Origin of the sequence: Sphingomonas tagetis, from assembly GCF_024211275.1 — a bacterium.
GTDB classification, from domain to species: domain Bacteria; phylum Pseudomonadota; class Alphaproteobacteria; order Sphingomonadales; family Sphingomonadaceae; genus Sphingomonas; species Sphingomonas tagetis.
The window spans coordinates 224,971-336,881 of record NZ_JAMLDX010000002.1 but is presented as its reverse complement, the minus strand read 5'-3'; the positions used below and the strand labels follow the sequence as shown (position 1 = coordinate 336,881).

General features: G+C 67.4%; 112 protein-coding genes and 1 tRNA gene (2 of these 113 only partly in view). 62 read left to right on the top strand and 51 right to left on the bottom strand.

Annotated elements, in window-relative coordinates; translation table 11 throughout:
* On the bottom strand, positions 1–421 hold the beginning of the coding sequence (locus M9978_RS04280) for an NAD(P)-binding protein (RefSeq protein ID WP_254291633.1). It extends 1,511 nt beyond the left edge of the window; 421 of the gene's 1,932 nt are visible here — the first part of the coding sequence; the start codon lies at positions 419–421; its stop codon lies beyond the left edge, outside the window.
* An 81-nt stretch (positions 422–502) separates the two neighbouring features.
* On the bottom strand, positions 503–1,054 hold the full coding sequence (locus M9978_RS04275; RefSeq protein WP_254291631.1) for a CAP domain-containing protein: 552 nt from the start codon (positions 1,052–1,054) through the stop codon (positions 503–505).
* A 39-nt stretch (positions 1,055–1,093) separates the two neighbouring features.
* Here M9978_RS04275 and hemW point away from each other — a divergent pair, with 39 nt between their 5' ends.
* Positions 1,094–2,221 (top strand): radical SAM family heme chaperone HemW, encoded by a 1,128-nt coding sequence (hemW, locus tag M9978_RS04270; protein WP_254291629.1) that lies wholly within the window; start codon positions 1,094–1,096, stop codon positions 2,219–2,221.
* Here the strand turns inward: hemW and M9978_RS04265 are convergent.
* Positions 2,218–3,411: a penicillin-binding protein activator gene (locus M9978_RS04265; protein WP_254291627.1), complete on the bottom strand. Its 1,194-nt coding sequence runs from the start codon at positions 3,409–3,411 to the stop codon at positions 2,218–2,220. The two genes, hemW and M9978_RS04265, sit on opposite strands and share 4 nt — an antisense overlap.
* A gap of 11 nt (positions 3,412–3,422) precedes the next feature.
* Here M9978_RS04265 and rsmI point away from each other — a divergent pair, with 11 nt between their 5' ends.
* From rsmI to M9978_RS04245, 4 genes are all read left to right on the top strand, one after another.
* A complete protein-coding gene (gene rsmI, locus M9978_RS04260; protein WP_254291625.1) occupies positions 3,423–4,256 on the top strand; it encodes a 16S rRNA (cytidine(1402)-2'-O)-methyltransferase in 834 nt (277 codons plus the stop codon).
* A gap of 160 nt (positions 4,257–4,416) precedes the next feature.
* Positions 4,417–4,770 carry a YraN family protein gene (locus M9978_RS04255; protein ID WP_254291623.1) on the top strand — a complete coding sequence of 118 codons (354 nt, stop codon included), beginning with the start codon at positions 4,417–4,419 and terminating at the stop codon, positions 4,768–4,770.
* A 52-nt stretch (positions 4,771–4,822) separates the two neighbouring features.
* Positions 4,823–5,779: a glutathione synthase gene (gene gshB, locus M9978_RS04250; protein ID WP_254291621.1), complete on the top strand. Its 957-nt coding sequence runs from the start codon at positions 4,823–4,825 to the stop codon at positions 5,777–5,779.
* A gap of 33 nt (positions 5,780–5,812) precedes the next feature.
* Entirely contained in the window at positions 5,813–6,412 is a 600-nt protein-coding gene (locus M9978_RS04245) for a DedA family protein (protein ID WP_254291619.1), read from the top strand.
* Here M9978_RS04245 and M9978_RS04240 read toward each other — a convergent pair.
* Both M9978_RS04240 and M9978_RS04235 read right to left on the bottom strand, forming a co-directional pair.
* The gene (locus M9978_RS04240; protein WP_254291618.1) at positions 6,379–6,888 is read right to left on the bottom strand and encodes a GAF domain-containing protein; all 510 of its coding nucleotides are present in this window, start codon (positions 6,886–6,888) and stop codon (positions 6,379–6,381) included. The genes M9978_RS04245 and M9978_RS04240 overlap by 34 nt on opposite strands.
* A 30-nt stretch (positions 6,889–6,918) precedes the next feature.
* Positions 6,919–7,812, bottom strand: a complete 894-nt coding sequence (locus M9978_RS04235; RefSeq protein WP_254291617.1) for a tyrosine recombinase XerC — start codon at positions 7,810–7,812, stop codon at positions 6,919–6,921.
* 54 nt (positions 7,813–7,866) lie between these two features.
* Here M9978_RS04235 and M9978_RS04230 point away from each other — a divergent pair, with 54 nt between their 5' ends.
* From M9978_RS04230 to M9978_RS04205, 6 genes are all read left to right on the top strand, one after another.
* Entirely contained in the window at positions 7,867–8,592 is a 726-nt protein-coding gene (locus M9978_RS04230) for an alpha/beta fold hydrolase (protein WP_254291615.1), read from the top strand.
* Positions 8,589–9,326 carry a hypothetical protein gene (locus M9978_RS04225; RefSeq protein WP_254291614.1) on the top strand — a complete coding sequence of 246 codons (738 nt, stop codon included), beginning with the start codon at positions 8,589–8,591 and terminating at the stop codon, positions 9,324–9,326. Before M9978_RS04230 ends, M9978_RS04225 begins: the two co-directional genes overlap by 4 nt.
* A 51-nt stretch (positions 9,327–9,377) precedes the next feature.
* Positions 9,378–9,830, top strand: a complete 453-nt coding sequence (locus M9978_RS04220) for a VOC family protein (RefSeq protein WP_254291612.1) — start codon at positions 9,378–9,380, stop codon at positions 9,828–9,830.
* Positions 9,830–10,873, top strand: a complete 1,044-nt coding sequence (locus M9978_RS04215) for an NAD(P)H-dependent flavin oxidoreductase (RefSeq protein WP_254291611.1) — start codon at positions 9,830–9,832, stop codon at positions 10,871–10,873. The genes M9978_RS04220 and M9978_RS04215 overlap by 1 nt, the downstream gene beginning before the upstream one ends.
* Complete coding sequence (gloB, locus tag M9978_RS04210) at positions 10,870–11,598, top strand: hydroxyacylglutathione hydrolase (protein WP_254291609.1); 729 nt, start codon at positions 10,870–10,872, stop codon at positions 11,596–11,598. The genes M9978_RS04215 and gloB overlap by 4 nt, the downstream gene beginning before the upstream one ends.
* Before the next feature lie 68 nt (positions 11,599–11,666).
* Positions 11,667–12,257 (top strand): superoxide dismutase family protein, encoded by a 591-nt coding sequence (locus M9978_RS04205; RefSeq protein WP_254291607.1) that lies wholly within the window; start codon positions 11,667–11,669, stop codon positions 12,255–12,257.
* 6 nt (positions 12,258–12,263) lie between these two features.
* Here the strand turns inward: M9978_RS04205 and thpR are convergent, their stop codons facing one another.
* Entirely contained in the window at positions 12,264–12,791 is a 528-nt protein-coding gene (gene thpR, locus M9978_RS04200; RefSeq protein ID WP_254291606.1) for an RNA 2',3'-cyclic phosphodiesterase, read from the bottom strand.
* Positions 12,792–12,909: 118 nt separating this feature from the next.
* Here thpR and M9978_RS04195 point away from each other — a divergent pair, with 118 nt between their 5' ends.
* From M9978_RS04195 to M9978_RS04185, 3 genes are all read left to right on the top strand, one after another.
* Positions 12,910–13,656, top strand: coding sequence for a Bax inhibitor-1/YccA family protein (locus tag M9978_RS04195; RefSeq protein WP_254291604.1), 747 nt, complete (start codon positions 12,910–12,912; stop codon positions 13,654–13,656).
* Between the two features lie 128 nt (positions 13,657–13,784).
* The gene (locus tag M9978_RS04190; protein WP_254291603.1) at positions 13,785–14,039 is read left to right on the top strand and encodes a hypothetical protein; all 255 of its coding nucleotides are present in this window, start codon (positions 13,785–13,787) and stop codon (positions 14,037–14,039) included.
* 57 nt (positions 14,040–14,096) lie between these two features.
* Positions 14,097–14,678: a hypothetical protein gene (locus M9978_RS04185; RefSeq protein ID WP_254291602.1), complete on the top strand. Its 582-nt coding sequence runs from the start codon at positions 14,097–14,099 to the stop codon at positions 14,676–14,678.
* A 42-nt stretch (positions 14,679–14,720) separates the two neighbouring features.
* On the opposite strand, the gene M9978_RS04180 is transcribed toward M9978_RS04185, so the two are convergent.
* From M9978_RS04180 to M9978_RS04170, 3 genes are read right to left on the bottom strand one after another with little or no spacing between them, the layout of a single operon-like run.
* The gene (locus M9978_RS04180; protein WP_254291600.1) at positions 14,721–16,028 is read right to left on the bottom strand and encodes an amidohydrolase; all 1,308 of its coding nucleotides are present in this window, start codon (positions 16,026–16,028) and stop codon (positions 14,721–14,723) included.
* 52 nt (positions 16,029–16,080) lie between these two features.
* Positions 16,081–16,695 (bottom strand): DUF4893 domain-containing protein, encoded by a 615-nt coding sequence (locus M9978_RS04175; protein WP_254291599.1) that lies wholly within the window; start codon positions 16,693–16,695, stop codon positions 16,081–16,083.
* Position 16,696: 1 nt separating this feature from the next.
* Positions 16,697–17,482 carry a 3-hydroxybutyrate dehydrogenase gene (locus tag M9978_RS04170; protein ID WP_254291598.1) on the bottom strand — a complete coding sequence of 262 codons (786 nt, stop codon included), beginning with the start codon at positions 17,480–17,482 and terminating at the stop codon, positions 16,697–16,699.
* A 138-nt stretch (positions 17,483–17,620) separates the two neighbouring features.
* Here M9978_RS04170 and ypfJ point away from each other — a divergent pair, with 138 nt between their 5' ends.
* The gene (gene ypfJ, locus M9978_RS04165; RefSeq protein ID WP_254291816.1) at positions 17,621–18,514 is read left to right on the top strand and encodes a KPN_02809 family neutral zinc metallopeptidase; all 894 of its coding nucleotides are present in this window, start codon (positions 17,621–17,623) and stop codon (positions 18,512–18,514) included.
* On the top strand, positions 18,515–18,979 hold the full coding sequence (locus M9978_RS04160) for a GreA/GreB family elongation factor (protein WP_254291597.1): 465 nt from the start codon (positions 18,515–18,517) through the stop codon (positions 18,977–18,979).
* 69 nt (positions 18,980–19,048) lie between these two features.
* Here the strand turns inward: M9978_RS04160 and M9978_RS04155 are convergent, their stop codons facing one another.
* Complete coding sequence (locus M9978_RS04155; RefSeq protein ID WP_254291596.1) at positions 19,049–19,981, bottom strand: DUF2171 domain-containing protein; 933 nt, start codon at positions 19,979–19,981, stop codon at positions 19,049–19,051.
* 222 nt (positions 19,982–20,203) lie between these two features.
* On the opposite strand from M9978_RS04155, the gene M9978_RS04150 reads away from it, so the two are divergent.
* Positions 20,204–20,279 (top strand) — tRNA-Ala (locus M9978_RS04150).
* Between the two features lie 19 nt (positions 20,280–20,298).
* Here M9978_RS04150 and M9978_RS04145 read toward each other — a convergent pair.
* Together M9978_RS04145 and M9978_RS04140 are read right to left on the bottom strand one after the other, a co-directional pair.
* Positions 20,299–21,543, bottom strand: coding sequence for a chymotrypsin family serine protease (locus M9978_RS04145; protein ID WP_254291595.1), 1,245 nt, complete (start codon positions 21,541–21,543; stop codon positions 20,299–20,301).
* A gap of 108 nt (positions 21,544–21,651) precedes the next feature.
* Positions 21,652–22,851 carry an MFS transporter gene (locus M9978_RS04140; RefSeq protein WP_254291813.1) on the bottom strand — a complete coding sequence of 400 codons (1,200 nt, stop codon included), beginning with the start codon at positions 22,849–22,851 and terminating at the stop codon, positions 21,652–21,654.
* A gap of 186 nt (positions 22,852–23,037) precedes the next feature.
* On the opposite strand from M9978_RS04140, the gene M9978_RS04135 reads away from it, so the two are divergent.
* Genes M9978_RS04135 through M9978_RS04120 form a run of 4 tightly spaced genes read left to right on the top strand, consistent with a single transcriptional unit; the run spans position 23,038 to position 26,754 of the window.
* Positions 23,038–24,039, top strand: coding sequence for a LacI family DNA-binding transcriptional regulator (locus M9978_RS04135; protein ID WP_254291594.1), 1,002 nt, complete (start codon positions 23,038–23,040; stop codon positions 24,037–24,039).
* Between the two features lie 17 nt (positions 24,040–24,056).
* Positions 24,057–25,124, top strand: coding sequence for a sugar phosphate isomerase/epimerase family protein (locus tag M9978_RS04130; protein ID WP_254291593.1), 1,068 nt, complete (start codon positions 24,057–24,059; stop codon positions 25,122–25,124).
* Positions 25,121–26,266 carry a Gfo/Idh/MocA family protein gene (locus M9978_RS04125; RefSeq protein ID WP_254291592.1) on the top strand — a complete coding sequence of 382 codons (1,146 nt, stop codon included), beginning with the start codon at positions 25,121–25,123 and terminating at the stop codon, positions 26,264–26,266. Before M9978_RS04130 ends, M9978_RS04125 begins: the two co-directional genes overlap by 4 nt.
* Positions 26,267–26,301: 35 nt before the next feature.
* On the top strand, positions 26,302–26,754 hold the full coding sequence (locus M9978_RS04120) for a MarR family winged helix-turn-helix transcriptional regulator (RefSeq protein WP_254291591.1): 453 nt from the start codon (positions 26,302–26,304) through the stop codon (positions 26,752–26,754).
* Here the strand turns inward: M9978_RS04120 and M9978_RS04115 are convergent.
* From M9978_RS04115 to M9978_RS04095, 5 genes are all read right to left on the bottom strand, one after another.
* Positions 26,751–27,614, bottom strand: a complete 864-nt coding sequence (locus M9978_RS04115; protein WP_254291590.1) for an amidohydrolase family protein — start codon at positions 27,612–27,614, stop codon at positions 26,751–26,753. The genes M9978_RS04120 and M9978_RS04115 overlap by 4 nt on opposite strands.
* 11 nt (positions 27,615–27,625) lie before the next feature.
* On the bottom strand, positions 27,626–29,713 hold the full coding sequence (locus tag M9978_RS04110; protein WP_254291589.1) for an acetate--CoA ligase family protein: 2,088 nt from the start codon (positions 29,711–29,713) through the stop codon (positions 27,626–27,628).
* 162 nt (positions 29,714–29,875) lie between these two features.
* Positions 29,876–30,712, bottom strand: a complete 837-nt coding sequence (locus tag M9978_RS04105; protein ID WP_254291588.1) for a p-hydroxycinnamoyl CoA hydratase/lyase — start codon at positions 30,710–30,712, stop codon at positions 29,876–29,878.
* 60 nt (positions 30,713–30,772) lie between these two features.
* Positions 30,773–32,197 carry an aldehyde dehydrogenase gene (locus M9978_RS04100; RefSeq protein WP_254291587.1) on the bottom strand — a complete coding sequence of 475 codons (1,425 nt, stop codon included), beginning with the start codon at positions 32,195–32,197 and terminating at the stop codon, positions 30,773–30,775.
* 66 nt (positions 32,198–32,263) lie between these two features.
* Positions 32,264–33,631: an MmgE/PrpD family protein gene (locus M9978_RS04095; RefSeq protein WP_254291586.1), complete on the bottom strand. Its 1,368-nt coding sequence runs from the start codon at positions 33,629–33,631 to the stop codon at positions 32,264–32,266.
* A 56-nt stretch (positions 33,632–33,687) separates the two neighbouring features.
* Between M9978_RS04095 and M9978_RS04090 the strand changes: the two genes are divergently transcribed.
* Positions 33,688–34,953, top strand: coding sequence for an alpha/beta hydrolase family protein (locus M9978_RS04090; RefSeq protein ID WP_254291585.1), 1,266 nt, complete (start codon positions 33,688–33,690; stop codon positions 34,951–34,953).
* Positions 34,954–35,026: 73 nt separating this feature from the next.
* Here the strand turns inward: M9978_RS04090 and M9978_RS04085 are convergent, their stop codons facing one another.
* Both M9978_RS04085 and M9978_RS04080 read right to left on the bottom strand, forming a co-directional pair.
* On the bottom strand, positions 35,027–36,001 hold the full coding sequence (locus M9978_RS04085; RefSeq protein ID WP_254291584.1) for an alpha/beta hydrolase: 975 nt from the start codon (positions 35,999–36,001) through the stop codon (positions 35,027–35,029).
* Positions 36,002–36,063: 62 nt separating this feature from the next.
* A complete protein-coding gene (locus M9978_RS04080; protein ID WP_254291583.1) occupies positions 36,064–37,056 on the bottom strand; it encodes a LacI family DNA-binding transcriptional regulator in 993 nt (330 codons plus the stop codon).
* A gap of 80 nt (positions 37,057–37,136) precedes the next feature.
* Here M9978_RS04080 and M9978_RS04075 point away from each other — a divergent pair, with 80 nt between their 5' ends.
* From M9978_RS04075 to M9978_RS04055, 5 genes are all read left to right on the top strand, one after another.
* Positions 37,137–38,327, top strand: coding sequence for a cytochrome P450 (locus M9978_RS04075; RefSeq protein ID WP_254291582.1), 1,191 nt, complete (start codon positions 37,137–37,139; stop codon positions 38,325–38,327).
* A complete protein-coding gene (locus M9978_RS04070) occupies positions 38,324–39,445 on the top strand; it encodes a CapA family protein (RefSeq protein WP_254291581.1) in 1,122 nt (373 codons plus the stop codon). The genes M9978_RS04075 and M9978_RS04070 overlap by 4 nt, the downstream gene beginning before the upstream one ends.
* Positions 39,442–40,500, top strand: a complete 1,059-nt coding sequence (locus M9978_RS04065) for a hypothetical protein (protein ID WP_254291580.1) — start codon at positions 39,442–39,444, stop codon at positions 40,498–40,500. The genes M9978_RS04070 and M9978_RS04065 overlap by 4 nt, the downstream gene beginning before the upstream one ends.
* 61 nt (positions 40,501–40,561) lie before the next feature.
* Positions 40,562–43,252, top strand: a complete 2,691-nt coding sequence (locus M9978_RS04060; RefSeq protein WP_254291579.1) for a TonB-dependent receptor plug domain-containing protein — start codon at positions 40,562–40,564, stop codon at positions 43,250–43,252.
* Positions 43,252–44,772 (top strand): tannase/feruloyl esterase family alpha/beta hydrolase, encoded by a 1,521-nt coding sequence (locus M9978_RS04055; RefSeq protein ID WP_254291578.1) that lies wholly within the window; start codon positions 43,252–43,254, stop codon positions 44,770–44,772. The genes M9978_RS04060 and M9978_RS04055 overlap by 1 nt, the downstream gene beginning before the upstream one ends.
* A 199-nt stretch (positions 44,773–44,971) precedes the next feature.
* Here M9978_RS04055 and M9978_RS04050 read toward each other — a convergent pair whose 3' ends face one another.
* From M9978_RS04050 to M9978_RS04040, 3 genes are read right to left on the bottom strand one after another with little or no spacing between them, the layout of a single operon-like run.
* On the bottom strand, positions 44,972–46,285 hold the full coding sequence (locus tag M9978_RS04050) for an MFS transporter (RefSeq protein WP_254291577.1): 1,314 nt from the start codon (positions 46,283–46,285) through the stop codon (positions 44,972–44,974).
* Between the two features lie 49 nt (positions 46,286–46,334).
* On the bottom strand, positions 46,335–46,763 hold the full coding sequence (locus M9978_RS04045; protein ID WP_254291576.1) for a MarR family winged helix-turn-helix transcriptional regulator: 429 nt from the start codon (positions 46,761–46,763) through the stop codon (positions 46,335–46,337).
* Positions 46,750–47,784 carry a Rieske 2Fe-2S domain-containing protein gene (locus M9978_RS04040; RefSeq protein WP_254291575.1) on the bottom strand — a complete coding sequence of 345 codons (1,035 nt, stop codon included), beginning with the start codon at positions 47,782–47,784 and terminating at the stop codon, positions 46,750–46,752. The genes M9978_RS04045 and M9978_RS04040 overlap by 14 nt, the downstream gene beginning before the upstream one ends.
* A 143-nt stretch (positions 47,785–47,927) precedes the next feature.
* On the opposite strand from M9978_RS04040, the gene M9978_RS04035 reads away from it, so the two are divergent.
* Entirely contained in the window at positions 47,928–48,623 is a 696-nt protein-coding gene (locus M9978_RS04035; protein ID WP_254291574.1) for a glutamine amidotransferase, read from the top strand.
* Between the two features lie 35 nt (positions 48,624–48,658).
* Positions 48,659–48,991: an antibiotic biosynthesis monooxygenase family protein gene (locus tag M9978_RS04030; RefSeq protein ID WP_254291573.1), complete on the top strand. Its 333-nt coding sequence runs from the start codon at positions 48,659–48,661 to the stop codon at positions 48,989–48,991.
* Positions 48,992–49,026: 35 nt separating this feature from the next.
* Here M9978_RS04030 and M9978_RS04025 read toward each other — a convergent pair whose 3' ends face one another.
* From M9978_RS04025 to M9978_RS04010, 4 genes are all read right to left on the bottom strand, one after another.
* Positions 49,027–49,293 (bottom strand): hypothetical protein, encoded by a 267-nt coding sequence (locus tag M9978_RS04025; protein ID WP_254291572.1) that lies wholly within the window; start codon positions 49,291–49,293, stop codon positions 49,027–49,029.
* A gap of 241 nt (positions 49,294–49,534) precedes the next feature.
* The gene (locus M9978_RS04020) at positions 49,535–50,941 is read right to left on the bottom strand and encodes a coniferyl aldehyde dehydrogenase (protein WP_254291571.1); all 1,407 of its coding nucleotides are present in this window, start codon (positions 50,939–50,941) and stop codon (positions 49,535–49,537) included.
* The gene (locus M9978_RS04015) at positions 50,941–51,684 is read right to left on the bottom strand and encodes a prepilin peptidase (RefSeq protein ID WP_254291570.1); all 744 of its coding nucleotides are present in this window, start codon (positions 51,682–51,684) and stop codon (positions 50,941–50,943) included. The genes M9978_RS04020 and M9978_RS04015 overlap by 1 nt, the downstream gene beginning before the upstream one ends.
* Positions 51,677–51,934, bottom strand: a complete 258-nt coding sequence (locus M9978_RS04010; protein ID WP_254291569.1) for a hypothetical protein — start codon at positions 51,932–51,934, stop codon at positions 51,677–51,679. The genes M9978_RS04015 and M9978_RS04010 overlap by 8 nt, the downstream gene beginning before the upstream one ends.
* Before the next feature lie 80 nt (positions 51,935–52,014).
* On the opposite strand from M9978_RS04010, the gene M9978_RS04005 reads away from it, so the two are divergent.
* On the top strand, positions 52,015–53,202 hold the full coding sequence (locus M9978_RS04005; protein WP_254291568.1) for an acetyl-CoA C-acyltransferase: 1,188 nt from the start codon (positions 52,015–52,017) through the stop codon (positions 53,200–53,202).
* A gap of 42 nt (positions 53,203–53,244) precedes the next feature.
* On the opposite strand, the gene M9978_RS04000 is transcribed toward M9978_RS04005, so the two are convergent.
* From M9978_RS04000 to M9978_RS03990, 3 genes are all read right to left on the bottom strand, one after another.
* The gene (locus tag M9978_RS04000; protein ID WP_254291567.1) at positions 53,245–54,324 is read right to left on the bottom strand and encodes a PepSY-associated TM helix domain-containing protein; all 1,080 of its coding nucleotides are present in this window, start codon (positions 54,322–54,324) and stop codon (positions 53,245–53,247) included.
* Positions 54,325–54,483: 159 nt separating this feature from the next.
* The gene (locus M9978_RS03995) at positions 54,484–55,560 is read right to left on the bottom strand and encodes a PepSY-associated TM helix domain-containing protein (RefSeq protein WP_254291566.1); all 1,077 of its coding nucleotides are present in this window, start codon (positions 55,558–55,560) and stop codon (positions 54,484–54,486) included.
* A gap of 116 nt (positions 55,561–55,676) precedes the next feature.
* Entirely contained in the window at positions 55,677–56,168 is a 492-nt protein-coding gene (locus tag M9978_RS03990; RefSeq protein ID WP_254291565.1) for an SH3 domain-containing protein, read from the bottom strand.
* A 94-nt stretch (positions 56,169–56,262) separates the two neighbouring features.
* Here M9978_RS03990 and M9978_RS03985 point away from each other — a divergent pair, with 94 nt between their 5' ends.
* Positions 56,263–57,249: a 2-hydroxyacid dehydrogenase gene (locus M9978_RS03985; protein ID WP_254291564.1), complete on the top strand. Its 987-nt coding sequence runs from the start codon at positions 56,263–56,265 to the stop codon at positions 57,247–57,249.
* Here M9978_RS03985 and M9978_RS03980 read toward each other — a convergent pair.
* Complete coding sequence (locus tag M9978_RS03980; RefSeq protein ID WP_254291563.1) at positions 57,225–57,404, bottom strand: hypothetical protein; 180 nt, start codon at positions 57,402–57,404, stop codon at positions 57,225–57,227. The genes M9978_RS03985 and M9978_RS03980 overlap by 25 nt on opposite strands.
* Positions 57,405–57,504: 100 nt before the next feature.
* Between M9978_RS03980 and M9978_RS03975 the strand changes: the two genes are divergently transcribed.
* The gene (locus tag M9978_RS03975) at positions 57,505–57,942 is read left to right on the top strand and encodes an SRPBCC family protein (protein ID WP_254291562.1); all 438 of its coding nucleotides are present in this window, start codon (positions 57,505–57,507) and stop codon (positions 57,940–57,942) included.
* On the opposite strand, the gene M9978_RS03970 is transcribed toward M9978_RS03975, so the two are convergent.
* The 8 genes from M9978_RS03970 to M9978_RS03935 all read right to left on the bottom strand — a co-directional run bounded on the left by M9978_RS03970 (position 57,932) and on the right by M9978_RS03935 (position 64,276).
* Positions 57,932–58,288 carry a HesB/IscA family protein gene (locus M9978_RS03970; protein WP_254291561.1) on the bottom strand — a complete coding sequence of 119 codons (357 nt, stop codon included), beginning with the start codon at positions 58,286–58,288 and terminating at the stop codon, positions 57,932–57,934. The genes M9978_RS03975 and M9978_RS03970 overlap by 11 nt on opposite strands.
* The gene (locus M9978_RS03965) at positions 58,288–58,752 is read right to left on the bottom strand and encodes an SUF system Fe-S cluster assembly protein (protein ID WP_254291560.1); all 465 of its coding nucleotides are present in this window, start codon (positions 58,750–58,752) and stop codon (positions 58,288–58,290) included. Before M9978_RS03965 ends, M9978_RS03970 begins: the two co-directional genes overlap by 1 nt.
* Positions 58,749–59,960: a cysteine desulfurase gene (locus M9978_RS03960; RefSeq protein WP_254291559.1), complete on the bottom strand. Its 1,212-nt coding sequence runs from the start codon at positions 59,958–59,960 to the stop codon at positions 58,749–58,751. The genes M9978_RS03965 and M9978_RS03960 overlap by 4 nt, the downstream gene beginning before the upstream one ends.
* Positions 59,957–61,033 (bottom strand): SufB/SufD family protein, encoded by a 1,077-nt coding sequence (locus M9978_RS03955; RefSeq protein WP_254291558.1) that lies wholly within the window; start codon positions 61,031–61,033, stop codon positions 59,957–59,959. Before M9978_RS03955 ends, M9978_RS03960 begins: the two co-directional genes overlap by 4 nt.
* A gap of 4 nt (positions 61,034–61,037) precedes the next feature.
* Positions 61,038–61,781 (bottom strand): Fe-S cluster assembly ATPase SufC, encoded by a 744-nt coding sequence (gene sufC, locus M9978_RS03950; RefSeq protein WP_254291811.1) that lies wholly within the window; start codon positions 61,779–61,781, stop codon positions 61,038–61,040.
* Positions 61,782–61,792: 11 nt separating this feature from the next.
* Positions 61,793–62,278: a hypothetical protein gene (locus M9978_RS03945; RefSeq protein ID WP_254291557.1), complete on the bottom strand. Its 486-nt coding sequence runs from the start codon at positions 62,276–62,278 to the stop codon at positions 61,793–61,795.
* 115 nt (positions 62,279–62,393) lie between these two features.
* Complete coding sequence (sufB, locus tag M9978_RS03940; protein ID WP_254291556.1) at positions 62,394–63,857, bottom strand: Fe-S cluster assembly protein SufB; 1,464 nt, start codon at positions 63,855–63,857, stop codon at positions 62,394–62,396.
* A complete protein-coding gene (locus M9978_RS03935; protein ID WP_254291555.1) occupies positions 63,857–64,276 on the bottom strand; it encodes an SUF system Fe-S cluster assembly regulator in 420 nt (139 codons plus the stop codon). The genes sufB and M9978_RS03935 overlap by 1 nt, the downstream gene beginning before the upstream one ends.
* Positions 64,277–64,449: 173 nt before the next feature.
* On the opposite strand from M9978_RS03935, the gene M9978_RS03930 reads away from it, so the two are divergent.
* Complete coding sequence (locus M9978_RS03930) at positions 64,450–65,433, top strand: quinone-dependent dihydroorotate dehydrogenase (protein ID WP_254291554.1); 984 nt, start codon at positions 64,450–64,452, stop codon at positions 65,431–65,433.
* A gap of 78 nt (positions 65,434–65,511) precedes the next feature.
* Positions 65,512–67,311: an AMP-dependent synthetase/ligase gene (locus tag M9978_RS03925; protein WP_254291553.1), complete on the top strand. Its 1,800-nt coding sequence runs from the start codon at positions 65,512–65,514 to the stop codon at positions 67,309–67,311.
* A gap of 12 nt (positions 67,312–67,323) precedes the next feature.
* Here M9978_RS03925 and M9978_RS03920 read toward each other — a convergent pair whose 3' ends face one another.
* Positions 67,324–70,227 carry a M16 family metallopeptidase gene (locus M9978_RS03920; protein ID WP_254291552.1) on the bottom strand — a complete coding sequence of 968 codons (2,904 nt, stop codon included), beginning with the start codon at positions 70,225–70,227 and terminating at the stop codon, positions 67,324–67,326.
* Positions 70,228–70,395: 168 nt separating this feature from the next.
* Here M9978_RS03920 and M9978_RS03915 point away from each other — a divergent pair, with 168 nt between their 5' ends.
* Positions 70,396–71,019 carry an aspartyl/asparaginyl beta-hydroxylase domain-containing protein gene (locus tag M9978_RS03915; RefSeq protein ID WP_254291551.1) on the top strand — a complete coding sequence of 208 codons (624 nt, stop codon included), beginning with the start codon at positions 70,396–70,398 and terminating at the stop codon, positions 71,017–71,019.
* On the opposite strand, the gene M9978_RS03910 is transcribed toward M9978_RS03915, so the two are convergent.
* The 8 genes from M9978_RS03910 to lgt all read right to left on the bottom strand — a co-directional run bounded on the left by M9978_RS03910 (position 71,016) and on the right by lgt (position 80,501).
* The gene (locus tag M9978_RS03910; protein WP_254291550.1) at positions 71,016–72,023 is read right to left on the bottom strand and encodes a LacI family DNA-binding transcriptional regulator; all 1,008 of its coding nucleotides are present in this window, start codon (positions 72,021–72,023) and stop codon (positions 71,016–71,018) included. The two genes, M9978_RS03915 and M9978_RS03910, sit on opposite strands and share 4 nt — an antisense overlap.
* A 142-nt stretch (positions 72,024–72,165) precedes the next feature.
* Positions 72,166–74,319 (bottom strand): sodium-translocating pyrophosphatase, encoded by a 2,154-nt coding sequence (locus M9978_RS03905; RefSeq protein WP_254291549.1) that lies wholly within the window; start codon positions 74,317–74,319, stop codon positions 72,166–72,168.
* A 548-nt stretch (positions 74,320–74,867) separates the two neighbouring features.
* Positions 74,868–75,746, bottom strand: a complete 879-nt coding sequence (gene thiL / locus M9978_RS03900; RefSeq protein WP_254291548.1) for a thiamine-phosphate kinase — start codon at positions 75,744–75,746, stop codon at positions 74,868–74,870.
* 158 nt (positions 75,747–75,904) lie between these two features.
* Positions 75,905–77,227, bottom strand: a complete 1,323-nt coding sequence (locus M9978_RS03895) for a cystathionine gamma-synthase family protein (protein WP_254291547.1) — start codon at positions 77,225–77,227, stop codon at positions 75,905–75,907.
* 80 nt (positions 77,228–77,307) lie between these two features.
* Positions 77,308–78,072 (bottom strand): peptidoglycan editing factor PgeF, encoded by a 765-nt coding sequence (gene pgeF / locus M9978_RS03890; RefSeq protein ID WP_254291546.1) that lies wholly within the window; start codon positions 78,070–78,072, stop codon positions 77,308–77,310.
* A complete protein-coding gene (locus tag M9978_RS03885) occupies positions 78,069–78,578 on the bottom strand; it encodes a GNAT family N-acetyltransferase (protein ID WP_254291545.1) in 510 nt (169 codons plus the stop codon). Before M9978_RS03885 ends, pgeF begins: the two co-directional genes overlap by 4 nt.
* Positions 78,575–79,624, bottom strand: a complete 1,050-nt coding sequence (locus tag M9978_RS03880) for a class I SAM-dependent methyltransferase (RefSeq protein WP_254291544.1) — start codon at positions 79,622–79,624, stop codon at positions 78,575–78,577. The genes M9978_RS03885 and M9978_RS03880 overlap by 4 nt, the downstream gene beginning before the upstream one ends.
* Positions 79,625–79,628: 4 nt before the next feature.
* On the bottom strand, positions 79,629–80,501 hold the full coding sequence (lgt, locus tag M9978_RS03875; protein WP_254291543.1) for a prolipoprotein diacylglyceryl transferase: 873 nt from the start codon (positions 80,499–80,501) through the stop codon (positions 79,629–79,631).
* A gap of 263 nt (positions 80,502–80,764) precedes the next feature.
* Here lgt and M9978_RS03870 point away from each other — a divergent pair, with 263 nt between their 5' ends.
* From M9978_RS03870 to phbB, 3 genes are read left to right on the top strand one after another with little or no spacing between them, the layout of a single operon-like run.
* A complete protein-coding gene (locus M9978_RS03870) occupies positions 80,765–83,002 on the top strand; it encodes a xanthine dehydrogenase family protein molybdopterin-binding subunit (RefSeq protein WP_254291542.1) in 2,238 nt (745 codons plus the stop codon).
* Positions 82,999–84,000, top strand: coding sequence for a ferrochelatase (gene hemH, locus M9978_RS03865; RefSeq protein WP_254291541.1), 1,002 nt, complete (start codon positions 82,999–83,001; stop codon positions 83,998–84,000). The genes M9978_RS03870 and hemH overlap by 4 nt, the downstream gene beginning before the upstream one ends.
* Positions 84,001–84,029: 29 nt before the next feature.
* Complete coding sequence (phbB, locus tag M9978_RS03860; protein ID WP_254291540.1) at positions 84,030–84,752, top strand: acetoacetyl-CoA reductase; 723 nt, start codon at positions 84,030–84,032, stop codon at positions 84,750–84,752.
* 117 nt (positions 84,753–84,869) lie between these two features.
* On the opposite strand, the gene xth is transcribed toward phbB, so the two are convergent.
* Positions 84,870–85,700 carry an exodeoxyribonuclease III gene (gene xth / locus M9978_RS03855; RefSeq protein ID WP_254291809.1) on the bottom strand — a complete coding sequence of 277 codons (831 nt, stop codon included), beginning with the start codon at positions 85,698–85,700 and terminating at the stop codon, positions 84,870–84,872.
* A 145-nt stretch (positions 85,701–85,845) separates the two neighbouring features.
* Between xth and M9978_RS03850 the strand changes: the two genes are divergently transcribed.
* The 12 genes from M9978_RS03850 (at position 85,846) to M9978_RS03795 (ending at position 97,025) form a co-directional block, all read left to right on the top strand.
* Positions 85,846–87,474: a sensor histidine kinase gene (locus M9978_RS03850; protein WP_254291539.1), complete on the top strand. Its 1,629-nt coding sequence runs from the start codon at positions 85,846–85,848 to the stop codon at positions 87,472–87,474.
* A complete protein-coding gene (locus M9978_RS03845; protein WP_254291538.1) occupies positions 87,461–88,114 on the top strand; it encodes a response regulator in 654 nt (217 codons plus the stop codon). Before M9978_RS03850 ends, M9978_RS03845 begins: the two co-directional genes overlap by 14 nt.
* A gap of 297 nt (positions 88,115–88,411) precedes the next feature.
* The gene (locus M9978_RS03840) at positions 88,412–89,053 is read left to right on the top strand and encodes a hypothetical protein (protein ID WP_254291537.1); all 642 of its coding nucleotides are present in this window, start codon (positions 88,412–88,414) and stop codon (positions 89,051–89,053) included.
* 119 nt (positions 89,054–89,172) lie between these two features.
* Positions 89,173–89,748, top strand: coding sequence for a hypothetical protein (locus M9978_RS03835; protein ID WP_254291536.1), 576 nt, complete (start codon positions 89,173–89,175; stop codon positions 89,746–89,748).
* 29 nt (positions 89,749–89,777) lie between these two features.
* Positions 89,778–90,311, top strand: coding sequence for a hypothetical protein (locus M9978_RS03830; RefSeq protein ID WP_254291535.1), 534 nt, complete (start codon positions 89,778–89,780; stop codon positions 90,309–90,311).
* 25 nt (positions 90,312–90,336) lie between these two features.
* Positions 90,337–90,906 carry a hypothetical protein gene (locus M9978_RS03825; protein ID WP_254291534.1) on the top strand — a complete coding sequence of 190 codons (570 nt, stop codon included), beginning with the start codon at positions 90,337–90,339 and terminating at the stop codon, positions 90,904–90,906.
* A 14-nt stretch (positions 90,907–90,920) separates the two neighbouring features.
* Complete coding sequence (locus tag M9978_RS03820) at positions 90,921–91,478, top strand: hypothetical protein (RefSeq protein ID WP_254291533.1); 558 nt, start codon at positions 90,921–90,923, stop codon at positions 91,476–91,478.
* A gap of 1 nt (position 91,479) precedes the next feature.
* Entirely contained in the window at positions 91,480–92,070 is a 591-nt protein-coding gene (locus M9978_RS03815) for a hypothetical protein (RefSeq protein WP_254291532.1), read from the top strand.
* Entirely contained in the window at positions 92,070–92,645 is a 576-nt protein-coding gene (locus M9978_RS03810) for a spore coat protein U domain-containing protein (protein WP_254291531.1), read from the top strand. Before M9978_RS03815 ends, M9978_RS03810 begins: the two co-directional genes overlap by 1 nt.
* Before the next feature lie 30 nt (positions 92,646–92,675).
* The gene (locus M9978_RS03805) at positions 92,676–93,437 is read left to right on the top strand and encodes a fimbrial biogenesis chaperone (RefSeq protein ID WP_254291530.1); all 762 of its coding nucleotides are present in this window, start codon (positions 92,676–92,678) and stop codon (positions 93,435–93,437) included.
* A gap of 34 nt (positions 93,438–93,471) precedes the next feature.
* Positions 93,472–95,949, top strand: a complete 2,478-nt coding sequence (locus tag M9978_RS03800) for a fimbria/pilus outer membrane usher protein (protein WP_254291529.1) — start codon at positions 93,472–93,474, stop codon at positions 95,947–95,949.
* Between the two features lie 2 nt (positions 95,950–95,951).
* Positions 95,952–97,025 (top strand): hypothetical protein, encoded by a 1,074-nt coding sequence (locus tag M9978_RS03795; RefSeq protein WP_254291528.1) that lies wholly within the window; start codon positions 95,952–95,954, stop codon positions 97,023–97,025.
* Positions 97,026–97,027: 2 nt separating this feature from the next.
* Here M9978_RS03795 and M9978_RS03790 read toward each other — a convergent pair whose 3' ends face one another.
* Positions 97,028–97,465 (bottom strand): hypothetical protein, encoded by a 438-nt coding sequence (locus M9978_RS03790; protein ID WP_254291527.1) that lies wholly within the window; start codon positions 97,463–97,465, stop codon positions 97,028–97,030.
* A 205-nt stretch (positions 97,466–97,670) separates the two neighbouring features.
* Positions 97,671–99,428: a sensor histidine kinase gene (locus M9978_RS03785; RefSeq protein WP_254291526.1), complete on the bottom strand. Its 1,758-nt coding sequence runs from the start codon at positions 99,426–99,428 to the stop codon at positions 97,671–97,673.
* Positions 99,429–99,504: 76 nt separating this feature from the next.
* Here M9978_RS03785 and M9978_RS03780 point away from each other — a divergent pair, with 76 nt between their 5' ends.
* Positions 99,505–100,302 carry a DUF2569 domain-containing protein gene (locus tag M9978_RS03780; protein ID WP_254291525.1) on the top strand — a complete coding sequence of 266 codons (798 nt, stop codon included), beginning with the start codon at positions 99,505–99,507 and terminating at the stop codon, positions 100,300–100,302.
* Here the strand turns inward: M9978_RS03780 and M9978_RS03775 are convergent.
* The gene (locus M9978_RS03775; protein WP_254291524.1) at positions 100,274–101,761 is read right to left on the bottom strand and encodes a hypothetical protein; all 1,488 of its coding nucleotides are present in this window, start codon (positions 101,759–101,761) and stop codon (positions 100,274–100,276) included. The two genes, M9978_RS03780 and M9978_RS03775, sit on opposite strands and share 29 nt — an antisense overlap.
* A 454-nt stretch (positions 101,762–102,215) precedes the next feature.
* On the opposite strand from M9978_RS03775, the gene M9978_RS03770 reads away from it, so the two are divergent.
* The 11 genes in view from M9978_RS03770 to M9978_RS03720 are tightly spaced (at most 57 nt apart) and all read left to right on the top strand, a layout consistent with a single transcriptional unit that may run on beyond the window.
* A complete protein-coding gene (locus M9978_RS03770) occupies positions 102,216–102,395 on the top strand; it encodes a Flp family type IVb pilin (protein ID WP_254291807.1) in 180 nt (59 codons plus the stop codon).
* A 57-nt stretch (positions 102,396–102,452) separates the two neighbouring features.
* Positions 102,453–103,364, top strand: coding sequence for a Flp pilus assembly protein CpaB (cpaB, locus tag M9978_RS03765; RefSeq protein ID WP_302053771.1), 912 nt, complete (start codon positions 102,453–102,455; stop codon positions 103,362–103,364).
* A 4-nt stretch (positions 103,365–103,368) separates the two neighbouring features.
* Entirely contained in the window at positions 103,369–104,838 is a 1,470-nt protein-coding gene (locus M9978_RS03760; RefSeq protein WP_254291522.1) for a type II and III secretion system protein family protein, read from the top strand.
* Positions 104,839–104,840: 2 nt separating this feature from the next.
* Positions 104,841–105,131, top strand: a complete 291-nt coding sequence (locus M9978_RS03755) for a hypothetical protein (RefSeq protein ID WP_254291521.1) — start codon at positions 104,841–104,843, stop codon at positions 105,129–105,131.
* Positions 105,132–105,142: 11 nt separating this feature from the next.
* Complete coding sequence (locus M9978_RS03750) at positions 105,143–106,765, top strand: pilus assembly protein TadG-related protein (protein ID WP_254291520.1); 1,623 nt, start codon at positions 105,143–105,145, stop codon at positions 106,763–106,765.
* On the top strand, positions 106,765–107,262 hold the full coding sequence (locus tag M9978_RS03745) for a TadE/TadG family type IV pilus assembly protein (RefSeq protein ID WP_254291519.1): 498 nt from the start codon (positions 106,765–106,767) through the stop codon (positions 107,260–107,262). Before M9978_RS03750 ends, M9978_RS03745 begins: the two co-directional genes overlap by 1 nt.
* Positions 107,259–107,909 carry a TadE/TadG family type IV pilus assembly protein gene (locus tag M9978_RS03740; RefSeq protein WP_254291518.1) on the top strand — a complete coding sequence of 217 codons (651 nt, stop codon included), beginning with the start codon at positions 107,259–107,261 and terminating at the stop codon, positions 107,907–107,909. Before M9978_RS03745 ends, M9978_RS03740 begins: the two co-directional genes overlap by 4 nt.
* Before the next feature lie 10 nt (positions 107,910–107,919).
* A complete protein-coding gene (locus tag M9978_RS03735) occupies positions 107,920–109,113 on the top strand; it encodes a CpaE/TadZ family protein (protein WP_254291517.1) in 1,194 nt (397 codons plus the stop codon).
* A 4-nt stretch (positions 109,114–109,117) separates the two neighbouring features.
* The gene (locus M9978_RS03730; protein ID WP_254291516.1) at positions 109,118–110,473 is read left to right on the top strand and encodes a TadA family conjugal transfer-associated ATPase; all 1,356 of its coding nucleotides are present in this window, start codon (positions 109,118–109,120) and stop codon (positions 110,471–110,473) included.
* Positions 110,470–111,471, top strand: a complete 1,002-nt coding sequence (locus M9978_RS03725; protein WP_254291515.1) for a type II secretion system F family protein — start codon at positions 110,470–110,472, stop codon at positions 111,469–111,471. Before M9978_RS03730 ends, M9978_RS03725 begins: the two co-directional genes overlap by 4 nt.
* A gap of 4 nt (positions 111,472–111,475) precedes the next feature.
* Positions 111,476–111,911 carry the 5' end (the start) of a type II secretion system F family protein gene (locus tag M9978_RS03720; protein WP_254291514.1) on the top strand. The gene runs 536 nt beyond the window's last position, so 436 of the gene's 972 nt are visible here — the first part of the coding sequence; the start codon lies at positions 111,476–111,478; the stop codon falls past the right edge of the window.

Sequence of the window (111,911 nt, the reverse complement as noted above, 5' to 3'; positions counted from 1 at the left end):
TCTGCTTGGCCTCGCCGCCCATCACCGGGTGATTGTCGAGGAGAAGGCAGGTCTTGCCCGCGCCGGCGCGCTTGGTGAATTCATAGGCCGCGGTCATGCCGGAAAAGCCGCCGCCGACCACCACCATGTCGACGTCCTCGTCGATCGGCCGCTGCGAGATGTCGGGATAGCGGCGGTCGCGAATGCCGTGCGCGGCGTCTGCTACCGCCTGGGTGTTGCCGTTCGACCAGGCGTAATCGCCGACGCCGCCATAGCCGGTCCAGGCCGAGCCGGAGGGGGCGAGCGAGGCAGACCCGTCGGCGGTCTTGCCGCAGCCGGCGAGCAGCGCGGCGCCTGAGGCGGCGAGCGTGCCGTTGAAGAAGTCACGGCGAGTGATAGCGGCGGTGAGGCCGAGCGGATCGGTCGAAGATGGGCGGCTCATGCCGCGATTGAACCTTGTCCGGGCCTGTGAGGCTAGGCCCGCGGCGGGTAACTACCCTTCGTCATAAGGTAATTGGCCCGATTACGGCAGCGCGCGCTGACCGAACACATTGCCTGCCGGCGTGTAGCGGCAGACGAGATAGTCGTCGCGGCGGTTGCTGGCGAAACCGCAGCCGACTCGCGTGGTCGAGCGCCACACGATCTGGGTGTAGTGGCCGACATCGCCGAACTTGCCGCTGCGGCTGACGTTCGGGATGGGATTGTTCACGAAGAAGCGCTGCTCGTCGATCCAGTGCTGCGCCATTTCGTCATAGCGATAGGCGCCGTGCGTGCCGGTCCAGAGATTCTCGCCCTGTGGCGGGTTGCCGCGCGGCTGCTTTGAATGTTCGAACACGCCGCGGCGGGCGAGCTCGCGGGCATAGGCAGTGGCGTCGCGGGCCAGCGCGTCGTCCCAGGCGAGTTCGGGGACGCGGGCGGAGAGGCGGGCGGTGTTGTGCATCGTCAGCAGCGCGCGCTTCATCAGAGTCTCGCCGCGCGGGGCGTCTTCCTCGAACCGGCGCGGCTCGATCACGCGCGGCGGGAAGTCCTGTTCGGGCGAGCAGGCGGCGAGGAGCAGGAGGGGGAGCAGCAGCATCTTTCGGATCGCTTTCGATGCGCCCATAGCGCGCGGGCGATGAACGATTCCCAACCGCTTGCGCTGTACGTCCACTGGCCGTTCTGCGTGTCCAAATGCCCCTATTGCGATTTCAACAGCCATGTCCGCGAGGTGGTGGATCAGGCTGCGTGGCGCAAGGCGCTGCTCGCCGATCTCGCGCATGAGGCGGCGGTGCTGCCGGGGCGGCGGCTGGGGTCGATCTTTTTCGGTGGCGGCACGCCATCGCTGATGCCGCCCGAGACAGTGGCGGCGGTGATCGAGGCGGCGTGCGCGGCATGGGCGCCAGTCGAAGGGCTCGAGGTGACGCTGGAGGCGAACCCGTCCTCGGTCGAGGCGGCGCGGTTCGCCGATCTGGCGGCGGCGGGGGTGAACCGGGTGTCGTTGGGGTTGCAGGCGCTTGATGACGACGCGCTGCGGTTTCTGGGGCGGGCGCATGGGGTGGACGAGGGGCTGGCGGCGCTGGCGACGGCGCAGCGCCATTTCGGGCGGGTGAGCTTCGACCTGATCTATGCGCGGCCGGGGCAGACGGTGGCGGACTGGGAGGCGGAGCTGAGCCGGGCGCTGGGGTTCGGGACCGAGCATCTGTCGCTCTATCAGCTGACGATCGAGCCGGGGACGCGCTTCGCGACGCTGGCGGCGAAGGGCGAGCTGACGATCCCCGGCGAGGACGAGGCGGCGGATTTATGGGACGTGACTCAGACGCTGACGGGCGCTGCCGGGCTGCCGTTGTACGAGGTGTCGAACCATGCGCGGCCGGGGGCGGAGAGCCGCCATAACCTCAGCTACTGGCGCTACACCGATTATGCCGGGGTCGGGCCGGGCGCGCATGGGCGGCGGACCGGACATGCGACGCTGCGCCACAAGAAGCCGGAGAATTGGCTGAGCGCGGTCGAGCGCCATGGCAGCGGATTGCAGGAAGAGACGACGCTCACCCCCGCGCAGCGCGCCACCGAAGCGCTGGTGATGGGCTTACGGCTGGCCGAGGGCGTCGATCTGGCGTGGATCGATGCGGCATATGTGGACGATGCCGCGGTCGCCCGGTTGCAATCGCACGGGTTGATCGAGCGCACGCCCGGCTGGCTGCGCGTGACCGCTTCGGGCATGCCGGTGCTCGAAGCGATCCTGCGCGAGGTGGTGCGGCCCTAGCGCCCTCCGAAGCTCGACGGCGCGGGTGACACCGTCACCGTGGTGCCGCCGCGGATTTCCTGCACTTCCAGCGCGCGCTCGGCGATGCCGTCGCGGCCGAAGCGGAAGGCACCGTCGAGACCGCCGAAGCCGCCGCGGTCGCTCAGGCGATCGGTCGGAAAGACGTCGCCCGGGCGCCAGTCGCGCGCGACGCGCACGGTCAGCAGCACCGCGTCGTAGCCGAGAGTCGAGAGACGATAAGGTGAGGCACCGAAGCGGGCGCGGTATTTGGCGGCGTAGGTGCGGTAGAGCGTGTCCGACACGCTGGCGAACCACGCGCCATTGAGCGCGGTCATCCCGCCGATCCCGGTATCGCTGTTCCACAGCTCCGGCCCCAGCACGCGCGCGCCGGGGCTGGCGCGGCGGATGCCGGGGATCGCGGCGACGGCGCCGCTCGCGCTGTCGGCGATCAGCACCGCCTGAAAGGGCGAGCGGGCCAGGCGGCCGATCGCGGCGTTCATTGCGGCTGGGCCGCGATTATAGGTTTCGAGCGCGGTGACCTTGCCGCCCGCCCCCTCGACCGCGCGCAGGAACGCCGTGCTGGCACGCTCGCCATAAAGGCCCGTCGGCATGAGGCCGGCGAAGTCGGTCACGCCGCTGCGGCGGGCATAGTCGACGACGCGCTCGATCGACTGTGCCGGGGCATAACCCATCAGGAACGTCCCGTTGCCGGCGACGCTGGTGTCGTTGGAGAAAGCGAGCACCGGCACGCCCGCGCGGCGGGCGATCGGGGCGATGGCGCGCGCATCCTCGGCGAGCAGCGGGCCGAGGATCAGCTGATTGCCGTCCGCGAGCGCGCGCTGCGCGGCGGCGGCGGCGCCGAGCGCGGTGTCGTAGGTGGTGATGCGGACTTCCTCGGCTTTGGTGTCGAGAATCGCGAGCTGCGTCGCGTTGGCGAGGCTGCGGCCGACGCCGGCATTGGCGCCGGTGAGCGGCACGAGCAATGCGACGCGGTGGCGCTGGGCGTCGTCGGGCAGGCCGGGGCCGACCGGGCCGGGGGCAGGGCGAACGGGGGCAGGGCCGGGCCGGGCCGGCTCCGGCGGGGGCGCTGACGGGCGGACGCAAGCGGCCACCGCCAGCGCGCCCGCGACGACGATGCCTCGAAGCAGCGACGCGATGCCCCGTTGCGGTGTGACTGCTGCCTCTGCCATGACGTTCCCCAATGGATTCTGTTCTTGCCCCCGGCCTCTACATCGTCGCGACGCCGATCGGCAATCTCGGCGACCTTTCCCCGCGTGCGGCTCAAATACTCCTGAACGCCGATATCGTTGCGGTCGAGGACAGCCGTGTGACAGCCGGGCTGTTCCGGCATCTCGGTGCCAAGCGGCCGATGACGCCTTATCATGACCATAATGCCGAGGCGGTGCGGCCGGGGCTGGTGGCGCGGATGGGGCGCGAGGCGGTGGCTCTGGTGTCCGACGCAGGGACGCCGCTGATCTCCGATCCGGGCTACAAGCTGGTGCGTGACGCGCGCGCGGCCGGGCACGCGGTGGTGACCATTCCGGGGCCGTGCGCGGGGATCGCGGCGCTGACGCTGGCGGGACTGCCGACCGACCGGTTCTTGTTCATGGGGTTCCTGCCATCGAAGCAGCAGGCGCGTGGCGAGACGATCGCCGAGGTCGCGGGGATTCGCGCGACGCTGGTATTCTATGAATCCGGACCACGGCTGTCGGGCGCGCTGAGCGCGCTGGCGCAGGGCCTGGGGGACCGCGAGGCAGCGGTGGCGCGCGAGATCACCAAGAAGTTCGAGGAATGCGTGACCGGATCGCTGGCCGAGCTGGCGGCGCGCTACGCGGATGCGCCGCCCAAGGGCGAGATCGTAATCGTGGTGGCGCCGCCGGGCGAGGCCGCGCCGGCGAGCGCGGAGGATGCCGACGCCGCGCTGGCCGAGGCGCTGACGCGGCTGCCGGTGTCGAAGGCCGCGGGCGAGGTGGCCAAACGGCTGGGGCTGGACCGCAAGGCGCTGTACGCGCGGGCGATGGAATTGAAGGGGTGACTGCGGCGGTCGGACCCTTGCTTCAATCCTCTCCCGCCAGGGGGAGGTGGCAGCCGAAGGCTGACGAAGGGGGCGGATTCCAGATCGCTGACGAGGGGCTTCCTCCCCCTCCGTCGCGCTGCGCGCGCCACCTCCCCCTGGCGGGGGAGGATTTAGGATCGTGAGGGACCGCCGCGCTGCCGAACAATCGGGCCGAGACGGCGAGACGCGCGCGGCCTGGTATCTGCGGCTGCGCGGCTGGCGAATCCTCGACCGGCGCGTGCGGACGCCGGCGGGGGAGGTCGATCTGGTGGCGAAGCGCGGCAAATTGGTCGCGTTCGTCGAGGTCAAGGCGCGCAAGACCGCCGCCGAACTCGACTTCGCGATCGACGAGTGGCGATTGTCGCGGGTCGCGGCGGCAGCGGAATTTCTGATGCCGCGCTATGCAACGAACGGGGAGGATATCCGCGTCGACGTGCTGCTGCTCGCGCCGGGCGTCAGACCACGGCATATCGAGAATGCCTGGATCGGGTGACATTCGGTGCGCGCGTCCCTAACTGCGCAGCGTCACCGCCGAAGGATCGCCAATGCCCCTCACCGTTGCCGTGCAGATGGACCCGCTCGATTCGATCAACATCGCGGGCGATTCGACCTTTGCGCTGATGCTGTCGGCGCAGGCGCGCGGGCACCGGTTGTTCCATTATGCCGCCGATGACCTGAACTACGCCGACGGGCGGGTGTGGGCGCGCGCGCATCCGGTGACGGTGCAGCGGGTTCAGGGCAACCACTTCAGCTTCGGCGATCCGGTCAGCCTCGATCTGGGCGACGCGGCGGACGTCGTGCTGATGCGGCAGGACCCGCCCTTCGACCTGGGGTACATCACCGCAACGCACCTGCTCGAGCGGATCGCGGACAAGACGTTGGTGGTCAACGACCCGGCCAGCGTGCGCAATGCGCCGGAAAAGGTGTGGGTGCTCGATTTCGCGCGCTTCATGCCACCGACCTTGATCACGCGCAGCGTCGACGAAGCGCGGGAATTTCTCGCCAAGCATGGCGCGATCGTGGTCAAGCCGCTGCACGGCAATGGCGGCAAGGCGATCTTCAAGATCGACAGCGATGGCGCCAATCTCTCGTCGCTGATCGAGGTGTTCAACACCGCCTATCGCGAGCCGCACATGGTGCAGGCCTTCCTTCCCGACGTGGCGAAGGGCGACAAGCGCATCGTGCTGGTCGATGGCGAGGTGGCCGGCGCGGTCAACCGCGTGCCGGGCGAGGGCGAAATCCGCTCGAACCTCGCGGTCGGCGGGACCGCGGCGAAGACCGAGCTGACCGCGAAGGAGGCGGAGATCTGTGCTGCCCTGGGGCCGGAGCTCAAGGCGCGCGGGCTGATCTTCGTCGGGATCGACGTGATCGGCGGCGAGTGGCTGACCGAGATCAACGTGACCTCGCCGACCGGGATCGTCGCGATCGACCGGTTCAACGGGACCGACACCGCGGGCATGATCTGGGACGCGATCGAAGCGCGGGTTGCCGCAAAGGGCTGATCCTTTCGTCCTCTTGCGGGTTCAACATCACCAGTGACCGAATTCATCCTCAATCTGATCGCGTGGGGCGGTTATGTCGGCATCTTCCTGCTGATGGTGATCGAGAACGTCTTTCCGCCGATCCCGTCCGAGGTGATCATGGGCCTTGGCGGGATGGCGGTTGCGCGCGGCGACATGGCGATGACGCCGCTGCTGATCATCGGCACGGCGGGGACCACGGTCGGCAACGTCTTCTGGTACGCGGTCGGGCGCTGGATCGGTTACCAGCGGCTCAAGCCGTTCGTCGACCGGCATGGCCGCTGGCTGACGGTGCACTGGGAGGATGTCGAGAAGCTGCACCGCTTCTTCGTGCGGCACGGGCTGTGGGTGGTGTTCGTGTTCCGCTTCCTGCCGACCTTCCGCACGATGATCTCGCTGCCCGCCGGCATGGCCAAGATGGGGCTGCCGCGCTTCCTGCTGGCGACGTTCCTGGGCAGCGCGATCTGGAACGGCGTGCTCGCCTATGCCGGGCTGCTGCTCGGCTCGCAGTTCGAGGAATTGCAGGACTATGTCGGGCCGGTGGCGGTGGCGATGACGGTGGGGCTGGTGATCGGCTATCTCTACAGGGTCGTCACCTGGAGACCGCGCGCCTGAGCTTCCTCGGCGTCGAGCGCGGCGGCGATTTCGGCGGCCATTTCCTGCATGCGCGGGACGATCGTCGCCAGCTTGACGCTGCACGGCTCGGGGTCGATCGAACAGAGCGTGCCGTAGAAGCCGTCGAGCCGCATGATCGGGATGGAGATGTAGCTTTCGAAGCCGTAGAGCGCGGGCGTGTGGTGCGTGCGCCAGTCGGGGTCGGCGGTGACGTGATCGATGATGACGTGGCAGCCGCTCTGGCGGATCTCGTCGCAGATCGTGGTCTTGAGATCGAGTTCGCCGCCCACCTCCAGCCCGAAGCCGATCTTGTCGAGCACCTGACACGCGACCCAGTGTGTGTCGGTGACTCGCGCCACCGCGGTAAAGCCCATGCCCGTCAGCGCGCAGACCTCGCGCAGCATAGCCTCGACGCCGGGTATGCGACGGACGCGCGCGATGTCGGGTTCGAACGGGCTGCGGGTCCAGTCGGTCATTGCGCTAGCGTAGCAGTTCGCACGTGAATGTCACGCACGCGGGTGACTATAACGATAGATATCAAGCAGATGCGCGGCGTCGACGGCGGTGTAGATCTGAGTCGAGCTGAGGCTGGCATGGCCGAGCAGCTCCTGGAGCGCGCGCAGGTCGGCGCCGCGGCCAAGCAGATGCGTGGCGAAGCTGTGGCGAAGCGCGTGCGGGGTGGTGCGCGGCGGGAGGCCGAGCCGGGTGCGGGCGGCGCGGACCGAGCGGCGGATGATCGCAGGTGACAGCGGCCCGCCGCGCGCGCCACGGAACAGCGCTTCGCCGGGGGCGGTGCCATAGGGGCAGCAGCGGACATAGTCCTCGATCGCCGCGCGCACCTGCGGGAGCAAGGGCACGATGCGGGTCTTGTCGCGCTTGCCGGTGACGCGGATCGTCTCGCTCAAGGGCAGGATCGCGCCGGTGAGCGCCATCGCCTCGCCGATGCGCAGCCCGGCGCCATAGAGCAGCAGCAGCACGGCGAGATCGCGCGCGGCGATCCACGGCTCGCTGGCGTCCTCGGCGACTTCCTCGGCGAGTGCGATGGCCTCTTCGGGGGAGACCGGGCGGGGGATGCCCTTTTTGACGCGCGGGCCGCGCAGGCGGGGGATGTCGCTGTTCTCGCCGCCGGCGAAAGTGAGGAAGGCGCGGACGGCGGACAGCTCGCGTGCGGCGGAGGCGTTGGTGAGGCCGTTCGTCCGGCGGCTCGCGAGATAGGCGCGCAGGTCGGCGGCGGTGACCTTGGCCAGCCCCTCGCGCGACACAGGCTCGCCCCAATGGCCGCTGAGAAAGGCGATCAGCCGCACCGCCGTCGCCTCATAGGCGCGTACCGTATGCACCGAGCGCCGCCGGTCGCGCGCAAGATGTTCGGCGAAGAGCAGGGGCAGGGGGCGCTCGTCCATCGCGTGGGTGGTAGCACGCTTCAACGGCGTCGCGAATCGGCTAAGAGCGCGTGGATGAGCCATATCGACAGCAGCGGCGCGCGCCTCGCCTTTCACCACAGCCCCGGCAACGGCCCGACGATCCTGTTCCTGCCCGGCTATGCCAGCGACATGAGCGGCAGCAAGGCGGTGGCGATCGAAGCCTGGGCGCGGGAGACAGGGCGGGCGTTCGTGCGCTTCGACTATGCCGGGTGCGGCGAAAGCGAGGGCGCGTTCGAGGACGGAACGTTGGCGAGCTGGCGCGACGATGCGCTGGCGATGATCGACCGGGTGATCGAGGGGCCGGTGGTATTGGCCGGATCGTCGATGGGCGGGTGGATCATGCTGCTCGCCGCGCTGGCGCGGCCGGAGCGAGTGGTGGGCATGGTCGGGATCGCGGCCGCGCCCGACTTCACCGACTGGGGCTTCACGGCGGAGCAGAAGATGGTGCTGTTGAGCGAGGGGCGGCTGGAGGAAGAGTCGCAATATTCGCCTGAGCCGACCGTGACCACGCGCGGCTTCTGGGCATCGGGCGAGGCGAACCGGCTGATGCACGGGCCGATCGATCTGCCGATCCCGGCGCGCCTGATCCACGGCCAGCGCGACCCCGACGTGCCGTGGGAGCGCAGCGTGACGCTCGCCGGGCTGCTGCGTTCAGACGATGTGCAGACATGGCTGGTCAAGGACGGCGACCACCGGCTGTCGCGGCCGCAGGACATCGCGTTGATCCTGCGGGCGCTCGAAGATGTGAGTATGGGATGATCCTGTTGCTATTGCTCGCGCAAGTCGCGGGGCCGCCGTCGCCTGCTCGCGAGCGCTGGGAAAATTGCGTCGAGGCTGCGACGGGCGATCCCGAAGCGGCGATCGCCGAGGCCGAGCGCTGGAAGCTGGCCGGCGGCGGCTTCCTGGCGCAGCAGTGCCGCGGCATGGCCTATGCCAGGGTTGGACGCTGGGAGAGTGCGGCGGGCGCGTTCGAGGCGGCGGCGCGCGAGGCCGAGGTGGCGAAGGACGTGCGCTCGGGCAAATATTGGGCGCAGGCGGGCAATGCCTGGCTCGCCGCCAAGGATCCGGCCAAGGCGCGTGCGGCGCTCGATGCCGCGCTGGCGACCGGCGTACTGACCGGACTCGAACTGGGTGAGGCGCATCTCGACCGGGCGCGCTCGCGTGTGGCGATGCGCGATCAGCAGGGCGCGCGGCAGGACCTCGACGTGGCGGTAGTGAAGGCCGCGGCGGACCCGATGGCGTGGCTGCTCTCGGCGACGCTGGCGCGGCGGATGGGCGATGTGCCGCTGGCCAGACGGCATATCGCGACGGCGATCGAGCTGGCGGGCGACGACCCTTCGGTGCAGCTGGAGGCGGGCAACATCGCCGCCTTTGCGCGCGACGAGGCAGGAGCCAAGGCGGCATGGGCGAAGGCGGTGAGCCTGGCGCCCGGTTCGGAGCCGGCAGCGGCGGCGCGTGCGGCGCTCAAGCAATTCGAGGGCGCGGCGGAATAGACTCTCGCGAAACGCATCCTATCTGTGGTGCGAACCAGGCGAGGCTCCCCGATGAACTATCTCCACACGATGATCCGCGTCACCGATCCCGATGCGACGATCCGCTTTCTCGAGCTGATGGGGCTCAAGGAGGTGCGCCGGATGGAGAGCGAGAAGGGGCGGTTCACGCTGATCTTCCTCGCCGCGCCCGGCGATATCGGGGCGGATGGCGAGCGTGCGAGTGCCGAGGTCGAGCTGACCTATAACTGGCCCCCCGAGGATGGCAGCCCCGGCGAGACCTATGGCGGCGGGCGCAATTTCGGGCATCTCGCCTATCGCGTCGACGATATCTACGCGACCTGCCAGCGGCTGATGGATGCGGGCTATCCGATCAACCGCCCGCCACGCGACGGGCATATGGCGTTCGTGCGGACCCCCGACGGGATTTCGGTCGAGCTGTTACAGGACGGCTATCTGGAACCCGCCGAACCCTGGGCGTCGATGCCGAACACCGGCGTCTGGTAATGGACTGGCGCGACCGCCGCTTCCTCGAGCTGAGCGGCGCGCGCGTGCCGATCGTGCAGGCGCCGATGGCGGGCGCGAGCGGGATCGAGCTGGCGGTGGCGGCGATCGAGGGCGGGGCGGTCGGCTCGCTGCCGTGCGCGCTGCTGGCGCCGGAGCAAGTGGTGGCGCAGGCGGCTGAGGTGCGGGCGCGCGCCGAGGGGCCGCTCAACCTCAATTTCTTCTGCCATGTGCTGGCGCCGGCGCCCGACGAGCGCGCTTGGCGGGCGTTGCTCAAGCCATTTTACGACGAGTTCGGGATCGAGGATGCGGGCGATCCGCCGCCGCTGCGGCGCCCTTTCGACGCGGCGATGGCCGGGGCGGTCGAGGTGGCGCGGCCCGATTTCGTCAGCTTTCATTTCGGCTTGCCCGACGCGGCGCTGGTCGATCGCGTGCGGGCGAGCGGGGCGCGGATCATTGGCAACGCCACGACTTTGGCGGAGGGCAAGTGGCTGGCGGGGCAGGGCTGCGACGCGATCATCGCGCAGGGCGATGAGGCGGGCGGGCATTCCGGCTGGTTTCTCGACGCGCATCGGCCGGTCGGGCTGCTCGCGCTGGTGCGACAGCTTGCGCAGGCGGTCAATGTGCCGGTGATCGCCGCGGGCGGGATCGCGGACGGCGAGGCGATCGCCGCGGCGCTGACCGCAGGGGCGAGCGCGGTGCAGATCGGCACCGCCTATCTCGCCTGTCCCGAAAGCCTGATCCCGCCGGCGCATCGCGCGCTGCTCGGGACCGATGCGGAGACGGTGTTCACCAATTTGCTGACCGGGCGCCCGGCGCGCGGCTTTCGCAACCGGCTGATCGATGCGCTGGGACCGATTCATGCCGACGCGCCGCCCTTTCCCCATGCGGCGTCGGCGCTGGCGCCGTTGCAGGCGCGGTCTCGGGCCGATTTCGGGCCGCTCTGGGCGGGGCAGAGCGCGGCGCTGGCGCGGGAAATGCCGGCGCGCGACCTGACGCGGCAACTGGCCGAGGCGGCGTTGAGGGTGTTAGAGGAGACGGCATGATCGAAGTGGTCCGCATTCCCGCGCTGAGCGACAACTATATCTGGCTCGCGCATGACGACGCCTCGGGCGAGACGGTCGTGGTCGATCCGGCGCAGGCCGAGCCGGTGCTGGCGGCGGCGCAGGCGCGCGGGTGGACGATCTCGGTGATCTGGAACACGCATTGGCACCCGGACCACACCGGCGGCAACGCGGCGATCAAGGAGGCGACCGGCGCGACCGTCATCGCGCCGGCGGCGGAGGCGGCGAAGATTCCGACCGCCGACCGGCTGGTGGGTGAAGGCGACGTTGTGATGCTGGGCGCGCATGCGGCGCGGGTGATCGAGGTGCCGGCGCATACCGCAGGGCATATCGCCTATCATCTGGCCGATGACTCGATCCTGTTCGTCGGCGACACGCTGTTCGCGATGGGCTGCGGGCGGCTGTTCGAGGGGACGGCCGAACAGATGTTCGGTAATATGCAGCGGCTGGCGGCGCTTCCCGGGGAGACCGCGGTCTATTGCGCGCATGAATATACGCAGAGCAATGGGCGCTATGCGCTGGTGGCGGAGCCCGACAATGAAGAGCTCGCCGAGCGCATGGCCGAGGTCGACCGGATGCGCGCGCAGGGCCTGCCGACTGTGCCGACGACGATCGCGCTGGAACGGGCGACAAACCCGTTCATGCGGGCCACGAGCGTCACCCAGCTGGCCGAACGGCGGACGGCGAAGGACCATTTTCGCGGTTGATCCACCCGGGGGCGGAACGATAGCGCGGGCACGTTCATTCTGAACGTTCATTTGCAGGAGAGCCGGACATGATTCGAAACGGATGCGTCCTTGTGGGACTGGCGCTCGCGACCGCAGCATGCGGCGGCACGACGACCCCGCTTCCGAATGTTGCCGAGCCGGTGACGAATGAGGCGCTGCCGATCGAGAATGAAGCGATGGGCAACGAGACCGCCGGTGCAGAAGGCGCAACCGCCGCGCTGGCACTGGCCGACGGCACCGCGGCGGGCACCGCGACCGCCACGCCGGCGGCGGATGGTCTCGCCATCACTGTGTCGGTTACCGGCATTCCGGCGGGCGCGCATGGCGTTCATGTCCATATGACCGGCAAGTGCGAGGGGCCGAAATTCACGACTGCGGGCAGCCATTGGAATCCCGGTTCGACCGAGCATGGCCTGGAGAATCCCAAGGGCGCGCATGCCGGTGACATGCCCAATTTGACCGTGGCCGATGACGGCACCGGCAGCCTCAACTTCAAACTCAAGTCGGGCACGCTGGCGCAACTGCTCGACGATGACGGCGCGGCGTTCGTGGTCCATGCCAAGGCGGACGACCAGAAGACCGATCCGTCGGGCGACAGCGGCGACCGCATCGCCTGCGGGGTGTTCGCGGCGAGCTGAGTCAGGTCACGCGCCGGTCAGGGCATAGCGCTCGACCGGCTCGTAGATCGCGCCGCCATGGCCGAGGCTGCTTTCGTAGAGCGTCATGTGTTGGATGCGGAAGACCGGGCTGGTGAGCGCGGCATGGTCGGCGAGGAAACGGTCGGCGGGACCGGCCGATCCGGCCAGCCGCGCCAGCGTGATGTGCGGCAGATAGGCGCGCCGCTCGGGTTCGAGGCCCGCGCGGACCAGCGCCTGATCGACCTTGCGGTGGAGCGCCGCCAGCGGCTCGCGCGGAGTCACGCCGGCCCAGATCGCGTTGGGCTTGCCGCGCGTGTCGAACATGCCGCAGCCGGCGAGTTGCAGGTCGAGCGGCGCGGCGTGCACCGTGGCGGCGTCTTCGGCGGTGCGGCGGTCGACTTCGCCGATGAAGCGCAACGTCAGGTGGAGCTGGTCCTCGTCCTGCCAGCGCGCGCCCGGCACGCCGCCCATGACGGCCAGCAAATGCTCGCGGATCTCGCGTGGCGGGCGGAGTGCAACGAACAGCCGGTGCATGGTGGCGCTCTTAACCGTTAATGTCAGAGACCGCGATGCCGGTTTTCCTTGAAATGGGTCGGGCAAACCATGATATTCGGTCTCATCCGGTGGAATTCGCCGGGCAAAGGAGTTTGTGATGGCTAACTGGTCTGACCCCCAAACGACCGCCGCGCCGTTCGCGACGGCCGCAGGTACGCGCGCTGACGCCGCGTATGATGCGGGGCTGCGGTCCTACATGCTTTCGATCTACAACTATATGGCCTCGGGCGTGCTGCTGAGCGGCATCGTCGCGCTGCTGTTCAGCTGGGGCGGCGAGACTTCGGTCGCTTACTCGGTGTTCACCAGCGGCGGGCCGCTGGTGTGGCTGATCATCCTGTCGCCGCTGGCGATCGTGTTCGCGATGAGCTTTGGCCAGAACAAGTTCTCGACCGGCACGCTGCAGGTCATGTTCTGGGCGTTCACGGTGCTGATGGGCCTGTCGCTCTCGACGCTGCTGCTGCGCTACACCGGCACCTCGGTCGCGCAGGCGTTCTTCGCGGCGGCCGCCGGTTTCGTGGGCCTTAGCCTCTATGGCTACACCACGAAGAAGGATTTGTCGGGCTTCGGCAGCTTCCTGATCGTCGGCCTGATCGGCATCATCGTGGCGTCGATCATCAACATCTTCACCCAGTCGAGCGTGCTGTCGCTGATCATCAGCATCGCGGGTGTGCTGATCTTTGCGGGCCTCACCGCCTATGACACGCAGCGCATCAAGAGCATGTACCAGTACGTCGCGGGCACCGACATGGTCGGCAAGGCCGTGATCATGGGCGCGCTGAACCTGTATCTCGACTTCATCAACATGTTCCAGTTCATCCTGAGCCTGATCGGCAGCCGCGACTGATCGCGGCAGGATCGCTGAAATACGGGAAGGCCCGGCGGGAAACCGCCGGGCCTTTTTCGTTGCACATGCGAAGCGGAACGCCGGTCGTGGTGGCGCGTTTTCATCGGACATATTGGAGAGTTAGACCGATGTCCGACGACCAGAGCACTGAAGTCAAACGCGGCGACGCCGGCACGGACGCCTCGATCGAGGAACGGCTGGAGAAAAATCCGGAGAGCAAACAGGCGCGGCTCGACCGCGCGCTGGACGAATCGATGGATGCCTCCGATCCGCCCGCGACGACCCAGCCGGTGCATTCGCACGAGCCGCCCGAATCTTCGGGCTATGACGCCGAGAAGGAAAAGGCGCTGGCGAAGGAACAGGCGCGCCAGAACGACGCCTGATCAGGCACGCAATTCGAACACTTGCTCGCGAGGCGGGCGGTCCAGTAGGGGAAGCGCATGCTCCGACGGATCGCCCGCCTCGCCCCCTTTCTGCTGCTCGTCTTCGCCGCCCTGCCGGCCCAGGCGCGCGTCACCATCACCTTCTGGTCCTATGAGAATGGCGGCGATTTCCCGCACGCCTTCTTCACGATTCACGGGGTTCCCGACCGCGGTGGCGGGCCAGTGCGGCTGAGCTATGGCTTCACCGCCAAGGCGGTGACCCCCGCGATCCTGCTCGGCAGCGTGCCGGGCAAGATCGACCTCACCACCAAGGGCTATGTCGCCAAGAGCCTCGCGCACTTCGCGACGCCGATCAGCGACGAGCAATATGATGCGGTGGTGCGGCTGGTGAGCGAGTGGAACACCAAGGGCGGCAACAGCTACAACGTCAACAACCGCAATTGCGTGCATTTCGTCGCCGAGGCGATGCGCCGCTCCGGGCTGCGCGTGACGATCGACAAGAAGCTGATCAAGAAGCCACGCTCGTTCACGCGCTCGATCGCGGCGCAGAATGTCGGGCGCGTGGCGGTGATCGACAAGCCATCGGTGCCCTATCTGGCGGCGACGCCGGCGCTGGTCGGGGTTGGCGTGGGCAAATAGGACCCTTTTCATTCCTCGCCGTCCGGGGAGGAATTGGAACGCCTACCGCTTCAGCACGTCCAGCGCTGCCGCGGTCATCGCCTCCGCGGCGGTGCCGATCACGGCTTCGGCATCGGGCGCCCATTTCGAGCTGTGGAGCGAGGGCAGCCCCTTGCCGCCATTGGCCTGCGCCGCATCCCATTTGTCCTTGGGCACGCCGCCGACCCAATAGATCACGCTCTGCACCGACGGATCGGCGATGTGGTAGCGGCCGAAATCCTCGCCCGCCATGGTCGGCGCGATATCCTGTACGCGCTCCGGCCCGAAGCGCGCGGTGAACAGCGTCTTGAGCTGCGTGGCATAAGCGTCGGTGCTGACGGTGGGCGGGGTGAAGGGCTCGCGCACCTTGACCACCGGCTCCGGCGCACCCGCCGCGATCGCCTCGCCTTTGGCGATGCGCGCGATGCCGTCGAGCAGCTGCTTGCGCACCTCGGGCGTGTAGGCGCGGACCGTGAGCAGCAGCAGCGCCTGTTCGGGGATGATGTTGTGGCGCGTCCCGCCCTGGAAGCTGCCGACCGTCACCACCGCGGATTCGAGCGGATCGACCTCGCGGCTGACCAGGGTCTGCAGCGCCGAGACGATGCGTGCGCCGAGTACGATCGGATCCTTCGTCGTCGCGGGATAGGCGCCGTGCCCGCCCATGCCCTTGACGGTGATGTCGACCGAATCGACGCTGGCGAAGGTCGGGCCGGAGCGGATGCCGATCGTGCCGGCGGGCAGGGCCGCGCTGTTGTGGAAGGCGATGGCGTAGTCTGGCTTGGGGAAGCGCGTGTAGAGCCCGTCGTTGAGCATCGCGAGCGCGCCCGCGCTGCTTTCCTCGGCGGGCTGGGCGACCATGACGACGGTGCCCTTCCACTGGCTCTTCATCGCGGCGAGGTTGCGCAGTGTGCCGACCCAGGCAGCCATATGCGTGTCGTGCGCGCAGGCGTGCATGATGCCGGTCTCGACCCCCTCGGGCGTTTTGCCGCGGATCTTGGAGGCGAAGGGCAGGCCGGTTTCCTCGGTCACCGGCAGCCCGTCCATGTCGGCGCGGATCAGGATCACCGGGCCGTCGCCATTCTTCATGACCGCGACGACGCCATGGCCGCCGACCTTCTCGGTCACGGTATAGCCCGCCTTGCGCGCCTCCGCCGCCAGCTTGGCCGCGGTCTTGACCTCGGCAAGGCTGAGCTCGGGATTGGCGTGGAGGTCGCGATAGAGCGTCATCAGCGAAGGCAGCTCCTTCGCGGTCGCGTCGCGGACGGGGTCGGCCTGGGCGGAAGTGGACAAGGCGAGAATGCTCACAGCGGCGGCGATCAGGGTCGTCTTCATGGCCGCCAGCCTATGATGCCCTTACCCCAACGGCAACGACCAACCGCGCCGTTCAGGCCGGGACCAGCTCGATCACGTCGAGCTGCGATTCGAACGACGGCCAGGGCAGCACCAGCCGCCAGCGCGTCGTGCCGATCCGCTCGACATAGCCGGCCATGTCGCGCTGGGCATCGAGGCCATATTCGAGCGGGACATTCTCGTCGCCCAGCTCGAGCGTGCCGAGGAAGATGACGCGCGCATCGGTCTCGGCATAGAGCCGTCCCATCGGCCGCTGCGACCCGTCGAGCTTGACCAGTGCGGGCACGTCGCCTGCACGGCCGACGCGGCAGCCGAACCAGGGGAAGGCGGTAAAATCGCGCAGGCCGGGCCGCTTGGCGCCGAGCTTGAAGGTGCGGCATTTATAGTCGCCGGCCGGCGGCATCGCGTTGCCCAGCGCCTGATCGGGCTCGAACAGCGCGCCGCCCGCGGTGATCGCGACGGCATCGACGGCGCGTGCCCTGGGCAGTGCCTCGACCCACGCCTTGCGCCAGTTGCGCAGCCGGTCGCGGTCCTGCTCGGTGGTGATCGCGCGCCAGCGCGTCTCGGGCGGGCTGACGGTGTCGAGCGCGCCGCCCCTGGCGCAGGCGGCGAGGCTGAGGGCGAGCAGGAGGGGAAGGGCGATCTTCATCTCAGGCCGCCGTCCAGCCGCCATCCATCGAATAGTTCGCGCCGGTGATCGCACTCGCTTCCTCCCTGCACAGGAATACGGCCAGCGCGGCGACCTGTTCCGGCAGCACGAATTTCTTGGTCGGCTGCGCGGCGAGGAGGACGTCGTTCATCACCTGCTCGCGCGTGAGGCCGCGCGCCTTCATCGTGTCGGGGATCTGGTTCTCGACCAGCGGGGTCCAGACATAGCCGGGCGAGATGCAGTTGACCGTGACGCCATGCGTCGCGGTCTCGAGCGCGATCGTCTTGGTCAGCCCGGCGACGCCGTGCTTGGCGGCGACATAGGCCGATTTGTTGGGGCTGGCGACGAGGCTGTGGGCCGACGCGGTGTTGATGATGCGGCCCCATTTCGCCGCCTTCATGTGTGGCACCGCGGCGCGCATCATGTGCCAGGCGGAGGACAGGTTGATCGCGATCACCGCATCCCATTTCTCGACCGGGAAGTCCTCGATCGCCGAGACATGCTGGATCCCGGCATTGTTGACGATGATGTCGGGGCCGCCGAGCTCGGCATGGCAGCGATCGACCATCGCGTAGATCGCATCGGGCTTGCTCATGTCGGCGCCGTCGTACAGCGCCTTCGCACCGCTCGCCGCTTCGAGCGCCGCGCGTTCCGCCTCGATCGCGCCGGCGTCGCCGAAGCCGTTGATCATGACGCTCGCACCCTCCGCCGCCAGCGCCTTGGCGATGGCAAGGCCGATGCCCGAGGTCGAGCCGGTGACGATGGCGGACTTGCCCTTGAGAAACATGCGAACTCCCGCGATTGCGCCGGCATCATTGGCCTGCGCCGCGACCAAGGGCAATGGCCAAGGGAGACGACCGGAATCGGCGTGCAACGTCTGGCCGTCTCGGGCATTGTTGCGGATGACGAATGAAAGGGAATGGCCATGCGCCTCGACGATCTCGATCCCAGTGAAAATGTCCGCGACCTCGGCTCCGGCAGTGGCGGCGGCGGGTTCGGCGGCGGGGGCAACATCCTGCTTGGGTTGTTGCCGATGCTGCTCGGCAGCCGGATGGGCTGCGGCACGATCGCGCTGATCGGCATCGCGGTGGCGGCGTTCATGGCGTTCGGCGGCGGCGGCGGGCTGCTCACCGGCGGCGGCGCGCCCTCGTCGAGCGGGCCGCAGGTCAGCCAGAGCAAGGCGTGCGACACGCCCGAGGAACTGCAGGCGTGCCGCGTGATGACCAGCACCGAACAGACCTGGACCACGCTGTTCAAGGCGCAGGGCGAGCAATATCCGGCGCCGATCCTCAATTTCTATCAGGGCGGCGTGCAGTCGGGCTGCGGCTCGGCGACGGCGGCGGCGGGGCCGTTCTATTGCCCGGCGGATCGCGGCGTCTATCTCGACACGAGCTTCTTCAAGGAGTTGTCGAGCCGCTTCGGCGCGGTCGGCGACTTCGCGCAGCATTATGTGATCGCGCATGAGGTCGGACATCACATCCAGAACGTCTCCGGTACGATGGAGCGCGTGCGGCAGGACCAGCGGCAGATGAGTCAGGCCGAGGGCAATGCGCTGTCGGTGCGCGTCGAGCTGCAGGCGGACTGCTATGCCGGCGTGTGGGCGGCGCGGAACAAGGACCGGCTGGAGGCCGGCGACATCGAGGAAGGGATGCGCGCCGCCAATGCGATCGGCGACGATACGCTGCAAAAACAGGCGCAGGGGACGATCGTGCCCGAGAGCTTCACCCACGGCACCTCGGCGCAACGCCAGAAATGGCTGCGCCGCGGGCTGGAAACCGGCGATCCGGCGCAGTGCGACACGTTCAGCGGGGCGATCTGAATGAGCGTGGCGTTTCGCCGGGAAAGCGACGAGGAGCACAAGGAACCCAAGTTCGAGCTGCCGATCCCGCCCGGCGCCAATCTGGTGACGGCGCGCGGACTGGCGCTCATCGGGGCGCGGATCGCAGCGCTCGAGGCCGATCTGGCGGCGGCGGAGAGCGACGAGACGCGCGAGGCGGTGCGGCGCGACCTGCGCTACTGGCACACGCGGCAGACTACGGCCGATCTGGCGCCGGTGCCGGGCGAGGACAGCGTCGCCTTCGGCTCGCGCGTGCGCTTCAGGCTGAACGGGCGCGAGCGGCAGATCGATATCGTCGGTGCAGACGAAGCCGACCCGGCGGCCGACCGCATCGTCTTCACCGCGCCGCTCGCCGTCGCGCTGATGGGAGCGGAGCCGGGCGAGATGGTCGAATTCAACGGGCGCGAGGATGCGGTCGAGGTGATCGCGACCGGGCCGATCCCGTAAAACGAAAGGTCCGGACGTTGCCGTCCGGACCCTCGTGCGGCCGCGGTGAGGTGGCCTGCTTGGGAGGCCTCAATATGTGCCCGAAAAGCTCCGGTTGAGATAGTGGGGGCCGCTCCGGTCGCCCTGTTCGCCGAACAGCGCGCCGCTTCGTTCCTCGTCCTTCCACGCCGCCTTGGCCTCGTCGGCGGTCTTGCGGATCGTCACGCGGTTGTCGTCGACCGACTCGATCCAGCGTGACGGGATCGAATGATGGTGGCCGCCGGCATCGGCATCGCTCCTGGTCAGCACGATGCGGTCGCCGCGCACCTTGTCGACGGTGCCGACATGCTGACCGTCCGAGCCGATTACTTCCTGATGCTCGGTGACGCGGGAGAGTGACGAACGCTGGCCCTGACGCTCGGTGCGCCAGTTGCTGAACTCATTCTCGAAGCGCGCGGCATTCTCGCGGCGATATTCGTCATAATCGCGGTCGAGATCGGAGATCTGGCGGCTGCGCCAGCCATAATAATGGTCGTCGCGGTCGCGGTCCTGATTGCCGTGGCGCGCGTCGTAACGGGCATCCTGCTCGCGGCGGCGCTCGGCTTCCTCGTCGCCGAACCATGAGCGGACCTCGTCGCCGGCGCGGCTGAAGAAGTCGCGGTCCTGATAACTGTAACCCTCGGGCCGGCGGTCATAGCCGCCGCGGCTCGGCGCGGCGCGGCGCGGATCGTCCCAACGGCTGTTGGGCAGGCCCCGGTCGCCGCCGCCGAAGCCGCGATCGTCGCCGCGGTCCCAGTTGCGGTTGCCGAAGCGGCCCTCTTCGCGGCCGGTGGGGACGCCATAATAGTCGCTGCGCCCGCGATACGGGTCGCGGCCCCGGCCGAACTCGCCGGCGACGGCATAGTCGCGCGCGCTGGAGCGGCCATATTCGGCGCTGTAGCCATAGTCACGGCCAACCTCGCCGTCTTCGCGCTGACGCCAGCTGTCGTCACGGTCGTTGCGCGGATATCGATCATAGCCCACTGGGAATTCTCCTTATTCCTGCGGAAGGGGACGGCGCTTGCGGCGCGTCCCGACAGCGGAAATAAAGGCCGGCGGCACGGTTGGTTCCACCATTGGCCGCATCGCGCGACGCGGCCGGGCGCAATCGCTGCGGAGCGGGTCAAAAACCGCGCCAAGGCGGCTTGCGCGGGGGCGGGGGTGACGCTAGAGGAACCGCCTTCCGGCGCTGCCGGAGCGTGGAGCGGGGCTGTAGCTCAGATGGGAGAGCGCTGCAATCGCACTGCAGAGGTCAGGGGTTCGATTCCCCTCAGCTCCACCAAGCCCCACGTCATTCAAAATCACCTGAAAAAATCACGTGTGGCGCGCGAGCGGGCCTGATTAGCGAGCGTTGGCGGCGACCTGGTTTTTTCGATCAGCAGCGACCATGGCGCGGGCAGATAGTCGAGCGACATGTAGAAGTAGAAGGCGCATGAGCCGTCGGGCCGGAAGGTCGCGCCCTTGACGATGCCGAATGCGGTCGTGCCGCTGAACACCGGGCCGCCGCTGTCGCCTTGCTTGCACGTCGGCCCCGCCACCGCGACCCAGGTCGGCAGGCAGAAGCCGCCGCAAAGCTCGCCCGCGGGCGCGAAGTCGAGTAGTTCCACTTCGGCGCAGCTATAGCCGGTACTCTCGCCGCGGTGGCAGACAAAGTCGCCCGCTCGCGTGCCGGGCTTGCTGCGCTGCGCCTCCACTGGCCGTTCGATGGTGCGCGCGGTGTCGGCATAGAAGAGCGGCCGGTCGGGCGCTGGGCCGCCATGGATCTGCAGATCATGATAGCCCCAGCCCCATTGGCCGATGAAGCTCAGCGGGGTCGGACGGCGCTGCGGGTCGAGATAGGTGAGGTCGTCGAGGCAATGGGCGGCCGTGGTGATGCCCGCGCGCTGCCCGTCGCTGACCATGAAACCGCTGGTACACCGGAAACGCTTGCCACTGGCGGGATCGATCCCGTCGAGCCGTCCGCCGCCACGCAGCGCCAAGTTGCGGTCGACGCGGTCGAGTACGCGGACCTGGACCGGCACGCTGGTCAGCTTCTCCAGCGCAGCATCCAGCGCCGCCGCGCCGCCGGCCGCTGCCACGGGGGCGCTGCCGGCGATGACCACCAGCTCGCCGGTGCGCGGATCGACGCCCATCGAGGGATAGCTTCGCGCGGCCGTTCGGATCGCGGCCTGATGATTGGTGAGCGCCCACACCACGCGGTCACGGCTCGCCTTGGCGCCGGTCCGGAAAATGACGGGTGCGGTCGTTCCGCCGGCTTTGATCCGTGTTTCCGGGACGGGTTCGCTGCCGGTGAGATAGACAATGAAGCGATAATCCGGCCGATGCTGGACGGAGATGCCGGCGAGGCGATCACGATAGCGGCTCGAGATCGCGTCGGTCGCCGCGACGCTGTCATGCTGGACCTGCAAGCGGCGAAACGCCTCGGTCGGCGAGACGCCATAGGCTCGCGCATATTCGCCCGCATCCTGCAGCAATGCCGTTTCGCGCGTCTGGATCGGTTGCGCCGCGACGGGCTCGGCCGAAGCGAGGATGCCCAGCAAGGGCATCAGCCAATTCCAGCCCGAGCGAACAAGGCCCGATGCGTCACGGCAGCGGTCGGGCGTTCGATCTCCCATCAGCCACCAAGCCCATATCGTTGAAACCGCTCAACGATCTCATAAGGCCTTTCGCTCAGAACGAAACAGCAGCTGGAAGACGACGAGGATCGCAGCGGCGAGGGCCGCGGGGACCAGCCAGATGCGGTACCAGTCGTGCTGCGCGCCGGTGGCGAAGGCATCGGTGACCTGGCCCGCCACCCAGAAACCGATCAGCATGCCCACGCCATAGGTGGCGAGGGTGATCAGGCCCTGCGCGGCGCTCTTGCAGTTTTCGCCAGCGCGGGCGTCGGTGTAGATCTGGCCGCAGACGAAGAAGAAGTCGTAGCAGGCGCCGTGCAGCGCGATGCCCAGGATGATCAGCGTCGCGCTGGGGCCGTCGAAGCCAAGGGCGAACAACAGATAGCGCAGCGCCCATGCCGCCATGCCGATCAGCAGCGTGTTCTTGATGCCGAAGCGCGCCAGGAACACGGGCAGCAGCAGCATAAACAGCACTTCGGACATCTGCCCGATCGACAGCTTGGCGGTGGGGTTGTCGATGCCGATCTCGGTCAGGAACGGGCTGGCATTCTGATAATAGAAGCCGAGCGGGATGCAGATCAGGATCGAGGCGATGAAGAAGACTACGAAATTGCGGTCCTTGAGCAGCCACAAGGCGCTGAGGCCCAGCCGGTCGCCAAGGCTTGCGCCTTCGCCCCTTGCGGGCGGCGTGGCGGGCAGGGTGAAGCTGTAGAGTCCGAGCACCGCCGACGCGATCGCGCCGAGCAGGAAGGTCTGGCGCAGCATGCCCGTGGCCACCGCCTGCTGGCTGTCCCATGCCAGCACGCTGATCGCGAGGCCGGCGACGATCCAGCCGACCGTGCCCCAGACGCGGATCCAGCCGAATTCCCGGGCGGGATCCGTCAACTGGCGGAAGGAGATGGAGTTCACCAGCGCCAGCGTCGGCATGTAAGCGATCATGTAGCCCATGACATAGGGCAGGAAGCTGTCGAAATCCGCCGAGCGATACATCGCATACATCAGCAGCGCGCCGAGCAGATGCAGCAGGCCGAGGATGCGCTCGGCATTGAAGAAGCGGTCGGCGATCAGCCCGACGATCAGCGGCGCAAGGATCGCGCCCCAGGATTGCGACGAATAGGCGAGACCCGTCTGGGCGCCGCTGGCGCCGAACGCGCCGCCGAGGAATGTGCCCAGCGTCACGAACCAGCTTCCCCAGATGAAGAACTGGAGGAACATCATCACGCTCAACCGGATGCGCATCGCCGACACTGACCTCTCCCCTTCGATCTTGCGATTCGTTGATCGCGGTGTAATGGTTTTCATAAAGTGCGCAAACCGATGCTGCAATAGTGCGGAAATTGGCGGAGCTGGCAGAGATGCGGCTTGAAATGTAAACGATATCCAATCTATCGCATGCGCAACGGGGTTGAGGAGAGAGAGCCGGGGATGAAACGCCCATCGACCATCAAGCAAGTCGCCGAGCGGGCGAACGTGTCGATCGCGACCATCTCGCGGGCGTTGCAGAACCCCTCCGTGGTTGCGCCGGAAACGCGCGACCGCGTGATGGCGGCGGTGGCCGAACTCAATTACGTGCCCAACGTGCAGGCGCGCAGCCTGCGAACGTCGCGCAGCCGCGTGATCCTCGCGCTGGTGCCCGACATCACCAATCCGTTCTTCGGCGAGATCATCCGGGGAATCGAACGCGGCGCGTTCGAGACCGGCTATTCGGTACTGCTCGGCGACACGCAGCACGACGAGGCGCGCGAGGCGAGCTATGCCAGCATGATCGCGTCGGGTCAGGTCGATGGCCTGCTGACGATGATGCCGCATGTGCCCGAGCTCTATTACCGGCAGCGCTTCCCGATCGTGACCGTCTGCGAATATGTCGCGGATTCCTCGATCAGCCGGGTGCGGACCGACAATCCGGCGGGTATCGCGCTCGCGGTGCGGCACCTCGCCGAACTGGGCCATCGCCAGATCGCCTATATCGGCGGGCGGCCGGATCAGCCGATCAGCGACGAGCGCGAACAGGGCTTTCGATCGACGATGCGCCAGCTCGGCCTCCCGGTGTCGCCGGCGCTGATGGCGGTGGGCAATTTCACCGCTGAATCCGGCGCCCGCGCGGCGAAGGAATTGCTCGACGGCGGCGCGCCGTTCACCGCGATCTGCTGCGCCAGCGACGAGACCGCGGTGGGTGCGATGCAGACGCTGCGGAACCATGGTTTGAAGGTGCCGAACGACGTGTCGATCGTCGGGTTCGACGATATCCCGCTGTCGCAATATCTCGATCCGCCGCTGACCACGGTGCGTCAGCCGACCGACCGGCTCGGCTTCGAGGCGGTCAGCATCCTGCTCGAACAGCTGCGCAATCCGAAGTTCGAGCCGCGGATGCTGGTGCTGCCGACCGAAATGATGGTGCGCGGCTCGACCGCGCCGCCGCGAAACTGAGATCGAGAGAGGCTGGAATGGCGACTGAAATCAAGGGGCCGGGCCTGTTCATCGCCCAGTTTCTGGGCGACTCGGCCCCGTTCGACCGGCTCGACACGATCGCGGACTGGGCTGCAGGCCTGGGCTACAAGGCGCTGCAGCTGCCGACCTGGGACGCGCGTGTCATCGATCTGGCGCTGGCGGCGGAGAGCGCCGATTATGCGCAGGAACTGCAGGGCAAGCTCGCCGAAAAGGGGCTGGCGATCTCCGAGCTGTCGACTCATCTGCAGGGCCAGTTGATTGCGGTGCATCCGGGTTTCGCGCCGATGTTCGATGCCTTCGCGCCCGATGCGTTGCGCGGCAAGCCCGAAGCGCAGCGGCAATGGGCCGTCGAACAGCTCGGCCATGCCGCGCGCGCGAGCCGCAATCTGGGGCTCACCGCTCATGCGACCTTCTCCGGTGCGTTGCTGTGGCCCTATGTCTATCCCTGGCCGCAGCGCCCGGCGGGACTGGTGGAGGAAGGGTTCGCCGAGCTTGCCAGGCGCTGGCGTCCGATCCTAGATACGTTCGACGATGCGGGCGTGGATGTGAGCTATGAGCTGCATCCGGGCGAGGACCTGCACGATGGCGTGACGTTCGAGCGATTCCTCGACGCGGTGGACGGGCATCCGCGCGCGAACATACTCTATGATCCGAGCCATTTCGTGCTGCAGCAGCTCGACTATCTCGCCTTCATCGACATCTATCACAGCCGGATAAAGTGCTTCCACGTCAAGGACGCCGAGTTCCGTCCGACCGGCCGGCAGGGCGTCTATGGCGGTTACAGCAACTGGGCGGATCGCGCCGGGCGGTTCCGCAGCCTGGGCGACGGGCAAGTCGACTTCACAGCGATCTTCTCCAAGCTCACCCAATATGATTTTCCGGGCTGGGCGGTGCTCGAATGGGAGTGCGCGCTCAAGGATTCCGCGGTGGGTGCCGCCGAGGGGGCGAAGTTCATCGCCGATCACGTCATTCCGGTCGCATCGCGCAGCTTCGACGATTTCGCCGCCAGCGGTACGGATGCAGGGTTCAACCGCAGGCTGTTGGGACTGGACGGCGCGCAATGAGGCCAATCCGGCTGGGTATGGTCGGCGGCGGCGCGGGCGCGTTTTTCGGTCCGGTGCATCGCACGGCGGCGCGGCTCGACGGGCGGTTCGAGCTGGTCGCCGGCGCCTTCTCGTCGCGGCCCGAAGCGGCGGGCGAGGGGGCCGCGCTGATCGCCGATGCCGCGCGTTCCTATCCGCACTATCGGGCGATGATCGAGGCCGAGGCGCGGCGCGAGGATGGCGTCGAGCTGATCGCGATCGTGACGCCGAACCATCTCCATTATCCGGTCGCCAAGGCCGCGCTGGAGGCCGGCATCGCCGTGCTGTGCGAGAAGCCGCTGGCGCTCGACCTCGAGCAGGCGCGCGAGCTGGCGGCGCTGGCGTCCGAGCGGGACCTGCTGTTCGCGGTCGCCTATACCTATACCGGCTATCCGATGGTGCGGCAGGCGGCGGCGATGGTCCGGGCGGGCGAGCTGGGCACCCTTCGCGGGGCGCAGATCCGCTATGTGCAGGACTGGCTGGCGACCCCGGTGGAGGCGGGGGGCTCCAAGCAGGCGGCATGGCGAACCGACCCCCGGCTCGCCGGCCCGGGCGGCTGCCTCGGCGATATCGGTACGCATTGCTATAATCTGCTGCACAGCGTGACGGGCCTCAACGCCGTCGCGCTCGCCGCCGATTTGCAGGCGAGCGTGCCGGGCCGCGCGCTCGATGACGATGTGCAGATCATGCTGCGCCTTGAAAATGGCGCGCGTGCGGGCATCTGGGCGACGCAGGTCGCGCCGGCGGTCGCCAAGAATGGCCTCGATTTCCACATCTATGGCGACAAGGGCGGACTCGAATGGGCGCAGGAGGCGCCTGACCTGCTGCGCTTCACGCCCGTGGGCGGTAACAGCGTGCTGATGCGGCGCGGCGCGGGCGGCCTGCACCCGGCAGCGGTGGCGGCGACGCGCTTACCCGCAGGGCATCCCGAAGCCTATTTCGAAGCGCTCGGCCAGCTCTATCGCGACATCGCGGAGCATTGGACGCAGCGTTCGCGCGCGCCTCTGTTCGGAGCACGGGTGGCCGACGGTGTCGCCGGAATCGCCTTTGTCGAGACGGCGATCGTGTCGAGCCGATCGAACGGCGCCTGGACGGCAATGATCCCGCAGGCCATCGCCAATTGACGCCGACCGGCAAACCGTGTCTGTCGCTGCGCTCTATGTCGCGAGCGAAGAACAATATCGGCGAACTCGGCCCGCTGGTCGGTTATCACCTCCGCCGCGCCTTTGGCGCCTTTGCCGCCGATTTCGCGGTGGCGATGGAAGGGACGGGGATGCGCCAGGTGCTGGTCGGCATCCTCACCGTCGTGTCGGGGAGTCCGGGGATCAACCAGGGCGCGGTCGGCCGCGTCCTCGGCATCAAGCGCGCCAACATGGTCTCGCTGATCAACGAGCTGGTCGATGCCGGGCTGATCGCACGCGTTGTCGATCCGGGCGACCGGCGCGCCTTTTCGCTCAACATCACCGATGCCGGACGCGCGATGCTCGCCGATTGCCTTGCACGCATCGCAGCGCATGAACAGCGCATGCTCGCCGGGTTCAGCGAGGCGGAGCGGGCGATGCTGCTGGAACTGCTCGGCCGGATCGAGCGGCGCGACCCTGCCGCCGCCTAAAGCCCGAGTAGTTTGGCCGCGTTGCCTTTCAGGATCTTCTCGCGCAGCTCGGGCTTGAACCCGGCCTCGTCATAGGCCGCGATCCAGCGATCGGGCGGGATCAGCGGGAAATCCGATCCGAACAGGAATTTGTGGCCGAGCTGGCTATTGGCGTATTTGACGATTTGCGGCGGGAAATATTTGGGGCTCCAGCCGCTCAGGTCGATAAAGACGTTGGGCTTGTGCAGCGCCATCGACAGGCTCTCGTCGGTCCATGGCCAGCCGGGATGCGCCAGGATGATCCTGATATTGGGGAAGCGCACCGCGACCTCGTCGACCAGGATCGGCTGGCCGTATTTCAGGCGGATGCCTCCGCCGCCGGGCATGCCGGTGCCCATGCCCGAATGGCCCGTGTGGAAGATCGCGGGCAGGCCATAATGGTCGATCACTTCGTAAAGCGGCCAGGCGATCGGATCGGCTGGGTCGAAATTCTGTAGCGGCGGGTGGAACTTGAACCCCTTCACGTCGTGCTTCTCGATCAGGTCGCGCGCCTCGATCGCGCCGCGCTTGCCCTTGTGCGGGTCGATCGAGGCGAAAGCGATCATGATGTCGTTGTTCGCCGCCGCGGCTTCCGCGATCTCCTCGTTGCGGATGCGCTTGATGCCGGTGCCGGCTTCCATGTCGACGGTGAACATGACGAAGCCGATATTGGCGGCGCGATAGTGCGCGATCGTCTCGGGGATCGTCGGACGGCGGCGGTCGGCCTTGAAATACTTCGTCGCGGCGTCGGCGAACTCGGCGAAGATCGGATCTTCGGGATCGTGACACGACACCTCGGCATGGACGTGGATGTCGATCGCGTCGAGCTTCGCCGCGTCCATGCTGCGCCCCCCTATTCGGTGAGGATCAGCGCATCGAGCGCGACCACACCTTCGCCCCTAGGATAGACCACGACCGGGTTAAGGTCGATCTCGCGGATCGACGGCGTGCCCGACAAAGCCCGGCCCAACCCGGCGATCAGCCTGGCCACCGCGTCGACGTCGAGCGCGGGCGAGCCGCGATAGCCGTCGAGCAGCGCGCCCTGCTTGAGCGCGCGCAGCTCGGCGACGATCGCGTCATGCGTCAGATCGACCGGGAGCAGGCGGACGTCGTGGAGCAATTCCGCAGTGACCCCGCCGAAACCGACCAGGATCACCGGACCCCAATCGGGATCGTTCCGCGCGCCGACGATCAGCTCGACGCCGCGCTTGCCCATCGCCTCGACCTGCGCGCCGTCGAGCGCGATGCCCGCGTCATAGGCGGCGACATTGCCGTAGAGCTTTGCCCACGCCGTATCGAGCGCGGCGTCGTCGGCGATGTTGAGCAGCACGCCGCCGGCATCGCTCTTGTGGCTGAGCTCGGCGGACTGCGCCTTGATCGCGACCGGATAACCGACGCGCGCGGCGACGGTCTTGGCGTCGTCTACCGTGGCCGCGAAGCCACCGGCGGGAAAGGGGATGCCGAGCGGGGCGAGCAGCTGCTTCGCGCGATACTCGGGAATGACGCCCGAGGGCAGGTCGAGTGCGGCCGGCACCGCGTCGGCGCGGGCGAAATCGCGCGTCGCCAGCTTGCTTAAATGCCGCAGCGCGCGGTAGGCGCGATCGGCCGAAGGGAAATACGGCACGCCGATCGCGCGCAGCCCGGCGATGTAGTCTGCGGGCACCTCGGCGCCGTCATCGATGCCGGCGAAGATCACCGGCTTTTCCGGTTGCAGCGCCTTCACCGCATCGATGATCGCCGGGAATTTGCGCGCGGACGTCGCTTCGTCGGTCTGGATGATGCCGAACACGAGCGCCGCGAAATTGTCGTCGGCGAGCAAAGGGATCAGCGTGCGGCGGTAGAGATCGGGATCGACCAGTGCCTGCGCAGTCAGGTCCATCGGGTTGGAGACGGGGATGAAATCGGGGATCGAGGCGCGCATCGTCGCCGCGGTCTCGCCAGCCATCTCCGGCAGTACGAGGCCGATCGCTTCGGCGAGATCGAGTGTGAGCGCCTTGAACGCGCCCGATTCGGTGAGGACGGCGGTGCCGCCCTTGCGCACGGGCCTGGCCCGCACGGCGAGTTCGAGCACGTCGCCGAGCGATTCGAGGCTATCGACCAGGATCACGCCCGCGCGCTCGACCTTGGCCTTCATCAGCTGCCAGTCGCCGGCCATCGCGCCGGTATGCGTCGCGGCGGATTCGCGCGCGGCGCTCGACGTGCCCGGGTGGAGCAGGACGATCGGCTTGCCCGCCACGCGCGCCTGTTCGGCAAGCGTGAGGAAGCGGGCGGGCTTGCGGAACTGCTCGACGATCATGCCGATGGCAGGAGTGGCGGGATCGGCGATGAGGTGCTCGACATAATCCTCGACGCCTGACGCGGCTTCATTGCCGGTCGAGACCGAGACGGTGATGCCGAGACCCTTTCCCATCAGCGTCGTGCCGAGCACGACCGCCATCGCGCCTGACTGGCTGACGATGCCGACTGCCGGCTTGCCGGTCAGGTCGAGGACGGGGGCCTCGACGAAGGTCAGCGGAATGCCAGCGGCATAGTTGACCATGCCGAGGCAATTCGGCCCTTCCACCACCATGCCATGCTCGTGCGCGATGCGCGCGACTTCGGCTTGTGCGGCAAGCCCCTCCTCCCCCCCTTCTGCGAACCCTGCCGAGAAGATGATCGCGGCGCCGACGCCGCGCGCCGCAAGCGCCTGAACCGTGGGCAGTACCGCGCCGCCGGGGATCGCCAGCACCGCGGCGTCCACGCCCTGCGGCAGTTCGTCGATCGACTTCAGGCATTTGCGGCCATCGATCTCGTCGCGCTTCGGATTGATCAGGTGGATGTCGCCGGCATAGCCGTGCCGTTCGAGGTTTCGCAGCACCGAATTGCCGAGCGAGCCCGGAGTCGGCGAGGCGCCGACGATGACGACCGAGCGCGGGGTGAGTAGGCGGGAGAGGTCGGGCATGGGGCCATCCGTTGGTCGTCCCAACCCTCCCCCGGAGGGGGAGGGGGACCAGCGAAGCTGGTGGAGGGGTAATCTCCACGAGCGAGACATTGCGTTTGTGGAGACCTACCCCTCCACCACCGCTACGCGGCGGTCCCCCTCCCCCTCCGGGGGAGGATTGAACTAGGCCTTCACGCGATCCTTGTCGTAGGCCCCGAGGCCGGGCTTGTAGCTCTTCTCGTCGATGAACTGACGGATGCCTTCCTTGCGGCCTTCATTATCGTAGCTGTTGGCCGCTTCCTGCGCGCGGATCAGATAATCCTCGGCTTCGTCATAGGTCATCACGCCGACGCGCCGCACGGCGTCCTTGGTCGCCTTGAGCGCGACCGGGTTCTTGGCGAGCAGAACATTGGCGACTTCGGTGACGCGGTGCTTGAGCGATGCCAGCGGCAGCGCCTCGTTGACCAGGCCCCAGTCGGCGGCGGTCTTGCCGTCGATATTCTCGCCCATCATCGCATGGTACATCGCCTTGCGGAACGGCAGCAGCTCGGTCGCGACCTTGGTCGCGCCGCCGCCGGGCAGGATGCCCCAGTTGATCTCGCTCAGCCCGAACTTGGCTTCTTCCGCCGCAAAGGCGAGGTCGCAGGCGAACAGCGGGCCATAGCCGCCGCCGAAGCACCAGCCATTGATCATCGCGATCGTCGGCTTCTGATACCAGCGCAGGCGGCGCCACCAGCCATAGCTCTCACGCTGCGCCTTGCGCGTGCCGCGCAGGCCGTCCGCCTCGGTTTCGCGGAAATATTCCTTGAGGTCCATGCCCGCGGTCCACGCCGCGCCTTCGCCCGACAACACCAGCACACCGACCTTCTCGTCATGCTCGAGCAGGTCGAGCACTTCCATCATGTCGCGGTTGAGCGTCGGGCTCATCGCGTTGCGCTTGTCGGGGCGGTTGAAGCGCACCCAGGCGATGCCGTTCTCGACGTCATAGGCGACGACGCCGTTCGAGGAGGTCTCGGTCATTTTTCTTCCTTCAGCCCTGTTGAGCGACCGCGGCGGACGCCGGGCGGCAATGCAATTCAATCAGATTGGATAGTGGCCGGGTTCGGTCTCGATGGTGATCCAGCGCAGCTCGGTGAAGCTGTCGATCCCGGCCTTGCCGCCGAAGCGGCCATAGCCGGAGGATTTCACGCCGCCGAACGGCATCTGCGCCTCGTCATGCACGGTCGGGCCGTTGACGTGGCAGATGCCCGACTTGATCTGGCGTGCGACGCGCAGGCCACGTGCGGTGTCGCGCGTGAACACCGCTGCCGACAGGCCATATTCGGTATCGTTGGCGAGCTCGATCGCATGCGCCTCGTCACGCGCGCGGATTACGCCGACGACCGGACCGAAGCTCTCGTCGCGGAACAGCTTCATCGCCGGCGTGACCTTGTCGATGACATGCGCCGGCATCAGCACGCCGTTCGATGCGCCGCCATTGACCTGCACCGCGCCGGCGGCGACCGCGTCGTCGATCAGCGACTGCACATGATCCACGGTCTTCTGATCGACCACGGCGCCGAGCGGGGTCTTGCCCTCACGCGGATCGCCGACCGGCATCGTGCCGACCTTGGCCTTGAACTTCTCGACGAACGCATCGGCGACGCTTTCGACGACGATGATCCGCTCGGTCGACATGCAGATCTGGCCCTGGTTCATGAACGCGCCGAACGCCGCGGCCTTGACCGCTTCGTCGAGGTCGGCGTCCTCGAGCACCAGCATCGGCGCCTTGCCGCCCAGCTCGAGCAGCACCGGCTTCAAATGCCCGGCGGCGCGCTGCGCGATGATCTTGCCGACCGCGGTCGATCCCGTGAAGTTGATGCGGCGGACATGCGGATGGTCGATCAGCGCGCCGACGATCTCCGGCGCGTCCGCGGGGGCGTTGGTGACGATGCTGACCGCGCCCTTGGGCAGCGCCTCGTCGAACGCCTCGGCGATCAGCGAATGCGTGCGCGGGCATTGCTCGCTGGCCTTGAGCACCATGGTGTTGCCGCACGCCAGCGGGACCGCGACGGCGCGCACGCCGAGGATGATCGGCGCGTTCCACGGCGCGATGCCGAGCATCACGCCGACGGGCTCGCGGATCGCCATCGCGATGCAACCGGGCTTGTCCGACGGGATCACCTCGCCGCCGATCTGTGTCGTCAGCGCCGCAGCTTCGCGGATCATGCCGACCGCGAGCATGTGGTTGAAGCGCGCCCAGCCCTCGGTCGCGCCAATCTCGCCTTTCATCGCCTCGACGAAATCCTCGGCTTTGCTCGCCAGCACATCGGCCGCCTTGTTGAGCGCGGCGCGGCGGGCGTTCGGCCCGAGCGCCGACCAGGCGGGAAACGCCGCGGCGGCAGCTTCGACCGCCTCGTTCGCGTCGGCGACGGTGAACGCCTTCGCTTCGGTCGCGACTTCGCCGGTCACGGGATTGAGACGAGTGAAGCGGGTGCCGGGTGCCGGCGGTGCAATCGTGGCCATGAACGCCTCTCCTTTATTGTTATGTGATATAACCTAAAAGGTGCCGATGCAAGCGCTTTCCTAAGATCATCCGAGCAGTGCGGCGGCACTGCCTTGCGGCGGAAAAGCGAGGATTCGACCGGCCAGCGCCTCGGCTTCGGCCGCGCCGACCGGCGTTGCGGCATAGGCGGCGCAGTCGGCGAACTTGGCGATCAGCGCCGAGTCGGAAATGGGCCTATCGGGATGCCCGGCGGCCTGCATCACGCGATGCACGATACGGCCGCCGTCGCGCATCACGAAGGTGAGCGAGCCGCTGGCGGCCTCGGCGCGAGTCCAGGCGGGATTGCGGACCTCGACCACCTTCGACGCGAGCGCGCGTGTGCTGGTGTCGGCGATGCGCGCGGGCAGGAAGGTGGCGAGCGTGACCTCGCCATCGAGAAGCGCCGCGGCGACGGTATAGGGGATCGAGAACTTCGCGTGGATCGGCTGGTCGGGTGCGGCTTTCGCGGGTTGCGGGCGGATCAGCATTTCCTGGATCGGACCGGTTTCGGCCTCGATCCGCTCGACCTCGGCGAGGTCGATGCGGTCGCGCAGGGCAAGCGCCGCCTCGATATAGGGGTGCGTGCCGCGGCAAGCCGGCCAGGGCTTGAAGCTGACCTCGTCGCCCAGGAACCGCGTGCCGAGCCCGTCGAGCAGCACATCGCGCGGCGGGCCGCCGCCATAGACGGCGAAGAAGCCGGCTTTGCCCTCGAGGGGTTCGGCGAAGGCGCGCGCGCCGGCTTGCGCGAGCAGCGCCGACTCGACCGCCGCACGCGCCACAAAGCCTTCGCGAACGCCGCGCATCGGCGAGACGGCATCGTATTTGATCTCACTCGGGAAGCCGCCCTGTACCAGCGCGAGCCCCATCGCGTGCCGGATGCCGTCGGCGTCGAGACCCAGCAGCCTGGCGCAGGCCGCGGCCGTGGCGATCAGGTTGACGAGGGGCGGCGGATACCAGCCGCCTTCCTCATAGGGTCGCGGCGGCGCCAGCGAGAGCCGGCAGGCAAGGTCGCTGCCCGCCGTCATCGCGGTGAGAAAGCGCGCGGCGTCGATGCCCGGATCTGCGTCCGCGAGCGCCAGCAATGCTGGAACGAGCGCGGCGTTTGGATGCGCAGGCCCGGCATCGAACGTGTCGCCGAAATCGAGCGCGTGCGCGAGCGCGCCATTGGCGAGCGCGGCGAGCGACGGCGTGCTTCGTTCAGGGAAGCCGAGCAGGCGGGCTGGACCGGTCGCGGTGAGCGCATGGCTTCGATAAGGGCGCGCGTCCTCGCCCAATCCGGTCGCGCCGAGCATCACGCCGAGCGCGTCGAGCAGCGCGCGGCGAGTCGCGTGAACCGTTGCAGCGGGCAGCGCGTCGAAGCTCAGCGCCGCGAAATGCCGTGCAACGGCCTGTGAAATTGCTTTATCACAAAACATTCTTTGCAAACGCTTTCATCGATCCTATTCGACATGCAAGCGAAAAGGAGAGGGCGATGCGCAGAACGGCTCTGGCGGTGGCGATGCTGGCGGTGGTGTGGCCGCAAACGGCAACGGTGGGGCAGGAGATTGCGCCCGCCGCGCAGACGCTGCCGGGCGGCGCCAAATGGGTCGCCGAAGTGCCGGCCAACTGGAACGGCACGCTGCTGCTGTGGAGCCGCGGCTATTCCCCCAATGTCGGATCGCCCGACTCGGCGCCAAAGCCGCACCGCCAGGCGCTGCTCGATGCGGGCTATGCCATTGCCGGATCGGATTATGGTGCGGGCGGCTGGGCACTGGCCGACGCCGTGCCTGCCCAGCGCGCGACGATCGCGGCGTTCGCGATGAAATACGGCAAGCCCAAGCGCGTGATCGCGTGGGGCAATTCGATGGGCGGACTCGTCAGCACCGCGCTTGCCGAGCAGCGCGGCGCGGGGATCGACGGCGCGCTGGCGATGTGCGCGTCGATCGGCGGCGCGGTGGGGATGATGAACATGGCGCTCGATGGCGCCTATGCGTTCCGCACGCTGGTCGCGCCGGACAAGGGCATTCGTCTGGTCGGGATCGACGACGATCGGGTCAACGGCAAGCGAGTCGGCGATGCGCTGGCCGAGGCGGTGAAGACGCCCGAAGGCCGCGCGCGGGTGGCGCTGGCCGGTGTGCTCGCCGGCATTCCGGGCTGGACCAGCCGCGACAAGCCGCAGCCAGCAGCAAGCGATTTTCGCGCGCAGGCGGACGAGATCGCGCGCTCCTTCGTGATGGGTGTCTATCTGCCGCGCACCGATCAGGAAGCGCGCGCGGGCGGCGCGTTCAGCTGGAACAACGGCATCGACTATCGCGTGCAGCTGGCGAAGTCCGGGCGGCGCGGATTTGTCGAGACGCTGTATCGGGAGGCCGGACTCAAGCTGGACGGCGACCTCGCGCGGCTCAACGCCGGCCAGCGGATCACGGCCGATCCCAGGGCGGTCGCCTATATGATGGCGAATTACACGCCGAACGCGCGCCCGCTGGTGCCGCTGCTGGCGGTGCAAACGATCGGCGACGGCATGACGCCGCCCGCCTTGCAGCGCGGCTATGCCGAGGCGGCGAGGGGCGATGTGCGCAGCCTGTATGTCCGCGGCGCCGGGCATTGCGCGTTCGACACGGGGCAGGTGATGGCGAGCATCCGTTATCTCGACCAGCGGCTGTCGCGGGGCAAATGGAACCCGGCACCCGCCCAGTTCGTGCCGCATGTCCCCGCGCCGATGTTGCGGCCGTGCGTGCGCGGAGGGAAGTGCGGGTGACGCTGGCCGCCATACCCGCCGTCACCCTGAACTTGTTTCAGCATGACGGACTGTATGTGGTTGTCGTGGCGCGTTAAATTCCCTTGCGCTCCAGCTTCCACTTGGGATTTTGGCACAGCCCGCAACCGGCGCCGACGAAGCGCTTCGCTGCGCGCTTGTCGCCGCGCAGCTGCCAGTTCAGCCAATCGACCGCGAAGCCGGCCACCTCGCCGCCATTCACTTCGCGGAACGTCCCGCCATGGCCGACCGGCGCGTCGAGCAGCGCGACCGGCACATGGCCGATGCGCTTGTAATCGTCGCTGCCGTTGACCCACGCGACGTCGAGCTTGCCGCCCAGTACATAGAGCACTGGCGTGTGCAGCTTGAACAGCAGCGACTTGTCGACGGTCATGCCCTTGATCGGATTGCTGCCATCGGTGAACACGCCGCTATTGTGGACGATCACGGTCTTCACGCGCGGATCGGCGCCGGCCTGGATCGCCTGCAGCCCGCCGCAGCTGTGACCGGCGACGGCGACCTTGGCGGTGTCGATTTTGCCGTAATAAGGGCTGCCCTTGCGCGCATTCTCGGCGACCGCCCAGTCGATGCCGGCCAGGACGTCCCGGTAGGTCGTCGCGACGCCCTGACGCGCTTCCACCCCGCCATCGGTAGGGCGGGGCGCCACGGTGACCGCGCCCGGGCCGCTCAGGATCTTGCCCGGCGCAATGGCGAGATAGCCATGCGAGGCGATCTGCGCGAGGTGGTGGCGAGCGCTCGCGCCGTCGTCGCGGCAGCCGCCATTGCCCCACACAAGCACCGCGAGCTTCGTCTTGCCCAGCTTCGACAGGTCGCGCGGGCGATAGACGACGTGATCGGGCAGCGTGGGATCGACTTGCTTGAACGCCGGATAGGGGCCGGTGCCGGGCGTGTCGGGCAGTTTTGCGAAGGCGGCGCGGGTTTCGGCGTCGCGCTTTTCCTGCTCGGCGACACCCGGTGTGCCGGGCGGAACTTGCGCCAGCGCCGTGCCGGTGATCAGCGCCAGAGCCAGTCCGACGATCGCGTTACGCATCCCACTCTCCCGTGAATGTTATGCGATAAAACTAACGGCGCCGATCGGCGATGCAAGCCCTTTCATGCGCTCTCGCGCGCGATCACTCGAAAGCCGACATCGATGCGCGTCTCGACCGGCTCGCCGGCGGCGCGAGCGCGCAGCACGCGCAGCACCTCGCGCGCGATCCGCGCCCCATCGATATCCATCGAGGTGATCGTCGGCCGCATGTCGCCGGCGAGGCGGAGGTTGCCGAAGCCCGTAACGGCGAGCTGGTCGGGCACGCGGATACCGGCGGCCTGCGCCTCGACGATCAGCCCCTGCGCGATCCAGTCGGAGCCGCACACGACGACGTCGGGCTGCGCGGCCAGATCGGCGAGACCGCGATAAGCGAGGCGGCCTTGACCGAAATGGCTCGGCACCCCGACCTCGAGCCGGGTCGGTTCCTCGCCGCCATCGTGCAGCCAGCGGGTGACGAAGCCGCTCGCGCGCCGCGCCGAGCGAGTCGAGCGCGGCACGACGAGGTGCGGGCGGCGATAGCCGCGCTGGCGCAGGAATCGCGCCATCTCCTCGCCCGCGGCGCGGTGCGAAAAGCCGATGGCGACATCGATCGGGTCCTCGGGCAGGCCCCAGGTCTCGATCACCGTGATCCCGGCCAGACGAAGCTTCTGGCGCATCTCGGTGTCCGACACGATGCCGGTCAGGATGATCGCATCGACGCGGCGCGCGAGCGCCATGTTGATCTCACGCGCGAGCCGATGATTGTCCGGGCCGGTGAGCGAGAGCATCACGCTGTTCCCGTCCATCGCCAGCTCGTCGATCATCGCCTCGACCGTGTCGTTGAACATCGATTGCGCGATATCGGGGACGAGCGCGGCGATCAGGCGGCTACGGCTGCTGGCGAGCGCGCCCGCCGCGAGATTCTGGACATAGCCGGTGGCGTCGATCGCCTCGCGGATTCGCTGGCCGGTGGCGGCCGCGACGATTTCGGGGCTGTTGAGATAGCGTGATACGGTCGCCGCCGACACCCCCGCCTTCGCCGCTACATCGTCAAGTCTCGGATTTCGCCCCGCCATTTGCGGTTCCTACACGCGTCGGCGCGCAAAGTGCAAAAAGGTTCTTGCAAGCGCTTTCATTCGAGCTTAACAAGATTGTTATGACACATGACTTCAATCCGCTGACGCCGGAGACGTTCGACAGTCCGAACGCGGAATATGCGGAATTGCGAGCAAAGTGTCCGGTCGCGCACAGCGATGCCTGGGGCGGCTTCTGGGCGCTGATGAAGCATGACGATGTCGCCAGCGCGGCGGCGGACTGGCAGACCTACATCACCTCCAAGCAGAATGTCATACCCAAGGTGGCGTTCACCGGCCGCCGCCCGCCGCTTCACCTCGATCCGCCGGAGCATACACCATATCGCCGCGCGATCGCGCCGCTGCTGACCGAGCGCAAGGTCGCCAAGCTGGAACCGGTGATGCGCCAGATTTGCCGCGACCTGCTGGCGAACATGGTGGCGCGGGGCGGCGGTGATGTCGTCGCCGACTTTTCCGCGCACATGCCGATCGCGGTGTTCGCCCATTGGATGAACCTGCCGCCCGATGCGGTCGCCGAGCTGACGCGCGTCGGCCAGCGTTACAATATCGCGGTGCAGTCGGCCGATATGGACGCGACCAAGGAATCGAGCCTGGTCCTCTATGACATGGCGCGCGGCATCGTCGCCGACCGCAAGGCCAGCTCCTTGCCGGTCGAGGACGATGTGACGAGCGCGCTGCTCGCGGTGCGCGTCGATGGCGAGCCGCTGCCCGAGGAGATGATCGTCGGCACGATCCGCCAGGTGCTGGTGGTCGGCATCATCGCGCCGAGCGTGATGATCGGATCGATCGCGGTGCATCTTGGCCGAGACCGTGAATTACAGGCCCGCTTGCGCGGCGACACGTCGCTGATCGCGGCGGCGGTCGATGAGTTCCTGCGGCTCTATACGCCCTATCGTGGCTTTGCGCGCACCGCGGTGTGCGACGTGACGGTGCGCGGGCGGACGATTCCGGCAGGCGAGCCGATCGCGCTGGTCTACGCCTCGGCCAACCGCGACGAGGACGTGTTCGAGGCGGCGGACGAATTCCGGCTCGATCGGCCGAACATGAAGGACTCGGTCGCGTTCGGCCGTGGCCCGCATATGTGCGTCGGCGCGGCGCTGGCGAAGCTCGAACTGGAAGTGGCGCTGGCGGAGTTGCTGGCCTGTGCGCCCGGTTTCGCGCTGGCCGGCGAGCCGAAGCAGACTCGCTTCCCCGAGATCGGCGCGCTGAGCGTGCCGGTCAGCTTCGAGCGTGCTGAAGGAGTGGGGGCATGACTCACGTCTTCGTTGCTGCCGGCGATCTCGCACCCGACCGCGCCAATTATGACGAGAGCTACGACGCGACGCGCGACGTGCTCAAGGCGGCCGACATCGCCTTCGCCCAGCTCGAGACGAGCTTCGCCGCAAAGGGCGTGCGGCTACCGCAGGCGCGGCACGCGGTGCTGGCGCGGCCCGACGGCGCGGACGCGCTGGCGCGGGCGGGCTTTGACGTCATCTCGATGGCTGGCAACCATGTGCTCGACTGGGGCAATGACGCCTTTTTCGAGACCAGAGCGAATTTGGAGCGGGTGGGCCTGAAGACGGTCGGGGCAGGCGCGAATATCGAAGAAGCGCGCCGCCCCGTCCGTTTCACGCTGGGCGACGGCACCACGGTCGCGATCCTCGCATATTCCAGCATCCTGCCGCATAGCTATTGGGCCGACGAGCGCCGTCCCGGCTGCGCGCCGATGCGCGCGCATACGATCTACGAGCAGATCGAACACGACCAGCCCGGAACCCCCGCGCGCATCCACACCTATCCGCACCGCGAGGACCTCGCTGCGCTGGAAGCCGACATCCGCGCGGCCAAGGCGGAGGCGGACCTCGTCTTCGTCTCGCTGCACTGGGGCATCCATTTCGTGCGTGCGAGCATCGCCGACTATCAGCGCGACGTGGCGCGGGCGGCGGTCGCCGCAGGGGCAGACGCGATCCTCGGCGGGCATGCGCACATCCTGAAGGGCTGTGAGGTCATCGACGGCGCGCCGGTCTTCTACTCGCTGTGCAATTTCGCCACCGACCTCAGCATGGACCCGGTCCACGCCGCGTCGAAGAGCTTCAACGAGATCCGTGTCCTCGCCGAGGCGTGGGAACCGGATTTCGAGAGTCTGTACAATTTCCCCAAGGCGTCGCGGCTTTCGATGGTGGCCCGGATCGAGATCGCGAACGGCAAGATCGTCCGTTCGGGATTTCTCCCGCTGTACATCGACCGCGACGCCGTCCCCCGTTTCGTCGAGCGCGGCAGCGAGCGGCACGCCGAAGTCGTCGACTACATGGCGGCAGTAACCGAAGAGGCAGGGCTCAACGCCCGCTACCGCGCGGAGAGCGATATGGTCGTGCTGGAGGCCGCAGCATGAGCGCGGCGGTGCCCGAGGGCAAGAAGGACTGGATCACCGCCTTCCCGCTGGAAGGCTATGTCTTCCTCTACCTGATCGCCTATCTGCCCAACGTCATCATCACCAAGCTGATCACGAGTACCGTGCACCCCGGCCTCGGACGTCCGCTGACCGGGCTCGAGACGCTACCCGCCTCGCTGATCATCAGCACCGTGCTGACCTATCTCTTCATCTGGTGGTCGGGCTGGCACAAGGACGCGCATGGCGTGATGTTCCTTGGCCGCCGCATTCCGGTGCCGACCAAATACACCTTATATTCGGGTTTCGGCACCGCGCTGGTGCTGTTCACGGTGCCGCTGTCCTTCACCTTCGAAGGCGTCAGCATCCCGTTCATCCAGCTGCTGATGCGCGGCGACATCCTGATCATCGCGCCGATCGTCGACCTGATCTTCGGGCGCAGGGTGCGCTGGTGGAGCTGGATGGCGCTGGTGATGGTGCTGGTGGCGATGGTAATCACGCTGACCGACCGTGGCGGGCTGTACCTGCCGCCGCTCGCGATCCTGACCGTGGTGCTCTACACCGTCGGCTACTTCGTCCGCCTGATCGTGATGACCAAGGTGTCGAAGAGCGGCGACCCCGCTTCGGTCCGCCAATATTTCGTCGAGGAAAAGGTGTTCGCGCTGCCGCTGTCGGTGGCGATCCTCGCCGCGATCTCTGCCTCGGGCATCGGCTCGCAATCGGGCGCGCTCGGCTGGGGCTTCCTGTCGGTATGGACCGATCCGGTGATCCTGCCGCTGTTCGGCATCGGCGTGACGCTCACCATCGTCTCGGTGTTCGCGATCATCATCCTGCTCGACCCGCGCGAGAACGCCTATTGCGTCCCGCTCGAGCGTGCGGCGAGTCTGGTCGCCGGCGTTGGCGGCGCATTGATCCTCGCCTGGGTGTGGGGGCTGAAGATGCCGCGCCCGGCCGAACTGACCGGCGCCGGAATCCTGATCGCCGCCATCGTGTTGCTTTCGCTCGCCCCGCGCTTTGCCGACCGGCCCGCCCGCTCGGCACGCGCGGAGACCACCTGACCACAACGCACTGAAGCTGGAACCGCAGGGACATGCGGGCGCCAATCGAGGAGGGAAGACCATGAAAACCCGTCACACCGTTACGCTGCTCCGTCACACCGCACTGGGGGCGCTTGCGCTCGGCATCGCCATGCCGGCCTTTGCGCAGACCGAAGAACCGGCCGCACAGGATGAGGCTCCGGCCCAGGCCGAGAGCGCCGGCGAAGCCATCGTCGTCACCGGCAGCCGCATCCGCGGCATCGATCCGGTCGGCTCCGCGGTGATCTCGATCGACGCCGCCAAGATCGCCGAAGAGCCGGTCACCTCGACCAACGACCTGCTGCGCCGCGTGCCGCAGGTGGTGTCGCTCGGCGCGAACCGCGCTGGCGGCTCGGCGCAAAACGGCGCGGCCAACGCGACGCGCGGTGCGGGCATCAACCTGCGCGGGCTTTCGACCAACGCCACGCTGCTGCTCTATGACGGCAAGCGCCTGCCGCCGATGGGCACGCAGGGCCAGTTCACCGATCCGTCGGTCATCCCGTCGATCGCGCTCGGCCGGGTCGAGGTCGTCGCGGACGGCGCTTCAGCGATCTACGGTTCGGATGCGGTCGCCGGCGTGGTCAACCTGATCCTGCGCAAGAATTTTTCGGGCCTGGAGGTTCGTGGCCGCTACGGCATGACCGACGGCGACTATAAGGACTATCAGATCGCGGGCCTCGCCGGGCATAAATGGGATGGCGGCTGGATCACCGTTGCCGGCGAATATTCGAAGAACACCGCGCTGCTGGCGAGCGAGCTGCCCTTCTACCAGAATGACAACCGCAGCCGCGGCGGGCGCGACCTGCGCGTGATGACCTGTAACCCCGGCACGATCACGGTGAGCGGCCAGACCTATGCGATCCCGGCCGGTGGCGTGACCAGCGCCAATGCCAGCGCGCTGGTCGCTGGCACCAACAACCGCTGCTTCTACGAGAGCAATCTGGAGGTGATCCCGGATCAGGAGCGCGTCAGCCTCGTCGCGAGCGCCAGCCAGGAAATCGGCGATATCGCTCGCATCTTTGCCGACGGCTTCTGGTCGCGGCGCACGGGCACGATCCCGCTGCTGCCGACGGTCAACGCGACCGTGCCCAGCACCAATCCCTTCTATGTCGCTCCGGTCGGCGTGACGCCGCCGCTCTGCGCCGCCAGCGTCGGCGCGCCTGCCGGCGCGCGCTGCGTCACGGTTGCCTATAACCTGTTCCCGCAGATCGGTACGATCTCGCGCCCCTATCGCGCGACCGCGTGGAATGCGAGCGCCGGGGTCGAGTTCAGGCCGTTCGGTGACTTCCGCGCAACCATCTATTACGCGCATGGCGAGGCGGAGGAGCTTGACGACCGCCGCCGCAACGGCGTCAACGCCGCGCGGCTGCAGGCGGCGCTCAACGACACCAATGCGGCGACTGCGTTCAACGTGTTCGGCGGGCCGAACAACCCGACGACGATCGCGACGATTACCGACAACCAGTTCGTGATTGTCGGGCGCACGCGGCTCGATGTGGTCAATGCGCAGATGGACGGATCGCTGTTCGAGATGCCGGGCGGCAATGTCCGCATCGCGTTCGGCGGCGAGCATCGCGTCGAATATACCTTCACCGACCTGATCACCGGCCCGATCGCCGCGCCGGTCAACGTCAATGACGATGGCAGCCGCAATGTCGACGCGGCCTTTGCCGAGTTGTTCGTGCCGATCGTCGGGGCGGGCAATGCCTCGGCCGGGATCGAGAAGCTGAACCTCAGCCTCGCGCTGCGCTATGAGCATTACAGCGACTTCGGTAGCACGACGAACCCCAAGTTCGGCGTGACCTACCAGCCCTTTCAGGGGCTGACGATCAAGGGCACCTACGGCACCTCGTTCCGTGCGCCGACCTTCACCGAAGTTTCGACGATCGCGGGCGGTGCGGGCCTGTATTTCGACACGCTGCCTGGTCCTGGCGGTGTCAACATACAGGGCATCGGCATCGCCGGCGGCAACCCGGATCTCAAGCCCGAAAAGGCCAAGACCTGGTCGCTGGGGGTCGAGGTCGCGCCGCCCGAGTTCAACGGCTTCGTCGCCTCGCTCAACTATTTTCGGATCGACTATACCGATCAGATCCAGGGGTTGCGCGGCACGCCGGGGCTGCTCACCAGCCCGCTCTATACGAACTTCCGTCAGTTCAACCCGACCCCGGCGCAGATCGCCGCGCTGGTCAATTCCGGGCTGCCGATCAACAGCGCGATCAACCAGAGCCTTGTGACCTTCATCGCCGATGGCCGCCGCCAGAATCTCGGCACCTCGCTGCTGCGCGGACTCGATTTCACGGCGGCGTATCGCTGGAATTGGGGCGGGGTCGAACTCGATGCCGGCATTCAGGGCACGTATATCCTCGACTATCTGTTCGAGGCGGTGCCCGGCGCGGGGCTGACCAATGTCGTCGACACGATCGGGTTCACGCAGAAATTCCGCACCCAGGCGGATATCGGCGCGAAGTTCGGCGGGCTCAAGACGCGGCTGACCTGGAACCACCTGAACGGCTATTACAACACGACCGTGACGCCGCGGCAGGAAGTCAGCAACTACGACACGTTCGACCTGCTGATCGGCTATGACATCACCGACCGGATCGGCGTGTCGTTCGACGTGCGCAACCTGTTCAACGAGGAGCCGCCCTTCGTCGATCAGGCCACCGGCTATGACCCGCAATCGTCGAACCCGGTGCCGCGCATGTTCGCGATCACGGCGAACGTGAAGTTCTGATGCCGGCGATGCTCGCCGCTGCGCTGGCCGGCTGCGCCGCCCTTACGGGCACGCATCCGGGCGGCTTGGTCGTCAAGGCAACGGCGGTGAACGCCCCCGCCGGATGGGAGGCGCCGGACAGCCGGGGCGGCTATCGCGGAATACCCGTGAAGGTGCCGTTCTGCCGCGTCGAGGGGATGATCGAGGGCAATATCGGCTTCGAGCTGTGGCTGCCCGAACGCTGGAACGGACGGCTGCTCGGCGCAGGCGTTGGCGGCGATGCGGGCGTGTTCAACTATATCGACATGAGCCGCCGTATCACCGAGGGCTTCGCGACGGTGACCACCGACAGTGGCCACAAGGCGAGCCAGGCACGCTGGATGAGCGATCCCAAGGCGCGCGTCGATTACGAGCATCGCGCGGTGCATCTGACCGCGCTCGCGGCGAAGGCGCTGGCGGGCAAGCTCTATGGCCGCGCGGTCGACCGCAGCTATTTCACGGGCTGTTCGGGCGGCGGGCGGCAGGCGCTCAAGCAGATGCAGAATTATCCCGGCGACTATGACGGCGTGATCGCCGGCGCGCCGGGTCCGTATATGCCGCTTCAGTCGGTGCGGATGCTGTGGTTCGGCCTGCAACAGAAATGGACGCCCGCCGGTGCGCTGAGCGACGCCGACTGGTCGCTCTACGAGGCCAAGGCGACGGCGGCGTGCGATGCGAATGACGGGGTGAGGGATGGCATCATCTCCAACCCGCTCGCCTGCAACTTCAAGGCCGCCGCGCTACTGTGCAAGCCGGGTCAGACCGAGGGCTGCCTGACGGCGCCCAAGCTCACGATGCTGAACCTGATCCGCTCGCCGATGAAGGACGAGGCGGGCAGGGTAATGGACGGCGGGCTGTTCGCGGGCGTGCGCACACGGCCTGGGGCGCCCTCGCCGCTGCTGCGCGCGATGTGGGCGGACGGGGTCTATAACGACCCCGACTGGAACGAGGACCGCTTCAAGCGCACCGCCGACCTCAACGCCGCCAATCGCGTGATGCCCGAACTGCGCGCTGACAAGGTTGCGATCTCGCCCTTCCTGAAGGTGGGGGGCAAGGCGATCATCTATCAGGGTTGGGCCGACCCCTCGACCAATGCCGGGCCGACGATCGATTATTATGGCGCGTTGGCGCGGGCCAATGGCGGGCTGGCAAAGCTGGATGACTCGGTGCGCCTGTTCATGGCGCCGGGCATGTATCACTGCCGCGGCGGGCCGGGGCCGGACCAGTTCGGCGCTTCGGGGCATATCAGCTGGCCGGGCGATCCCGCGCGCGACACATTGTGGGCGCTGATCCGCTGGGTCGAGAAGGGGCAGGCTCCGGCGCGGATCACCGCGACGAAGCTGGTTGACGGGCAGCCGAAGTTCACGCGTACCCTCTGCCCCTATCCGCAGGCTGCGCGCTACGACGGCAAGGGGCCGAAGGATGCGGCGGCGTCCTATCGCTGCGTCGTCGATCCGGCGCTGGTCAGCTATATGGGGCGCAGGTCGCTCGTCGGTTCCTGACGCTTGCGAAAGTCGAGCCGGCGCAGCTTGTCGAAGCTGCGCCGGCGTCGCCCCCTTTTGCCGTGGGAAGGGCCACAGCGCCGGTTGCCCGGCAGCGCCTGATTATCAGAAGCTAAACGGCTCTGTCGCCTGAATTTTCGGAGCTGCATCCGGAATGGCGACAGATTTGCCCCCTCGCGGCAGCCGAGTCGCGATCGGCTCATCCGCCCTCGGCCGGCGCCGACCAGTTGCGCATCGCCAGCAGCGCGATCGCCCCCACCAGCGAGCCCAGCCCCATCAGGATGGCGACCGTCTGAAGGCCATAGCCCGCTGCGAATAGGAAACCGGCCAGCGCCGGCGCCAGCGCCGATCCGCCGCGGCCGACGCCGATGACGAAGCCGGTCGCGGTAGCACGCACGGCGGTCGGGAAGGACTGCGCGATCAGCGCATAAAGCCCGACCACGCCGGCATTGGTGGCGAACCCCGCGATCCCCGCGACCAGCGACAGCGCGGCGAGATCGGTCTGCGCGCGGCCGAACACGATCACCAGTGCTGTCGACAGCAGCATCGCGACGATGGTCAGTGCGAGCACGCGAATCTTGCCGGTGAGCAGGCCGAGGATCAGCGAGCCGGTCGCGCCGCCGATGCTGGCCCAGACGAGCACGCCCGCCGCCTGCGGTGCGGGAAAGCCCATATCGACCACGATCTTGGGAATCCATTTGAGGATGAAGTAAAAAGTCATGATGTGCGCGAGATAGGCCAGCGTCAGCAGCACCGTGCCGCGCGCCAATGCGGGCGAGAACAGGTCGACCAGCGGCGCCTTGCGCGTGGTAGCCGCTGCTTCGGGCAACGCATCGACCGGCGGATGGCCCATGCGCGCGAGCGTCGCGTTGATCCGCGCGAGCGCGTCAGGTGGGCGCTTGTGCATCAGGAAGGCGACCGATTCGGGCGCGCGCCACAGCACGAGCGGGATGAACAGCACCGAACAGACCGCGCCGAACACGAACACCGCGCGCCAGTCGTAATGGGCGAGCAGCACCGCCGAGATCGACCCGCCGACGATCGTGCCGACCGGATAGCCCGCCGCCATCAGCACGACCGCGAGCGAGCGCTGCTTCGCATTGGCGGCCTCGGCGACCGCGGCGTTGGTCGCCGCGAGCATCCCGCCGATGCCGAGGCCGGTCAGCACGCGCCAGGCGGAGAGGATCTCGACGCTGTTGGCACTCGCCGCGCCCAGCATGCCGACCGTCATCAGCCCGAGGCAGGAGAGGATCGTCGCGCGGCGCCCGATACGGTCGGCAACGCCGCCGAGGAACAGCGAGCCGATCGCCATGCCGATCAACTCCATCGACAGGACCAGGCCGAGCGCGGCGCGATCGATCCCCCAGTCTCTGGCGATGCCCGGCGAGGCGAAGCTGATCGAGAGCACGTCGAACCCGTCGAGCGCGTTCAGCCCGATCATCGTCGCGACGATCCCCCATTGGAAGCGCGACATCGGCTCGCGGTCGATCACCGCACGCGGATCGGTCGTCATATCCCCTCCGGCCTTGGTCGTTCGACGATTGTCATATCGGAAAACCAGTTCAGCGATAGATGCGTGCGAGCAGTTCTTCGAGCGTCGTCAGTTCGTCCGGCGAGAAGCGATCCTTGAGCCAGGCTTCATGCTCGACGATAGCGGCCTGCGCCTCCCCGAGCAGCGCCGTGCCGGGCGGAGTCAGGCGAAAGGCGACGCGGCGCTTGTCGGTGGCCGACGGGCTGCGAACCAGCAAGCCGCGTTTCTCGAGGCCATGCACCAGCGCCATCGTCGTCGCGCGGTCCATGTCGAGCGCCCCCGCAAGATCGGTCTGGGCAAGATCAGGGTGATCCCCGGTCAGCCACAGCACCGACACCTGCTTCTGCGTCAGGCCGAGACCGGCGAAATGATCGAGAAAATGCCGCTGCACCGCCCCATGCGCGCGGCGCAGGCGCAGCCCGAGGTTGCGGTCGAGCGCGCGCCGGTCAATCCGCGGCACCGGCCGTCTCCGCTTCCGCCAAACGCTTGATGACCTGCCGCGCACGCACACCGCCCTGGTCGATCGAATAGCCGCGCAATTTCAGATCGGGATTGGCGCCGATCGACCGCTGTTGCGCCTCCAGTACTTCGACATCTTCGAGGAAGACCTGTCCTTGCTGCGCCTTGAAGCGCGCGGTGAAGCCGGCGTCGCCGATGTCGAAGTTGCGCGCCATTCCCCAGAAATAATGAGTCATGGTTTCGCTCTCGGGGGTCATCGCGTCGACGACAAAGCCGCGCACGCCAGAATCGTGATCATCGATCGTGTCGCCCGCCGCGACCGGCGAGACGCCGACGTCGATCAGGACCGAGGAGGGCGGGAGGAAATGGCACACCTGCCAGCGGTCGACCGGCCCGGACGAGCGCAGCGCGTCGCGCCAGAAGGGCGGCGGCTCGATCCCCGGCATCCAGCGGCGCACGCGCACCTCATCGCCCTCGACCAGCGTCTCGATAGGCGCCTCGGCGATCTCGTGCTGGCCGATCGAGCCCTGATGCACCCAAGTCTCGTGCGTGAGGTCCATGAGGTTGTCGATGACCAGCCGATAGTCGCAGGCGATGCGGCAATAGCCGCCGTCAAACGTCCAGCCGGGGGCGCTGCATGGCCAGAAATCGGGGATTAGCGCCGGATCCGCCCGCGCCGGATCGCCGATCCAGATCCAGACGAAACGATGCTTCTCGGCAACCGGATAGAGCTGGGCACATACGCCCTTGGGCACGCGCTCGTTCTTGAGCGGCATCTCGGTGGCGCAACCGTCCGGCCCGACCAGCAGGCCATGATAGCGACAGCGCACCGAATCGCCTTCCTTCAACCCCATCGACAGCGGCAGCAGGCGGTGGGGGCAGGCATCGCGCATCGCCACCACGGAACGGTCGAGCTTGCGGTAGAACATGACCGGCTCACCGCAGATGGTGCGGGCGAGCGGCGTGCGGTCCACTTCCGAATCCCAGGCGGCCACGTACCAGCGGTTGGCTATCCAGGTCATTGCGCCGATCCTCTCCCAAGCGTGTCGGTTCGATATTGTATGTAATACATACGAATATCGCAAGCGGATCGGCGCAGCTGTTTTTCACGGCGCTAAAGCAGTGTTGGGGTTCTCGTGGCCGGCGCGGACGCTAGGTTTGGCGGATGAAGAAGGGACTGATCATCCGCCATACCCCCTATGAGGGGATTGCGGGCTTTCGCGCGCCGGTGGAAGCGGCGGGCTATGACCTCGACCGGATCGACGTGACCGATCCGGCTTTCTCGACGGTGAATTTCAATTCGCCCGATCTGCTGATCCTGATGGGCGGGCCGATGGGCGTGTATGAACGCGATGCGCATCCGTGGATCGATTGCGAAGTCGATCGGCTGGCGAGCCGCATCTCGCTGGGGCTGCCGACGCTCGGCGTGTGTCTGGGATCGCAGATGATCGCTCAGGCCATGGAAGCGAAGGTGTTCGTGGGGCCAGTGCGCGAGGTCGGTTTCGCGCCGGTGACGCTCAATGCCGCAGGGGCGGATTCGCCGCTGCGGCACATCGCTGAAGTGCCGGTGCTGCACTGGCATGGCGATACCTTTCCGCTGCCCGAGGGGGTCGAGTTGCTGGCTTCGACCGAGGGGTGCGCGCATCAGGCGTTCCGCCACGGGCCGGAGCTGCTGGCGCTGCAATTCCATGCCGAGATGGGCGAGGATCCGCGCTTCGAGGAATGGCTGATCGACGCAGACGATTATGTCGCGGGCGCCGGAATGAGCGTTGCGCGGTTGCGCGAGGAGCATGACCGGCATGGGCTCGCGGCGGTTGCGGCGGGGCGGGCGATGATCGCGGAGTGGTTGACGGGGCTGTGAGGTCTGTCGTGCGTTGATGCCGCAGGAGGTGGCCGATGTTCGTCGCGGCTTATTGGTGGAAGGTGCATCCGGGCAAGGAGGAGCAGTTCCGCGCGGCGTGGCGGCGCGGGACCGAGCTGATCCGCGAGAAATATGGCAGCCTGGGCTCGCGATTGCATCGCGATGCCGAGGCCGACGGGCTGACGCGCTTCATCGGGGTCGCCGAATGGCCTGACCGCGCGACCTGGCAAAAGGCGTTCGATGCGAAGATGGTCTATGACGAGCCGGCGACGCGCGCGGCGTTCGTCGATGCGATCGCCGAAGCACCGCGTGAGCCGATGCTGTTGATGGAGGTGACCGACGACCTGCTGGATCGCTCGGTGGAATGAGCGGGCCCGCGCAGCGGCGCGGGCCCGTGCGAAGTTCAGGGACTGTCGGGATTGTCGTCGTCGTGGCCCCGACCCTTGCCGATATCGTGGCCGCGGCCTCGGCCCTTGTCATGGCCATAGCCATAGCCATTGCCGTTGTCCCGGTCGCGACCATAGCCATAGCCGTGACCCTTGCCCTGTTCTGATGCCGGCCCGGATGCCAGGGATAGCTTGGCGGCCGCGTTGGATGCCGGTGGCTTGCCGGTAGCCATGGCGACAGGCACGGCTGCGATCATTGCGATCGCCGCAATTGAGGATTTCATCACGATTTCCTTCGACGTTGCTGGATGCCCAAAGCGCGGCTGGGCGTCCTCGGACGCCTTCGCTTCTATCGCCCGCCGTTGGGCGACACCGTTCTCACGGGCAACGCGATAGCGCTCGCGGCTGCCGCGCGTTCCGCCGGATTTGGGGGCTTTGGCCGAGACGTAGCAGGTGCGGGACGAATGCTCCTATGCAGCAAACCGGTTGGCGGTGGAGCAACGATAGACTGAGCGTTTGGCGCGATCAGCCCAGCTGACGCTTGATCGCGGCGTCGGTGGTCTTGCCATAGGGCGGCTTGAGGCCGCCGAGCTTGGCGACGTCGATCCGCGACTGTTTGAACACGCTCCTGGCGTGGCTGAAGGTGCGGAAACCGGGTTCTCCGTGATAGGCGCCCATGCCCGACGGGCCGATGCCGCCAAAGGGAAGCTCTTCCATCGAGACGTGGAAGATCGTGTCGTCGAGGCTGACGCCGCCCGAAATGGTCCGGTCGAGCACGCGGCGGCGCTCGGCCGCGTCGTTGCCGAAATAATAGAGCGCGAGCGGCCGGTCGCGGCGGTTCACTTCGGCGATGGCGCCATCGATGCTGTCATAGCTGCGGACGGGCAGGATCGGGCCGAAAATCTCCTCCTGCATGACCGTCATGTCGTCGGTCGGGTTGCGGACGATGTGCAGCGGGAGCTTGCGCGCGTTGGAGGTGGTGAAATCCTCGTTCGCCGGGTTGACGGCGATCACCTCGGCGCCCTTGGCGCGGGCGTCGTCGAGCGCGGCGGCGAGGCGCTCGAAATGGCGGTCGTTGATGATCGCGGTATAATCGGGGTTTGCGAGCAGGGTGGGGTACATGGCCGAGGCGGCGCGGATCAGGCCGTCGATCGCTTGCGCTTCCTGCTCGGCGGGGACCATCAGATAATCTGGGGCGATGCAGATCTGGCCGGCGTTGAGCATCTTGCCCATCGCGACGCGTTCGGTCGCTTGGGCGAGATTGGCCGAGCGGCCGAGGATGGCGGGGGACTTGCCGCCGAGCTCCAGCGTGACTGGCGTAAGGTTGTCCGCGGCGGCGTGGAGGATGTGTCGGCCGATGCCGGTCGCGCCGGTGAACAGGAGGTGGTCGAAGGGGAGCGATGCGAACGCCTTGCCGACATCGGGGCCGCCGCTGACGAAGGCGAGCTCGGTTTCGTCGAAATAACGGGGTGCAAGGTCCTCGAACAGCGCGGCGGTGGCGGGTGTGAACTCGCTGGTCTTGACCATCGCGCGGTTGCCCGCGGCGAACACGCCGGCAAGCGGGGACATCACGAGATTCACCGGGAAGTTCCACGGCGAGATGATGCCGACCACGCCCTTGGGCTGGTATTCGATCCACGCCTTGGCGCCGAGCAGGCCGAGCGGGAACATCACCGGCTTCTTCTCACGCTTTGCCCAGCGGTCGACCTTGGCGATGGCGTGCCTGAGCGGGGAAACCGAAGCGGCGATGTCGGTGATCATCGACTGTCGCGGGCTGCGGTGGCCGAAATCCTCGCTGAGCGCGTCGCAGAAGCGGGCGGCGTTGTCCTTGACCATCGCGGCGGCGCGCGCGAGCCGGTCCTTGCGGGTGGCAATGGGGACAGGCAGCTCGGCCATGAACGCGGCGCGCTGGCGGTCGAGAAGGTCGCGCATCAAATCCCCAACCCGTAGAGCCATGCCGGAAAGGCGGCGATGGCGAGCAATGTGCCGAGCGGCAGGCGGCTCGTCATCCCCATTTCGCGGCCGGAGATGCGCATGGCGAGCGCGAAGGCGAGGCCGATGATGCTCGCGGCGAGCAGCACCGGGGCGAGCATCGAGGCGCCGAGCCAGATGCCGATCCCCGCAAACATCTTGGCATCGCCGCCGCCCAGCCCTTCGCGGCCCCGTATGTAACGGTAGGTGAAGCGCGCCAGGGCGAGCAGGCAATAGCCGATCACGCCGCCCGCGATGCGGTCGATCCAGGTCGGGGGGAAAAAGAAGCCGTCGATGAGGCCGGCGAGCGCGAGCGCGGCGGTCAGCGCATTGGGCAGCCAGAAGGCGGCGAGATCGAGCGCGGCGAGCGCGAGCAGCAGCCAGCCGAAGATCGCACCCGCGACACCCTCCCATCCCGGCGCGACGAGTCCGGCGGCGACGCCGATGACGAGCCCGGCGATCTCGGTGCCCGGATGCCCGGGATGGATGCTGCCGCCGCAGGCGCGGCACCGCCCGCGTTGAAGCGCGTAGCTGAGCAACGGCACGAGTTCGTGCGCGCGCAGGGCCTTGTTGCACGAATCACACGCGGAGCGGCCCTGCAGCGCGCTGCGGCCTTCCGGCCAGCGCAGTGCGAGCGTGGCGGTGAAGCTGCCGAAGACCAGACCGAGAATGCCGAGCAGGAGCGGCCAGAGCCAGTCAGGCATTGGCGGGCGGCTTCTTGCGGATGAGGTAGCGATAGACGCCGAAGATGTTGATGCCGAACATCACCACGTTCTGCGACAGCAGCGGTGCGTCGTCACCCATCAATGCGCCCGCGATCCAGGCGATGCTTGAGAGCACGAACAGCGCGAAGCCATAGCCGGTGATGCGGCGGCCGCTGTCGAGCGCCACCATGAAGGCGGCGATGATGCCGCTGATCGAGGCGAACCAGCTGAGCGCGTCGTGCAAAGTCAAATATCGCCTCCGTGTTTTGCAATTGCGAAATGACGCGCCTAGATCGCCGCCAAGTCAACACAACTCGCGGGGAAGCCAACATGTCCACCGATCCTGTCGTCATCGTCTCCTATGCCCGCACGCCTATGGGCAGCATGCAGGGCGTCTTCTCCGACGTGACCGCGACGGAACTCGGCGCGGCGGCGGTCGGGGCGGCGGTCGAGCGTGCGGGGCTGAAGGGCGAGGCGGTCGACCGCATCTATATGGGCTGCGTGCTGCCGGCGGGCCTCGGCCAGGCGCCCGCGCGGCAGGCGGCGCGCAAGGCCGGGCTTCCCGACCATATCGAGGCGACCACGGTCAACAAGATGTGCGGATCGGGCATGCAGGCGGCGATCATGGCTGCCGAGGCGCTGGCCGCGGGCACGGCCGACATGATCATCGCGGGCGGGCTGGAGAGCATGACCAACGCGCCCTACCTCTCGCTCAAGCACCGCAGCGGCGCGCGCATCGGGCACGACCGGCTGTACGATCATATGTTCCTCGACGGGCTCGAGGACGCTTACGAGCCGGGCCGCGCGATGGGGACCTTTGCGGAGGAGATTGCGACGGAATATCAGTTCACGCGCGAGGCGCAGGACGAATTCGCGATCGCCAGCCTGACGCGTGCGCAGAAGGCGTCGAACGGCAACGGGTTCGACCGCGAGATCGTGCCGGTCGAGGTCAAGACGCGCAAGGGCGTGGTCGTGATCGACAAGGACGAGCAGCCGGCCAAGGGCGACGCCTCGAAGATCCCGACCTTGCGGCCCGCCTTCGCCAAGGATGGAACGATCACCGCGGCCAATGCCTCGTCGATCTCGGACGGTGCGGCGGCTTTGGTGCTGACGCGGCTGTCGGTCGCGGAGAAGCTGGGACTGACGCCGATCGCCAAGGTCGTGTCGCATGCCGGGCACGCGCACCTGCCCGCGCGCTTCACCACGGCGCCGGTGTTAGCGATGCAGAAGGCGCTGGAGCGGGCCGGCTGGAAAACCGGCGACGTCGATCTGTTCGAGGTCAACGAGGCGTTCGCCTGTGTCTCGATGATCGCGATGCGCGACCTGTCGGTGCCGCACGACGTGCTCAACATAAATGGCGGCGCATGCGCGCTGGGCCATCCGATCGGCGCGAGCGGCGCACGGATCATGGCGACCTTGCTCGCCGCGCTACAGAATAACGGCCAGAAGCGCGGGCTGGCGTCGCTGTGCATCGGCGGCGGCGAGGCGACGGCGATGGCGGTGGAATTGATCGACTGAGCCTTTGGCGGCCGCCGCTCGCAGCGGCGGCCGTATCGAACGTCAGGCGGTGGCCTTGCGCCTGCGGTTCCACAGGATCAGGCCGATGACGACCATCGTCGCGAGCCAAAAGCCGGTCAGCATCACCAGGAAGCGGCCGATCGGTCCGGCGATTTCGCCGGTGTGAACCGGGTAGGGTAGGGCGATCGCCTTGTAGGATGCGCTCTGCTTGCTGAGTTCGTAAGCCTCGCGGACGCTGGCATCGTTGCCGTTCACCGCGACGGTGCTGCCGGCATAGCCGTCGTCGCGGAAATATTCGCCGGGGACGTTGACGGACACCCACCAGGTCGCATCGTCCGGCTTTTTCGGGAAGGCGGTGCCGACGAAGCGGCCATTGGGAATGGCGGTTTCGGCGGCGCGGGCCACGGCGGCGAAGCCTGCCCCCTTGCCCTGCGGCGCGACCGCCGGAAGCGAGCGGGCCGGGGCGCCAATCGGCCCCTCGATCTGGTGTTCGAAGAAGATGACCACTGCGACGAAGACCACGACGAAGGTGGGGACGACGCCGGCCAGCCCGATTCGGCGATACCAGCCCAGCAGTCTCGCGTCCGCCGGCGTGGCCTGCGAGGGCGCGAACTGGCCGGTGCGGCGCAGCGCCTGCACGCCGAACGCGACGAGGTTCGCCAGCAAGGCAATGCCGGTGATGGCGAGGATCCATTCGCCGGTCTTGCCCGACATCAACTCGAGATGGATCTCGCGCACCGTTTCGAGGAAGGGGGGATCGTCCGCCGGCGTGTCGAGCAGCACCGTGCCGTCGCCCGCGATCCGTGCCGAGCGCTTCGTACCGTCGGCCGCATTGTAGCTGATGAAATAGCGATCCTTCAGGCCGGCAGTGCCCCAAATATAGTTGATCTTGGCCTGGCCGCCCGCGCTGGTCAGCGCATCCATGCGCCGTTCGATCGCGGCGAGATCCTTGGGCGCGGTAACGGTGGAGACGAGCCGGTCGTTGAGTTCGAACTTGTAGGCTATCAGAATGCCGGTGACGGCGAGCAGCAGCCAGATCAGCGCCGAGACGATGCCCAGCGTGCGCAGGACCGTGCGCGCGATCCCGCCCGCCCCTTGTGGATTGATCGTCGATTCAGTCATGCCCTCGTCCCCGCAGTCCCTATGATGCGGGCGTGAGGATGAAGTTGCGCAGACCGCACGGCAACGTGCGTCGGGTCAAATGACAGTGCGTTCGGGCGGGGCCCGGGTAGCCTTGGGTAATGCCGGCCGCGGTCTGCCGGAGACCGCGGCCGGGCTTGTTCAGGCCGCAGCCTTGCGGCGGCGGTTCCACAGGATCAGGCCGAGGACGACCATCGTCGCCAGCCAGAAGCCGGTCAGCATCACCAGGAAGCGCCCGATCGGTCCGGCGATCTCGCCGGTATGGACCGGGTAGGGCAGCGCGATGAACTTGTACGCGGCGCTGGCCTGTTGCAGCGGATGCGCGCTGCGCACGCTGGCATCATTGCCGTTCACGACGACGAGGCTGCCGCCATAGCCCTGCTCGCGGAAATATTCGCCGGGCTGGTTGACCCACATATACCAGGTGGCGTCGCCCGGCTTTGGCATGCCCACGCCGACGAAGCGGCTGCCGGGGATCGCGGCCTCGGCGGCACGTGCGGAGGCGGCGAAACCGGCGCCCTCGCCGTCGGGCGCGATCGGCGCGAGCTTGATCGGCGGCGCGCCGATCGGGCCTTCGATCTGGTGTTCGAAGAAGATGATCGTGGCGGCGAGCACGACGACGAAGGTCGGCACGGCGCCGATCAGGCCAATGCGGCGATACCAGGTCTCGAGCCGGCCACGCGGGGCTGCGAATTCGCTGGTTGCTGCACCCCGGCCGCGAAGCGCGCGGACGAGGAAGGTGACGATGCTCGCGAGCAGCGCGATGCTCGCGAACGCCAGTATCCACTCGCCGGTCTTGCCCGCGACGAGCGTCAGGTGGATCTCGCGCGCCCATTCGAGCGCCGTCGCCTGATCGCCATGCACGTCGAGCAGCACGTTGCCGTCGCCGGTAATGCGCGCGGCGCGGTGTTCGCCGGTGGGGGTCAAATAGCTGATATAATAGCGATCCTTGAGGCCTGCGGTGGACCAGATGAAGTTGACCTTGGCCTGACCGCCCGCATTGGCGAACGAGTCCATGCGCCGCTCGATTGCGCCGAGATCCTTGGGCGGGGTGGCGGACGAGATGCGGCTGTCGTCGATCTCGAACTTGTAGGTCATCAAGATGCCGGTGATCGCCACCACGAGCCAGATCAGCGCGGCGATGACGCCCAGCGCGTTCAATACCGTGACCCAGGCCGGCCTGGTGCCCGCGCTCGAATGTTCGACAGCTTCCGTCATCGCCGGTTCCCCTCAATGTCCCAATTGCGCGGGAGGATGGAATCAGGCGCGGCGGGCGGCAATCGGCGCATTCGGGTCAGGCGCGAGACAAATGGGTAGCGGTCTGGCGGGTAGTGTCAGGGCAGCTCTTCGCCGGGTTCAGTGCCCCAGATGCGGTTCTGCTCGACATAGCCGGCGCGGCCACGCACGTCGAACCAGCACCAGCCGCGTTCGCACCGGCTGATCCGCCCGACCACGCCCGGTGCCGCGCGCCAGTTGACGCGGCCGTTGAGGCGAGGTGCGTCGCGCAGCTCGACGATGCCGCCGACGACATAGCCGGTGCGCTGGCTCGACATCAGCTGGACCTGCATCCAACCCTGGGTGCCGTCGGGATCCTCGATCTTGCGCCAGTCATTATAGACCTCGACCACCTTCACCGGCAGGTCGGCGCGCTGGTAGAGCCAGCTGGCGGGGTAGTTGCGGCCGGGACCGGTGCGCATGCGCGCCTTCGACGCGGCGATCGACGCGTAATAGGGCGGCTTGCGCTGCTGCGCCCAGGCCTCGCCGAGCGATGTCGCCACCAGGCCCAGCGTGATGATGCTGATGATGGCCCAAAGCCGCACGCGCATTATAGAACCCCTTCATTGCCCGATCTGTTTAGTGCCGGCCGATGCGTGGCATCAACCATTGACTGACGCAGACGGCGGGGCCAATCGATCTGACATGGCACAGCAGCGTCCCCGCGTCGTCGTCACCCGCGATCTGCCCGACGGCATCGAGCAGCGGATGGGCGAGCTGTTCGATGCCGCCTTCAACCCGACAGACGCGCCGATGGATCGTGCCGCGCTGGCGGCGGCGATGGCGGATTGCGACGTGCTGGTGCCGACCGTGACCGACCAGATCGACGCCCAACTGATCGCGGGGGCGGGCGAGCGGCTCAAGCTCATCGCCAATTTCGGCGCGGGCGTGAACCATATCGATTTGAAGGCGGCGAGGGCGCGGCGGATCGTCGTGACCAACACGCCCGGCGTGCTGACCGAAGACACTGCCGATATGACGATGGCGCTGATCGTCTCGGTCCCGCGGCGGCTGGCCGAGGGTGAAAAGCTGGTGCGCTCGGGCCAGTGGAAGGGCTGGTCGCCGGGCGGCATGCTGGGGCACCGCATTGGCGGCAAGCGGCTCGGCATTGTCGGCATGGGGCGGATCGGCCAGGCGGTGGCGCGGCGCGCGCGCGCGTTCGGGCTGTCGGTGCATTACCACAACCGCCACCGCCTGCCGAAAGTGGTCGAAGCCGAGTTCGGGGCGGAATGGCATCCGAATCTGGACGAGATGCTGGCGAACATCGACATTCTGACGATCCACACGCCGCTCAACGACGACAGCCGCGACCTGATCGACGCGCGGCGGATCGGGCTGCTGGGGCCGCAAGTCTATCTGATCAACGCATCGCGCGGCGGAATCGTCGACGAGGATGCGATGATCGAGGCGCTGGAGGCCGGAAGGCTGGCCGGCGCGGGGCTCGACGTCTGGCGGTTCGAGCCCGAGATCGATCCGCGGCTGCTGGGGCTGCCCAATGTCGTGATGACGCCGCATATGGGATCGGCGACGCTGGAAGGCCGCGTCGCGACGGGCGAGAAGGTGATCGCGAACATACGGTTCTGGGCCGACGGGCACCGGCCGCCGGATCAGGTCTTGGAAGGCTGGATCTGATCTTCGGCGGCTTCGCGCCGTTTCTTGAGCGCGCGGGCGATCAGCAGCCCGCCGAGGATGAAGCCGCCGGGGGCAAGCAGCACCGCTGCGGCGATACCGGCATTCTTCCAGCGCGGGTCGAGCGAGGGTCTGGCCGCCGGTTTATCGTCACTCACCGAAACGACCTCTTGATATTGTGCGCTTGCGAAGAAATACTGCGAGCATGCACCGCGCGTCGCGACCCCCGCTGGACCATCGCGACAAGGGCGTCAACTGATGCCTGCCGCGCCGCGGATCACCTTGCTGACCCGCGTCGCGCTACCGATCGAGACGGTATTCGAGCTGTGGACCCTGCCCGCGCATATCCAGCGCTGGTGGGGCGGGAGCCGGGGCCAAGTGCTGCACGCGAGCGTCGATGCCCGGCTCGGCGGCATGTTCTGGGTCGCGGTCGCGCTGCCCGGCGAGCAGGGCTATGACAATTTCGGCAAGTTCACCGGCGTCCATCGCGGCGAAGCGCTGACCGTGGATTGGGACCATGGCCGCGGCCGGGTGTCGCAACTGGTCGTTCAACTGCTCGCGCAGAAGGACGGTTTGACCGAGGTGACGCTGACCCATCGCGAATTTCCGGACGAGCGCATGCGCGATTTCCAGCTGGAGCGCTGGCAGGATGCGCTGGCGGCGTTCGACGCCTATGCGGCCGAGCTCAGACCGTAAAGCTCTCGCCGCAGCCGCACGCGCCCTTGGCGTTCGGATTGTTGAACACGAAGCCGGCGGTGAAATCGTCCTCGACCCAGTCCATCGTCGAGCCGATCAGATAGAGCACCGAGCTGCCATCGACGAACAGCGTGCCGCCGGGCGTGTCGATCCGCTCGTCCATCGGGTTCGCCGCGGTGACGTAATCGACCGAATAGGCGAGGCCCGAGCAGCCGCGGCGCGGGGTCGAGAGCTTGACCCCGATCGCGTCGGCCGGCGCGGCCGACATCAGGTCGGCGATGCGCGCTTCCGCGCCGGGGGTCAGCAGGATCGCGGCCGGGCGGGCGCGGGTCTTCACTTCGGTCATCACAGCATTCCCAGTTCGAGCCGGGCCTCGTCGCTCATCTTCTGCGGATCCCAGGGCGGGTCCCAGACGAGATTGACCTCGGCATGGCCGACGCCGGGGACGGCGCCGACGCGCAATTCGACTTCGCCCGGCATCGATTCGGCGACCGGGCAGTGCGGCGTGGTGAGCGTCATCGTCACCACGGCATGACCTTCATTGGTCACCTCGACATTGTAGATCAGGCCGAGGTCATAGATGTTCACCGGGATTTCCGGGTCGTAGATTTCCTTGAGCGCATCGACGATCGCATCATGCGTCGCGCCGCCGGGTTCACCGGCGGGGACGTCCGATGGCTTTTGCGAGAGGAAGCCTTCGAGATAGTCGCGCTTGCGCTCGAAGGTGTCGCGCGCTTCTTCGACGCGCGCCTTTGGGGGCGGCGCGACCGCCTCAACTTCCTCGATCTCGATCTTGCCCTGCTCGTTCACCCGAAGATCCTCGTCACTCGTTCGATTCCCTTGACCAGCGCGTCGATGTCGGCCGCGCCGTTATACACCCCGAAGCTCGCCCGCGCCGTTGCCGCCACGCCCAGCGAGTCCATCAGCGGCTGCGCGCAGTGATGGCCGGCGCGGATCGCGACATTACCCTCGTCCAAGATGGTGGCGACATCGTGCGGATGCACCCCCTCCACCTCGAAACTGACGATCCCGGCGCTGTCGGCGGGGCCGAAGACGCGGACTGAGTTGAGGCTGGCAAGGGCTTCGCGCGTGCGGGTAACCAAGGCGGTCTCGTGCGCGTGGATGCGGTCGAGGCTGATGCCGTCGACATAATCGATCGCGGCGTGCAGCCCGGTGACGCCGACGATATGCGGCGTGCCCGCCTCGAATCGGCCCGGCGGCGGGGCATAGGTGGTTTTCGCGAAAGTCACGCGGTCGATCATCGATCCACCGCCCTGATAGGGCGGCATCGCGTCGAGCAGATCGTAGCGGCCCCAAAGCACGCCGATGCCGGTCGGGCCGTAGAGCTTGTGGCCCGAGAAGACGTAGAAGTCGCAGTCGAGATCGGCGACGTTCACCGCGAGGCGCGGGACCGCCTGACAGCCGTCGAGCAGGATCTTCGCGCCGACATTATGGGCAAGTGCGGCCGCGCGCTTGGCGTCGAGCACCGAGCCGAGGACGTTCGAGACATGGGCGAGTGCGACCAGCTTGTGCTGCGGCGTCAGCATCGCCTCCATCGCGTCGAGGTCGATGCGGTGGTCGTGGGTCAGCGGGACGACATCGATCGTAGCGCCGGCGCGCTCGGCAGCCATCTGCCAGGGGACGATATTGCTGTGATGCTCGAGCTGGCTGAGCAGGATGCGGTCGCCGGGCTTGAGGTTGGTTTGCGCCCAGCAGGTCGCGACGAGGTTGATCCCTTCGGTCGCGCCGCGGACGAAGACGATCTCGTTCTCCTGACCGCCGATGAACTTCGCGACGCGGCGGCGCGCGGCTTCGAACGCCAGCGTCATGTCGGCCGAGCGCTGGTACACGCCGCGATGCACGGTGGCATAGGTCGTGTCGTAGCTGCGCGTGATCGCGTCGATCACCGGCTGCGGTTTTTGCGAGGTCGCGGCGGTGTCGAGATAGGCCCAGCCGGTGGGGATCGCGGGGAAGTCGGCGAGGACGTCGAGCGGGGCGGTGGCGGTGAGCGTGGTCACAGCGCCGCCTCCAGCCACGCGTCCGCATCGGCCTTGAACGCATCGCGCACGCTCTCCTCGCCGATCCGGTCGAGCGCGTCGGCGACGAAGGCGTGGGTGAGCAGCGCCTTGGCCTGCGGTTCGGGGATGCCGCGCGACTGCATGTAGAACAGCGCCTTGGCGTCGAGCTCGCCGACCGTCGCGCCGTGCGCGCACTTCACGTCGTCGGCGAAGATCTCGAGTTCAGGCTTCAAGTTGATCGTCGCGGTGCGCTTGAGCAGCAGGCCGCGCAGCGACTGTTCGCCATCGGTCTTCTGCGCATGGCGCGCAACCTCGGCGCGGGCGGCGAGGCTGGCGGTCGAGGCGTCGGCGGCGACCGCGCGCCACACCTGGCGGCTGGTGCCTTCGATCGCGGCGTGGTGGACGGCGACGGCAGCTTCCTGCTTCTGCTCGCCGCGCGTGAGCAGCGCGCCGCCCATTTCGGCGAAGGCGCCGACACCGTCAAGGCGAAGGAAGCCATCGATGCGGCTGCCCATCCCTCCGGCGCCGAGGAAGGTCGCGACATAGCTGGCGGCCTCGCCGATGCTGGCCTCGTCGCGGATCGACACGAAGCCTTCGTCCTGCAACAGGCGGACGGCGCGCATCAGGCGCGCGCCCTTGCCGAGCGAGAACTCGCTCAGCCGGTTCGACCAGCCACCCCCACTATAGGTTTCCACAACCGACACCACCGCGTCATCGTCGAGGACAAACCGCAAAGGTAAGTGGCTTTCCTCGCCCACGACGACATGCTCGATTTCAATCGGAGCGGTGAATGATGCCGGCGGGAATCTCAGCTCATAACCTTGGCCAGCAGCGAATTGCCCAAGCGGGTGCGTGGAGGTGAATTCGACTCGCTCAAGCGTCAGATCGCCGGGTTCACTGAAATCAGGATCATAATAGCCGTCGATAAATACCAGGCGCGGCCCGTCACCAATGCGAGCCGTCGACCCCACATGACCCGCGACGCGTTTGATCTCACGCGCTGCTTCAAGCGTGGCCATGTCGGACCAGCGCCATGCTTCGTCACGGGCGGAGGGGAGGGTGAGCGTATCCATGCGCTTAGGCAGCCACCTGCGCATAGCCCTGAGCTTCAAGCTCATGCGCCAGCTCCGGCCCGCCGGTGCGGGTGATGCGGCCGTCGGCGAGCACATGCACGAAGTCCGGCTTCACATAATCGAGCAGCCGCTGATAATGGGTGATCAGCAGCACCGCCTTGTCGGGTGCGCGCATGATGCGGTTGATGCCGTCGCCGACGATCCGCAGCGCATCGATGTCGAGGCCGGAATCGGTCTCGTCGAGCACCGCGAACTTCGGGTTCAGAATGCCCATCTGCACCATCTCGTTGCGCTTCTTCTCGCCGCCGGAAAAGCCGACATTGACGGGGCGCTTGAGCATCTCGGCGTCCATCTCGAGCGCGCCGGCCTGGGCGCGCGCGAGCTTGAGGAACTCGGCGCCGGAGAGCGGGGCCTCGTCGCGCGCGCGGCGCTGGCTGTTGAGGCTCTCGCGCAGGAACTGGACGTTGGAGACGCCCGGGATTTCGACCGGGTATTGGAAGCCGAGGAACAGGCCGGCCGCGGCGCGTTCGTGCGGGGGAAGGTCGAGCAGGTCCTGGCCGGCGAAGGTGACGGTGCCGCCAGTGACTTCATAGCCGGGGCGGCCGCCGAGGACATAGCCGAGCGTCGACTTGCCCGCGCCGTTGGGACCCATGATCGCATGCACCTCGCCCGCATTCACGGTGAGGGTGAGACCCTTGAGGATCGGCTTGCCGTCGACTTCGGCGTGGAGGTTGGTGATCTGGAGCATCGGGCTTTCTGTCACTTGGGTTCTTCGACCTGCGGGCCGCTGAAGGTGATGGCGGGCGGGCCGTTATCGGCCTTGGGCGGGGGCGGGAGTTTGCCGAGGCGGTTGGGGTCGTCGTCTTCCTTCGCGATCACTGCGGGGCCGACAGCGGGTTTTTTGGGCGCTTCGGGCTTGATCGTGACGCCGAGGCCGAAGACGGCGGGCGGCTTCGACTTGGGCTCGACCGCGACCAGCGCCGTGCCGCCCTTGCCGCAATATTCGCTGCCTGTGGTCGATGTGATGCAGTCGGGAAGCGAGTTACACGCCTTGTCGTCGATCCGCCGCGTGCCGCTGGAAACGAACACGCGACAGTTGATCAGGCGGCCGTCCGCCGCCTTGTCGAAGATCAGCGCGACGCGGCCGACCTTGGCCTGGACGACGATTTCTTCGTATTCGTCGGCGGTGGCGGCGGGCGCTTCCTGCGGGACGGCGGCGAGGAGCAGGGCAAGGGCGAGGCTCACGGACGCTCCCCTTCGTCACCCCGGCCTTGAGCCGGGGTCCCGCTATTGCGGGCGGTCGAAGAAGCGGGACCCCGGCTCAAGGCCGGGGTGACGAGGAGTGGGAGAGGGAGGCGGGTCATCCCACGCTGCCCTCGAGGCTGATCCCCAGCAGCTTCTGCGCCTCGACGGCGAACTCCATCGGCAGCTGTTGCAGCACTTCCTTGGCGAAGCCGTTAACGATCAGCGCGACCGCAGCCTCCTGATCCAGCCCGCGCTGCATCGCGTAGAATAGCTGGTCCTCGCTGATCTTCGACGTGGTCGCCTCATGCTCGATCTGCGCGGAGGGATTGCGCACCTCGATATAGGGCACGGTATGCGCGCCGCACTGGTCGCCGAGCAGCAGGCTGTCGCACTGGGTGAAGTTGCGGACATTCTCCGCGGTTGGGCCGACGCGGACCAGGCCGCGATAGGTGTTGTCGCTGCGGCCCGCGCTGATGCCCTTTGAGATGATCGTCGAGCGGCTGTTCTTGCCGAGATGGATCATCTTGGTGCCGGTATCGGCCTGCTGGCGGTTGTTGGTCACCGCGACCGAATAGAATTCGCCGACGCTGTTCTCGCCCGCCAGCACGCAGCTGGGGTATTTCCAGGTGATCGCGCTCCCGGTCTCGACCTGAGTCCAGCTGACCTTGCTGTTCTTGCCCTGGCACAGCGCACGCTTGGTCACGAAATTATAGATGCCGCCCTTGCCGTTCTCGTCGCCCGGATACCAGTTCTGGACGGTCGAGTATTTGATCTCGGCATCGTCGAGCGCGACCAGCTCGACCACCGCCGCGTGGAGCTGGTTCTCGTCGCGCATCGGGGCGGTGCAGCCTTCGAGGTACGAGACGTAGCTGCCCTTGTCGGCGACGATCAGCGTGCGTTCGAACTGGCCGGTATTCTCGGCGTTGATGCGGAAATAGGTCGACAGCTCCATCGGGCAGCGCACGCCCTCGGGAATGTAAACGAAGGTGCCGTCGCTGAAGACCGCGCAGTTCAATGCCGCAAAGTAGTTGTCGTGCATCGGCACGACCTTGCCGAGCCACTTGCGGACCATGTCCGGATATTCGCGGATCGCCTCGCTGATCGAGCGGAAGATGACGCCGGCCGCTTCGAGCTCGGCGCGGAAGGTGGTGGCGACGCTGACGCTGTCGAACACGGCGTCGACGGCGACGCGGCGCGAGCCTTCGACCCCGGCGAGCACCTTCTGCTCCTCGATCGGGATACCGAGCTTCTCATAGACGCGCAGGATCTCGGGATCGACCTCGTCCAGCGAGCCGAGCTTCGGCTTGGCCTTGGGCTCGGCGTAATAATAGGCGTCCTGATAATCGATCGGCGGCACGTCGAGCTTGGCCCAGTCGGGCGCGGTCATCGTCAGCCAGTGGCGATAGGCCTTGAGCCGCCACTCCAGCATCCATTCCGGCTCATTCTTCTTGGCCGAGATGAAGCGGACGGTGTCTTCGGACAGGCCCTTGGGGGCGAACTCCTGCTCGATGTCCGAGCTGAAACCCCACTCATATTTCTTGTTCGCGGCGGCGAGCGCCTCGGCATTCTTGGTGGCCATCAGGCGACTTCCGGTTGGCGTGAGAGCGAGGCGAGGGTGACGCCCGCGAGCGTGCCGCGCACGGCCTCGTTGACGTGATTCCAGTGCGGCTTCACGCGGCAGCTCTGCTCGATGCAGCAATCGTGCTTGCCGTGATCGACGCAGGCGGTGAGCGCGATCGGGCCTTCAATCGCCTCGACGATGTCGGCGAGCGTGATCGTCGCGGGCGGGCGGGCGAGGCGAAAGCCGCCGCCGGTACCGCGCGCGGATTCGATCAGGCCAGCGGACGAGAGACGGCTGACCAGCTTTTGCACCGTGGGAAGCGGCAGGCCGGTCTCGTCGGACAGTACGGTCGCGTTCAATCGCCCGCTGATCCCGCAATGACGGGCCGCAGCGGAGAGCATCACGACGGCGTAATCTGTCTGGGCCGAAAGGCGCATGCGCTTCTTGTTGGACCTCCGCGCAACAGCGCTACGGGCTGTTGCGAATAGTTCTCAAATCGGAATGATTCGTTCCGATTGGCAGATGGGCGTTTGCGCCATCACCGTCAACCCGCCTGGACTGTTGCACGAGATAGTTCCCCTATCCCGGTCATTCTGCTTATGGGGCGGCCATGCTCTACGACCTGCTCAAGCCGCTGATCTTCACCGTCGATGCCGAGAAGGCGCATCGGCTGACGATTCGAGCGGCTGCGTTGTCGGGCGGATCGAAGCCGCCGCGGGTACGGCCGGTGACGATCGCGGGGCTGGAGTTTCCCAATCCGGTCGGGCTCGCGGCGGGGCTGGACAAGGATGGCGAGGCGATCGACGGGCTGTTCGGGCTGGGCTTCGGCAGCGTCGAGATCGGATCGCTGACGCCGCGCCCGCAGGCCGGCAACCCTAGGCCCCGGCTGTTCCGGCTGGCCGAGGACCGCGCGGTGGTGAACCGCATGGGGTTCAACAATGGCGGGATCGACGCGGCGCTGGCGCGGGTGGCGCGCGCGAAGCGGCCCGGCGTGCTGGGCATCAATGTCGGCGCGAACAAGGACAGCGACGACCGCGTCGCCGACTATGCGCTGGGCGTGGGCAAGGCGGCGGCGGTCGCTGATTATGTGACGATCAACGTCAGCTCGCCCAACACGCCGGGGCTGCGCGACCTGCAATCGCGGCCGGCGCTCGACGAGTTGCTGGCGGCGTCGAACGCGGCGCGGCAGGGGAGTGCCGACAAGGCTGTGCCCCGCACACCCTTGTTTCTCAAGGTCGCGCCCGATCTCGACACGGCGGGGATGGACGGCGTAGTGCGCGCGGCGATCGACAACAAGGTGGATGCGCTGATCGTGGGGAACACCACCATCTCGCGGCCCGGGACGTTGCGCTCGGCTTTGGGGAGCGAAACGGGCGGGCTGTCGGGTCGGCCGCTGGCGGCACTGGCGCGGGTCAAGCTGGCCGAGGCATTGGCTGCGACCGGCGGACAGTTGCCGGTGATCGCCGTTGGCGGGATCGACTCGCCGGAAGAGGCGCTGGCGCGGCTCGAAGCGGGCGCGGCGATGGTGCAGGTCTATTCTGCGCTGGTCTATGAAGGTCCCGGGTTGGTGCGGCGTATCCTCAAAGCCCTTTGACGGGGTGGCTTCCGGGCCGTTACGTTCCTGATCCAAAACGCGCTGGCACGAACCTGCGCGACAGGAGTTGGAACAGGCATGCGCAAGCTCGAACGGTTCGACAATCTGGTGCAGATGTTCTTCACGCGGGCACGCGAGAAAGGCGATGCGCCGTTCTTGTGGGCCAAGTCGGGCGGCAAATGGCATCCGACGAGCTGGGCGGAGGCGGCGCAACAGGTGGCGAGCCTCTCGGCGGCGCTGACGAAACTGGGCCTGAAGCCTGGCGACCGCGTCATGCTGGTGAGCGAGAACCGGCCGGAATGGTGCATCAGCGATCTTGCGATCATGGCGGCGGGCGGCGTGACGGTGCCGACCTACACCACCAATACGGAGCGCGATCACCAGCACATCCTGGATAATAGCGGCGCGTGCATGACGGTGGTGTCGAACGCGAAGCTCGCGAAGACGCTGTTGCCCGCGATCCTCCATACCACCGGCAGCCACAGCCATACGGTGATCGGGATCGAGGAGATGCGCATCGGGCAGCCCGGCGCGATCGACTTTTACGACTGGAAGCAGCTGATCGCCGACAATGCCGCGGACGTGGCGGTCGCGAGCGCAGAGGCCGACGCACTCAAGCGCGAAGACCTTGCCTGCATCATCTACACCAGCGGCACCGGGGGCAGCCCGCGCGGCGTGATGCAGCATCACGGCGCGATCCTGATGAATGTCGAAGGCTGCTGCGTCGTGATCAGCGAGGATTTCGGCTGGGACGACGAGGTGTTCCTGTCGTTCCTGCCGCTCAGCCACGCCTATGAACATACCGGCGGGCAGCATTTCCCGGTCGGGCTGGGCGCGCAGATCTATTATTCGGAAGGGTTGGACAAGCTGGCCTCGAACATCGAGGAGGTGCGCCCGACGCTGATGGTCGTCGTGCCACGGCTGTTTGAGGTGCTGCGGACGCGCATTACCAAGCAGGTCGAGAAGCAGGGCAAGTTCGCCAATTATCTGCTCGACCGCGCGGTTTCGATCGGCGGGAAGAAGGCCGCCGGGAAGAGCACGCTGCTCGACCTGCCGATGAGCCTGCTGCTCGACCGCACGCTGCGGCCCAAACTGGCGAAGAAGTTCGGCGGGCGGATCAAGGCGATGGTGTCGGGCGGCGCGCCGCTCAACCCCGAGGTCGGTGTGTTCTTCGAGAGCCTGGGCATCACCTTCCTGCAAGGCTATGGTCAGACCGAGGCGGCGCCGGTCATCTCGTGCAACCGCCCCAGTGCGGGGCTGAAGCACGACACGGTCGGGCCGCCGCTCGAAGGCGTCGAGGTGAGGATCGCCGAGGATGGCGAAATCCTCGTGCGCGGCGAACTGGTGATGCATGGCTATTGGCGCAATGAGGCCGAGACGGCGCGCGTGCTGAAAGATGGCTGGCTGCACACTGGCGATATCGGACTGATCGACGAGCGCGGCCGGATCAGGATCACCGACCGCAAGAAGGACATCATCGTCAACGACAAGGGCGACAATGTCGCGCCGCAAAAGGTCGAGGGCATGCTGACGCTGCAGTCCGAGATCATGCAGGCGATGATCGCCGGCGACCGCAAGCCCTATATGACCGCGGTGATCGTGCCCGACCCGGAATGGACCCAGGAATGGTGCGCGAAGAATGGCGAGAAATGTGACTTCAAGGCGCTACGTGAGGATCATGACTATCGCGCCGCCGTGGGTGCAGCGGTCGAGCGGGTCAACAAGGACCTGTCGGTGATCGAGCGCATCCGCCGCTTCATCCTCGCCGACGAGCCGTTCACGATCGAGAATGAGCAGCTGACGCCGAGCCTGAAGATCCGGCGGCATGTGCTCAAGCAGGTCTATGGGGAACGGCTGGACGGGTTGTACAAGGGGTAGGGCGGAAGGCGCTCAGCGCGCCTCCGCCACCTTCTTTTCCTCGGGCAGCACCACCAGGCTCCAGTCCTTTTGCGGCGCCAGATATTTCGCCGCCAGCGCCTGCAACTCGAGTGGCGTGGTCGCGCCATAGTCGCGCGCGATCGTGTTGATCGCGGCGAGGCGGCGGGGGTCGCGGGTGCCGCCTTCGGTCTGCTGCATCCAGAACGGATTGCCGCTCGACCGGCGCACGACCATCTGCGCGGTCGGCACCATCGCGCGGCGCAACTCGTCGGTCTCGATCGGCTTGGCGATCAGGTCGGCGGCGATCTCGCGCGCGACGCGGAAGAACAGATCGACACGGTCGGGCGGGATCAGCGTCAGCGCCATGATGCGCCCGCCGCCCGGCTGGCCGACCGGCCACTGGCTGATCACCGTCGGCGAGTAGCTCGCGCCCTCGGCCGAGCGGATGCGGTCGAGGATGCGGTCGCGCATCACCGCGGCGAGGATTTCGAGCTTGCGGCTCTCGGTGATGTTATCGGCGCCGCCGCCCGCCTGCCATGCGATCACCGCTGCCGCCTGATCGGGCTGGCCGGTGTGGCGCAGCACCAGTGGTGCTGCATTGTGCGTGGGGAACGCAACCGTTGGTGAGGCCGCGGGCGCGTCCTTGCGGGGCTTCATCGCGCCGATCGTCTTGCGCGCGGCCTCGATCGCCTTTTCGGGATCGATATCGCCGAAGATCTGCACTTCGATCGGACCGCTGGCGAGCAGCGGCTCCCAGAAGGTGCGGAAATCCTTGGCATTGAGCTTCTCGATCTCGGCCAGCGGCGGCGTGCCCCAGCGCGGATCGCCACCGCGCAGCAGCCGTTCGAGATCGCGGCCGATCACCGCGTCGGGCGAGGACGAGGTCGCGGCATAGCCGGTGACCGCGACGGCGCGCGCCCGCGCGATCGGCTTGGGATCCCAGCCGGGCGACTGGAGCTTGGCGGCAATGAGCTTGAGCTGGTCTTCCAGATCGGCGGGCGAGGTCTGGCCCGAAAGCTGGAAGGCGTCGTCGCCGATGCCGAAACCGAGCTGGATCTGGCGGTCGCCGGTCAGCTGGTCGATCTCCTCCTGACCAAGCACGCCGCCGGGCGCGGCGATGCCGCTGGCGACGAGCGCCATGTCGCCGGCCCAGGCCGGCGTCTGCCGTCCCGCTGGCAGCGCCTGCATGCCGCGTCCGAAGCGGACGTTGACATAGACGCGGCCGACTTCGCCGGGGTTCTGGAACAGCAGCAAGGTGCTGCCATTGGCGAAGCGCACGCGCTCGATCTTGGGTTCGGTCACCGCGACGGTGCGTTCGGCGACCTTGCCCGGCGCGCCGAGCTTGGGCAGCGAGGCGAAGGTGACGCTGCGCGCCGCCTTGCGCGTGCCGGCGAGACCCGAAACGTCTGCCGCGAGTACCGCCGCGAGCTTGGTCTGGACGTTGGAATCCGGGGTGCGCGTGGTGACGATCGCGCGCGTCGCCACGCCCTGAAGGATCCGCTTGGTCGAGGCGAGCACCCGGTCCGGCGTGAACATGCCTTTGGTCTTGGCGCCGGTGAAGATGTCGTAGCTCGCCTGCTCGCTGGTGGTGACCTCGTTGATGTCGATCGCCTCGACCAGATTGTCGGCACGGCGCGAGCCCGCCTGCACGGCAGCGGTGGCGATCGAGTTGCGCATGCCTGAATCGATCTCGGCCACTTCGCGGTCGATCTCGGCCTGAGTGGGCGCATTGACGAGGGCATCGGCGATGACCGCACGCACTTCCTTGACCGCGCTTTCCCAATCCTCGCCGATCGGCACGACCTGAATCGAGGTGACGTTGGCCGAGCGCACCGCGTCGGACAGGTCCGCACCCGCGCCGATGAAGCTCGACCCGGCGCGCGCCCGGCTCTCCAGCCGGCGGTTGATGATGCGCAGCGCGACGAAATCGATCATCCGCTCCTGATTGAAGACGATCGTGTCCTCGAACACCGTCCATGGGCGCAGCACCGCCATCGACACCATCGGCGGCATCGTCGGTTCGACCAGCGCCGCACTGGTCGGTTTGGCGGGATCGGGCTTGCCGAAATCGGGGTTGGCAGGGGCAGGGCCAACGCCCTTCCAGCTCGCGAAATGCTTGGCGATCATCCGCTCGAACAGCGCAGGGTCGAGATCGCCGACGACGACCAGCGTCGCGCGCTCGGGGCGGTACCAGCGCTGGTGGAACGCCTTGACGGTATCGGCCGAGGCGCCGTTGAGCGTCGCGGTGGTGCCGATCACCGGGCGCTCGCCGAACAGCTGTCCAGCGAACATCAGTTCGCGCTGCGCATCGGATACGCGCGCCTGCGGGTTGAGCCGTTCGCGCTGCTCGGCGAGCACGACCGGGCGTTCCGCGGTGAGCGCGGCCGGGGTGATGCCGGGGGCCGCCATCATGTCGGCGAGGATCATCATCGACTGGTCGAGACTGGTCTCGTTCGCGTCGGGCAGGTCGAGCTTGTAGGTGGTCGAGACCGGCGTGGTGCTGGCGTTGCTGTCCGAGCCGAAGGTGACGCCGAGCCGCTGCCATACGCGCTTGGATTCGCCGTCGGGCACCTTGGACGAGCCGCGGAACGAGAGATGTTCGAGCAGATGCGCGAAGCCCTTTTCGGACTCGCGCTCGTGCAGCGAGCCGACATCCATGCGCAGCCGCACCGCGACCTGACCCGGCGGCACGCCGTTCTTGCGCACCGCATAGCGCAGGCCGTTGGGGAGCGTGCCGAAACGCCATTCCGGGTCGTGCGGAATGTCGCTGCCCTTGTAGAGCCACGGGGTCTTGTCGACCTGGACGGCGGGAGCGGGCGCGGCGTCCTGGCCGCGGAGCGGGGCGAGACCCGACAGTGCGAGCGTTGCAGCGAGAAGGGAAAGGGCGAGCGGCCTTACGCGGGGAAACGATACCATCGCGCTCAGTCTAGCGACGTTGGCGCAAGGCCGCCAGCGGCGCAATTGCGGCAAGGTTTCAGACGGTTGTGCGGGTTTCGCCATGTTTTGGACCGAAGCGCGGTTTAGCCGTGGACGCTGAGCCGACTCGGGGGAGACGGCGCGCGGGGCAAATGGCGAGGACATGAGGTGAAGACCGGCGTCGCGGTCCGTCAGGACGAACTACAGGCTGCGCCCGCATTCGAGGCGCCGAAGCTGCGGCTGGTGGACGATGTGCCGACTGAGGATGGTGCGCGCGGCGGTGCCACCCAGCTGGAACGTGTGATCGACCGGCTAATGGGCATGTCGTCGCTCGTCTCCACCGCGCCGTTGCTCGATGTCCGCGATTTTGCCTGGACTTGCGAACTGCGCGAGCGGTGGACGGCGATCAAGGCGGAGGCGGCGGACGCCGAAGGCGAGGTCTCGCCGCGCGATCATCACGTGACGGCAGCGATCCTTTCGCGCATTCCCGGACTTTACGCTGCCCGGTTCGAGCGGCTGCCGGTGGGCGCTCATCTTCCGGTCCGGCGGATGGCGAGCCGGGGGCTGCTGACCTGCCATCTCGGGCTGGCAGTGCCGCGCGACGGTGACCTGCGCATGCAGTTGGGCGGCCGCGTCGTGCGATGGGCGGAGGGGGAGACGTTGCTGTTCGACGCGACGCAGGCGCAGGCGTGGCGCAATGACGGCAGCGAACAGGGTCTGGTGCTGAGCGTGCAGTTGCGGCGGCCGTTGCGCCAGCCCGCACGCTGGCTCGCCGAGACGCTGCTGCGCTAACTGCTGGCGCGCGCGGCGCTAGCGCGGATTACCAGCTTGTAATCGAGCGTGATGCGGTCGGCAGGCCGTTTGGGCGCGAGCAGCAGTTCGGCGGCGGCGCGGCCCAGTTCCAGGATCGGCTGGTGGATCGTGGTCAGCGGCGGCCATACCGCGGCGGCGAGGTCGCCGTCGTCGAAGCCGACGATCGAGAGTGCGCCCGGCACGTCGATGTCGCGCTCATGCGCCACGGCGAGCACGCCCGCGGCCATCTGGTCGTTGCCGGCGAAGATCGCGCCGGGCGGCTGTGGCCGGTCGAGCAGCTTGCGTGCGGCATCGCGGCCCGACTGGAAGCTGTAGTCACCGGTCACGACCAGCGCGGGATCGAAGGCGATGCCGGCGGCGGCGAGCGCGTCGCGATAGCCCTGAAGACGCTCGACCGACGAGATGTGGACGTCCGGGCCGGTGATGAAGGCGATGGCGCGGTGGCCGAGCGAGACGAGGTGCGTGGTCAGTTCGCGTGCTGCGGCGACATCGTCGATCGTGACGCTGCGCCCCTCGCTGCGGCGGATGCCCGGTTCGACGCGGACATAGGGCAGGCCGCGGCGGTCGAGCTCGTCGAGCAATGCGGCGGATTCGGTGACTGGTGGGGAGAGAATGAGCCCGTCGAGGCGCGTCTCGTCGATCAGCGCGGTGACGTCTTGGACGAGCGCCGAAGAGACGGCATCGACCGGCTGGGTCAGCAGGCGGTAGCCGAGTTCCGCGCAGGCCGCCTGCGCGCCGGCGAGCAGATGATAGACGTAATGCGGGCTGGGATTGTCGTAGAGCAGCCCGACCTGGAACGACTTGCGCCCGGCGAGCGTGCGTGCGGCGAGGCTGGGGCGGAAGTTGAGTTCGGCGACGACCTGCTCGACGCGGCGGCGAGTCTCTTCGCTGACATTCTTCTCGTTGTTGAGCACGCGGGAGACGGTCTTGAACGACACGCCCGCCAGCTTGGACACTTCCTTGATCGTCGGCCTGCGCGCCATGTGCCTCCCCGAAAGCCCCGGCATAGGTGACAGCGTTGGCGGGGTGCAACACCGATTTGCTCGGCGGGCGATTGGTTCGGGCAAAGAAAATCCCCGCCCGGCGGGTGCCGGACGGGAATGAAGCGAGGTTTGCGGTAGCCGCTCAGCCGCCGCCGCCAGCCAGCGCCGCGAGCAGCAGCAGTGCGACAATGTTGGTGATCTTGATCATCGGATTGACGGCCGGGCCGGCGGTGTCCTTGTAGGGATCGCCGACCGTGTCGCCGGTCACCGCGGCCTTGTGGGCCTCGCTGCCCTTGCCGCCGTGATTGCCGTCCTCGATATACTTCTTGGCATTGTCCCACGCGCCGCCGCCCGAGGTCATCGAGATCGCGACGAACAGACCCGAGACGATCACGCCGAGCAGCATCGCACCGACCGAGGCGAAGGCGTTGGCCTGGCTGTCGACGGTGAGGATGACGAAGTAGAGCACGATCGGCGACAGCACCGGCAGGAGCGACGGGATGATCATCTCCTTGATCGCCGCGCGGGTGACGATGTCGACCGTGCGGCCATAGTTGGGACGGCTGGTCCCCGCCATGATCCCCGGATTGTCGCGGAACTGCGCGCGCACGTCCTCGACCACATGCCCCGCCGCGCGGCCGACGGCGGTCATGCCGAACGCGCCGAACAGATAGGGCAGCAGCGCGCCGAGCAGCAGCCCGACGATGACGAACGGATTGCTCAGGCTGAAGTCGACGGTGACGTCGCCGAAGTAGCGCTTGAGATCCTCCGTATACGCCCCGAACAGCACCAAAGCCGCCAGCGCGGCCGAACCGATGGCATAGCCCTTGGTCACCGCCTTGGTGGTGTTGCCCACCGCATCGAGCGCATCGGTGCGGGTGCGCACGTCATCCGGTAGCCCAGCCATCTCGGCGATGCCGCCGGCATTGTCGGTGACCGGTCCATAGGCGTCGAGCGCGACGACCATGCCGGCCAGCGCGAGCAGCGAGGTGGCGGCGAACGCCACGCCGATGATTCCGGCAAGCTGGTAGGAGGCGATCACCGCGACCACGATCACGATCGTCGGCATCGCGGTCGATTCGAGGCTGATCGCGAGACCCTGAATGACGTTGGTGCCGTGACCGGTTTCCGATGCCTTGGCGATCGAGCGGACCGGACGATAGTTGGTGCCGGTGTAATATTCGGTGATCCACACCAGCAGCCCGGTGACGCCAAGGCCGATCATCATGCACCAGAACAGGTCCATGCCGGTAAAGCCGTCACCCACCGCCTGCGCCGCGACCGAGGCCGCGACATCGACATTGGTGGCGTCGGCGGGGCCGCCGATGACCGCGTTGAGATCGCCGAGCACATATTGCGTCGCGAAGTAGATGGCCGGGATCGACAGGATCACGGTGGTCCAGAAGCCCTTGTACAACGCGCCCATGATCGACTGGCCCTTGCCGAGCCGGACCATATAGGTGCCGATGATCGAGGTGATGATACACACGCCGCCGACCAGCAGCGGCAGCGCCATCAGGCCCATCAGCTGTTCGGTCGTGCCGCTGACCAGCAGCGCGATCGAAACCATGGTGAGGCCGATGGTGACGACATAAGTCTCGAACAGATCGGCGGCCATGCCGGCGCAGTCGCCGACATTGTCGCCGACATTGTCGGCGATCACCGCGGGGTTGCGGGGGTCGTCTTCAGGGATGCCGGCCTCGACCTTGCCGACCAGATCGGCGCCGACGTCGGCGGCCTTGGTGAAGATGCCGCCGCCGAGACGCGCGAAGATTGAGATCAGCGAGGCGCCGAAGGCGAGCGCGGTCAGCGCGTGGATGATCTTCTCGCCATTGGGCTCCTGGCCACCGGGTCCGGTTAGATACCAGAAGATCAGCGAGATCGAGAGCAGGCCGAGGCCGGCGACGAGCATGCCGGTGATCGCGCCCGAGCGGAAGGCGAGCGTCAGGCCGCCCTGAAGGCTGGTCCGCGCGGCTTCGGCGGTGCGGACATTGGCGCGCACCGAAATGTGCATGCCGACAAAGCCCGCGACGCCCGAGAGCACCGCGCCGAGCAGAAACGCCACGGTCGAGAGCGTGCCGAGCGTGAGGAACATCACGATCGCGACGACGGCGCCGACGATGGCGATGGTGGTATATTGACGGCCGAGATAGGCCTTCGCGCCTTCCTGAATGGCGGCGGCGATATCCTGCATCTTCTGATCGCCCGCCGGTGCGCGAAGCACCTGCTGCGATGTCACCAGGCCATAGAGCACGGCCAATATGCCGCACGCGATGGCGATATAGACTATCGTCATTCGGTATCCTTCCCCTGTGAACCCCGCGGGTCGCCAGGGTCTTTGCCCCGTGCGTCCAGCAGCCGGAGGAGGAGCGTAGAGAGGGGAAGGGGGCTGTCAAGCAGACTCGGGCGGTTGACGAAGTTGACAGTTATGAGGGGGTTTGTGCGGGATGCGACGGGGAAGCGGCGGGTTGGCGACTGCGACGCGACGGGTTGGCGACGGTAACGCGACACTCTCGCGACAGTCGCGCGACGGTGAGGCGACGTTCGCGCGACAGCGACGCGACGGGTGCGGACCGCGAGGCGACTGTCGCGCAACAGTGCCGCGCCGGTTCGAGGCTGGCGGGGGCGCGGCAGGATCGGAGTCGCTTCCATCGATCAGGATAGATCAGATGAAATCCAACATTTGAAGGGGGTTATGGGTCAGCTATCGTACCGAACCAGTCTGTCATCCCGGCCTTGTGCCGGGATCCACATCGCCGCGAGCGATGAGATTGAGCTTCTTATGCACCGCTTGCCGCCCGGTGGATCCCGGCACAAGGCCGGGATGACGGGTGGTTAGTGGGGTTAGCCGCCGTGCTGGTAACCGAGGCGATCCGGGAGCGGGACGGGGGCGCCGTTTGAAATGAGGGTCAGGCCCGATCCTGCGCTTGTCGTACCGATCCGTGTCGCGGGGGCGGGCGGTGTGATGCCTGCGGGGAGCGTAAAGAGTAGCTCGTAATCGTCGCCGGCGGTGACGCACTCGATCGGATCGAGGCCGGGCAGGGCGAGCGGGACCGCATCGAGCGCGATCGTCAGCGCGACGCTGCTGGCCTCTGCCATGCGGCGGGCGTCGATGAGCAGGCCGTCGGACACGTCCATCATCGCGGTGGCGAAAGGGGCAAGCGCCTGCCCCTCGGCGAGGCGCGGTGTCGGGCGGAGGTAGCGGGCGAGATCGCGCGGCTCGCCGTCCGGACCGAAGCCCGCGCCGCCGATCTGGCCGGTGACCCACAGCGCCTCGCCCGGTTGCGCGCCGCCGCGCAGCGGCGTGCGGTCCTGTGCCCGACCGATCGCGGTGAGCGTGAAGCTGCGCGCACTCCCGGCAGGGATGGCGACGGTGTCCCCGCCGAGCAGCGGCATGGCGAAGCGGGTCAGCGCTTCGTTCAGCCCGGCAAGGAAGGCGTCGTCCCATGCCGCATCGCCCGACAGGGCATAGTTGAGCAGGCAGCCGAGCGGCACCGCGCCCTTGGCGGCAAGATCGGAGAGGTTCACCGCGGCGAGCTTCCAGCCGATCGAGTCCGCCGGGTCGTGCGGGCGGAAATGCACGCGCTCGACCATCGTGTCGCTGGTGAGGATCAGGCGGCCTGCGGCGACGTCGAGCTGGGCAGTGTCGTCGGCCAGCCCCGCCGCCGCCGGATGCGTGGCGATGGCGCGGAGGGCGGTTAGGAAGGCGAATTCGTCGGGCACGGGGGTGGGTTAGGATACCGTTCGGCCACAAACAACCGTCACCCCGGCCTTGTGCCGGGGTCCACTGCGCCGCGAGCGATGCGCTCACCCGGTCATGGCGGTGCGTGCCGCCCGGTGGATCCCGGCACAAGGCCGGGATGACGAGGTGGTTTGGGCGGTCAGACCGCCTTCAGTGCCTCCTCGAAGTCGGCGATCAGGTCGTCGGCGTCTTCGACGCCGATCGAGATGCGGACGAGGTTGTCGGTGATGCCGAGCGCCTGTTTGCGCGCGTCGGGGACCGACAGATGCGTCATCGCCGCGGGAGCGGAGGCGAGGGTTTCGGTGCCGCCGAGCGAGACCGCGAGCTTCGCGATCCGAAGGCTGTCGAGGAACGCGAACGCCTCCTTTTCGCCGCCCTTGAGGTAGAGCGAGAAGGTCGAGCCGGCGCCGGTGCAGTGGCGGTTGTAGATGTCCCGCTGGCGGCTGCCCTCTTCGAGGAAGCCGAGATAGCCGACGCTCTCCACCTTCGGATGGGTGCGCAGATATTCGCAGACCTTGACCGCATTCTCGCCCGCGCGGCTCATGCGAAGTTCGAGCGTCTCCAGCGACCGCAGCAGCATCCAGGCGGTGTTGGGGTCGCAGATCGTGCCGATCGTGTTGCGCATCATGCGCAGCGTGTTGATGTGCGCCTTGCTCCCCAGCACGCCGCCTGCGACGAGGTCGCTATGCCCGCCGGCATATTTGGTCAGCGAATAGACGACGAGGTCGGCGCCTTGCTTGAGCGGCTTGGCCCAGAGCGGGCCGAGAAAGGTGTTGTCGATCGCGATCGGCGGCTTGCTGGCGCCGGTGAAGATCGCGTCGCGGCTGGCCGCGACCGCCTCGACATCGACCAAAGCGTTGGTCGGGTTGGCGGGGCTTTCGAGATAGATCAGCGCGACATTGCCCGAGGCGGCCTTGTGCAGCACCGCGTCGATCTCTTCGCGCGTCGCGCCGGCGGGGAAGTCGAGCCAGTGCACGCCGAACTTGCCGAGGATGCGTGCGATCAGTGTCTCGGTCGCGGCGTAGAGCGGCCCCGAATGGACGATCGTGTCGCCGGGCTTGACCATCGCGAGGAACAAGGTGGCGATGGCGGACATGCCGGAGGAGAAGGCGAGCGCGTCCTCGGCCTCTTCCCAGATGCCGAGGCGATCCTCGAGGATTTCCTGATTGGGGCCGTTGAAGCGGGAGTAGACCAGCCCTTCGGCGCCGCCGGGGCGCTTGCCGGTGACGCCCTCGAAATGGCGCTTGCCGGCCGCGGCGTTGGGGAAGACGAAGGTCGAGGTGGCGAAGATCGGTGGCTTGAGCGAGCCTTCCGAGAGCATCGGGTCATAGCCGTGACCCATCATCATCGTCGCGGGGTTGAGCTTGCGGTTGCCGATCGTGTCCGCTGAAGGTTTGGGGCGGCGGCGCGGCTCGGTGCCGGTGAGGTCGGCCTCAGTGGGCTTGTCGGGGGTGTTTGCCATGTCAGTGCCTCTCGCGGATCGTATCAATTGAAACGTCTTTGATCCCGCACTCGCATCAACGCTTCAGCCCGTCAATGCGATCATTTCAGAGCAATCAGGGAAATCTGGCGGCCGTAATCGGGTTCGCTGCGATGGGTGGCGCGGCGAAAGCTGTAGAAGCGGTTGGGCTGGGCATAGGTATCCTCGCCGAGCGGTTCGACGGTGCCGACGCCGGCGGCGGTCAGGCGGTGCGCGACATAGGCTTCGAGGTCGAACTGGCGGTGACCCTCGCGGCCGGGGGTGAAGAAGCGGGCGTTGGCGGGGTCGTGCTCGGCGAAGCGGGTGTGGAAGCCTTGGTCGACCTCATAGCTGGCGCGCGCGATGCAGGGGCCGATCGCGGCGGCGATGTGCTCGCGGCGGGCGCCAAGCGCTTCCATCGCGGCGATGGCCGAGTCGGTGACGCCGCCGAGCGCGCCCTTCCACCCGGCATGGGCGGCGGCGATCACCCCGGCCTCGCGGTCGGCGAACAGCACGGGGGCGCAGTCGGCGGTGAGGATGCCGAGTGTGAGGCCGGGGCGGTTGGTGACGAGCGCGTCGGCGTGCGGGCGGAGCTCGTCGTCCCAGGGTTCGAGCACCGTCACCGCGTCGGCGGAATGGATCTGGTAGAGGGTGACGAGGCGGGTGCCGGGGGCGACTGCGGCGATCGCGCGGCGCTGGTTCTCGATGAGTTCGGGGGTAGGCGGCTGGCCGCGGCGGCCCATGTCGAGTCCGGCGGTGGAGCCGGTCGAGACGCCGCCGCTGCGGCCGAGAAATCCGTGGGCGACGCCTTCGAGCGAGCGAGCGCGGACGGCTTCGACGCCGCTCACAGTTCGAGCCGCATGATGAGGTCGCGGTCGATCTTCTGGCCGACCGGGAAGGCATAGTCACCGATATGGACGAAGCCGTATTTGGCATAGAAGGCCATCGCGCGGTGATTTTCCTCGAAGACCGTGAGGAGGAGCGCATGGGCTTGGGCGGCGCGCGCGGTGGTGAGCGTCCACTCCATCAGCGCCTGCGCGACGCCCTGACCGTGCCAGCCATAGGCGACATAGAGCTGGCTGAGCTGGAGATCGTCGAGATCGGCCTGCTCCAGCCAGGGCGGGCCGAGCTTGGCATAGCCGATGATCTGCCCGTCCGAGCGGGCGACGCGCCATGTGATCGCCGGGTTGGCGAGGTCGGTACGGAGCTGGCCGGCGGGGCCGTAGGCGTGGGTCAGATAGGCGTCGAGATCGGCGGCGGTGTAGCCATGGCCGAAGGTGCGCAGCCAGGTCTCGCGCGCCATCGCGTCGAGCGCCTCGGCGTCGTGCGCGGTCGGCGTGTCGTAGGTGATCATTCGAAGCCTGCGGGCACCGGCCAGCCGGGGGCGGTGAGCGCGACGACCTTGAACAGATCGCCCATCGCTTCGTCATGGACGAGGCGGTGGCGGGCGGTTTCGATCTCGTCAGCGCGATCGGGCGATTTGGCGGCGAGCGCCTGCGCGCGCGGGCCGATGCCGAGCGTGGTGAGGAAGGCGCCCTGCGTCACCGGGCCGTGCGCTTCGAGGCCTTCCACGCGGGCCGCCTCGATCAGCGTGCCGAAATCGACATGCGCGGTGAGGTCGGCTTCGCCCGGATCCTCGAACGGGTTGGCGTATTCGTGGCCGCGCACCGCCTGCAGCGTGTCGCCGAGCGCCGGGCCGGCATAGCCATAGTCGATGACCAGCGCCGCGCCGCCCTGCGCCAGCAACTTGGCGGCGAGCGCGCGCAGGATCGCGACGCTGGGCGGCGAGGTTTCGAGGATCGAGCCGTCGGAGGCATCGCGGAACTGGTGCGGGATGATCGGGTCGAAGATGGTGTTGCCGATCACCGGCAGGAACAATGTGTCCTGACAGGCGACGAGCCGCTCGCGCCAGCCCTGCTGGGTCTTGATCAGCTGGCGGATCGGGAGCGCGTCGAAGAATTCGTTGGCGACGACCAGCAGCGGCGCGTCGTCGGGCAGGCCGACCAGATCGAGCGACCATTCGGCTTGCGGCACAGCCTTGGCCTGCTCGGTGCGCAGGACCGGGCTGTTCTCGACGAAATGGGCGGGGGGTGTCAGGCCGGCGCTGGCCATCGCGCGCAGCGCATCGGCGGCGAGCGTGCCGCGGCCGGGGCCGAGCTCGACATAATGGGCGTGCGGGCGGCCGGCGCGGTCCCACAGGTCGGCGAGCGCGAGGCCGACCAGTTCGCCGAACATCTGGCTGATCTCGGGCGCGGTGGTGAAGTCGCCGCGGGTGCCGAGCGGATCGCGCGTCGCGTAATAATGCGTGTTCGCCGCGCCCATGAATTGCGACAGCGGGATAGGCCCGGCCATGGTGATGGCGCGGGCGATCCGGTCGGGGAGCGAGCCTTCTTCCGACATGGCTTCAGGCGATGCTGGGGCCGCCGGCGAACGGCTCGACGCGCTCGCGGCGGCGCTTGGCGGTCGCGATCAGGTAGATGCCGCCGAGGATCATCGGGATGGTGAGCAGCTGGCCCATGTGCAGGCCGGGCGTGGCAAAGATCGTGCCCTGAAACTGCGCGTCATACTCGCGGAAGAACTCGACGAAATAGCGCGACAGGCCATAGCCGAGAATGAAGGTGCCGACGAGCTTGCCGGGCTGGTAGCGGGCGTCGGTCTTCCAGAACAGGAACCACAGCACGGCGAACAGCAGCAGCCCTTCGAGCCCGGCTTCATAGAGCTGGCTCGGGTGGCGCGCGACGTCCTCGCCGGTGCGGTCGAAAACGATGCCCCATGCGACATTGGTCGGATGCCCCCAAAGCTCGCCGTTCACGAAATTGGCGAGGCGGCCGAAGAACAGGCCGAAAGGGACGCAGCAGGCGACATAATCATGGACGCGCAGCCAGTTGAGCTTCTCCTTGCGGCACAGCCACAGGATGCCGAGGCTGGTGCCGATCACGCCGCCGTGGAACGACATGCCGCCTTCCCACAGGCGCAGCAGGCTGAGCGGTTCGAGGAACAGGCCGGGCTGGTAGAAGATCGCGTAACCGAGCCGCCCGCCGAGGATGATGCCGATCGTGGCGTAGAACACCATGTCGTCGGCGTGGCGGCGAGCCATTGGCGCGCCGGGCTGGGCGAGCAGCTTGAGCAGATACCACCAGCCGATCAGGATGCCGGCGATATACGCCAGGCTGTACCATTTGAGCTGGAAGAAGCCGAGGTCGAGCGCGACCGGATCGAGGCCGAGCTCGCTGAACTTGAGATGAGTCGCGGCGGCTGCGGCGGCGGTCAGGATCACGGATTGGGCCTCCCGGGGGTAAGGCGGCTGTCCTATCCGGATATGACGGCAAACCCAAGTGTGGATTGGCGCTCTCGGCTCGATCCTCCCCCGCCAGGGGGAGGTGGCATCGCGCAGCGATGACGGAGGGGGCGGACGCCAGAACCGGCGTTGCGGAGTCCTCCCCCTCCGTCGCCTTCGGCGCCACCTCCCCCTGGCGGGGGAGGATTGTAACGCCCAATCAACGCTTGGCGCTTGGGCTGAACCGCCGCTAGAGCAGCGCGATGAGGCGCACGAGGGGCATGGCTGGCGGGAATGGGATCGATCGGCGCACGCTGCTGATCGGCGGCGGGGCCGGGATCGGGCTGCTGGTCGCCTGGGCGGTGTGGCCGCGGTCCTATCTCTCAAACCTGCCGGTACGCGACAAGGAAACCGCGTTCGGCGCGTGGCTCAAGATCGCCACCGATGGCCGGGTGACGGTCGCGATTCCGCAATGCGAATATGGGCAGGGCGTGTTCACCACGCTGCCGCAAGTGCTGGCCGACGAACTGGGCGCGGACTGGCGGATGGTCGGGGTGGAACAGGCGCCGCTCAACCCGCTCTATGCCAATGAGCTGGCATCGGCCGAGCTGTTTCCGGGCCTGGTGCCCGAGCGGCTGCGGCGCACCCATGCCGTGCGCAAGGCGCTGGTGCTCACCGGCGGATCGACCTCGATGCGCAGCTTCGAGGGGCCGTTGCGGCAGGCGGGCGCTGCGGCGCGGGCGATGCTGTGCAAGGCGGCGGCGCGGCGCTGGGGCGTCGACTGGCAGGAATGCGAGACCGGCAACGGCTTCGTCGTGCATGGCCAGCAGCGGTTGCGCTTCGGCGAGCTGGCGGCCGAGGCGGCGGGCGAGGACGTGCCGGTCGACCTGACGTTCCGCGAGGGCGAAACAGGGCGGCTGGCGGGTGAACCCGCGCCACGGCTCGACGCGCCCGGCAAGGTCGATGGCAGCGCCAATTTCGCGGGCGACATCCGCCTGCCGAATATGGTCTTCGCGGCGATCCGGCAGGGACCGGTGGGCACGGTCAAGCTCGCGTCGATCGACGAGGCGGCGGCGCGCGCGGTGCCGGGCACGCTGCACATCGTCAAGAACGAGCGCTGGGTCGCGGTCGCGGCGAACAACTGGTGGGCGGCCACGCAGGCGCTCGAGGCGATCAACCCGCGCTTCGAGATGGCGGGCAAGGTTCACAGCGAGACGATCCAGGCCGCGCTCGACGAAGCGCTCAACGGCCATGGCGAGCGCATGGCCTCGGCCGGCAATTTGTCGGCGACGTTCAAGGGCGCGCGCGTGGTGACCGCCGAATACCGTGCGGGGTTGGCGCTGCATGCGGCGATCGAGCCGGTGACGGCGACCGCAGTGTGGGAGGATGGCCGCGTCCGGCTGTGGCTACCGACGCAGGCGCCCGGGCTGGCGCGCGACGCGGTGGCGAGCGTGCTGGGCCTCGCCGTGGCGGATGTGGTGATCCACCCGATGCTCGCGGGCGGATCGTTCGGGCAGAATCTGGAGCATCTCGTCGCGCAGCAGGCAGCGCTGATCGCGCGCGAGATCAAGAAGCCGGTGCAATTGACCTGGTCGCGCGGTGAGACCTGTTCGCACGACCGCTTCCGCCCGCCCGCGGCGGCGCGGATGACCGCGCGGCTGGGCGCGAACGGCGCGGTGATGGGCTGGCTCGCCAAGATCGCGGCGCCCGCGACCGGGCATGAGCTGGCCGACCGCCTGATCGGCGGCGACGCGCTGGCCGGAACGAAGCGGCTGGTGCGCGGGGATGGCGACCGGGCGGCGGTGGCGGGCGCGCGGCCGATCTATCGCATCGCCAATTTCGCGGTCGATCATCACCCGGCCTCGATCGGCGTACCGACCGGCTATTGGCGGTCAGGGGCGCACAGCTACACCGCGTTCTTCAACGAGAGCTTCATCGACGAGCTGGCGCATGTCGCGGACATCGAGGCGTTCAGCTTCCGCATCGCGATGCTGGGCGGCGAGCCGCGGTTGGCGCGCTGCCTGTCGACGGTCGCCTCGCTCGGCGGCTGGCAAGGCGGGCTGCCGGGGAGTGGGCAGGGAATCGCCTGCCACGCCTTTTGCGGGTCCTATATCGCGGTGATGGCCGAGGCGTCGGTCGGCGGCGACCAGCGCGTGCAGGTCGACCGGCTGGTGGCAGCGGTCGATTGCGGGCGGATCGTCAATCCGAGCGTGGTCGAGCAGCAGATCGAGGGCGGGTTGATCTTCGGCATAGCCGCTGCATTGGGCGTGACCACCGGCTTTACCGGCGGGATCGCCGATGCGCGCAGCTTTCGCGATCTCGACCTGCCGCGGCTGGCGAACACGCCCGAGATCATGGTCGAGCTGATCGCCAGCGAGGCCGATCCGGGCGGGGTGAGCGAGCTGGCGGTGCCGCCGGTCGCGCCCGCAATCGCCAATGCGCTCTATGCCGCCACCGGCATGCGGCTGCGGCAGCTGCCGCTGATCCCGGGCGGCGAATGACGCCGGCTGCCCATCCCCCAATCCCCGCGCCGCGCGTCGGCGTGCTGCTGGTCAATCTGGGCACGCCCGACGCGCCCGATGCGGCATCGGTGCGGCGTTATCTCGCCGAGTTCCTGTCGGACCGGCGCGTGGTCGAGATTCCGCAGCTGATCTGGCAGCCGATTCTGCGCGGCGTGATCCTGCGCACGCGGCCGAAGAAATCGGCGCATGCCTATGGGCTGGTGTGGACCAACGAAGGCTCGCCGCTCGCCGCGATCACCGCGCGCCAGGCGGCGGCGCTGCAGGCGGCGTGGCCCGATCTGACCGTCGATTGGGCGATGCGCTATGGCAATCCGGCGATCGGCGAGCGCTTGCAGGCGATGAAGGATGCGGGATGCGAGCGAATCCTGATCGCGCCGCTCTATCCGCAATATTGCGCAGCGACGACCGCGACCGCCAATGATGCGGCGTTCGCGGCGCTGGCGAAGATGCGCTGGCAACCGGCGGTGCGGACGCTGCCGCCCTATCATGACGAGTCCGCCTATATCGGCGCACTGAAGGAGTCGGTCGAGGCACAGCTCGCCGCGCTCGATTTCGCGCCGGACGCGATCGTTGCGAGCTTTCACGGCATGCCGCTGCGGACGCTGGAGCTGGGCGACCCCTATCATTGCCATTGCCGCAAGACAGCGCGGCTGCTGGGCGAAGCGCTTGGCCGGGAGCTGGTCGTTGCCTTCCAGTCGCGCTTCGGGCGGGCGAAATGGCTCGAGCCGGCGACCGACACCACGCTGGCCGCGCTGCCGGGCAAGGGCGTGAAGCGCGTCGCGCTGGTGGCGCCGGGGTTCTCGGCCGACTGTCTTGAAACGCTGGAGGAGCTGGCGATCCGCGGGCGCGAAACATTCCTCGCGGGGGGCGGGGAGCGTTTCGCATATTTGTCATGCCTGAACGATAGTGCGCCCGGCACGGAAATGTTGCGCAACATCATCGGAAGTGAACTTGCCGGATGGGCGCGGACTGCCTAGCCTTTCCGGGAATCAAACGGGAGAGGTCCATGGCACGGGTAGCGATCGTAACGGGCGGCACGCGCGGTATCGGTGAGGCGATCAGCGTCGCGCTCAAGGACATGGGGATGACCGTCGCGGCCAATTATGCCGGCAACGACCAGCGCGCGGCCGAATTCACCGAACGCACCGGGATCAAGGCGTTCAAATGGGACGTCGGCGACTATGACGCGTGCCAGGCCGGCATTGCCGAGGTCGAGGCGGCGCTGGGGCCGGTCGATGTGGTGGTCAACAATGCCGGCATCACGCGCGACGGCACGATCCTGAAGATGACCTACCAGATGTGGAAGGAGGTCATGGACACCAATCTCGGCGGCTGCTTCAACATGGCCAAGGGCACCTTCCCCGGCATGCGCGACCGCAAATGGGGTCGCATCGTCAATATCGGCTCGATCAACGGGCAGGCGGGCCAATATGGCCAGGTCAATTATGCCGCGGCCAAGAGCGGCATCCACGGCTTCACCAAGGCACTCGCGCAGGAAGGCGCGCGCGCCGGGGTGACGGTGAACGCGATCGCGCCGGGCTATATCGACACCGACATGGTCGCCGCCGTGCCGGCCGACGTGCTGGAGAAGATCGTCGCGAAGATCCCGGTCGGGCGGCTCGGTCAGGCGAGCGAGATCGCGCGCGGCGTGGCGTTCCTGTGTTCGGAGGAAGGCGGGTTCGTCACCGGATCGACGCTGTCGATCAACGGCGGGCAGCATATGTACTGAGCGCTTTTTGATCCAGCTTCGCTGGATCGCGGCGCCGGCCCGCTCCCCCACCCGGCCACCCATATGATACTACCGTTGGGTGGCCGGGTGGGGGAGCCGGCCTGTGCCGCAACCAGTTCAGCCTCGCTGAACTGAACAATCAGCCGCCGCCTTCTTGCGGGGGCGGCGCACCGGCTTGTCGGACAGCTCGATCCAGACCGGCGCATGGTCGCTGGTCTTTTCCCAGCCGCGCACGAACGAGTCCACTTCGGCCCGGACGAGCCGCTTGGTCAGTGCCGGGCTGAGCAGCAGATGGTCGATGCGCAGCCCGGCGTTGCGGGCATAGGCGTTCCGGAAATAATCCCAGAAGGTGTAGATCGTCTCGTCGGGATGCAGCGTGCGCAGCGCGTCGGTCCAGCCCTGGTCGAGCAGGCGGAAATACGCCGCGCGCACCTCCGGCGCGAACAGCGCGTCGTCGAGCCAGCGTTCGGGTTTGTAGACGTCGCGTTCGGTCGGCATCACGTTGAAATCGCCGGCGAGGATCACCGGCAGGCCGGATTCGATCAGCCCCGCGGCGTGATCGATCAGCCGGTCGAACCAGTTGAGCTTGTAATCGAATTTGGGGCCGGGGCGGGGGTTGCCGTTGGGCAGATAGAGGCCGCCGATCAGGATGCCGTTGACCGCCGCCTCGACATAGCGGCTGTGGGTGTCGTCGGGATCGCCGGGCAGGCCGCGCCGCGTTTCGTGGATCGTACCGGCGCGGCTGAGGATCGCGACGCCGTTCCAGCTTTTCTGACCGTGCCAGACCGCGTCATAGCCCGCCTCGCGGAGCGCGGCTTCGGGGAATCGCTCGTCCGGAGCCTTCAACTCCTGCAGGCAGACGATGTCGGGCGCGGTCTCGGCGAGCCAGCGCAGCAGCACGGGAAGGCGGCCATTGACGCCGTTCACATTGTAGGTCGCGATCCGCATCGCGCTGAAATCCGTGGCGCGGTGGACTCGTTCCGCCATGCGCCTGCTGATCGACAGGCGCTCGGCCAGTCGATAGGCTGCGCGGCTCCGAGGCGTGCGAGTATTCGGCGGGAAACAGGTGCTGCAGAACGCAACAGGGGCCGTGTTGACGGGAAGACCGGCCGGCATCGGCGCGGTCGGCCAGACCGGACAGGTGATCCGCATCGCCCGAGTCGCGTGCAGCGCGGTGATGATGGGCACCTATGCGCAGACGAGCGCGGGGTCGGTCGCCGACCCGGTGGGGGTGCTGCTGCTGTGCCATTTCCTGTGGGCGATCGCGGCGGCGCTGATCGTGCGGCGATGGTGGTGGCTGGACCCGCGGATCGCCCCGGCCGAGACGCTGGGCGACCTGCTGGTTGTGTCGGTCGCGCTCTATGCGACCGACGTCCTGCTCAGCCCGTTCTTCATCTTCGGCGTGCCGCTGTTCATGAGCGCGCTGCTGCGCTGGGGCTGGCGCGAGGCGGTGATCGTCGCGGCCGCGTTCGTGGCGGTCTATGTCGCCAGCATCTGGATCGGCTCGCAGCAACGCGGCGCGGATATCGACCATGTCCGGCTGCTGGCGCGTGTCGGCGGCTTCACGGTGCTGGTCGCGGTGGCGGCCTGGCTGGGCAGGCGGCGCCGCGCCGTCGTGCTGCGCGGCCTGCGCATCGTCGCCGGCGACCGCGACCGCACGCACACGCTGCTGGTCGAGCTCTGCCGGCTGGTCGGCGCCGACGCGGTCACGCTGGCGACCGTTCATGACCGGCGCGCGGTCTCGATTCGCTCGACCGATCCCGCCGTGGACGGCATCGCGCCGCGCTTTGCGCCGGAGCAATTGCTGGCGATGTCGCGGCGGTTCCTGTTCCAGCTCGATCCGCCGCGCAAGGTCATCGACCGCGGCTGGCTGTTCGGCCGCGCGTCGCTGAGCCGCCGCCTCGGCGCCTATGAGGTGCTGGCGAGCCTGAACGCGGAACGCGGGCTGGCGGTGCCGATTCGCGCGCAGGGGGTGCAGGGGGTGGTGCTGATCTCGCGTATCCGTACCATGGGCCTCGACCTGCTCGACCTCACGTCCTGGATCGCCGCGCAGGTCACGGCGGCGTTGCTCGACGATCTGCGCTTTCGTTCCGACCGCCGCGAAAGCCTGATGGAGGCGCGGTTGCGCGCGGCGCAGGATGTCCATGACACGGTCGTGCAAGCACTGGCGGGCACCATATTCCGGCTGGAGGCGCTCAAATCCTGGATCGGGGCGGGGCGCGAGCCGGCGGGCGAGATCGACCGGCTGATCGGCGACGTGCGCAGCGCGCAAAGCAATGTCCGCGACTATATCGGCCGGCTGCGCACGGATGGCGACTCGGGCGCGCCGTGCGACCTGCTTGGGGAGATCCGGGCGGCGGCGGACCGGTCGAGCCGGACCTGGGGCATCGCCTGTCTCGCTTTGGGACCGCGCGCGCCGGTGCCCGGCCCGGCCTGGTTCGGCCGCGAGCTCGCCATGCTGGTCGGCGAGGCGGCGTCGAATGCGGCGCGGCATGGCGGCGCCAGCGAGGTCACCGTTCGGCTGGCGCTGCGGCAGGATGAAATCGAACTCATCATCGAGGACAATGGCAGCGGTTTTCCCACCGCGCCGGACGCTTCGGCGCGACCCTGGTCGATCAACGATCGTATCCATGCGCTCGGCGGGACCTTGACATTACAGTCAAGCGGCGGGACTCGCATGGTAATGAACATTCCATTCGAGGAGCAGGATGACGAAACCTAGAATCCTTGTCGCCGACGACCACCCGCTGATGCTCTCCGGCATCGAGGCGGTGCTGCGCGACTCGGAATTCGAGGTGGTCGGCACCGCGCGCGACGGCGCGCAGGCGCTGGACATGATCCCCGCGGCGCGCCCCGACGTGCTGATCCTCGACATTGCGATGCCGGTCCGCACCGGCATGGACGTCGTCCGAACGCTGCGCGCACGGCACGACAAGCGCGCGATCGTGCTGCTCACTGCGCATATCAGCGACGCCGACCTGATCGAGGCGCTCGACCTCAAGGTGCAGGGAATCCTGCCCAAGGAAGGCGCCGAGACGCTGCTGGTCGCGTGCCTGCGCGAGATTTCGGCGGGCGGTCAGTGGATCGAGCGCTCGATCATGCAGCGCGCGCTGTCCCTGGCGATGCAGGGCAGCAAGAGCGACACCAAGATGAGCCTGCTGACGCTGCGCGAGCGGTCGATCGCGCAGCTGATCACGCGCGGCCTGCGCAACCGCGACATCGGCGTCGAGCTCGGCGTGACCGAGGGCACGGTGAAGCTGACGCTGCACCGCATCTTCGCCAAGCTGGAAGTCGCGAATCGAGTCGAGCTGGCGATGCTGATGCAGAAGGAAAGCGCCGCGCCGCCGACGCTCGCGCGCTGACATCGAAGATTCCACGCGATGATGACGAAGATTCTGCGGGTTGATGACTAAGATTCCACGCGATGATGACTTAATTTGGTATCGCCCTAATCTCACGTCAGCGGGATGTATAACTAAAGTTACATCCGTATAATCCTTAAGATGTCCTTAGTTTTTCCATAAGGTTGAATGGATCGCAGGTTACGACCTGCTTAAGAATCCATGAACATCGAGTCGGGGTGCATTCGCATTCCACGAGTTTTTTCACGGCGACACCCGTGAGGCGACTTGGCCCGATAGCCTTACGGGGAGGCAATGGTGCGGATTTCGGCACGGACTTTGGGGGTGATGGCGGCAGCGGGGCTGATGCTCTGCAGCGCCTCGGCATTCGCCCAGGGCACCCCCGGTGTCTATTACGCCGATCCCGGATACATTAACGGCTCGGCCATCCTGAACGTCCAGGTGAGCGCTTCGGTTGGCGGGCGTTGCGGGTTCGACGCGGGCGGCGTTCCGAGCGGCACCTATGACCAGCGCAACTTCGACGTCACCGGCTTCACCCACAATGTCGCGTTCAAGCTCGACTGCACGGGTCCGTCGCGCGTCGCCGTGGTCTCGACCAATGGCGGCCTGAAGACCGGCGGCACGGTGCCGGCGGGCTATGCGACGCTGGCGCCGTACAATGTGACGCTCGATCTCGACGGCGTCGGCGGCTCGAACCCCGACGCCACCCAGACCTGCGCGGTCGCCGATCTTTCGGCGTCGGCGGCTTCGCCCTGCACGTTCCGCGGTCCGGCCTCGACGACGGTGGGCCTGCGGCTCGCGCTGCCCGCGACGGCGGCCCAGACCTCATATCTGCGCGCCGTCGCGCCGATCTACAATCCTGCGGCCAATGGCGGCAACTATCTGGTTTCAGGTGAATATGCAGACACTTTGACTGTTACCGTGAGCGTCGCGCCGTGAGGGGGGGGGAACTCCCGCGCTCGCCGGCGCTCACCCGTAAATTGCGTTTTGCGGCAAATTCGCCGCGGTTCGTTGGGGAAGTTCAGCCCGGTTGCGTGCCGGCTTGATCAGGAGATGAAGTGATGAAGACCGTTCTTAGCATTCTTGCAGTTGGCACCGCGATGATCGCCGCGCCGGCGATGGCGCAGACCGTTACCGGCACCGTGAACATCACCGGTTCGGTGGCGCCCAAGTGCATCGTTGCGACTGACGCCAGCAATATGTTCACCGTCGCCGGCGCCACTGTCGCGCTCGGCGAACTGGCAGACACCGATGGCCGGCTCAAGCCCACCGGCACCATCGCAACCACTTTTGGTTCGGTGAGCGCCAAGGTCGTCTGCACGAGTGCAGCTCCCGAGGTCAGCGTCAAGGCCGATCCCATCGCGACCGCAGCGCCGGCCAGCACCGGTTACGACAACAGCATCGACTATCTCGCGAGTGTGAAATTCACCCGGGTTGGCGGCGACACGACCGTCACGAACGACAGCTCGACCGGCGTTGCCAGCACGGCGACCTTGGCCAGCCGCCTTGCGAATTCCGGCGATAACATTCTGGTGACTGCAAGCGCGTTCCAGACCAACGCGCCTACCGACCTGCTGGTCGCCAGCCCGAGCTATGCCGGCAAGATCACTGTCGTCGTAGGTCCCGGCATCTAATCCCAGTCGATCCGAAAGGGTATTTGACGATGCGTAAGTTGATCCTGGCTTCGGCGGTCCTCGCGGCCGCCACCGCCACCCCCGCGCTGGCTCAGACCAGCACCGGCAAGGTCACCATCAATGGTGCAGTGGCCCCGCGCTGTCTGTTCACCACCACCGATGCGGTGGTGAACGCCGGCGAACTGGCCTTGCCGGGGACCGGGACGACCGCGGGCCGGCTCGATACGAGCAAGCTCGATGGCCAGGCCCGTACGCTGGTCGGCTGGTGCAACGGCACCGCGTCGTCGGTGAAGGTCGAAGCGAAGCCGGTGGTTAACACCACCGTGCTGACCGCACCGACCGGGTTCGACCGCGTCGTCAACTACACCGCGACGGCCGTGGCAAACGGTGTCAGCGCGTCGGATGGCTCGGTTGATCCGGCGGTCGGCGCTTCCGCCACGGTGGCGGTGTTCACCGGCGACGTTGTCGTGACGCTGTCGGGCTCGTCCACGCCGACCGGCGGCTTGCTGGTCGCCGGCACCTATCTCGGCGAAACGGTCATCACGCTCTCGGGCGCGAATTGATCCGGCTGGTCCAGGGAGCACAGTCATGAGGGTTCTGATCTTGGGAATGGCGGCCGCAACGGCAGCGATGATCCCGGGAACCGCATCGGCCCAGCAGGCCACCGACACCTCGACCGGCACGGTCACCGTCGGCGGCACCGTGGCGCGGCTGTGCATCCTTGGCACCCCGTCGCGCGCCAATGTCGACGTCGGCCAGATGGCCGTCACGTCGGGCGCGCGGGTCGGGCGGATCGCGGTGATCGGCAGCCAGAGCGTGACGCTGCCCGGATCGTTCTGCAACTTCGCCGGCTCGGCGCTGACGGTGGCCGTCACCGCGCTGGTCCTGAACAATGCGGCACCGGTCCAGCCGGGCTTTTCCAAGGCGGTCAACTATACCGCGACCGCGACGAACTGGGCGGTCACCTCGACCGCGGCGACGTCGGCCGCGACCGCCGCGGGCGGGACGCCGACGGCGACCAGCACCGGGGCGACGCAGCCCACACCGAAGATCGCCGACGTCAATGTGACGCTGTCGGACTTCACCGCGCCGTCGGACGCATTGCTGACGGCGGGCACCTATAACGGCGTCGTCGTCGTGACGCTCGGTCCGGCTTAAGGGGAGAAATTGAAATGACCCGTTCCCTGATCCTGGCAGCCGGCGCGATCGCCGCGCTGTCGGCCGGCTCGGCCGCAGCGCAGAGCGCGACCGACACCAAACAGTTTACCGTGACCGGCAATGTCCCGGCGCTGTGCTCGGGCGGCACGATCGCCGGCGGCAACTCGACCTTCAACCTGGGCGTGCTGATCGACGTCACCACCGGGTTGCTGCGCACCGATCTCGCCGCGCCGAACAAGACGCTGACCGGCGCCTTTTGCAGCGGGCAGAGCACGATCACCGTCTCCGCGACGCCGCTCACGGCGCAGAACTTCACGGCGACGCCGCCGGCGGGCTTCTCGCGCGCGGTGAACTACACCGCCACGGCGAGCGGCTGGACGACGACCGCGGCGAGCTTCGCCACCGGGTCGGCGACGAACCCGGCGTCGGTGCAGTCGCGCGGGACCGCCTTTTCGGGCGACATCACGGTCGGCATCGGCACGTTCGGGACGAGCGGCGGCAACACGCTGCGGCTGGTCGCCGACACCAATTATGTGGGCGCGGTCACCGTCACGCTCACGGCGGTGAACTGAGATGACGCGGGTCGCGGCAATCGCTGCGATCGCGCTGGCGTCGGGCGCTTCGCCGGTCGCCGCGCAGACCCGCGTCGCCACCACCAACATGCCGGTCGTCGGCTCGGCGCCGCAGATCTGCACGCTGCAGCCGCCGCGGCTGGCCGGCGCGCTGACCAACTTCCGCGGGCTCAGTGGCGAGACGCTGCAGATCGACCAGATGGTCGATTCGACGACGCTGGCGACCAACGCCGCTCGTGCGGAGGTTCAGTTCGAAGCGGTCTGCACCTTCCCGCACCGGCTGCGCGTCGAATCGCAGAATAACGGGCTGTGGCGCACGTCGCAGACCGCGGGCGCGCCGGCTTCGCCGGGCTTCACCTATGCGGTGCCGTACAGCGCCGAAGTATCCTGGGCCGGCAACAACACCACGCTCGACACCGACGCGCTCTCGCGCCGCGTCGCCGAGCAGGGGATCCTCGTCGACGAACCCAGCGCCGGCATCCTGAATCTGCGCATCGTGATCCAGCAGGGCGCGTCGAACGTGCGGGCCAACGCGCCCGTCATCGCGGGCTGGTATGCTGACACGCTGCGCCTTGTGCTGGAGCCACGATGATGGTTGCGCGACTCCTGATCGGCACGCTGGCGCTCGCCGCCGCCCTGCCCGCCGCAGCGCAGAGTCCCGATGTTGCGCGCGGCCGCCTCGAGCTCGCCGGGCAGACACCGGCGGTGTGCCTGATCAAGACTGCGCGCGCGGGTAGCGCGCAGAATGCCAGCTTCACCTCGACCGGCGAGCGGAGCGGCGAGGTCCGCATCGCCGAGCTGGTCGATCCGCAGACCGCGCAGCCGCGCGCGGCGGAAATCGTGATCGAGCTGCCGGTGGTGTGCAACGCCGCGCACCGGCTGACGCTGACCAGCGCCAATGGCGGCCTGCTGCGCGATGGCGGCAACGCGCGCAATCGCCAGGCGCAGGGCGCGTTCGGCGAACTGCTCGGCTATCAGCTCGACGCCAACTGGGGCAGCCGCGTGCTGACGCTCAATGCCGGAACGGCATCGGTGGCGACGCTCGACGTGCCCGACGGCACCGCCGGCGACCTGTCGCTGCGGCTGTCGATCCCGGCGGGCGGGGGACCGCTGGTCGCCGGGCGCTATTCGGATACCGTGGTGATCGAGTTGAATGTATCCAGCTGATCAGGGGTCGGCTGTGGGGAGTGGATGCGTATGAAGTTGTTCAGGGGCCTAGTTCGGACCGTCGTCACGACGCTTGCAGCGGTGGCGGCGGTGTTCGCGTCGCCGGCCTGGAGCATGACCGTCCAGCCCGTGGTGATCGACCTGTCCGTGTCCGGCCGCGGCATGAGCCAGGTGATCACAGTCGAGAACACCTTCGCCACACCGCTGCCGGTCGAACTGCGCGTGCAGGAGCTCGGCTTTGACGAGACCGGCGTGAAAGCGACGGGCAAGGAGAGCGAGGACCTGCTGATTTTCCCGCCCCAGGCGCTGATCCAGCCGGGCCAGACACAGACCTTCCGCATCCAATATGTCGGCGATCCGGACCTCAAGGCCAGCAAGCATTATTATGTGACGGTGGCGCAGCTGCCGGTGAAGCTGCCGGAAGGCCAGTCGGCGATCCAGATCCTCTATAATTTCCAGGTGCTGGTGAGCGTTTCGCCCGCAGGTGCCAAGCCGGCGCTGGCGATCCAGTCGTCGGAGATCGGCAAGAACGCGCAGGGCAAGCCGGTGCCGGTGATCGCCCTGTCGAACAGCTCCGCGGCGCATGGCTATCTGTCGAACGGCCGCCTGCGGATCATTCAGTGGGACGCGTCGGGCAAGGAGGTCTTCCGCAAGATCCTCTCCGGCCCGGAAGTGCAGCAGACGATCGGCTTCGGTCTGGTGGGTGCCAATCAGGTCCGCAAGATGACGCTGCCGATTGAACTGCCGGTCGATGGGGGCAAGATCGATGCAACCTTCACGCCCGAGGGCTGACCGCGCACACCTGCTGGGCGGCTGTGCATTCGTCATGGTCGCGCTGCTGGCGCTGCCCGCGACGGCCGCCGAACAGGCCGGCGCGACGACGCAGGTGCAGGAGCGGCGCGTCACCATCCAGGCCCCGCCGCAGGTGGTGGCCGGGCAGCAGATGCGGCTCAACCCGACCGGGCGGCCGATCGCGCTGACCGTGCCGGTCAAGGACGGCACGACCTATCTCGGCGACATCCAGCTGACGATCATGCCCGACGACCGCATCGAGGTGCCGGCGCAGCGGCTGATCGACCTGCTCGCCAATGTCGTCAATCCGGACACGCTCAAGGCGTTGCAGGCGGCATCGACGTCGAGCGCCTCGCTGTCGCCGGCAGACTTCGCGTCGTCCGGCATCGATCTGCGCTATAATCCGCAGACGCTCGAGCTCAACCTAGTGATCTCCGCCGAACGGCGCGGTACGCGTTCGGTGTCGGTCAGCCCGCTGGACCGCGACCGCGTCGGCAACTTCGTGCAGCCGGCCGAATATAGCGCCTATCTCAACATCCGCGGCGCGCTCGACTATCTGCATGCCGGCGGCGATGTCGGCTTCGCCTCGCCGATCTTCTCGCTCGACGGCGCGACGCGCATCGGCAGGATCGTCGCCGAGGGCGAGGCGATCTGGCAGCCCGGCGCGATCGGCGTCGACTTCCAGCGGCTCGGCTCGCGCCTGGTGTTCGATGACGAATCCAATGTGATGCGCTGGACCGCCGGCGACCTGCAGACCACCAGCCGCGGCTTCCAGTCGGCGCCGGACATCGCCGGCATCTCGATCTTCCGCTCGTACAGCGTGCTCCAGCCGCAGCAGATCATCCGCCCGCGCGGTGACCGCAGCTTCCGGCTCGACCGCCCGTCGACGGTCGATGTCGAGGTCAACGGCCAGATCGTGCGGCGGCTTCAGCTCGCGCCGGGCAATTACGACCTGCGCGACTTCCCGTTCACCCAGGGCGCGAACGACATCCGCCTGTCGGTGCTCGACGATGCCGGGCGCACCGAGCTGCTGCGCTTCAACCTGTTCCTCGACCAGTCGCAGCTGGCCAAGGGGCTGAGCGAGTTCGGTCTCTATGCCGGCGTGCTCAACCCGATCGGGCCGCACGGCCCGCGCTACAGCGACGACTGGGCGGTGACCGGCTTCTATCGCCGCGGCTTCACCGACCAGCTGACCGCGGGCGTCAATTTCCAGGCCGACGAGCGCACCAAGATGGGCGGCGCGGAATTCGTCATCGCGACGCCGATCGGCGCCTTCGCAGGCAATTTCTCGATCTCCGACATCCGCAATTACGGCAGTGGGCACGCCGCCCGGCTGACCTTCCAGCGGCTGATCCAGCGCCGCGACGGCCAGGCGGATTCGCTGACGCTGTTCGCCGAGACGCGCAGCCGCCGTTTTGGCCCGGTCGGCGTGATCGATCCCGACAACCAGTTCTCGGCGGAGATTGGCGGTGGCTATTCGCATGCGTTCAACGAGCGCGTCTATGCCGGGTTCGACGGCCGTTATTCGATCGGGCGCGGCGCACAGCCCGACGTCCACAGCTATCGCGTGACGACCGGCTGGCGCATCTCGGACCTCGCCAGCCTGACGGTGGACGGGCGCTGGGAGCGTGACAGCGGCGGATCGCGTTTCGGCGCGCTCGCCTCGCTGGTCGTGCGGCTCGGCCGTTATTCCAGTGTTCGCGGCGATTACGACACGCGCGACAACCGCATGCGGGCGTCGTTCCAGACGCTGCACGGGCAGGGCGTCGGGTCGTACAACATCACCGCCGATGTCGAGCGCAGCGACCGCGGCTCGGGCTTCAATTTCAACGGCAACTATTACGCGAACCGCGCCGAGCTGGGCATCAGCCACTTCGGCACGTTCCTCGACACGTTCGGCACGCGCACCAGCCAGCGCACGTCGATGCGGGTCGGGACGTCGCTGGCGATCGCCGATGGCGCCTTCTCGGTCGGCCGTCCGATCTATGACAGCTTCGCGATCGTGAAACCGCACCGCACGCTGGCCGGCGCCGATGTGGTCGTCGAGCCGACGCCGTTCGGCTTCACCGCCAACAGCGGCGCGCTGAAGGCCGGCACGCATCCCAGCATCAGCTCCTATGCCGAGCGCACGATCACCGTCGATGCGCCGAACGCACCGGCGGGCGCCGATCTCGGCCAGGGCTCGTTCCGCCTGCTGCCGCCCTATCGCAGCGGCTACAAGCTTGAAGTCGGATCGGATTATTTCGTCACCGCGATCGGGCGCCTGCTCGATGTCGATGGCGAGCCGGTGAGCCTCGTGACGGGCACCGCCACCGAGCTGTCGAAGCCCGAGCGGACGCCGGTGACCGTGTTCACCACCCGCGACGGCCGCTTCGCCGCCGCTGGCCTCGCACCGGGCCGCTGGCGGATCGAGATGCTCGACGCCAAGAAATCGACCTTTATCATCACCATCCCGGCCGACACGAAGGGCCTTGTGCGCCTGCCGGAAATCCAGTCGGGGAAGGACCAGTGACCATGCGCTTCGGTAAATTTGGACTCATCCTCGCCGCGCTGGCGGGCGTGCTTACGGGCGGACAGGCGATGGCGCAGCAGCGCTGCGGCCTCACCACCGTTTCAGGCGGCGTCGCGACGGTGCAATATGATCCGTTCAGCCCCACCTCGTTCAACGCGATCGTCTCGAACCTTCAGCTGTCGCGCATCAACGGTCCCAACGGCTCCAAGTCGGCGGTGATCGACTTTTACATCAAGAGCAACAACACCGCGCTGAACGGGACGCATATCACGCCGCTTTCGGCGGTCGGATCGGGCAGCGGCTCCGGCTTCAACCAGGACATTTTCTTTGGCAGCGACGAGACGCCGCCGGCCCTGAACCCACCGGGTTCGGGTTCGCCCCCGGCGGGGCTGTTTCGCTGGACGTTCACCGGCAACAATGCCGCCTCGGATCTGTTCACGCTGAACGTCCGGCTCGAGCTGCCGGCTCAGCTCGACCTCAGCGCCGGCGCCACCCTGCCGTTCGACATCGCCTATTCCTGCTCAGGCACCGGCAATGGCGGCCCGTTCACCGAGACCGGCACCTATAGCAACGCGATCACGGTGAACGTCACCGTGCTGAGCGGGCTGCGCGCATCCTATGCCGGAACCGCGCTCAACTTCGGCGACGTCGGCGACAAGAGCACGCCCGACGTGCTGGGCGCTCCGGGGACTTACACGACCCCGCTCACCAATTATATCCGCGTCGAGAGTTCCGGGCCGTACAAGGTCGAGCTGGCCTCGCCGCAGAGCTATCGACTGACCTATCCGGGGGGCAATTTCGCGGTCGCGAACCAGTCGCTGCAATATAAGGTCCGCTTCCTCGGCCAGACGAAGACCACGGCGAGCCCGGTCTTCACGCCGGTGATCTGCCAGCGGGCCGGCCTTGCGATCGGATCCGACAATCTGCCGATCGCCGCGACCTTGCTGGAAGGCGGCCAGGCCAAGCTGACATCGCCAAATTACGGCGAAGTCCTGGTGGTCACCGTCACGCCGCTGCTGACAGCGAACGCGGTGGGACCCCAGGACTGTCCGGCCATCGCCTTACCGGCGCTGTAGGATCAGAGCGGGACGATCCGGAACGAGATCTGCGCCGAGCTGACGCCCTGCGGCACTTCCAGCGTGACGCCGCTATTGGCGATGCCGGCGCGGTCCGTCTTGCGGATGAGGGTCGATCCGCTGTCCGACAGCTCGACCTTCTGGCCGGCGACGATCAGGCTGCCCTCGGCCAGCGCGGCGGAGTGATCCGCGTAGATTTCGTAGCCGTTGGGATTGTTACAGAACTCTTCCAGCGTACCGAGCGAGACTTCGCCCGCCGCTGCCGGAACCGACGTGGCACCGACATTCGCGCGGCAGATGACGGGCACGAAGCCCGTGATCGTCAGCGTGAACCGGCCCGACCCGACGTTCAGCACGGGGCTGTTCGCCGAAGCGTTGACGGCAACGAAACTGCTTAGTGCGGCTGCGGCCAGCGCGCCGGTCTTGATCGCCCGAACCATGTTCGACTCCGAATTAATTGCAGGGTCGACACTAGGTGAGACGTTTTCAGTATTGGTTTCTCTGGCTGGTAAATGCCGGATTTACTTCTGAAACGTGCGAAAACCCGACAATCGCGGCTGGGCAATGCTTTAGCCGATACTGTTCGCAAGCTCGCCGCTCCGGTTGCGGCCGAACTGTGCATTTTTCTTCGCGGTGATCGGCCGGTCAGGCCTCGGGCAATGCGCGCTTTTCGATCGGCAGACGGATCGCGAGCAGCGTGCCCGCGCTGATCGCTTCCTCATAGGCGGTGCCGCCGAGCATGACGATGCGGCGCTCGAGCGAGCGCGAGGCGATACGCTCGTCGCCATCGGCGGCGGCGGCCGGATCGGGCGGCCGCCCGTCGGTCTTGATGCTGAGGAACAGCCGGTCGTCCCGCGTCGCCATGCTGACGACGAAGCGCCCGGCACCGGCATAGCGGACCGCGTTCGAGATCGCCTCGCGGATCAGCAGCTCGAGCTCCATCGAGAGATTGACCGACACCGGCAGCTCGGTCGCGCCTTGCGGATCGAGCCGGCAGGTCACCTGCCACTGGCGCGACAACAGTTCCAGCCGCCGGGCGATCAGCGCGACCAGATCGACGCTGTCCTTGCCGCCGGTCTGCCGCGCGACCATCAGCGCGCGCAGATTGACCTGCTCGGCGGCGATGATCGACACGATCTCTTCCAGCTCGGCGCCGATCTCGCCGCCGTCGCCGTCGAGCCGGCCTCGCAGCGCGCTGAGCTTGAGGCGCAGCCCGGCGAGCGTCTGGGTGATGCCATCGTGCAGGTCGCGACTCATCGCGGCGCGCGCCGAGGATTGCGCGCGCTCGAACCAGCGCCCCAGCACCTGCTGGCGGGCGAGCGCGGCGTTCATCGCGTCGCCGGTGCGCGCCGCCGCCTCGAGCAATGTCCCCGACGGCCGGCCGACGCCGAGCAGGATCGCATGGCCCTGCATCTCGCCCGCCTGGATCGGCACCCCGCACATCGGTTCGCCTGCGAACGGGAGTTCCGCCGGCAGCTGGGGCATCGGACCCTTTGCGCGCCGAACGAAGCCGCGCCAGTCGCGCAGCAACGCCGCGCCTTCGGCCGGATCGAACAGAAACGCCTGCTCGCTCCAGCCGGACGGGATCAGCGTTTCGGTCTGCGCGGCGGTGAGCTCGACCCGGACGAGACGGTCCTGATCGGCGCGGATCACATGCGCCGGGCCGTCATCCGCCGTCCGCCAGACGAACAGCACCTGCGGCGCATCGACGTGGCGCGTCAGCTCTGCCGCCAGCAGATCGAGCGGCACCAGCCGCGGATCGTCGACATCGGCCGACCAGCTCTCGTCCTCGGCCGGTTCCTCGTCCGCCCGCGCGGCGGCGGTCCAGCGGCCGAGCAGCATCATCGCGGCGAGATTGACCAGCCCGAACTGGAGCCAGACTGCGTCGCCGGTCGCGCCCGGCAGGCCGGTCAACGCGCTCAGGCTGGCCAGCAGGATCAGCAGGTCGAGCAGGAGCAGCCGGACCAGCAGCGAACGGCGCGACGGCGCAGAGGCGAGCGCGAACCAGACGAATGGAAGATACAGGGTCGGCGATGTCGCGCAGAGCACCAGCATCGCGCCGCACATCAGCACGTCGAGCGTCGCCGCGAGCATGCGCAGCCGCTGATCGACCAGCCACATGAAGAGATGCGCCAGCACGAACGCCAGTGCGATCGACCCATAGACGGTCAGCGCGGCTTCGGTGATCAGCTGCCACCGGTCGGCGCCTTCGTGAAAGCGCCAGGCGAGCGGCAGCGCGATCAGGACGAGCAGCAGGCGCGTGAGCACGACGATCGCGCGGCCGCCGTCGGCACCGTCGAACGCGCGGTCGAACACGCGCCGGATGCTGCTCCGGCCGGCCGGTGGACCGACGCGCGCGCCGACGTCCGCCTGCGCCTCGTCCGGAACTTCACGCGCGCTCATGACTTTGACCTCGAAACGTCCCCGACAGGGACAAGTTAACCATCCGGGAAGATCGCTCGTCTAGACCGGTTGCGAAATGACGGGCGAACATGACATGGTGTCGAACATGAAACAGCTGCGCCACCGCCTGAATGCACGCAGCGTGGCGCTGATCTGCCGGCTCGAAGTGGACCTTCGCATGCTGGGCCTGTGGTGGGTCGCGGCGGCGGCGTTCGCCAGCGGGTTGCGCATCGCGTTCGGCGGGCACGATCCCGCTGCTGTGGTGCCGAACCTTTTGTCCTACACGCTGCTGATCATGGCGCCGGTGGTGACCGTGTTCCTCGGCGTGCGCTGGTTTCCCAAGGGCGTGCTGCACGCGCAGCCCGAGCTGAGGCTGAGCCGGTTCGGGCGCTGGCGCGATGTCGACGCCGTGGCGGCGCGCGCGCTGCCGCTGTTCGGCGCGAGCGGCTTCATGGCCTCGCTGGTGATCGGCATCCTGCTCAACATCCCGCTGCGGACCATGGAGTTCATGACCGCGATTCCGGCGCTTCCCGCCGATGCGCCGCTGTGGTTCGCGGTGCTGCGGCAGCTGATGCTGCTCGACGTCGTGCTGATGACCAGCATGTACGCGTTCGCGGCGGTGCTCGCGCTGCGTCATGTGCCGAGCTTCCCGCGCTTCCTGCTTGCGGCATGGGGCATCGACCTGCTGCTGCAGATCGGCATTGCGCGCAGCATGGGCGCGCTGGGCGATCTGCCGCCGGCCGTCGCCGGGTCGCTGAGCGGGCTGCTGGAGGGCAATCTGAAGAAGGTGCTGATCAGCATGGCGATCTGGCTGCCCTATCTGATCCTGTCGAGGCGGGTAAACCTCACTTACCGCTGCCGCGTGCCGGATTGAGCGGATCGCGCCGCTTGTCGGCGACATGCACCACCGCCCATTTGTCGGCATAGAGGCGGCGCCAGCCGGGTTCGCGGTCGAGCTTCGCGACGAGCAGATCGTCGGGTCGCATGATCGTCCATCCGAAGTTCCAGCGCGCATCGGCGCGGCGCCAGCGCGTCATGTCGCCCCGTGAGATCTCGAAATAATCGGCGGTGAAGGCATCGCCATACATGTCGGAGCGGCCGTCGATGAACGGACGGATGCCCTCCAGCACCAGCAAGCCGCCGAAGCTGTATTCGTTGAACACCGGCTGCCCGCGCAGTTCGGCCGGCACCGCGCGCAACGCCGCCTGCGGCACGCCGCGGCTGTCGGGCCGCTCGAAGGGCAGCGCCAGCCGCGCCACGGCCAGGCCGGCGAGCAGCAGCAGCGCCACCGCGAGCAGCGGCCTCAGCTCCGCATGCCGCGCCTCGACCGGCGGACGGGGCCGCGGCGCGCCGTCGCTCCACGCCCGGCCGACCGGCTCGGCGAGCAGGATCGCGCCGAGCACGACCAGCACTGGCAGCTGGCGGATATGATCGAGTGCGAGATGCAGGAAGCCGAGCAGCATCAGCAGCCGGACGACGGGCACGCGGGTCGGGCGATAGAGCAGGAAGAACAGTGAAGAGAGCAGGATCACCTCGAACCCGCCAATCTCGCCGAACGAGGCGGGATTCCACTCGTTGATATATTTCAGCAGCTCGAGCCGGCTGACGTAGAAGGGATATTCATAGGCGTGGAAGCCCGCCGGATTGCACAGCCCGGCCACCAGCAGGATCGCGCCGAACAGCCCCCAGCCGCGCACGACCTGCCATCGCCGCTCGCGCTCCGCCTCGATCAGCGACTCCAGCCCGAACGCACCGGCGATCGCGATACCGACGATGAAGCTGGCATGGGCGTTGACCCACACCAGCATCAGCAGCCCCAGCCAGGGTGAGGGCGCGGCGCCGCGCTCGCGCGCGCGGATCATCAGCAGCATCCAGCCCGCCAGCATCGGCAGCGCGAACATGTGTGGCCGGGCGAGATAGGATGGCAGCACGGCGATGGTGACATAGACCAGCACCAGCGCCGCCGCGGCGGGCGGCATCCATTTGCGCAGATGCGCGGCGAGCATGAAGTAGAGCAGGCCGGCGGCGCTCGCGAACAGCAGCATCACGCCGCGCCATCCGGCGAACTGCCACGCGGCGAACATCGCGATCTCGCTCAGCCACTCATGCGCCATCCATTCGCGCCCGGCGGCGCTGAACGAAAAGGGGTCGGTGCGCGGGACCTGGAGATGCTCGACGATCCACGCGCCCGCGCCGATGTGCCAGCCGGTGTCGCCGTCGCCCAGCGCCTTGGGCATGAACAAGGCAAAGGCGAAGACGGTCAGCGGCGCCAGAATGAGGAGCAGAAGGTCGCCTGAGACGGCGCGCGACTCGGGCCGTTCCGTACCGCCCAACCCCGATTCTCCCCCATGCGAATCAGTCGAAAACTGGAACAACGATAGTTCAGGGTGAAGTTAACCGAATGTTCCGGGTAACGATACGTCTATCGACTGGAGTAAAGATATATATCGTTCGTTATAACGCGCGACGGATTGTTGTGCCGAGGTACAGTTTTAACCAAGAAACGCTTGTAACGAGTGTCCCCTTATAACGGCCGTGAAACGATTTAACCTATTGTAAAAACACAATAAAATGAAATTGGTTAACAAAACTTCGCGATAAGTGCTTGTTAAAACTCGTTAATTTTTAATTATTGACTTGGTATCCCAACAGGCAGGTAGTCGTCTCAGCGGATGTGATGGCGTGCTGGTCGGCGGGGGAAGCTGACCTGACATCGCGGTTCCGACTGAACCGCAGCGATCCAGCCGTTTGAAGATCGGGCAGTTTGCCCGTTGGGGAGATTATGAAATGTTCAAAGCTCTTTGGAATGACGAAAGCGGCGCTTCGGCCGCCGAATATGCGCTGATCCTGGCGATCGTGGGCACCGGCATTGCGCTGGCGGCGATCGCGCTTGGCGGCGCAATCAGCAACTCGATGAACGACGCCAAGAACTGCATCGCGGCGCCGGGCGCGGTCACCTGCGCCTGATTATCTGGGGGTGCCCCATACGGGGCACCTCCATTTAACCATGCGTTGGGGGGCGTAATGCGTAGTCAGTCGATCATTATCCTGGCGATCGCCGTGGTCATTGGGTTGGCCGCGGTTTTTCTGGCCAACAGCTATCTCGGCCGGGTCGAGCAGACACAGGCGCAAACCGCGCAGGGCACCCGTAAGGTCGCCGTTGCGCGCGTGCCCATCGATTTCGGCGCGCAGATCACGCCCGACAAGGTCAAGCTGATCGACTGGCCGGCGGAATCGATCCCGGCCGGCGCCTTCCATTCGATCGAGCAGCTGCTGCCGATGGGCAAGGCCCGCGTGGCGCTGCGCCCGATGCTCACCGACGAGCCGATCCTGCGCCCCAAGCTGGCGGGCGAGGGCGGCCGTGCAACCATTTCCGCCGTCCTGAAACCCGGCATGCGCGCCGCCGCGGTGCGCGTGAACGATGTCGCGGGCGTGGCCGGCTTCGTGCTGCCGGGCGATGTCGTCGATGTGCTGGTCACGCGCAGCCCCGCCGATATGAGCGGCGGCGGCGGCCAGATCACCGACGTGCTGCTGCAGAAGGTCCGCGTGATCGCGATCGATCAGGACGCCAACGACAACACCGACAAGCCGGTGATCGGCAAGACCGCGACGCTCGAAGTGACTCAGCTCGATTCCCAGAAGCTCGCCCTCGCCCAGCAGGTGGGAACGCTGAGCCTGGTGCTGGGCACGGTCGCCGGCGACACCAATCCGTCCGTCGAGACGGTGAGCGTCGAAGATCTGCGCGATGGCGCGTTCGTCGGCGGCTATAGTGCGCCGCGTCCGGTCGCATTCCGTCCCTCGGGTCCGGCTTCACCGCCACCCCCCCGCGCCGCCGCGCCGCGTCAACGCGCGGCGGCGCCCCTGGGCAGCGAGATCCAGGTCGTGCGCGGCACCGAGAACAAGAGCTACGAGGTGGGGCGTTATGCCGGGTTCTGATCGCATGCTCCGCCTCAGCGGAACGCTCGCCGCCGCGGCGTGCGTCGCGCAGCTGGCGCTGACCGTACCGGCCGCCGCGCAGGCGATCACCGCTGCGCCTGCCGCATCCACCGGCGAGGTCTCGGTCCCGGTCAACAAGAGTCAGGTGGTGGTCGCCGACCGGCCCTTCGCCAAGGTGCTGATCGGCAATGCCGACATTGCCGATGTCGTGCCGCTGACCAACCGCTCGGTCTATGTGCTCGGCAAGAAACAGGGCACGACCAGCCTCACACTCTATGACCGCAACAACACGCTGATCGCAGTGATGGACGTGGCCGTCGGCCCCGATGTCGTCTCGTTGCGGCGGCAGCTTTCTGAGCTGATGCCGAACGAGCCGATCTCGGTGCGCGCGTCGGGCGATTCCGTGGTGCTGTCGGGCGTGGTTTCGTCCGGCCCGGCCGTGGACCGCGCGAAACAGATCGCGGCGACCTTTGCGGGCGACAAGGTCGTCAATTTGCTCAGCGTCGGCGCGACGCAGCAGGTGATGCTGGAAGTGCGCTTCTCCGAGATGAACCGCACCGCGGCCAAGCAGCTCGGCTTCAACAACGCCTTTTTGGGCAAGGACGTGCGCGGCGGCACCGGCTCGAACGCGCCGCAGACGACGCTGCTGACCGATCAGAACGGGCGGCCGATCGTCAATCTCCAGGGCATCATCGACTCCTTCGGTGTCGGCGTAGCGCGCTACGGCCTCGGGCCGCTGAGTATCGTCACCGCGATGGACGCGCTCGAGCGCAAGGGCATCGTGACGACGCTCGCCGAGCCGACGCTGATCGCGCTGTCGGGCGAGTCCGCCTCGTTCCTTGCCGGCGGCGAGTTTCCGGTGCCGGTGGCGCAGGGCGGGACCGGCAGCGGCAATGGCGCAACGACGATCACCGTCGAGTTCAAGCCGTTCGGCGTCAGCCTCGCTTTCACCCCGACCGTGCTCGACGACGGCGTGATCAACCTCGAGGTCGCGCCCGAGGTGAGTTCGATCGACCCTTCGGCGTCGGTGCAGATCAACGGGCTGACGGTGCCCGGGCTGCAGACGCGGCGCGCCAAGACCACGCTCGAGCTGCGCGACGGCCAGTCGTTCGCGATCGCCGGGCTGCTGCGCAACGATTTCCAGGACACGGTGCGGCAATTCCCCGTGCTCGGCTCGATCCCGATCCTGGGTGCGCTGTTCCGCTCGACCGGCTTCCAGAAGCAGGAGACCGAGCTGGTCATCATCGTGACGCCGCGGCTGGTGAAGCCGGTGAGCGCCGGGACGCTGTCGGTGCCGACCGACCGCGTGATGCCGCCGAGCGAGGGCGACCTGTTCGGCTTTGGCCGCACCGACCGCGCGGTCGGGATCAATCCGCTCGACCCCTATGCGCCACCGCCCGAAACGAAGAAGGCCAAGCCCCCGGCGCGCGCGCTGCCGCAGGATGATCCATCCGGCTACGAGATGAGGAAGTGACGATGGGCACGACGCTGATCCGCTCGCGTGTGTCCGTCTCCGCGCTGGTTTCGCTGGCGGTGTTGTCGGGCTGCACGCCGATCGATATGGGGCTCGGCGACGTCTCGCGCGCCAATCAGGCGCTGCAGGTGATCAACCCCGATCCGGTCGCGGACGACACGCCGCCCGCCGCATCGGGCGCGCGCGCGGCGGCCGCCGCGGAACGCTATCGCAAGGGCCAGGTCAAGCCCCCGGCCGTGGTGTCCACCACCGCCACGGCCGCCGGGGGCGGGTCCGGCGGCCCGCCGAAATAGCGGGAAAGGTGATGCGTACCCCCAGTAACCTTCTGCGGAACGACGATGGCGCGGTCGCCCCGATGGTGGCGGTCGCGCTGTTCGCGCTGGTGGGGGCGGCGGGACTCGCCTTCGATTATTCGCGGCTGGCGAGCATGGACACCGAATTGCAGAGCGCGGCCGACCAGGCGGCGCTGGCCGCGGCGTCGCAGCTCGATGGCACCTCGACCGCGATCACGCGGGCGCGGGCGGCGGGCAGGAGCCTGATCACCAACCGCGCGCTGTTCGCCAATGACGGCGTCAACCGCAACATCGCGATCACGCTCGACACGCAATTCGTCTTCTACTCGGCATACAGCGACAGCGCGCAGACGGTGACGACCGATCCCGTGGATGCGAAGTTCGTCAAGGTCACCACCGACGGGCGCACCGCGAAATATGCGCTGACACCGATTACGGGCGTGCTCAATTCGGGGTCGATCAATGGCAGCGCGGTGGCCGGCATGGGCTCGGCGATCTGCAACGTGCCGCCGATCATGGTGTGCAATCCCGACGAGCCGGTCGGCAATATCAACGAACTTCTTGCATTCAGCGCGGCGGCGGGCGTGGGGCTCAAGCTGATCGCGGGCAACGCCGATGCGCCGGGCAATTTCGGCTGGCTCGAATCCGGCAGCGGGAACGGGGCGAGCGAACTCGCCGCCGCGCTCGGCTATAACAAGCCGCCGGGTAACTGCTCGCCGATCAACGGCGTCACCACCAAGACCGGCATGAGCGCGTCGGTGCTGTCGGCGCTCAATACGCGCTTTGACGTGTTCGCCAACGGCAACCAGACCTGTCCGTCGCAGGGCGGCGGAACCTGCTCGCCGTCGAGCAATGTCCGCAAGGATTTGGTGTGCACGTCGAACAACGGCACGAGCTGCTCGAACGATACCTGGTCGGAATCGACCACGCCGTATCGGCCGACCAGTGTCGCCGCGCTGCCCTCGAGCGGCGGCGCCACTGACCCGGACATCATGGGTTACCCGCGCGACCTCTGCCATGCCGTGGCGCCGGCCAGCCAGACGTGCGGCACAAAGGGTAGCGGGACGTGGGACCGCGACGCCTATTTCCGGGTGAACTACAAGCTCAGCGGATCGACCGCCTGGACCGGCGCGACCGGCTTGTCGGCAGCCGCGACGCGCTATCAGGTCTATAAATGGGAAATGACCCACACCGCGATCACGGTGAGCGGCCAGTCCTATGGCATCGGCGTCGCACAGCCGCTCGGCACCGGCGGCGGAAATGGCAACGGGAATGGCAATGGCAACGGAAATGGGAATGGTAACGGTAACGGGTCCCAGCCGACGGGTTTCGGCGTCCCCGCGACCGGCCGCGCGGGACTGACACCGGGGGCAGAGGGCGATCGACGGCGCATCTCGGTGGCGGTGCTCAATTGCCGTGCGCTCTCGCTCAACGGCAAGACCAGCGGCATTCCGGTGGCCAAATGGCTCGACGTGTTCCTGGTGGAGCCGGCCTTCACCCGCAAGAGCGGCAACGTCACCTACACGGATTCCAAGGAAGTCTATGCCGAGGTGATCGAGGAAACCCCGGTTGGCTATAACGGGTCCAATCTGGCTCAGGTGGTGCGGCGCGACGTGCCGTATCTGCTGCAATGATGGCGTTACTGACCCGGCTTCGGCGATGCCGCTCGGGCTCGGCGAGCATCGAGCTGGTGCTGGTGACGCCGATTATCTTTACGCTGCTGTTCGGCGCGGTCGATCTCGGCAATTACTTCATGTCGCAGCATGTGGTGGTGAAGGCGGTGCGCGACGGCGCGCGTTTCGCTTCGCGGCAGGGATTTAGCTACTACACCTGCTCGACGGCGGACGCGACCAATGTCGAGACGCCGACCAAGGAGATTACCCGGACGGGGACGATCAGCGGCGGCACCGCGCGGCTCGCGACCTGGACCAGCAACAGCACGATCACGCTCACCGTGCGGTGCGACACGTCGGGCACCTATGCCGGCATCTACACGAATGTCTCCACCGGCGTGCCGATCGTCAAGGTTACGGCAATCGTGCCTTACAACTCGCTGTTCAATCATTTTGGCATCACCACGACGGCGATCAACCTGACCGCCGAGTCCGAAGTGCCGGTGATGGGCGTATGATCGCGCGCCACCTTTTTTCCGACCGCTCGGGGGCGGGTGCGGCCGAGTTCGCGCTGATCTTGCCGCTGCTGCTGGTCTTCCTGCTCGGCACGATCGACGTGGCGCGCTTCCTGTGGGAGTGCAACCGCGCCGAAAAGGCGACTCAGATGGGTGCGCGCTATGCGGTCGTCGCCGATCTGGTGGACTCCGGGCTCGCCAGCTACAGCTTCGCGACGTCGGGCGGGCTGCTGCAGGGTCAGGCGGTGCCGCAGGCGAGCTTTCCCGGTGTGTCGTGCGTGTCGACGGCGGTGACCGGCAGTGCGGCCACGGCCGTTTCCTGCACTTGCGCCGGCACCTGTGGCTGGACGGTGACCGCCGACGTCGCGGCGTTCAACCGCATCGTCGCGCGCATGCGATATTTCTTCCCGCGGCTGACGGCGGCGAATGTCGAAATCCGCTACGAATATTCGGGTCTCGGCTATGCCGGCGATCCCAATGGCGCCGATGTCGCGCCGCTGGTGGTGGTGCGGCTGCGCACCGACCAGACCGCGAACCGAGTGACCTTCAAGCCGCTGCTGTACACCCTTTTCAGCACCAGCAGCATCGCGTTGCCGGCATTCAGCGCGTCCCTGACGCTCGAGGACGGGGCCGGGAATGTCGCGAACTAGGAGTTATGATGTGGAAGTTCGTAACGTGAGTGAATGGGGACCGGGCGGCTGGCGAGTGCGCGGCAGCGCAGTCTCGGTCGAGCTCGTGCTGTCGCAGGGCGAGATCGCCGCGAGCGAGATCGGGCCGAGCCAGCGCGACGGGTTCGTCATCGAGCTCACGGCGCTGGAACCCGATGCCGATGTCCCCACCGATATCGCGGCGCGGGCGCAGACGATCGTGGTCGAGGTGCGCGCCAACGATCCGGGTTCGCTGCGGCGGCTCGAGCGGCTGCGCGAACGGCACCCGCGGCTGATCGTGGTCGCGGCGGCGCGCGACACGTCGCTGGCGTCGGTGCGCGCGATGCTGCGGGTTGGCGCGAGCGACGTCGTGCCGTTGCCGCTGTTGCGCAGCGAGCTGGAGGCAGTGATCGACCGCCTCGGCGAACGGATCGTCGAGGCGCGACCGGCGCCCGGCAAGCTGGTCGCGGTGATCAAGAGCGTCGGCGGCGTCGGCGCCACCGCGCTCGTCACCCAGTTGGCCGCGCTCTACGCGTCGCGCGAGGCGAAGGCGCAGCGGCAGACGGCGCTGCTCGATCTCGACCTGCAGAACGGCAATGTGGCGACCTATCTCGGGCTCGACGCCAACCTGACGGTCGGTGACCTGCTCGAGGCAGGGTCGCGGCTCGACCTCACCGTGCTGCGTTCGATTCCGGTCACGCATGCCGGCGGCCTGGCGGTGTTCGCCGCGCCGGTCGACATCCTGCCGCTCGAGGCGATCGACACCGACCAGATGTGCAATCTCGTCGATCTCGCCCGGACGAGCTATGACACGGTGTTCCTGGACCTGCCCAACGACTGGACCAACTGGTCGCTGTCACTCATTTCGCGGGCGAGCACGATCCTGTTCACCGTCGACCTGACCATCGCCAGCCTGCGCAAGGCGCAGCGTCAGCTCGCCCTGCTCGAACGGCTGGGCATTCCGCCCGAAGCGGTGCGCATCGTCGTCAACCGCGCCGAGAAGAAGATGTTCAGGTCGATCGACCTGAGCGACGCCGAGCGCGTGCTCAAGCGGCCGGTCGCCTTCACCCTCGCCAATGACTTCGCCTTGGTGATGGCGGCACTGAACGAAGGTATCCTGGTCGGCGACATCAAGGGCAAGAGCCGGCTCAGCCGCGACCTGTCGGCGATGATGGACGGCCTGGACGAACTGCTCGGCCGGAGCTGATCGCATGTGGCAGATCAAAAACAGCGCACCGGTCCCCGAGCGCACTACCGCCGCCGCCGTCACCGGCGAAAGCAAGGTCGCGGACGTCGCGCGCTGGACCGAGCTCAAGGTCGAGCTGCACCAGCGCCTGCTCGACGAGATCAACCTCTCGGCGCTCGAAACGATGACGCCCGAGCAGATTCGCACCGAAATCGGCGACATCGTGCAGGACCAGCTCGCGCTGCAGAAGCACGCGCTCAACCTGACCGAACGGCGGCAGCTGGTCAGCGACGTGCTCGACGAGTTGCTCGGACTCGGCCCGATCGAGCCGCTGCTCAAGGATCCGACGATCACCGACATCCTGATCAACGGCCCGCAGATCGTGTTCGTCGAGCGCGGCGGCAAGCTGGAAGAAACGCCGGTCCGCTTCAAGGATGACCGCCACCTGCTGCGGATCATCCAGAAGATCGTCTCGGCGGTGGGCCGCCGCATCGACGAATCCGCGCCTTATGTCGATGCGCGGCTGGCCGACGGGTCGCGCGTCAACGCCGTCGTGCCGCCGCTCGCGGTCGATGGGCCGCTGATGTCGATCCGCAAGTTCGCCAAGACGCCGATCACCATGACGAAGCTGACCGAACTGGGCAGCGTACCCCATGATATCGCGCAGGTGCTGTCGGCGATCGTCCAAGCACGGCGCAACGTGCTGATCTCGGGCGGCACCGGATCGGGCAAGACGACGCTGCTCAACGCGATGTCGGCCTATATCGACGGCACCGAACGCATCGTCACGATCGAGGACTCGGCGGAACTTCAACTCCAGCAGCGCCATGTCGTGCGGCTCGAGACGCGGCCGCCCAACATCGAGGGCGTGGGCGAGGTCACTCAGCGCGATCTGGTCAAGAACGCGCTGCGCATGCGCCCCGACCGCATCATCGTCGGCGAGGTGCGCGCCGGCGAGGCGTTCGACATGCTCCAGGCGATGAACACCGGCCATGACGGGTCGATGACCACCGTGCACGCCAACACCGCGCGCGATGCGCTGTCGCGCGTCGAGCAGATGATCGGGATGAGCGGGATCGACATCACCGGCGCTTCGGCGCGGTCGCAGATCGCCTCCGCGATCAACGTCGTGCTTCAGGTCGGCCGCCTGAGCGACGGCCGCCGCCGGCTGATGAGCGTGTCCGAGATCACCGGCATGGAGGGCGAGGTGATCACCATGCAGGAGATCTTCCGCTTCCGCATGACCGGCCGCGAATCCGACGGCACCGTGGTCGGCAAGTTCGAAGCGACCGGCATCCGCCCGAAATTCATGAACGAGCTGAGTGATCGTGGCATCTCTCTGCCCGCCGAGCTGTTCCGGCCGGAACTGGCGATCAGATGAGCGATACGACCCTCCGCGCACTGGTACTGCTGCTGGTGTTCGGTGCGGTGCTGCTCGCCGCCGACGCCGCGCTGCAATGGGCGCGGAACGCGCGCGGCAAGCGGCGGGCGGTCAACAAGCGGCTCGAGATGATCGAGCATGGCGCGGATCAGGCGACGATCGCGGCCAAGCTGCGCCGCGATTCGCTGACCGGTCCGATCGATCTGCCCGGCATGTTCAGCGGGCCGGGCAAACGGCTCGAAAAGATGCTGCGGACCAGCGGTGTGCCTTTTTCGCCGATGCAGCTCGCCGCCTGGATGATGATGGCGGCATTCGGCATCTTCATGGTGGTGACCGCCGGTGCGGTGGTCGGCGGGATCGGCATCACGGCCGGCACGCTGGTGATGATCGCGGCGTTCGCCGGCGTGGTCGGCATCGCGCTCCCGCTGTTCTTCTTCGCGCGCCAGGCCGACAAGCGGCACAAGAAATTGCTCGAACAATTTCCGGTCGCGCTCGATATCTTCGTTCGCGGCCTGCGCGCCGGCCATCCGGTGGCGGCGGCGCTCGACCTGCTGACGCGCGAGATGGCCGACCCGATCGGCAGCGAGTTCGGCCTTGCCACCGACGAGGTCACCTATGGCGCCGAACTGCGCGACGCGCTGCACAACATGGCCGAGCGCTGCGACCTGGACGACATGCGCATGTTCGTCGTCAGCCTTGCGGTCCAGAACGAAACCGGCGGCAACCTCGCCGAAATCCTCGATAATCTGTCGCGCGTGATCCGCGAGCGGGCGAGCATGGCGATGATGGTGCGTGCGCTCAGCTCAGAAGGGCGGATGACCGCCGCGATCCTGACCGCGCTGCCGCTGCTCGCCTTTTCCGGGCTGTTCCTGCTCAACCCCGCTTTCTACCTCGATGTCGCCGATGATCCGGCGTTTCTGTACGGGTTCACGGGGCTCATCTTCCTCTACATCGTCGGCTTCGTCACGATCCGGCGCATGATCGACCTGAAGGTCTGATGCGATGATCGCCGAACTCGCCCCGCAACTGCCCCGCACGCTGGTGCTGGCGCTGGTCTTCATCCTCGTGACGGGCCTCGCGCTCGCTGTGGCGACGGTGACGCGCAACCGCACGCGCGTGCGCGCCCGGCTCGATGCGATGAGCCGCGGCGGCACGGTCGCCAGCGGCGCCTCACTACGCGGCGAGCAGCAATCAACCGCCTGGCACAAGCTGGTCAACGCGATCGAACGCGGCGGGCTGTCGCTCGCCGACACCAACAGCGAGGCGCTGGTCGAGCGGCTCGCGGCGGCGGGCTTTAACTCGCCGGTGGCGCCGCGCATCTACACGCTCGTCCGGCTCGTCGCGACGCTGGGCCTGCCGACGCTGTACGTGCTGTTCGCCACGCTGACCGGACGCACCGGCTCGCTGATGAACCTTTATCTGATCGGCGCCGGGCTGG

Excerpts from the sequence above, each read along its gene's own strand:
- M9978_RS04275 (WP_254291631.1), bottom strand. The coding sequence starts at position 1,054 with ATGCTGCTGCTCCCCCTCCTGCTCCTCGCCGCCTGCTCGCCCGAACAG.
- hemW (WP_254291629.1), top strand. The coding sequence starts at position 1,094 with ATGAACGATTCCCAACCGCTTGCGCTGTACGTCCACTGGCCGTTCTGC.
- M9978_RS04265 (WP_254291627.1), bottom strand. The coding sequence starts at position 3,411 with ATGGCAGAGGCAGCAGTCACACCGCAACGGGGCATCGCGTCGCTGCTT.
- rsmI (WP_254291625.1), top strand. The coding sequence starts at position 3,423 with ATGGATTCTGTTCTTGCCCCCGGCCTCTACATCGTCGCGACGCCGATC.
- gshB (WP_254291621.1), top strand. The coding sequence starts at position 4,823 with ATGCCCCTCACCGTTGCCGTGCAGATGGACCCGCTCGATTCGATCAAC.
- M9978_RS04240 (WP_254291618.1), bottom strand. The coding sequence starts at position 6,888 with ATGACCGACTGGACCCGCAGCCCGTTCGAACCCGACATCGCGCGCGTC.
- M9978_RS04235 (WP_254291617.1), bottom strand. The coding sequence starts at position 7,812 with ATGGACGAGCGCCCCCTGCCCCTGCTCTTCGCCGAACATCTTGCGCGC.
- M9978_RS04230 (WP_254291615.1), top strand. The coding sequence starts at position 7,867 with ATGAGCCATATCGACAGCAGCGGCGCGCGCCTCGCCTTTCACCACAGC.
- M9978_RS04225 (WP_254291614.1), top strand. The coding sequence starts at position 8,589 with ATGATCCTGTTGCTATTGCTCGCGCAAGTCGCGGGGCCGCCGTCGCCT.
- M9978_RS04220 (WP_254291612.1), top strand. The coding sequence starts at position 9,378 with ATGAACTATCTCCACACGATGATCCGCGTCACCGATCCCGATGCGACG.
- M9978_RS04215 (WP_254291611.1), top strand. The coding sequence starts at position 9,830 with ATGGACTGGCGCGACCGCCGCTTCCTCGAGCTGAGCGGCGCGCGCGTG.
- gloB (WP_254291609.1), top strand. The coding sequence starts at position 10,870 with ATGATCGAAGTGGTCCGCATTCCCGCGCTGAGCGACAACTATATCTGG.
- M9978_RS04205 (WP_254291607.1), top strand. The coding sequence starts at position 11,667 with ATGATTCGAAACGGATGCGTCCTTGTGGGACTGGCGCTCGCGACCGCA.
- thpR (WP_254291606.1), bottom strand. The coding sequence starts at position 12,791 with ATGCACCGGCTGTTCGTTGCACTCCGCCCGCCACGCGAGATCCGCGAG.
- M9978_RS04195 (WP_254291604.1), top strand. The coding sequence starts at position 12,910 with ATGGCTAACTGGTCTGACCCCCAAACGACCGCCGCGCCGTTCGCGACG.
- M9978_RS04190 (WP_254291603.1), top strand. The coding sequence starts at position 13,785 with ATGTCCGACGACCAGAGCACTGAAGTCAAACGCGGCGACGCCGGCACG.
- M9978_RS04185 (WP_254291602.1), top strand. The coding sequence starts at position 14,097 with ATGCTCCGACGGATCGCCCGCCTCGCCCCCTTTCTGCTGCTCGTCTTC.
- M9978_RS04180 (WP_254291600.1), bottom strand. The coding sequence starts at position 16,028 with ATGAAGACGACCCTGATCGCCGCCGCTGTGAGCATTCTCGCCTTGTCC.
- M9978_RS04175 (WP_254291599.1), bottom strand. The coding sequence starts at position 16,695 with ATGAAGATCGCCCTTCCCCTCCTGCTCGCCCTCAGCCTCGCCGCCTGC.
- M9978_RS04170 (WP_254291598.1), bottom strand. The coding sequence starts at position 17,482 with ATGTTTCTCAAGGGCAAGTCCGCCATCGTCACCGGCTCGACCTCGGGC.
- ypfJ (WP_254291816.1), top strand. The coding sequence starts at position 17,621 with ATGCGCCTCGACGATCTCGATCCCAGTGAAAATGTCCGCGACCTCGGC.
- M9978_RS04160 (WP_254291597.1), top strand. The coding sequence starts at position 18,515 with ATGAGCGTGGCGTTTCGCCGGGAAAGCGACGAGGAGCACAAGGAACCC.
- M9978_RS04145 (WP_254291595.1), bottom strand. The coding sequence starts at position 21,543 with ATGCCCTTGCTGGGCATCCTCGCTTCGGCCGAGCCCGTCGCGGCGCAA.
- M9978_RS04140 (WP_254291813.1), bottom strand. The coding sequence starts at position 22,851 with ATGCGCATCCGGTTGAGCGTGATGATGTTCCTCCAGTTCTTCATCTGG.
- M9978_RS04135 (WP_254291594.1), top strand. The coding sequence starts at position 23,038 with ATGAAACGCCCATCGACCATCAAGCAAGTCGCCGAGCGGGCGAACGTG.
- M9978_RS04130 (WP_254291593.1), top strand. The coding sequence starts at position 24,057 with ATGGCGACTGAAATCAAGGGGCCGGGCCTGTTCATCGCCCAGTTTCTG.
- M9978_RS04125 (WP_254291592.1), top strand. The coding sequence starts at position 25,121 with ATGAGGCCAATCCGGCTGGGTATGGTCGGCGGCGGCGCGGGCGCGTTT.
- M9978_RS04120 (WP_254291591.1), top strand. The coding sequence starts at position 26,302 with ATGTCGCGAGCGAAGAACAATATCGGCGAACTCGGCCCGCTGGTCGGT.
- M9978_RS04115 (WP_254291590.1), bottom strand. The coding sequence starts at position 27,614 with ATGGACGCGGCGAAGCTCGACGCGATCGACATCCACGTCCATGCCGAG.
- M9978_RS04110 (WP_254291589.1), bottom strand. The coding sequence starts at position 29,713 with ATGCCCGACCTCTCCCGCCTACTCACCCCGCGCTCGGTCGTCATCGTC.
- M9978_RS04105 (WP_254291588.1), bottom strand. The coding sequence starts at position 30,712 with ATGACCGAGACCTCCTCGAACGGCGTCGTCGCCTATGACGTCGAGAAC.
- M9978_RS04100 (WP_254291587.1), bottom strand. The coding sequence starts at position 32,197 with ATGGCCACGATTGCACCGCCGGCACCCGGCACCCGCTTCACTCGTCTC.
- M9978_RS04095 (WP_254291586.1), bottom strand. The coding sequence starts at position 33,631 with ATGTTTTGTGATAAAGCAATTTCACAGGCCGTTGCACGGCATTTCGCG.
- M9978_RS04090 (WP_254291585.1), top strand. The coding sequence starts at position 33,688 with ATGCGCAGAACGGCTCTGGCGGTGGCGATGCTGGCGGTGGTGTGGCCG.
- M9978_RS04085 (WP_254291584.1), bottom strand. The coding sequence starts at position 36,001 with ATGCGTAACGCGATCGTCGGACTGGCTCTGGCGCTGATCACCGGCACG.
- M9978_RS04080 (WP_254291583.1), bottom strand. The coding sequence starts at position 37,056 with ATGGCGGGGCGAAATCCGAGACTTGACGATGTAGCGGCGAAGGCGGGG.
- M9978_RS04075 (WP_254291582.1), top strand. The coding sequence starts at position 37,137 with ATGACACATGACTTCAATCCGCTGACGCCGGAGACGTTCGACAGTCCG.
- M9978_RS04070 (WP_254291581.1), top strand. The coding sequence starts at position 38,324 with ATGACTCACGTCTTCGTTGCTGCCGGCGATCTCGCACCCGACCGCGCC.
- M9978_RS04065 (WP_254291580.1), top strand. The coding sequence starts at position 39,442 with ATGAGCGCGGCGGTGCCCGAGGGCAAGAAGGACTGGATCACCGCCTTC.
- M9978_RS04060 (WP_254291579.1), top strand. The coding sequence starts at position 40,562 with ATGAAAACCCGTCACACCGTTACGCTGCTCCGTCACACCGCACTGGGG.
- M9978_RS04055 (WP_254291578.1), top strand. The coding sequence starts at position 43,252 with ATGCCGGCGATGCTCGCCGCTGCGCTGGCCGGCTGCGCCGCCCTTACG.
- M9978_RS04050 (WP_254291577.1), bottom strand. The coding sequence starts at position 46,285 with ATGACGACCGATCCGCGTGCGGTGATCGACCGCGAGCCGATGTCGCGC.
- M9978_RS04040 (WP_254291575.1), bottom strand. The coding sequence starts at position 47,784 with ATGACCTGGATAGCCAACCGCTGGTACGTGGCCGCCTGGGATTCGGAA.
- M9978_RS04035 (WP_254291574.1), top strand. The coding sequence starts at position 47,928 with ATGAAGAAGGGACTGATCATCCGCCATACCCCCTATGAGGGGATTGCG.
- M9978_RS04030 (WP_254291573.1), top strand. The coding sequence starts at position 48,659 with ATGTTCGTCGCGGCTTATTGGTGGAAGGTGCATCCGGGCAAGGAGGAG.
- M9978_RS04025 (WP_254291572.1), bottom strand. The coding sequence starts at position 49,293 with ATGAAATCCTCAATTGCGGCGATCGCAATGATCGCAGCCGTGCCTGTC.
- M9978_RS04020 (WP_254291571.1), bottom strand. The coding sequence starts at position 50,941 with ATGCGCGACCTTCTCGACCGCCAGCGCGCCGCGTTCATGGCCGAGCTG.
- M9978_RS04015 (WP_254291570.1), bottom strand. The coding sequence starts at position 51,684 with ATGCCTGACTGGCTCTGGCCGCTCCTGCTCGGCATTCTCGGTCTGGTC.
- M9978_RS04005 (WP_254291568.1), top strand. The coding sequence starts at position 52,015 with ATGTCCACCGATCCTGTCGTCATCGTCTCCTATGCCCGCACGCCTATG.
- M9978_RS04000 (WP_254291567.1), bottom strand. The coding sequence starts at position 54,324 with ATGACTGAATCGACGATCAATCCACAAGGGGCGGGCGGGATCGCGCGC.
- M9978_RS03995 (WP_254291566.1), bottom strand. The coding sequence starts at position 55,560 with ATGACGGAAGCTGTCGAACATTCGAGCGCGGGCACCAGGCCGGCCTGG.
- M9978_RS03990 (WP_254291565.1), bottom strand. The coding sequence starts at position 56,168 with ATGCGCGTGCGGCTTTGGGCCATCATCAGCATCATCACGCTGGGCCTG.
- M9978_RS03985 (WP_254291564.1), top strand. The coding sequence starts at position 56,263 with ATGGCACAGCAGCGTCCCCGCGTCGTCGTCACCCGCGATCTGCCCGAC.
- M9978_RS03975 (WP_254291562.1), top strand. The coding sequence starts at position 57,505 with ATGCCTGCCGCGCCGCGGATCACCTTGCTGACCCGCGTCGCGCTACCG.
- M9978_RS03970 (WP_254291561.1), bottom strand. The coding sequence starts at position 58,288 with ATGACCGAAGTGAAGACCCGCGCCCGCCCGGCCGCGATCCTGCTGACC.
- M9978_RS03955 (WP_254291558.1), bottom strand. The coding sequence starts at position 61,033 with ATGGATACGCTCACCCTCCCCTCCGCCCGTGACGAAGCATGGCGCTGG.
- sufC (WP_254291811.1), bottom strand. The coding sequence starts at position 61,781 with ATGCTCCAGATCACCAACCTCCACGCCGAAGTCGACGGCAAGCCGATC.
- sufB (WP_254291556.1), bottom strand. The coding sequence starts at position 63,857 with ATGGCCACCAAGAATGCCGAGGCGCTCGCCGCCGCGAACAAGAAATAT.
- M9978_RS03935 (WP_254291555.1), bottom strand. The coding sequence starts at position 64,276 with ATGCGCCTTTCGGCCCAGACAGATTACGCCGTCGTGATGCTCTCCGCT.
- M9978_RS03930 (WP_254291554.1), top strand. The coding sequence starts at position 64,450 with ATGCTCTACGACCTGCTCAAGCCGCTGATCTTCACCGTCGATGCCGAG.
- M9978_RS03925 (WP_254291553.1), top strand. The coding sequence starts at position 65,512 with ATGCGCAAGCTCGAACGGTTCGACAATCTGGTGCAGATGTTCTTCACG.
- M9978_RS03920 (WP_254291552.1), bottom strand. The coding sequence starts at position 70,227 with ATGGTATCGTTTCCCCGCGTAAGGCCGCTCGCCCTTTCCCTTCTCGCT.
- M9978_RS03910 (WP_254291550.1), bottom strand. The coding sequence starts at position 72,023 with ATGGCGCGCAGGCCGACGATCAAGGAAGTGTCCAAGCTGGCGGGCGTG.
- M9978_RS03905 (WP_254291549.1), bottom strand. The coding sequence starts at position 74,319 with ATGACGATAGTCTATATCGCCATCGCGTGCGGCATATTGGCCGTGCTC.
- M9978_RS03895 (WP_254291547.1), bottom strand. The coding sequence starts at position 77,227 with ATGGCAAACACCCCCGACAAGCCCACTGAGGCCGACCTCACCGGCACC.
- M9978_RS03885 (WP_254291545.1), bottom strand. The coding sequence starts at position 78,578 with ATGATCACCTACGACACGCCGACCGCGCACGACGCCGAGGCGCTCGAC.
- M9978_RS03880 (WP_254291544.1), bottom strand. The coding sequence starts at position 79,624 with ATGTCGGAAGAAGGCTCGCTCCCCGACCGGATCGCCCGCGCCATCACC.
- M9978_RS03870 (WP_254291542.1), top strand. The coding sequence starts at position 80,765 with ATGAGGCGCACGAGGGGCATGGCTGGCGGGAATGGGATCGATCGGCGC.
- hemH (WP_254291541.1), top strand. The coding sequence starts at position 82,999 with ATGACGCCGGCTGCCCATCCCCCAATCCCCGCGCCGCGCGTCGGCGTG.
- phbB (WP_254291540.1), top strand. The coding sequence starts at position 84,030 with ATGGCACGGGTAGCGATCGTAACGGGCGGCACGCGCGGTATCGGTGAG.
- xth (WP_254291809.1), bottom strand. The coding sequence starts at position 85,700 with ATGCGGATCGCGACCTACAATGTGAACGGCGTCAATGGCCGCCTTCCC.
- M9978_RS03845 (WP_254291538.1), top strand. The coding sequence starts at position 87,461 with ATGACGAAACCTAGAATCCTTGTCGCCGACGACCACCCGCTGATGCTC.
- M9978_RS03830 (WP_254291535.1), top strand. The coding sequence starts at position 89,778 with ATGCGTAAGTTGATCCTGGCTTCGGCGGTCCTCGCGGCCGCCACCGCC.
- M9978_RS03825 (WP_254291534.1), top strand. The coding sequence starts at position 90,337 with ATGAGGGTTCTGATCTTGGGAATGGCGGCCGCAACGGCAGCGATGATC.
- M9978_RS03820 (WP_254291533.1), top strand. The coding sequence starts at position 90,921 with ATGACCCGTTCCCTGATCCTGGCAGCCGGCGCGATCGCCGCGCTGTCG.
- M9978_RS03815 (WP_254291532.1), top strand. The coding sequence starts at position 91,480 with ATGACGCGGGTCGCGGCAATCGCTGCGATCGCGCTGGCGTCGGGCGCT.
- M9978_RS03810 (WP_254291531.1), top strand. The coding sequence starts at position 92,070 with ATGGTTGCGCGACTCCTGATCGGCACGCTGGCGCTCGCCGCCGCCCTG.
- M9978_RS03805 (WP_254291530.1), top strand. The coding sequence starts at position 92,676 with ATGAAGTTGTTCAGGGGCCTAGTTCGGACCGTCGTCACGACGCTTGCA.
- M9978_RS03800 (WP_254291529.1), top strand. The coding sequence starts at position 93,472 with ATGGTCGCGCTGCTGGCGCTGCCCGCGACGGCCGCCGAACAGGCCGGC.
- M9978_RS03795 (WP_254291528.1), top strand. The coding sequence starts at position 95,952 with ATGCGCTTCGGTAAATTTGGACTCATCCTCGCCGCGCTGGCGGGCGTG.
- M9978_RS03790 (WP_254291527.1), bottom strand. The coding sequence starts at position 97,465 with ATGGTTCGGGCGATCAAGACCGGCGCGCTGGCCGCAGCCGCACTAAGC.
- M9978_RS03785 (WP_254291526.1), bottom strand. The coding sequence starts at position 99,428 with ATGAGCGCGCGTGAAGTTCCGGACGAGGCGCAGGCGGACGTCGGCGCG.
- M9978_RS03780 (WP_254291525.1), top strand. The coding sequence starts at position 99,505 with ATGACGGGCGAACATGACATGGTGTCGAACATGAAACAGCTGCGCCAC.
- M9978_RS03770 (WP_254291807.1), top strand. The coding sequence starts at position 102,216 with ATGTTCAAAGCTCTTTGGAATGACGAAAGCGGCGCTTCGGCCGCCGAA.
- cpaB (WP_302053771.1), top strand. The coding sequence starts at position 102,453 with ATGCGTAGTCAGTCGATCATTATCCTGGCGATCGCCGTGGTCATTGGG.
- M9978_RS03760 (WP_254291522.1), top strand. The coding sequence starts at position 103,369 with ATGCTCCGCCTCAGCGGAACGCTCGCCGCCGCGGCGTGCGTCGCGCAG.
- M9978_RS03755 (WP_254291521.1), top strand. The coding sequence starts at position 104,841 with ATGGGCACGACGCTGATCCGCTCGCGTGTGTCCGTCTCCGCGCTGGTT.
- M9978_RS03750 (WP_254291520.1), top strand. The coding sequence starts at position 105,143 with ATGCGTACCCCCAGTAACCTTCTGCGGAACGACGATGGCGCGGTCGCC.
- M9978_RS03745 (WP_254291519.1), top strand. The coding sequence starts at position 106,765 with ATGGCGTTACTGACCCGGCTTCGGCGATGCCGCTCGGGCTCGGCGAGC.
- M9978_RS03740 (WP_254291518.1), top strand. The coding sequence starts at position 107,259 with ATGATCGCGCGCCACCTTTTTTCCGACCGCTCGGGGGCGGGTGCGGCC.
- M9978_RS03730 (WP_254291516.1), top strand. The coding sequence starts at position 109,118 with ATGTGGCAGATCAAAAACAGCGCACCGGTCCCCGAGCGCACTACCGCC.
- M9978_RS03725 (WP_254291515.1), top strand. The coding sequence starts at position 110,470 with ATGAGCGATACGACCCTCCGCGCACTGGTACTGCTGCTGGTGTTCGGT.